General features: G+C 64.1%; 91 protein-coding genes and 3 pseudogenes (2 of these 94 running past the window's edge). 28 read left to right on the top strand and 66 right to left on the bottom strand.

Features of this window, described 5'->3' with window-relative positions; genetic code table 11:
• Together V1280_RS44500 and V1280_RS44495 are read right to left on the bottom strand one after the other, a co-directional pair.
• Positions 1 to 15,779, bottom strand: partial view of a leukotoxin LktA family filamentous adhesin gene (locus V1280_RS44500; RefSeq protein WP_334537433.1) — the 5' portion only. It extends 1,540 nt beyond the left edge of the window; only the first 15,779 of its 17,319 coding nucleotides appear in the window; its start codon is at positions 15,777 to 15,779; its stop codon lies off the left edge, out of view.
• Positions 15,780 to 15,850: 71 nt separating this feature from the next.
• Entirely contained in the window at positions 15,851 to 16,618 is a 768-nt protein-coding gene (locus tag V1280_RS44495) for a hypothetical protein (protein WP_334537431.1), read from the bottom strand.
• A 286-nt stretch (positions 16,619 to 16,904) separates the two neighbouring features.
• Here V1280_RS44495 and V1280_RS44490 point away from each other — a divergent pair, with 286 nt between their 5' ends.
• Together V1280_RS44490 and V1280_RS44485 are read left to right on the top strand one after the other, a co-directional pair.
• On the top strand, positions 16,905 to 17,948 hold the full coding sequence (locus tag V1280_RS44490; RefSeq protein WP_334537429.1) for an ABC transporter substrate-binding protein: 1,044 nt from the start codon (positions 16,905 to 16,907) through the stop codon (positions 17,946 to 17,948).
• On the top strand, positions 17,945 to 20,638 hold the full coding sequence (locus tag V1280_RS44485) for a hybrid sensor histidine kinase/response regulator (RefSeq protein ID WP_334537427.1): 2,694 nt from the start codon (positions 17,945 to 17,947) through the stop codon (positions 20,636 to 20,638). The genes V1280_RS44490 and V1280_RS44485 overlap by 4 nt, the downstream gene beginning before the upstream one ends.
• A gap of 486 nt (positions 20,639 to 21,124) precedes the next feature.
• On the opposite strand, the gene V1280_RS44480 is transcribed toward V1280_RS44485, so the two are convergent.
• Complete coding sequence (locus V1280_RS44480; RefSeq protein WP_334537425.1) at positions 21,125 to 22,057, bottom strand: LysR family transcriptional regulator; 933 nt, start codon at positions 22,055 to 22,057, stop codon at positions 21,125 to 21,127.
• Between the two features lie 129 nt (positions 22,058 to 22,186).
• On the opposite strand from V1280_RS44480, the gene V1280_RS44475 reads away from it, so the two are divergent.
• Entirely contained in the window at positions 22,187 to 23,125 is a 939-nt protein-coding gene (locus V1280_RS44475; protein ID WP_334537423.1) for a ring-cleaving dioxygenase, read from the top strand.
• The gene (locus V1280_RS44470; protein ID WP_334537422.1) at positions 23,122 to 23,742 is read left to right on the top strand and encodes an alpha/beta hydrolase; all 621 of its coding nucleotides are present in this window, start codon (positions 23,122 to 23,124) and stop codon (positions 23,740 to 23,742) included. The genes V1280_RS44475 and V1280_RS44470 overlap by 4 nt, the downstream gene beginning before the upstream one ends.
• Before the next feature lie 375 nt (positions 23,743 to 24,117).
• On the opposite strand, the gene V1280_RS44465 is transcribed toward V1280_RS44470, so the two are convergent.
• The 3 genes and pseudogenes from V1280_RS44465 to V1280_RS44455 all read right to left on the bottom strand — a co-directional run bounded on the left by V1280_RS44465 (position 24,118) and on the right by V1280_RS44455 (position 27,530).
• A complete protein-coding gene (locus V1280_RS44465; protein WP_334537420.1) occupies positions 24,118 to 24,867 on the bottom strand; it encodes a phytanoyl-CoA dioxygenase family protein in 750 nt (249 codons plus the stop codon).
• A gap of 763 nt (positions 24,868 to 25,630) precedes the next feature.
• Positions 25,631 to 26,943, bottom strand: a pseudogene (locus V1280_RS44460) (multicopper oxidase family protein).
• Positions 26,944 to 27,290: 347 nt separating this feature from the next.
• Positions 27,291 to 27,530 carry a hypothetical protein gene (locus V1280_RS44455; protein WP_334537419.1) on the bottom strand — a complete coding sequence of 80 codons (240 nt, stop codon included), beginning with the start codon at positions 27,528 to 27,530 and terminating at the stop codon, positions 27,291 to 27,293.
• Between the two features lie 464 nt (positions 27,531 to 27,994).
• Here V1280_RS44455 and V1280_RS44450 point away from each other — a divergent pair, with 464 nt between their 5' ends.
• On the top strand, positions 27,995 to 29,236 hold the full coding sequence (locus V1280_RS44450; RefSeq protein WP_334537418.1) for a complex I NDUFA9 subunit family protein: 1,242 nt from the start codon (positions 27,995 to 27,997) through the stop codon (positions 29,234 to 29,236).
• A gap of 225 nt (positions 29,237 to 29,461) precedes the next feature.
• Here V1280_RS44450 and V1280_RS44445 read toward each other — a convergent pair whose 3' ends face one another.
• The 37 genes and pseudogenes from V1280_RS44445 to V1280_RS44265 form a co-directional block, all read right to left on the bottom strand.
• Complete coding sequence (locus V1280_RS44445) at positions 29,462 to 29,884, bottom strand: hypothetical protein (RefSeq protein ID WP_334537416.1); 423 nt, start codon at positions 29,882 to 29,884, stop codon at positions 29,462 to 29,464.
• 576 nt (positions 29,885 to 30,460) lie between these two features.
• Complete coding sequence (locus tag V1280_RS44440) at positions 30,461 to 32,119, bottom strand: methyl-accepting chemotaxis protein (protein ID WP_334537414.1); 1,659 nt, start codon at positions 32,117 to 32,119, stop codon at positions 30,461 to 30,463.
• 27 nt (positions 32,120 to 32,146) lie between these two features.
• On the bottom strand, positions 32,147 to 32,467 hold the full coding sequence (locus tag V1280_RS44435) for a cupredoxin domain-containing protein (protein ID WP_334537412.1): 321 nt from the start codon (positions 32,465 to 32,467) through the stop codon (positions 32,147 to 32,149).
• A 17-nt stretch (positions 32,468 to 32,484) separates the two neighbouring features.
• The gene (locus tag V1280_RS44430) at positions 32,485 to 33,570 is read right to left on the bottom strand and encodes a cytochrome-c peroxidase (RefSeq protein ID WP_334537410.1); all 1,086 of its coding nucleotides are present in this window, start codon (positions 33,568 to 33,570) and stop codon (positions 32,485 to 32,487) included.
• A gap of 201 nt (positions 33,571 to 33,771) precedes the next feature.
• On the bottom strand, positions 33,772 to 34,746 hold the full coding sequence (locus V1280_RS44425) for a magnesium transporter CorA family protein (protein ID WP_334537408.1): 975 nt from the start codon (positions 34,744 to 34,746) through the stop codon (positions 33,772 to 33,774).
• Between the two features lie 482 nt (positions 34,747 to 35,228).
• Positions 35,229 to 36,722 carry an ABC transporter substrate-binding protein gene (locus V1280_RS44420; protein ID WP_334537406.1) on the bottom strand — a complete coding sequence of 498 codons (1,494 nt, stop codon included), beginning with the start codon at positions 36,720 to 36,722 and terminating at the stop codon, positions 35,229 to 35,231.
• Between the two features lie 58 nt (positions 36,723 to 36,780).
• Positions 36,781 to 37,785 (bottom strand): ABC transporter ATP-binding protein, encoded by a 1,005-nt coding sequence (locus V1280_RS44415; protein ID WP_334537404.1) that lies wholly within the window; start codon positions 37,783 to 37,785, stop codon positions 36,781 to 36,783.
• Positions 37,782 to 38,795 (bottom strand): ABC transporter ATP-binding protein, encoded by a 1,014-nt coding sequence (locus tag V1280_RS44410; protein WP_334537402.1) that lies wholly within the window; start codon positions 38,793 to 38,795, stop codon positions 37,782 to 37,784. Before V1280_RS44410 ends, V1280_RS44415 begins: the two co-directional genes overlap by 4 nt.
• Positions 38,796 to 38,797: 2 nt before the next feature.
• Positions 38,798 to 39,691 carry an ABC transporter permease gene (locus V1280_RS44405; protein ID WP_334537401.1) on the bottom strand — a complete coding sequence of 298 codons (894 nt, stop codon included), beginning with the start codon at positions 39,689 to 39,691 and terminating at the stop codon, positions 38,798 to 38,800.
• Complete coding sequence (locus V1280_RS44400) at positions 39,688 to 40,638, bottom strand: ABC transporter permease (RefSeq protein ID WP_148774072.1); 951 nt, start codon at positions 40,636 to 40,638, stop codon at positions 39,688 to 39,690. The genes V1280_RS44405 and V1280_RS44400 overlap by 4 nt, the downstream gene beginning before the upstream one ends.
• 85 nt (positions 40,639 to 40,723) lie before the next feature.
• Positions 40,724 to 42,146 (bottom strand): annotated as a pseudogene (locus V1280_RS44395) (amidase).
• Positions 42,147 to 42,259: 113 nt separating this feature from the next.
• The gene (locus tag V1280_RS44390) at positions 42,260 to 43,195 is read right to left on the bottom strand and encodes a carbohydrate kinase family protein (RefSeq protein WP_334537400.1); all 936 of its coding nucleotides are present in this window, start codon (positions 43,193 to 43,195) and stop codon (positions 42,260 to 42,262) included.
• 5 nt (positions 43,196 to 43,200) lie between these two features.
• Entirely contained in the window at positions 43,201 to 44,847 is a 1,647-nt protein-coding gene (locus tag V1280_RS44385; protein WP_334537399.1) for an FGGY-family carbohydrate kinase, read from the bottom strand.
• Between the two features lie 38 nt (positions 44,848 to 44,885).
• A complete protein-coding gene (locus tag V1280_RS44380; protein ID WP_334537398.1) occupies positions 44,886 to 45,659 on the bottom strand; it encodes an SDR family NAD(P)-dependent oxidoreductase in 774 nt (257 codons plus the stop codon).
• A gap of 20 nt (positions 45,660 to 45,679) precedes the next feature.
• Positions 45,680 to 46,687, bottom strand: a complete 1,008-nt coding sequence (locus V1280_RS44375; RefSeq protein WP_148774068.1) for an ABC transporter ATP-binding protein — start codon at positions 46,685 to 46,687, stop codon at positions 45,680 to 45,682.
• A gap of 15 nt (positions 46,688 to 46,702) precedes the next feature.
• On the bottom strand, positions 46,703 to 47,533 hold the full coding sequence (locus V1280_RS44370; RefSeq protein ID WP_334537395.1) for a carbohydrate ABC transporter permease: 831 nt from the start codon (positions 47,531 to 47,533) through the stop codon (positions 46,703 to 46,705).
• Positions 47,534 to 47,537: 4 nt separating this feature from the next.
• Positions 47,538 to 48,410: a carbohydrate ABC transporter permease gene (locus V1280_RS44365; protein ID WP_334537393.1), complete on the bottom strand. Its 873-nt coding sequence runs from the start codon at positions 48,408 to 48,410 to the stop codon at positions 47,538 to 47,540.
• An 88-nt stretch (positions 48,411 to 48,498) separates the two neighbouring features.
• Entirely contained in the window at positions 48,499 to 49,839 is a 1,341-nt protein-coding gene (locus V1280_RS44360) for an ABC transporter substrate-binding protein (protein WP_442895207.1), read from the bottom strand.
• Positions 49,840 to 50,134: 295 nt separating this feature from the next.
• Positions 50,135 to 51,085, bottom strand: coding sequence for a sugar-binding transcriptional regulator (locus tag V1280_RS44355; protein WP_148774064.1), 951 nt, complete (start codon positions 51,083 to 51,085; stop codon positions 50,135 to 50,137).
• 6 nt (positions 51,086 to 51,091) lie between these two features.
• Positions 51,092 to 51,754: an HAD family hydrolase gene (locus V1280_RS44350; RefSeq protein WP_334537389.1), complete on the bottom strand. Its 663-nt coding sequence runs from the start codon at positions 51,752 to 51,754 to the stop codon at positions 51,092 to 51,094.
• Between the two features lie 39 nt (positions 51,755 to 51,793).
• On the bottom strand, positions 51,794 to 53,059 hold the full coding sequence (locus tag V1280_RS44345) for a sensor histidine kinase (protein ID WP_334537387.1): 1,266 nt from the start codon (positions 53,057 to 53,059) through the stop codon (positions 51,794 to 51,796).
• Positions 53,060 to 53,323: 264 nt separating this feature from the next.
• Positions 53,324 to 54,550 carry a multiple monosaccharide ABC transporter permease gene (gene mmsB / locus V1280_RS44340; protein WP_334537385.1) on the bottom strand — a complete coding sequence of 409 codons (1,227 nt, stop codon included), beginning with the start codon at positions 54,548 to 54,550 and terminating at the stop codon, positions 53,324 to 53,326.
• On the bottom strand, positions 54,547 to 56,124 hold the full coding sequence (gene mmsA / locus V1280_RS44335; protein WP_334537383.1) for a multiple monosaccharide ABC transporter ATP-binding protein: 1,578 nt from the start codon (positions 56,122 to 56,124) through the stop codon (positions 54,547 to 54,549). Before mmsA ends, mmsB begins: the two co-directional genes overlap by 4 nt.
• A 64-nt stretch (positions 56,125 to 56,188) precedes the next feature.
• Positions 56,189 to 57,262: a multiple monosaccharide ABC transporter substrate-binding protein gene (gene chvE / locus V1280_RS44330; RefSeq protein ID WP_334537382.1), complete on the bottom strand. Its 1,074-nt coding sequence runs from the start codon at positions 57,260 to 57,262 to the stop codon at positions 56,189 to 56,191.
• A 72-nt stretch (positions 57,263 to 57,334) separates the two neighbouring features.
• A complete protein-coding gene (locus tag V1280_RS44325; RefSeq protein WP_334538592.1) occupies positions 57,335 to 58,213 on the bottom strand; it encodes an SMP-30/gluconolactonase/LRE family protein in 879 nt (292 codons plus the stop codon).
• Positions 58,213 to 59,289 (bottom strand): aldose epimerase family protein, encoded by a 1,077-nt coding sequence (locus tag V1280_RS44320; RefSeq protein ID WP_334537381.1) that lies wholly within the window; start codon positions 59,287 to 59,289, stop codon positions 58,213 to 58,215. Before V1280_RS44320 ends, V1280_RS44325 begins: the two co-directional genes overlap by 1 nt.
• Positions 59,290 to 59,291: 2 nt before the next feature.
• Complete coding sequence (locus V1280_RS44315; protein ID WP_334537379.1) at positions 59,292 to 60,218, bottom strand: Gfo/Idh/MocA family protein; 927 nt, start codon at positions 60,216 to 60,218, stop codon at positions 59,292 to 59,294.
• 2 nt (positions 60,219 to 60,220) lie between these two features.
• Positions 60,221 to 60,991 carry a FadR/GntR family transcriptional regulator gene (locus V1280_RS44310; RefSeq protein ID WP_334537378.1) on the bottom strand — a complete coding sequence of 257 codons (771 nt, stop codon included), beginning with the start codon at positions 60,989 to 60,991 and terminating at the stop codon, positions 60,221 to 60,223.
• Positions 60,988 to 61,968 (bottom strand): galactofuranose ABC transporter, permease protein YjfF, encoded by a 981-nt coding sequence (yjfF, locus tag V1280_RS44305; protein WP_334537376.1) that lies wholly within the window; start codon positions 61,966 to 61,968, stop codon positions 60,988 to 60,990. The genes V1280_RS44310 and yjfF overlap by 4 nt, the downstream gene beginning before the upstream one ends.
• Positions 61,965 to 62,957, bottom strand: coding sequence for an ABC transporter permease (locus tag V1280_RS44300; protein ID WP_334537375.1), 993 nt, complete (start codon positions 62,955 to 62,957; stop codon positions 61,965 to 61,967). The genes yjfF and V1280_RS44300 overlap by 4 nt, the downstream gene beginning before the upstream one ends.
• The gene (locus tag V1280_RS44295) at positions 62,954 to 64,495 is read right to left on the bottom strand and encodes a sugar ABC transporter ATP-binding protein (RefSeq protein ID WP_334537374.1); all 1,542 of its coding nucleotides are present in this window, start codon (positions 64,493 to 64,495) and stop codon (positions 62,954 to 62,956) included. Before V1280_RS44295 ends, V1280_RS44300 begins: the two co-directional genes overlap by 4 nt.
• Before the next feature lie 117 nt (positions 64,496 to 64,612).
• Positions 64,613 to 65,578, bottom strand: coding sequence for a galactofuranose ABC transporter, galactofuranose-binding protein YtfQ (gene ytfQ, locus V1280_RS44290; RefSeq protein ID WP_334537372.1), 966 nt, complete (start codon positions 65,576 to 65,578; stop codon positions 64,613 to 64,615).
• A 330-nt stretch (positions 65,579 to 65,908) separates the two neighbouring features.
• A complete protein-coding gene (locus V1280_RS44285) occupies positions 65,909 to 67,081 on the bottom strand; it encodes a fumarylacetoacetate hydrolase family protein (RefSeq protein WP_334537371.1) in 1,173 nt (390 codons plus the stop codon).
• A 79-nt stretch (positions 67,082 to 67,160) separates the two neighbouring features.
• Positions 67,161 to 68,138, bottom strand: a complete 978-nt coding sequence (locus V1280_RS44280; RefSeq protein ID WP_334537370.1) for a HEAT repeat domain-containing protein — start codon at positions 68,136 to 68,138, stop codon at positions 67,161 to 67,163.
• Positions 68,139 to 68,140: 2 nt separating this feature from the next.
• Positions 68,141 to 68,374 (bottom strand): 4Fe-4S dicluster domain-containing protein, encoded by a 234-nt coding sequence (locus V1280_RS44275; protein WP_008141081.1) that lies wholly within the window; start codon positions 68,372 to 68,374, stop codon positions 68,141 to 68,143.
• A 31-nt stretch (positions 68,375 to 68,405) separates the two neighbouring features.
• Positions 68,406 to 70,148 (bottom strand): fumarate reductase/succinate dehydrogenase flavoprotein subunit, encoded by a 1,743-nt coding sequence (locus tag V1280_RS44270; RefSeq protein WP_334537369.1) that lies wholly within the window; start codon positions 70,146 to 70,148, stop codon positions 68,406 to 68,408.
• A gap of 99 nt (positions 70,149 to 70,247) precedes the next feature.
• The gene (locus V1280_RS44265) at positions 70,248 to 71,021 is read right to left on the bottom strand and encodes a ferredoxin--NADP reductase (protein WP_334537368.1); all 774 of its coding nucleotides are present in this window, start codon (positions 71,019 to 71,021) and stop codon (positions 70,248 to 70,250) included.
• A 165-nt stretch (positions 71,022 to 71,186) separates the two neighbouring features.
• Here V1280_RS44265 and V1280_RS44260 point away from each other — a divergent pair, with 165 nt between their 5' ends.
• The 5 genes from V1280_RS44260 (at position 71,187) to V1280_RS44240 (ending at position 75,806) form a co-directional block, all read left to right on the top strand.
• Positions 71,187 to 71,483 carry a DUF971 domain-containing protein gene (locus V1280_RS44260; protein WP_334538591.1) on the top strand — a complete coding sequence of 99 codons (297 nt, stop codon included), beginning with the start codon at positions 71,187 to 71,189 and terminating at the stop codon, positions 71,481 to 71,483.
• A gap of 185 nt (positions 71,484 to 71,668) precedes the next feature.
• Positions 71,669 to 72,442, top strand: coding sequence for a Crp/Fnr family transcriptional regulator (locus V1280_RS44255; protein WP_334537367.1), 774 nt, complete (start codon positions 71,669 to 71,671; stop codon positions 72,440 to 72,442).
• Positions 72,443 to 72,607: 165 nt separating this feature from the next.
• Entirely contained in the window at positions 72,608 to 74,029 is a 1,422-nt protein-coding gene (locus V1280_RS44250) for an ABC transporter substrate-binding protein (protein WP_334537365.1), read from the top strand.
• On the top strand, positions 74,026 to 74,937 hold the full coding sequence (locus V1280_RS44245) for an ABC transporter permease (RefSeq protein WP_334537363.1): 912 nt from the start codon (positions 74,026 to 74,028) through the stop codon (positions 74,935 to 74,937). Before V1280_RS44250 ends, V1280_RS44245 begins: the two co-directional genes overlap by 4 nt.
• A complete protein-coding gene (locus tag V1280_RS44240) occupies positions 74,934 to 75,806 on the top strand; it encodes an ABC transporter ATP-binding protein (protein WP_334537361.1) in 873 nt (290 codons plus the stop codon). Before V1280_RS44245 ends, V1280_RS44240 begins: the two co-directional genes overlap by 4 nt.
• A gap of 127 nt (positions 75,807 to 75,933) precedes the next feature.
• Here the strand turns inward: V1280_RS44240 and V1280_RS44235 are convergent, their stop codons facing one another.
• Positions 75,934 to 76,992 carry a YeiH family protein gene (locus tag V1280_RS44235; protein ID WP_334537359.1) on the bottom strand — a complete coding sequence of 353 codons (1,059 nt, stop codon included), beginning with the start codon at positions 76,990 to 76,992 and terminating at the stop codon, positions 75,934 to 75,936.
• 111 nt (positions 76,993 to 77,103) lie between these two features.
• Positions 77,104 to 77,322 (bottom strand): hypothetical protein, encoded by a 219-nt coding sequence (locus V1280_RS44230; RefSeq protein WP_148774041.1) that lies wholly within the window; start codon positions 77,320 to 77,322, stop codon positions 77,104 to 77,106.
• A gap of 280 nt (positions 77,323 to 77,602) precedes the next feature.
• Here V1280_RS44230 and V1280_RS44225 point away from each other — a divergent pair, with 280 nt between their 5' ends.
• Positions 77,603 to 79,513 (top strand): flavin-containing monooxygenase, encoded by a 1,911-nt coding sequence (locus tag V1280_RS44225; RefSeq protein ID WP_334537355.1) that lies wholly within the window; start codon positions 77,603 to 77,605, stop codon positions 79,511 to 79,513.
• 11 nt (positions 79,514 to 79,524) lie between these two features.
• Here the strand turns inward: V1280_RS44225 and ald are convergent, their stop codons facing one another.
• A complete protein-coding gene (gene ald / locus V1280_RS44220; RefSeq protein WP_334537353.1) occupies positions 79,525 to 80,640 on the bottom strand; it encodes an alanine dehydrogenase in 1,116 nt (371 codons plus the stop codon).
• A 133-nt stretch (positions 80,641 to 80,773) separates the two neighbouring features.
• Between ald and V1280_RS44215 the strand changes: the two genes are divergently transcribed.
• The 4 genes from V1280_RS44215 (at position 80,774) to V1280_RS44200 (ending at position 85,658) form a co-directional block, all read left to right on the top strand.
• Entirely contained in the window at positions 80,774 to 81,253 is a 480-nt protein-coding gene (locus V1280_RS44215) for an Lrp/AsnC family transcriptional regulator (RefSeq protein WP_187437017.1), read from the top strand.
• A gap of 190 nt (positions 81,254 to 81,443) precedes the next feature.
• Positions 81,444 to 82,631, top strand: a complete 1,188-nt coding sequence (locus V1280_RS44210; protein WP_334537351.1) for a cupin domain-containing protein — start codon at positions 81,444 to 81,446, stop codon at positions 82,629 to 82,631.
• Positions 82,632 to 82,715: 84 nt separating this feature from the next.
• Positions 82,716 to 85,073 carry an Orn/Lys/Arg decarboxylase N-terminal domain-containing protein gene (locus tag V1280_RS44205; RefSeq protein WP_334537349.1) on the top strand — a complete coding sequence of 786 codons (2,358 nt, stop codon included), beginning with the start codon at positions 82,716 to 82,718 and terminating at the stop codon, positions 85,071 to 85,073.
• A 6-nt stretch (positions 85,074 to 85,079) separates the two neighbouring features.
• Positions 85,080 to 85,658, top strand: coding sequence for a GNAT family N-acetyltransferase (locus tag V1280_RS44200; RefSeq protein ID WP_334537347.1), 579 nt, complete (start codon positions 85,080 to 85,082; stop codon positions 85,656 to 85,658).
• A 4-nt stretch (positions 85,659 to 85,662) separates the two neighbouring features.
• Here V1280_RS44200 and V1280_RS44195 read toward each other — a convergent pair whose 3' ends face one another.
• Entirely contained in the window at positions 85,663 to 85,875 is a 213-nt protein-coding gene (locus tag V1280_RS44195; protein ID WP_334537345.1) for a hypothetical protein, read from the bottom strand.
• 103 nt (positions 85,876 to 85,978) lie between these two features.
• Positions 85,979 to 86,377 carry a flagellar basal body rod protein FlgC gene (locus V1280_RS44190; RefSeq protein ID WP_334538590.1) on the bottom strand — a complete coding sequence of 133 codons (399 nt, stop codon included), beginning with the start codon at positions 86,375 to 86,377 and terminating at the stop codon, positions 85,979 to 85,981.
• On the opposite strand from V1280_RS44190, the gene V1280_RS44185 reads away from it, so the two are divergent.
• Positions 86,277 to 86,501 carry a hypothetical protein gene (locus V1280_RS44185; RefSeq protein ID WP_334538673.1) on the top strand — a complete coding sequence of 75 codons (225 nt, stop codon included), beginning with the start codon at positions 86,277 to 86,279 and terminating at the stop codon, positions 86,499 to 86,501. The genes V1280_RS44190 and V1280_RS44185 overlap by 101 nt on opposite strands.
• Positions 86,502 to 86,527: 26 nt before the next feature.
• On the opposite strand, the gene V1280_RS44180 is transcribed toward V1280_RS44185, so the two are convergent.
• Positions 86,528 to 87,577 (bottom strand): hydroxyacid dehydrogenase, encoded by a 1,050-nt coding sequence (locus V1280_RS44180; RefSeq protein WP_334537343.1) that lies wholly within the window; start codon positions 87,575 to 87,577, stop codon positions 86,528 to 86,530.
• Between the two features lie 256 nt (positions 87,578 to 87,833).
• Between V1280_RS44180 and V1280_RS44175 the strand changes: the two genes are divergently transcribed.
• Both V1280_RS44175 and V1280_RS44170 read left to right on the top strand, forming a co-directional pair.
• A complete protein-coding gene (locus V1280_RS44175; protein ID WP_334537341.1) occupies positions 87,834 to 88,400 on the top strand; it encodes a decarboxylase in 567 nt (188 codons plus the stop codon).
• A gap of 8 nt (positions 88,401 to 88,408) precedes the next feature.
• Positions 88,409 to 89,005 (top strand): thiamine pyrophosphate-dependent enzyme, encoded by a 597-nt coding sequence (locus V1280_RS44170; protein ID WP_334537339.1) that lies wholly within the window; start codon positions 88,409 to 88,411, stop codon positions 89,003 to 89,005.
• A gap of 75 nt (positions 89,006 to 89,080) precedes the next feature.
• Here V1280_RS44170 and V1280_RS44165 read toward each other — a convergent pair whose 3' ends face one another.
• The 8 genes from V1280_RS44165 to V1280_RS44130 all read right to left on the bottom strand — a co-directional run bounded on the left by V1280_RS44165 (position 89,081) and on the right by V1280_RS44130 (position 99,215).
• The gene (locus tag V1280_RS44165; RefSeq protein ID WP_334537337.1) at positions 89,081 to 89,464 is read right to left on the bottom strand and encodes a DUF1236 domain-containing protein; all 384 of its coding nucleotides are present in this window, start codon (positions 89,462 to 89,464) and stop codon (positions 89,081 to 89,083) included.
• Positions 89,465 to 89,594: 130 nt separating this feature from the next.
• Entirely contained in the window at positions 89,595 to 90,482 is an 888-nt protein-coding gene (locus V1280_RS44160) for a 2-hydroxy-3-oxopropionate reductase (protein ID WP_334537335.1), read from the bottom strand.
• 12 nt (positions 90,483 to 90,494) lie between these two features.
• On the bottom strand, positions 90,495 to 91,280 hold the full coding sequence (hyi, locus tag V1280_RS44155; RefSeq protein ID WP_334537333.1) for a hydroxypyruvate isomerase: 786 nt from the start codon (positions 91,278 to 91,280) through the stop codon (positions 90,495 to 90,497).
• A gap of 11 nt (positions 91,281 to 91,291) precedes the next feature.
• Entirely contained in the window at positions 91,292 to 93,082 is a 1,791-nt protein-coding gene (gene gcl / locus V1280_RS44150) for a glyoxylate carboligase (RefSeq protein WP_334537332.1), read from the bottom strand.
• Between the two features lie 150 nt (positions 93,083 to 93,232).
• A complete protein-coding gene (locus V1280_RS44145) occupies positions 93,233 to 95,035 on the bottom strand; it encodes an adenine deaminase C-terminal domain-containing protein (RefSeq protein WP_334537331.1) in 1,803 nt (600 codons plus the stop codon).
• An 85-nt stretch (positions 95,036 to 95,120) separates the two neighbouring features.
• Positions 95,121 to 95,921 (bottom strand): NYN domain-containing protein, encoded by an 801-nt coding sequence (locus V1280_RS44140; protein WP_334537329.1) that lies wholly within the window; start codon positions 95,919 to 95,921, stop codon positions 95,121 to 95,123.
• Between the two features lie 109 nt (positions 95,922 to 96,030).
• Positions 96,031 to 96,870 (bottom strand): IclR family transcriptional regulator, encoded by an 840-nt coding sequence (locus V1280_RS44135; RefSeq protein ID WP_334538588.1) that lies wholly within the window; start codon positions 96,868 to 96,870, stop codon positions 96,031 to 96,033.
• A 215-nt stretch (positions 96,871 to 97,085) separates the two neighbouring features.
• Positions 97,086 to 99,215 carry an acetate--CoA ligase family protein gene (locus V1280_RS44130; RefSeq protein ID WP_334537327.1) on the bottom strand — a complete coding sequence of 710 codons (2,130 nt, stop codon included), beginning with the start codon at positions 99,213 to 99,215 and terminating at the stop codon, positions 97,086 to 97,088.
• 348 nt (positions 99,216 to 99,563) lie between these two features.
• Between V1280_RS44130 and V1280_RS44125 the strand changes: the two genes are divergently transcribed.
• The 4 genes from V1280_RS44125 to V1280_RS44110 all read left to right on the top strand — a co-directional run bounded on the left by V1280_RS44125 (position 99,564) and on the right by V1280_RS44110 (position 104,053).
• Complete coding sequence (locus V1280_RS44125; RefSeq protein WP_334538586.1) at positions 99,564 to 100,259, top strand: GntR family transcriptional regulator; 696 nt, start codon at positions 99,564 to 99,566, stop codon at positions 100,257 to 100,259.
• 63 nt (positions 100,260 to 100,322) lie between these two features.
• Positions 100,323 to 102,056, top strand: coding sequence for an oxalyl-CoA decarboxylase (gene oxc, locus V1280_RS44120; RefSeq protein WP_334537324.1), 1,734 nt, complete (start codon positions 100,323 to 100,325; stop codon positions 102,054 to 102,056).
• Between the two features lie 65 nt (positions 102,057 to 102,121).
• The gene (gene frc, locus V1280_RS44115; protein ID WP_334537322.1) at positions 102,122 to 103,399 is read left to right on the top strand and encodes a formyl-CoA transferase; all 1,278 of its coding nucleotides are present in this window, start codon (positions 102,122 to 102,124) and stop codon (positions 103,397 to 103,399) included.
• A gap of 471 nt (positions 103,400 to 103,870) precedes the next feature.
• A complete protein-coding gene (locus V1280_RS44110; protein ID WP_334537320.1) occupies positions 103,871 to 104,053 on the top strand; it encodes a hypothetical protein in 183 nt (60 codons plus the stop codon).
• A 52-nt stretch (positions 104,054 to 104,105) separates the two neighbouring features.
• On the opposite strand, the pseudogene V1280_RS44105 reads toward V1280_RS44110, so the two are convergent.
• A pseudogene (locus tag V1280_RS44105) lies at positions 104,106 to 104,289 on the bottom strand (IS5/IS1182 family transposase); the annotation flags it as partial.
• Between the two features lie 82 nt (positions 104,290 to 104,371).
• Complete coding sequence (locus tag V1280_RS44100) at positions 104,372 to 105,169, bottom strand: helix-turn-helix transcriptional regulator (protein WP_334537319.1); 798 nt, start codon at positions 105,167 to 105,169, stop codon at positions 104,372 to 104,374.
• 160 nt (positions 105,170 to 105,329) lie between these two features.
• Here V1280_RS44100 and V1280_RS44095 point away from each other — a divergent pair, with 160 nt between their 5' ends.
• Complete coding sequence (locus V1280_RS44095) at positions 105,330 to 105,521, top strand: hypothetical protein (protein ID WP_334537318.1); 192 nt, start codon at positions 105,330 to 105,332, stop codon at positions 105,519 to 105,521.
• A gap of 164 nt (positions 105,522 to 105,685) precedes the next feature.
• Positions 105,686 to 105,988, top strand: a complete 303-nt coding sequence (locus tag V1280_RS44090) for a DUF1127 domain-containing protein (protein ID WP_334537316.1) — start codon at positions 105,686 to 105,688, stop codon at positions 105,986 to 105,988.
• A gap of 376 nt (positions 105,989 to 106,364) precedes the next feature.
• On the opposite strand, the gene V1280_RS44085 is transcribed toward V1280_RS44090, so the two are convergent.
• The 3 genes from V1280_RS44085 to V1280_RS44075 all read right to left on the bottom strand — a co-directional run bounded on the left by V1280_RS44085 (position 106,365) and on the right by V1280_RS44075 (position 107,193).
• Positions 106,365 to 106,589 (bottom strand): hypothetical protein, encoded by a 225-nt coding sequence (locus V1280_RS44085; protein WP_148754661.1) that lies wholly within the window; start codon positions 106,587 to 106,589, stop codon positions 106,365 to 106,367.
• Between the two features lie 54 nt (positions 106,590 to 106,643).
• On the bottom strand, positions 106,644 to 106,886 hold the full coding sequence (locus V1280_RS44080) for a transcriptional regulator (protein WP_334537313.1): 243 nt from the start codon (positions 106,884 to 106,886) through the stop codon (positions 106,644 to 106,646).
• A 97-nt stretch (positions 106,887 to 106,983) separates the two neighbouring features.
• Entirely contained in the window at positions 106,984 to 107,193 is a 210-nt protein-coding gene (locus V1280_RS44075; RefSeq protein ID WP_148774017.1) for a cold-shock protein, read from the bottom strand.
• A 463-nt stretch (positions 107,194 to 107,656) separates the two neighbouring features.
• Here V1280_RS44075 and rpsU point away from each other — a divergent pair, with 463 nt between their 5' ends.
• Entirely contained in the window at positions 107,657 to 107,953 is a 297-nt protein-coding gene (gene rpsU / locus V1280_RS44070) for a 30S ribosomal protein S21 (protein ID WP_334537311.1), read from the top strand.
• 44 nt (positions 107,954 to 107,997) lie between these two features.
• Here rpsU and V1280_RS44065 read toward each other — a convergent pair whose 3' ends face one another.
• From V1280_RS44065 to V1280_RS44055, 3 genes are all read right to left on the bottom strand, one after another.
• Positions 107,998 to 109,128, bottom strand: coding sequence for an alpha/beta hydrolase family protein (locus V1280_RS44065; RefSeq protein WP_334537309.1), 1,131 nt, complete (start codon positions 109,126 to 109,128; stop codon positions 107,998 to 108,000).
• A 25-nt stretch (positions 109,129 to 109,153) separates the two neighbouring features.
• Positions 109,154 to 110,128 carry an alpha/beta hydrolase family protein gene (locus V1280_RS44060; RefSeq protein ID WP_334537307.1) on the bottom strand — a complete coding sequence of 325 codons (975 nt, stop codon included), beginning with the start codon at positions 110,126 to 110,128 and terminating at the stop codon, positions 109,154 to 109,156.
• 67 nt (positions 110,129 to 110,195) lie between these two features.
• Positions 110,196 to 111,167: a hypothetical protein gene (locus V1280_RS44055; RefSeq protein WP_334537306.1), complete on the bottom strand. Its 972-nt coding sequence runs from the start codon at positions 111,165 to 111,167 to the stop codon at positions 110,196 to 110,198.
• A gap of 403 nt (positions 111,168 to 111,570) precedes the next feature.
• Here V1280_RS44055 and V1280_RS44050 point away from each other — a divergent pair, with 403 nt between their 5' ends.
• Positions 111,571 to 112,014: an SRPBCC family protein gene (locus V1280_RS44050; RefSeq protein ID WP_334537304.1), complete on the top strand. Its 444-nt coding sequence runs from the start codon at positions 111,571 to 111,573 to the stop codon at positions 112,012 to 112,014.
• 585 nt (positions 112,015 to 112,599) lie between these two features.
• Here the strand turns inward: V1280_RS44050 and V1280_RS44045 are convergent.
• Positions 112,600 to 113,928 (bottom strand): Hsp70 family protein, encoded by a 1,329-nt coding sequence (locus tag V1280_RS44045; RefSeq protein WP_334537302.1) that lies wholly within the window; start codon positions 113,926 to 113,928, stop codon positions 112,600 to 112,602.
• A gap of 297 nt (positions 113,929 to 114,225) precedes the next feature.
• Between V1280_RS44045 and V1280_RS44040 the strand changes: the two genes are divergently transcribed.
• Both V1280_RS44040 and oxlT read left to right on the top strand, forming a co-directional pair.
• Positions 114,226 to 114,363, top strand: a complete 138-nt coding sequence (locus V1280_RS44040) for a hypothetical protein (protein ID WP_334537300.1) — start codon at positions 114,226 to 114,228, stop codon at positions 114,361 to 114,363.
• Between the two features lie 248 nt (positions 114,364 to 114,611).
• A protein-coding gene (gene oxlT / locus V1280_RS44035) for an oxalate/formate MFS antiporter (RefSeq protein ID WP_334537297.1) crosses the window boundary here: on the top strand, positions 114,612 to 115,343 show its 5' portion. The gene runs 558 nt beyond the window's last position; the window shows 732 of its 1,290 coding nt (coding positions 1-732); it begins with the start codon at positions 114,612 to 114,614; its stop codon lies beyond the right edge, outside the window.

Raw genomic sequence — 115,343 nt, 5'->3', positions numbered from 1 at the left:
GAGATCGAGCCAAGCGTCGTAACGCCGCCCGACGTCACCGTCTGCGCCAGAATGAAGCCATTGTCGGCGGTGACGTTGACGTTGCCGACGTCGCCGTTGATGCCCGTCGCCGTCAGCGCGTTGAAGGTCACATTGTCGTGGGCGTGGATGGTCTGCGTGCCGCCGCTCTGCGCGGTCTGCACGGTGATGCTGCCCTGGCTCGCGGTCGCGCCCAGCGTCGTCGCGACGTTGAGGACGTTCCAGTTGATCGGGCCGCCGGCGGTCAGCAGGCCTGAGCCGGTCGTCGCCGCAAGTGTGTTGCCGGTGATGGTCGTGGCGGCCAGCAGCGTTGCCGAGCCGTTGGCGGAGACCGAGCCCAGCGTCGTCACCCCGCCTGACGTCACCGTCTGCGCCAGGATGAAGCCGTTGTCGGCGGTGACGTTGACGTTGCCGACGTCGCCGTTGATGCCCGTCGCCGCCAGCGCGTTGAAGGTCAAATTGTCGTGGGCGTGGATGGTCTGCGTGCCGCCGCTCTGCGCGGTCTGCAAGGTGATGCTGCCCTGACCCGCGGTCGCGCCCAGCGTCGTTGCGACGTTGAGGACGTTCCAGTTGATCGGGCCGCCAGCGGTCAGCAGGGCTGAGCCGGTCGTCGCCGCAAGCGTGTTGCCGGTGATGGTCGTGGCGGCCAACAGCGTTGCCGAGCCGTTGGCGGAGACCGAGCCCAGCGTCGTCACCCCGCCTGACATCACCGTCTGTGCCAGGATGAAGCCGTTGTCGGCGGTGACGTTGACGTTGCCGACGTCGCCGGCATTGCCAGTGGAAGCGAGCGAGTTGAACGTCACGTTCTGGCTGGCGTGGATCGTCTGCAAGCCGCTGCTGCTGGCGGTCCCGATCACGATGCTGCCGTTGGCGGTGACGGCGCTGAAGCTGCCGCTCGCGCCCGTCGCCGTGCCCGCGGCCACCTGGTCGAGCGTGAGGCCGCCGGTGCCGAGGATGTCGACGTTGCCGTTGACCGCCGAGAGCAGGCTCGCCTCGGTGTCAGTGAGCGCCTTCAGGTAAACGTGGCCGGCGCTCGCGCTTGCCGAGAGCCGCGCCGCGCTGAAGAGGAACCGATCCGCCGCGGCGCCGATGCCGTTCGACGCGCTCAACGAAAGCTCGGCGCCCGAGCCGGACGCGACGAACTTGGTCTGGCCGTCGCCATTGTCGAGGATCGCTCCGAGCGAGGCGACGCCACCGGCGGTGACGACGATCGACGGCGCGTTGCCGGCCGCGGCATAGGACTGCGACGAATTCAGCTGGCCGATCGTCGCATCGCCCGTGGTGGTCACCGAAATCGTGCCGGCGGCGTTGATGGCAGAATAGGCGCCCATCGACAGCGTCGCGGCCACCAGCGTCACCCCGTCGGAAGTGCTGGTCGCAACCACCGGCGCCGCGCTGGTGCCGGCGGTGAAGGTGATGCCGCGGTTGGCAAGGAGCTGCATCACGCCGTTGCTGGTGAGGTCGGCGTTGATGGTGAGCGCGCCGCGCGGCACGTTCAAGGTCATCGCGCCGCCCGCCGTCAGCGATCCATAGGCACCGCTGGTGCCGACCGCGAGGTCGCCGGTGACTGCGAGGAGGCTGAAATCGCCGCCCGCCGAGCCGGTGACGGCGCCGGAGATGTTCACCTGCAGCGGCTGGAAGGTCGAGCCGTTGAAGCCGATATTGCCGCCGGCGCGCAGATCGAGGTCGGTGCCCAGAATGTGGATCGCGCTGCGGTCCGAGAAGCCGGCCTCGCCATAGATGCTGCCGGTCGCCGCAAGCTGAATCTCGTTGCCGGCGGAGATGTTGCCGAGGATGAGATCGCCGGTGGTCTGCTTCACATAGATGCCCTGCCCGGACGAGACCTGGTCGAGCTGGTCGTTGGCCGGGCTGGCAAAGGCGATCTGGATCGCATTCGCGTTGCTCGCGGGATTGCTTCCGGCGGCGCCGCGCGCGCCGATATTGCCGTGCTCGGCGATCAGGGTCAGGTTGGCGATATCACCTGAGATCACGGGCACGCCGGTCACGCCGGCGGCAGCGGTGATGCCGGTCACGGCATCGAGCTTGACGTCGCCGCGGCCGGTCACCTGGATGCCGTTGGCCTGCGCCGGCGCGATCGGGCCGTAGCTCGCGGTGATGCCGCCGAGGGTGAGGCTGTTCTTGCTGCCGAGATAGATGTTCGACAGCGCGTTGGCCGAGATCGCGGTCGGGTTGTCGAGCACGACGAGGTTCTGCTGCGACAGGCTGACCGTATAGGTCACGACGTGGGTCGTCGGGTCCGTGGTCGCGCCGACGGTGAGCTGGCCGGGACCGGCCGAGGACAGCAGCGCCCGCTGGTCCGTCGTCAGCGACGAGGAATCGACGCTGGTGAAGGTGAACGTCTGGGGTGCGGCCGAATTGCCGACCGAACCGTGCGGCGCGTAGAGCATGATCTGGCTCGCGCTGACATTGGCCGCGACGTTCGGGTCGATCGGCGGCGGTGCCGCGCCGACGGCCGACGACGAGACCGTGTAGGCAAGCTGGCTCTGCGTCCACTGCGCGCCCGCCGTGATGATGCCGTAGACCGTCTCGGTCGATGCGAGCGTGTAGGTATAGCTCGCATTGTAGGCGTTCAGCGCCGTCTGCAGCGCCGCGTTGCTCGGCAGCCGCTGATTGGCGGTCGCCACGCCGTCGAACAGTTTTGCGAACAGCGTCGTCGACAGCGAGCTGCCGAACACGGTCGCCAGCGGATCGGCGGGTGCGGCGCCGAGCAAGGTCGTCAGCGAGCTCTTGAGCTGGTCGGTGGTGATCTTGCCGAGCAGGAACTGATCCTTCAGGAACCGTGTCGTGGCCTCGACCTTCATGTCCGTCGTCGAGACGTTCGCAGGATCGATACCAAGCTTGGCCGCCACCTGCGCCCGCAGCACCGTCAGACCCACCGAGGTCGGGTTGTAGGCGCTGCCGTTCGCGAAGGCGATGTTCCTGAGCTGGAAGTAGTCGTTATAGGCCGACGTGACCATGGACTGGTAGCTGTTGACGGCAGCGGTGGCGGGATTGCCGTTGAGCAGGTCGAGATTGGCCCAGACGGACTGGAGATGCGCGCTCTCAGCCGCAGTGATGCCGGCGGCCGCCCGGCCGTTCAGGATGCTGGCCGGGTTGCCGTCGGAGCCGGCCGCCTCCAGGAAGACCGGGCCGCCGGTCGACTGGATCGTGCCGAGGCGCAGATCGCCCTTGGACTGGACGATGTAGGCGCCGGTGGCCGAGGAGCTGTCGAGAACGCCGCCATCGACGGTGCCGTTGGACTGAACCGTGCCCGTCGCCTGGATCACCAGCGGATTGATGTTGGTCAGGGTCGACGCGCCATTGACGACGCTGCTGGTCGCGCCGATCGCACCGGCGGCAGAGTCGATCTCGATGTTCTTGCCGATCACGACGGGGTTGGTGATGTCGTACGGAGACGCCGAGTTGATATCGCCGATGGCCGAGAGGAAGACGCTGCCCTGCGGCGCGTTGCCTGTGACGGTCGGGCTCACCTTCACCTGGTTGATCGACAGCGAACCGATCGCCGCGATCGAGATGTCATGGTCGACCGAGTTGGCGGTCAGGCTGCCGCCATAGAGCTGCACCTGGACGGGAACGCCGTTCGTGCCGAGCGTGCCGATACCGCCTGGTGCGGACAGGCTGACACTGGTGCCCGAGATCACCGGGTTGTTGGCGTTCGCCCCGACCGTGATCGACGAATTGGCGCCGGTGGCCGTGAACGAGGTCGTGCCCTGCAGGTTGTTGACCGACCCGTTGAGGACGATACTGGAGTTCGAATTGACCGCAACCGTGCTGGTAGCACCGCCGTTGAACTGGATGTTGATCGGGTTGGACGCCTTGACCGTGTTGGTCAGCGTCAGGGTCAGGTGCGTGTAGATCTCCTGGTACCAGTTGAACTGGCCGTCCGCGCCGCAGCACCCGTTGCTGTCATGGGTGTTCTGCCCGTTGTTGCCCGGCCTGCTGTCGTTCGGAATGTAATAGCTGCCGGTCGCGGTGACGACTTCCTGGTAGTTGGAGGCCTGCACACCGGACACCAGACTGACCGCGCGGGTCCAAGGATGCGCGCCGGTATAAGTCCAGCCGTAGTCGAACTGCGTGCTGGTCGGCGAACGATCCAGCGTCGCCGTGTCGACCCACTGATAAAGCATATCGGCCTGCGGCGCGTATTGGACACCTGCCGTACCGCTAACACCGGTGAGCATCGAGGCGGTGTACTGGTTTGCATTGACGCTGTTGGTCACATACGTCGACACCTGCTGGCCGGCCGCAGCGGTGGGATCGAAGACGTACCACTTGGTCTGCTGCTTGAGCTGATCGACGATCTCGATCACGCTGGGGGTGGTGACACCGGTGTTGATGGTGTTGGTGACGAGCTGCAGGCCGGTGGTGTTGTTGACAGTGACCGTGCCGGCGCCGCCGTTGATCACGAGCTTGCCCTGTAACTGGCCGTCCTGGGTCGAGGTCGAGATGATCTTGCCGTTCAAATAGATGTAGCCGCCCGAACCCTGCACCACGCTGTTCAGGATGATCTGGTCGGTGAGAACATTGTACTTCGCCCCGATCGTGGCATCGCCGGTGCCCGACGTCGTCAGATCGCCAGCCGGGATGTCCCAATAGACGCCGTGCTGCGCATTGGCCTGGGCCTGGGCAAGGCCCGTGCCGCTCTTCAGGATGTTGATGTCCGCCAGGGCGTTGGCGCCGATGTTGACCGAGTAATTGCTGCTCGATCCGCTCTGGAGCGTGCCGTTGATGTTGATCACGGACGCGGAGATGATGATCGCCTTGCCGATGATCTGCGCATCGTTTTGAGGCTGAACCCGCGGCGCAGCCGCGGTGATCGGCGTGATCGCTGCCGGCTGGATGTTGATGACCTGGAAGTAGTCTCCGCATCCCGAGCAATTGAACGGCGAGAAATAGTTGCTCGTGCCGTTGGACGTGTTGCTGAAGACGCCCTGGCCCGTATAGGTGTTTCGCTCCCACGGCGCGTTAGTGATGGTCTGGATCGTCGGCCCCTCGATGACTGCGAGCGTGGCGGGGTATGGCACGCTGCCGGCGTGGGGATTGCCGTCGCCGGGCGCGCCCTGGCCCATCGGCAGGAAGATCGCCGAATAGAGCGAGGTGCCGTCGTAATACAGATCCAGCAGGCGCGCGGTGAAGACCGTGCTGTTGGCGGCCGTTTGCTGAACGCCGGTATTGCCGTCGACGCAGCAGTAGTAGAAATACGGGTGATTGCCGCCCGCGGCGATGTGCGGGCTGGTCGCGTAGTCGCCGTAGGCACCGAGATAGGTCGCCGCCAGCATCACCGCCGTGAGCGTGTCGGTGTCACCCGGCTTGAATTCCGTACTCGCCCATTGATCGGCGACGGTGCCGTTGGTGTCTTTGAAGCTCCCGAGACCGCCGAGGAAGGTGAACGATCCCTTGGGCACCACCATCTGGATGGTCGCGGCGTTCATGGCCTGCGACGCGACGACGCTGCCCGAATTGTTGGTGATCTTGAGCAGGCCGTTGTCGTTGGTGATGGCACCGTCCAGATAAATGTCGGGCGTGCTGGTCAGCGCGTTGCCATTCTGGTCGACGGCCTGGCCAGTGACGGCATCCAGGCGGTTATAGGTGGCCGAGATGTCGATCCTCGGCGACGCGCTGGGTGTGGCGGTGAAGGTCACGTTCGAATGCGAATCCGGGTCGACATGGTCGATCTGGCGATAGGTGATGTTGCCTCCGCTCACATTGGTGATCGTGAGGTTGTTCAGGTCCATGAAGTCGAGACCCTTGTTCTCGACCTTGATCAACGGCGAGCTGCGCGCGATGACCGCCGGCGCCGCAGGATTCGTGCCGCTGTTTCCGGTCAGCTTCTGCGCCAGGATCGAGACGTTGCCGGCGGACACCAGCATGTCGCCGAGCGCGAAGGCATTGCCTGCAGCGTCGGTCGTAAAGGGCGCCTGCTGGATCAACGTGTTGATCTGGCGCTGGATGTCGCCGGTCGGATCGGTCCCGGAGGGCGACATCGTGGCCGGGTTCGCGATCGACGACGTCGCAAGCTGGGAGCGGATTTGCGCGGCGGTCAGGCCGGTCAGCGTCACGAGCTGGTTGACGATCAGCTGGTAGGGATTGAAGCTGGAGACGACGGTGTACTGGACCGTCTGGTGGTTCCAGCTCATCACCGGACTGAAGTGATTGACGTCGGAGACGTATTCGAGAACAGACGCGCCGCCGTTGGTCAGCGACGAGTAAGGACTGGTCGTGCTCAAGGTGGGCGCGGTGGCACCCAGCTCGATCGTGATGGTCACATCGTCGTTGATGCCCGCCACCACCAGGCCATTGAGCGCGACATCGCCGGTGCCGCTGGTGTGGCTGTGGTTGTCGCTGTTCTTGGCGCTGAAGATGTCCAGATACGGATTGTAGTTGCTGCCGTTGCCGGTGGCCGTCACCTGCCCCTGGGTTGCGCCCAGATAGATGTTCTGCACGCCGAGCACGCTCGAGGTGTTGGCGAGCGTCAGGCTCGTGGTGTCGTCGGCATTGGCCGTGCCGCGGTAGAGGGTGGAGATCGGGACAGCGGTGTTGTTGTAGACGACCGTCGTCGCCGTCGCCTGCACGCTGCTGAAGACGCTGCCGTCGCCGGCGAGGCCCGCATACATGGTGATGTCGCCCCAGGCCTCGACCTTCGCGTTGTTGCCGACATTCACGGCCTGGTTGGCGTGGACCCAGCTGTTGGTGCTGGCGCCGACGCCGGCGATCGCGCCGTAGAGACTGGCGTTGGCATTGTTGGCCGCCGCCATCTTCGCGGCCGTGCCGACATAGATCCTGCCGGCGCTGAACAGCTCGCGGGCATTGATGTTGACCGTGAGCGTCGCGTTCGCCGTCATGTCGGATTCGGCGCCGCCGCCGGCGAAGAAGCTCGCTGTGGCCAGGCTCACCGTGTCGTTGGTGTTCAGCGTGTTGTAGGCCTCGATGTTGATCACCGCACTCGTTGTCCGCGGATCGTCGTTGAGGCTCAGGACCGTCCCGGCGTCGATGTTGGTGGTGACGGTCTGCGTGACGGTCGAATTGCTGAGCGCTGCGGCGCCCGAGAACGTGCCGCCCGAGCCCGAACGCGCGCCGCCGCCGGCCTGGTTGACGATGTCATTGGAGATGACATCCATGTCGCCGCCGGCCGAATTGATGATCAGGTGCGTGCCGACCTTGGCGGTCGTGTTCGTGGTGACCGTGTTTTGCGCGCTGCCGCCGGAGACGCCCGCAGTGGAAGCCTGATAGGCGTCGCCGCTGGCGGCATAGTTCGTGGTGTGCTTGGCGCGGATGTTGAGACCGCGTAAGTAAAGCGTGTCGTCGGTCCCGTTACCGTCCATTCGCGCCTGAGTGGTCGCGGTCGAGCTGGTGGTCGCCACCGCCGCGGCGCCGGCATAGGTGCCGCCCGCGCCGACGACCGCATTGGCGACGTTGGCATCGACGCCGGTCGCGGTGATCTGGAGAACACCGATGTTGGTTGCCGACGTGATCGCGCCCGCCCCGAGATAGGCGTAGGTGTGCGCGCTCGACGACGTCTGCGCAACGGTCGCACCCAACGCCAGGAACCCGCTCGAAAGACCGGTCGCCTGCGCGTATTGGGCACTGTCATTTTCGGCCGCAATGGTCACGTTGGCGTTGGGAAGCGTAATTCCGGTCCCGCCATAGGCGTTGACCGTCGCATTCTCCGAAGCCTTGGCGTAGCTGCCCTGGGCACCGATCAGTGATCCGCCACCGCCTGCGAGTGCCCAGGCGTAGGTCGTCGTGCCGCCCGTCGGGACCAGCGCCATGGCGGCCACGGAGATCGCGCCGCCCGAGAAGATGGTGTTGTCGCCGATATCGGCCGTGACCTGGGCCCCGACCGTCGACTGCGCGACGGCGACGCCGACCGCACCACCGCCGACCGAGACGCCGATCGCGCTGCTCGACAGATTGGGCGTGATCGACGCCGACACCAGCGTACCGACGCCGGTCGCGGACGTGGCGATCGTGGCGCCCGCGCCGATATCGGCGGTCACGCTCGAATTCTCGTGGGCCTCGGCGTCCGCACCGACGCCCGCGACGATACCACCGCCGAGCGCCGTTGCCGTCGTGGTCAAGGTGCCCGCGCCTTGCGCACCGACCGCGAGCGTCGAGGTATTGACGTTGGCCCCCTGCAGCACATCTGCCGAGACCGTGCTCGACCGACTCGCCGTCGAGACCGAGGCGCCGACCGCCGCGGCGCCGCCGGTGACACCGCCGGTGAAGACGATCTGGGTCGTCGAATCCTGCGCCATCACGGCGACACCGGCGCCGCCCGTCCCGGTCACGGAGCCGCCGAGCTCTGCCTTCACGCGATTTGAGACGTTGCCGACCGCCACCGCGGCATCCGCGCCGAAGTAAAGTCCGGCTCCGCCCGCGATCGCCTCGGTGTTGATGGTCTGGCCGCCATAGGCCCCGCCGCTGGCATCTTTGACCACCGCCGCCACCATGACGGACGGCGCGGTGACGGCCGCGCTCAGATTGGCGGTCACATTGCTGCTGACACTGGTGTAGCCGATGCCGGCACCGATGCCGACATTCTTGCCGAAGCCGGCGCCGAGCAAATACATCTTGGTCGCGTTCGCGCTGGTGGCGCCGACGTTGACCTGCGTCGTCGACGTAGCGCTGCCGCCCGCGATCTGCGCGGTGACGCCGTCGGAGCCGCCGGCCAGCACGGTGCTGACGTCGTAGGTCGAGGTGACATGCGCATTGTTCGGATTGCCGGCGGTGCCGCTCGCGACGGCATCGCTGCCGTGCGAATTGCTGGTGCTGTTGTTGACGGCCGTGATGGTGCCATTGTTGTGGCCGTTGCTGTCGCGCTGGTCGAGCTGCCCGGTTTCCTGCTGCTGCGTATCGGCATCGGCCGTGTTGGCGCCGATGATGATGACGCCGACCGTCGCGCCGAGGCCGACGCTGCCGCCAACGCCCGCGGTGACCGCGTAAGACAACACTTCCTTGGTGCTGAGCGCGTCGACATTGATCGCGCCGGAGGAGTTCAAGTCGCTGTTGTTAATTTCCGCAGTGGTCTCGCTCTTGAAGACGAGCACGTTGGCAGCCGCGCCGATACCGACGCCGGAGCCGCTGGCGCCGATCGCGATCGCCCCGGCGATCTCCTTGATCTCGACATCCTCGTTCGCGCCGACGGTGACGGCGCCGGCCGCACCACCCGTCGGCGATCGCAGCGTGGTGTCGTAGACACCGGCGATGGTGGTGTTGTTGGCGATCTCGATGTTCGCCATGCCCGCGATCGCGGCCGATCCGGTCGCGAGCGAGCCGCCGACCGAATAGGCCTGGAAGCGATCGACCGTGTTGGCCTCGACATCGAGCGCGCCGCTCAGATTGAGCGCGGTCGTGTGCGTCGTGCTGCCGCCGTGATAGTAGAACTCGTCGCCGACATAGGCCTCGGTCCGGTTCGCCGAGACCTGGACCAGGAAGGCCGCGGCGACCGCGGCCTGGCTGCCATAGGCCGCCGAGCCGCCGGCCGAGTAGATGGCGGTGGTGTCCATGGCGTTCACGGTGAGCGACGACGCCGTCATCGCACCGCCGTCGACATAGGCCTCGGTGGTCGCGGTAAAGACGTTCAGCGCAACCGAGCCCGTGTTGAAGCCGACGCCGATCGAAGACGCGTCCTGCTCGGCATTAGCCTTCACCGTGACCGCGCCGACGGTCGCGGACGGCGTCGACGAAAGACTGCCGACGGTCGAATTGGTGACATAGGCCAGCGTGGTGCGCGACATCGTCGTGCTGATGACGGTCGCGCCGCCGCCGCCGGTGCCGGTCGGGGGCACGATGCCGGCGCCGAATGCGCCGGAATAGGAGAAGCTCGAGGCCGCGACGTCGATCTGCGGCAGTAGCCCCGCGCTGGTCAGGCGCGTGTCGATGCTGGCGCTGTCGATATAGGCGTTGGTCGACCCGCTCAGCACCGAGGTGATCGGGTTGACCATGATCGAGATGCCGGTGCCGGCTGCGATCGTCATGACATTGGTCACGACGGCCTGGTGCGAGCTCGCAACCACGGCGAGGCCCCTCACAATATCCTGGATCTCGCTCAGATCGGGCGTGTGGTCGGTCGGCGCCTGGAAGCCGCTAAGATTGCTGGCGTGCGCCAGCGTGCCGCTGTTGACCAACAGCGTGTCGGTCGAGCTCGTTCCGAGCGCGTCGACCTTGGTGTTCGGTCCGCTGATATAGGCCGAGGTGCTGCCGGTAATCTGGTTCGTCACCATCGAGCCGGCGCCGCCCGCCGGGCCCTTGGAGATCGAGAGCGCGCCGGCGGACACGACAACGTTGTCCGTGTTGCTTGCGATCACCGCGACATTGTTGTTGGCGGTGACGTCGGATCCATTGGTGGTGCCGAGGGCAGCGCTGTCGGTGATGCTGGCGGTGACGTTGGTGCCCATCAGGTTCGTCGCGACCGAGCCTGCGAGGCCGACCTGCGAGGAGATCGCGATACCGACAGCGACCGTCGAGATACGGGCGTTCGAGCTGGCGCCGATGGCAACGCTGCCGCTCGCTGTGATCTTCGCACCGGTCACGCCGGCGCTGACATTGTTGGCGATGTTGCTGTTGACCAGCGACAAGCCCGCGGCGCTGCCGCCACTTGGCGCGATCGCTGCAACTGCAGCGCTGCCCGTGATGCTGGAATTGTCGACCGCGGTCACCGCAACGGTATTGCCGGTAATGGCCGTGCTCGCCGTGGTCGACACATTATTGCCGATCGCGGCCGAGACTGTGTTGGTAATCGAGCTGATCGTCAGGGCGGCTGTACCGGCGAACTGTCCGGTGGCCCCACCGATGCCGAGCGCAACCGACTGGATCTTCGAGGAATCCGTTGCGGTCACATTGACGCGACCGTTGCTGCCGCCGCCGATGAGTACATTGGCGATATACGCCGAATGCGTCGTCGAGATCGTATCGTAGACCAGCGAGGCTCCGATGTCGTTCTTGGCGGCCTCGATCACGCCGGCGACGGAGACGATGCTGGCGCCGGGGCCGTTGCCGGTGCCTCCATTGAGCGCGGCCGCACCGAAATCGACGCAATTTTGTCCGCCAGCGCCGCCAGCTGCCGTGCAGGTGTCCGCGGCGAGAAGGCCGCTGTTTGACTTCTTGACGAGATTTCCGAGCGCTGTATCCAGTCCCGACACCGCGCCGCTGTCGGCAAGCACGGTCACGCCGCCGACGTTGATGTTCACCGTCGCGCCACTGTCGATATAGGCCGTCGTCGTCGGGCTGATCTCGTCGACGACGACGGCGCCCGACAGCGAATTGCCGTTGGTCGCAGCGCCGCCCGAGGCCGCACCGGCCGCGATCACGCTGGCACTGTCGGCCATCACCAGCAGGCTGTCGTAGTTCGAGATCGAGGTCGAGCGAATATGCGCGTCGGTCGCGTTTCCACCCGTGGGGTCGGCGATCGACGCATAGGTCAAGCCGATGCCGACGCCGACCTGACCACCCGACATATAGAGCACACCGCCGCCGATCGCGATGTTCGCGGTCTGGTAAGCGTCGACCTCGAGCGCGCGGTTGACGCCGGTCGCCTGCCCCGTGATCGTCGAGCTCTCGATATAGGCATTGGCGCTGTCGGTGATGATGCCGACCGAGGCCGACAGCGAGGCCGCATTGGACTTCGATCCCGACACGCCGATGGCGACGACGGTCTCCGAGCCACCATTGAGCGCCTGCACCGTCACCGAACTCTGGTCGTGCATGGTGGTGCCGTAGATGTAGGCGAGCGTCGCGTTGTTGGACGTCGCCGCCGCGATGGCGCCACCAATTGCCGCCCCCTGGGCGGATGCCCCGGCCAGATTGAGCGCGGCTGAACCCGAGCCGTTGTCGAGAATGGTGTCGTTCAGCGCCTGAACGATCGTATTGGTCACCACGGTGCCGGTCGTGGTGAACTTGTTGACCGTCGTGTTCTTGATATAGGCGCTGGTGCCGAGCGAGACGTCGCTCACCGACGAGCTTCCGGCGAGATCGACGCTGAAGCCGCTGGTGCTCGATCCCGAGGTCGAGCCGATCTTGCTCGCGGCCGCCGCCACACCCGCAGTTCCTCCGGTCGCGCCGGCGCCGGCGGCGCCCGCCTTGTCGGCGAAGCTGGACGCCTGCGGCTCGGAAATCGATGCTGCGACGGCGGCCGCGGTGATGCGCCCCGAGGTGGTCGCGCTGAGCGTGAGATTGTCGACATTGACCGAGCCGGTGCCGCCGCCATTGCCGGCGAACGGATCATTCGCGCTGAACACGCCGGGCCGGATATCGGAATGGTTGTCGCCGATATAGGCGGAGGTGTCGGCATTCGCGCCCAGATAGGCGACCGCCAATCCGACAGCCGAACCTCCGCTCGTGTTCCGGCTCAGCGCGCCGGACAGCGTCACGACCGACAGGTCCTGCTGCGCCAGGACATTGACGGACGGGGCATAGACACTGGCCTGACTCGAGATCGACGCATGCGTCGTGTTATTCAGGAACCCCAGCGAAGTGATGCCGTTCAGCGCCAGCGCGCCGGCGGCCCTGCCGGAGGTCGGCGCGACCGCGACGAACTGATCGGAGGTGATCGCGTTGACGGCGATATCATCCGCCGCCCGCACTATCGCGCCGTCCGAGACGCCGGCGATGGTGTTGGTGTTGAACTGGACGAGATTGAGCGCGCCGCCGACCGAAGAGCCACCCGAGGTGTTACCCGGCAGGAAGCCGAGCGTGCCGACATTGCCGGCAGCGTCGATCGACGCCGTGGTCGTGGTTGCCGCGATCTGGAGGCTGGCGCTGTAGGTGTGGAGGTCGCCATTGTCCATTCCTGCCGCCCAGCTGCTGGCGCAGGTCACGCTCGTGCAGGGCGGGGTCGTCGTGGTCAGGCTCGCGCCGCCGGCAACCCACGCGGTCGTGTTGTTGTTCACGACGAAATGGTTCAGCGAACCGGCGATGCCGATCGTGTCGCCGGCGTCCGCCGTGGCGTTGGCGTAGCTGGTCAGGATGTTGCCGCCGACGCCGAGATTGCCGTTGAGGTGGCTCAGCACCGCGCCCAGTCCGTCCCACTTCAGCCAGGAGTTGGTGATCGGCAGTTCGGTGGTGGCATCGACTGCAATGTTCGCCGCGTTGATCAGGGTCCCGCCGCCGACATAGGCGTTCGAATTGTGGGTGAAATTGCCCCAGGCGACGGCCGCGCTGATCGCCGTGCCCTCGCCGGATACCGGATCCTTCGTGATCGCACTGGACGTCGCATTGCTTCGAACGCCGCGATCGATGACGTTGCTGGCGATGGCAAGGTTGCCGCTCACATAGAGGCTCGGCGCCCCGCCGCTCGGATTTTGCGCGATCGCGGCGGTCGCGTTCTGGGTGCTGTTGGCCAGAGAGAGCGCTGCTGCGACCTTGAAATCGAAGTTCAGCGGAACCAACGAGGACATGTGGTCCCTGATAATCGAGGTCGGCGAAGAAACCCTGACCAGCCCTCCTTCGATCGCCGCGATCAGCGCCGGCAGCCCGGCGATGGACGAGGCCATCGTGGAATTGCTCGTGGTGTCGGACGTCGCTTCGACCAGGACCGAGCCGTTCATCCGGTTGCTGGCACTGGTTCCGAGCGATGCGCCGAGCATCGCGTTCGCGGACGTCGTGATATCGCTGATCGCGAACGCCCCGCCGACGGCACCGCTCGCACCCGTCCCGCTCGCCGCAACCGACGTTGCGCTGGTCGAGAAGGAGTTGTTGTTGATCGCGCGGACCTTCAGGGTGTTGCCGTTCGCGACCACCGTGCCCGCCGCAATATGCGCGCCGGTCCCGACGTTGGCGGTCGTCGCCACCGATCCGGTGGAATAGGCCACCGTCGGGACGATTTGCGCGCTCGTCGAGGCTGCGACGGCGGAGACGTTCATGGTCGCATCGTTGAGCGCCTTGATTTCGAGATTGCCGCCGGCGTTGATCGTCGCGCCCGAGGCCACGTTGGTCGTGACATTGCCGTCGATCTTGCCGACCACCACACCGGCCGCGACCGGCGTGAGGCTGCCCAGCAATGTGGTGGCGACCGCCGGGTCCGACGCGGTCTCCGAGCCATGCGAGGAAATGGTGACCAGGTTGCTGCCGTTGATGTTGGCGTGGCCGTTGATGTTGACGGTCGCCGTGGCGCTCGCCGCGACATAACCGCCATTGAGGCCGAGCAGCGAGGCGGCAAGCGTCGCGCCGACAAGGGCGAAGTCACCAGCCAGCGAACCATCCAGGAAACTCGATGTGGCCGTCGAGGTCGCGGCGATCGAGATGGTGCCGCCGGTGATCTGGCCGTCGACCGTGATCCCCGTCGCGGCGGTGGCCTGGCCGGCCAGCCTGATGTCGCTCGCGGTTGCCGTCAGCGTCACATTGCCGTCGGCATAGCTGGTTCCGCCGAAATTGACCGACTGGGCCAGGATCTGCGCGCCATTCTTGATCTCGATGTTCGGCGCGTTGATGATGACGTTGTTGGCGTTGCCGGTCGAGTGGCCGGAGCCGTCGAGACGGCGGGCATCGATCACCGCATGGGCGGCCAGCGTGACGGAATGATCGGCCTGGATCAGGTAGTCGGCACCGGCGCTGAGCCCGGCGAGCGCAGCGGCGACCGAACTGTTCGACAGCGTCACGCCGGCGTCGCCCTGCGCGGCATCACCGACGACCACGTCGGTCGGATCGATCAGCAGCGTGCCCGCCTTGCCGTTTTCCGCGCTGAGTTTGACCTTGATGCCCTGGCCGATGTCGATGAGTCCGTACGCGCTCAGCTCGACCAGGCCTGCATTGCCGGTCTTCGAGCTGGCGTTGAACCTGGCCCCGCCCGCGACCGTCAGATTCTGGGCGGCCTTCAGGCGGACGTCGCCGGCATCGCCCGCCTTGCTTGCCGCGCTGAGCCTGGCGTTCTTGCCGACCTCGATGTTGTTGCCGGCCGCGACGGTGATGTTGCTCGGCGTCGTGGTCTTGCTGCGCGCGGTCAGCCGCCCGTTGACCGTGGCGTTGTTGACGGCCCCGATATGGATCGAGCCGTTGCTCACGGTGATGGCGCTGGCGCTGCGCAGGCCCTTGGAATTGACGGAGGCGGCGAACTTCGCGGCGTGATCGAGATTGGCGATGTCGCGTTGGCTTGCGCCGCCGACCAGCACGTTCTGCCCGGTCAGGCGCACGCCGTCGATGGCATTGATCCGGCCGTAGATCCTGACATTGCCGTCCGGCGAAACCGGGAACGAGCCCGCCATCAGATTGCCGACCGCCGTGCCGTTGATGGCCCCGCCCGGGCCGATCAGGCTGTCGGTGAACTCGCGCGTCGGCGTCGAGACGTTGAGGCTGCCGGTGTTCACCGTGCCGCTGCGGCCTACGATGAAGCCCTTGGGATCGGCGAAGTAGACGTTACCGCCGATGGCACCGTTCATGTAGGAATTCAGCGTGCCGTTGACGTAGACGGGCGCGTCGCGAACGATGTTGACGAGGTTTTGCGTGCCGGTCGGCAGCTGCAGATTGACGGTGTTGCCCTGCCCGACGCTGAACTGCGAGAAAGAGTTGAAGGCATTGGCGCCCGCCACCGTCGACGTCGTGACGTTGGTGACGCTGCCGGAGGTATGCAAGGCGGTGCCGGTGCGGCCGTCCGGAACGATGACGTTCGCCGTCTGCGCCTGAAGGCGGACGCTGAACACCGGCATGAAGACCATCTGCATCGCGCAAAGCAGCGACATCGAACGGAAGGGTGCAAGTCCTTGCAGCATCCGTTCGTTGTTGTCTCGCCTCGCAGATGGTCTGCGCATTTCAGATCCTCTTCATCGGCATTGGCGCCGATCCACAACCGGGTGGGAGAATGATGTGAGACGGTCCGTGATCAGAACTGGCCGGGCGGAAGCTTGAAGACGTCGGGGCTCTTGGCGTCGGCGACGTAGAACAGCAGCAGGCTCGTCGGCGTGAGCACGCGCTGGTTGTTCTCCTTGTTCTCGAACGTGCCCTGGAGCAGCAGGATCACCGAATGATCCTTGGCGTCGCTGCCGCGGAACATCACGATGCCGCCGTTGACGGGCATGTTGACTGCGATCGAGTCGGGCTTGAAGCCCTCGCTGAGGAAGTGCGCGCGCAGGATGTTGGCGTTGGAGAACAGCTTCTCCGCCGTCATCGCCGCATCGGTCCCCTTGGACCAGACCGCGCCGATCTGGATCAGCGACTTGGACTTGTAGCCGAACACATAGGAGAGCTCGGCGGTGCCGCCGTTCGGCAGCAGATCCGGAACGGAGAGCAGCACGCTGTGGGTCAGCTCGGACGGATTGTCCTGCGACTTGATCGCGTCGGCCTTCGGGTTGAAGTCCTTGGTGATCGCCGCGCGCACGTCGGCCTCGTTCGCGCCGAACTTGGCGGAGCGGAAGCCGTCGATCGCCTTGATCTTGTCGTCGGCAGGCGCCGTGGCGGTCTCGCCCGAGGCTGCCGGTGTCGCACCGGCAGGAGCTGCAGCAGTGGGCGAGGCGCCTGCCGCGACCGCCTTCGGCGCCGCCGCGGCTTTCTGCTTGGGCGTCGCGCCTTGGGCGCCTTGAGCCGCCAGCGGCCCGGCCGCAACTGTGGTGAGAAGGCCGACAAGGGCCGGAAGGAGGTAGATTTTGCGCATCGTAAACCTTCGAAACAAACCTGAAACAACAGCTCAAAAATCGGCAGTCACGAGATCGGCTTCCCCGAACCGCCGTCCGCAACCGAGACGGAAATGTTGCAATGCCAGAAGGCCTTACAAAGCGTCACGGAGCAAACATCAACCGAAACAGCGAGTCGGGTAGCAATACGGTATTGGGCTGCCCGTGGCTGCGAATGAACATTCACAAGGGCATTTTTTCATCAATTGTCGCCGCCAGGCTTTCGCGTTATGCACATGGTCAGGGACAACTTTTGCGAAACATTTCATGACTGAGCGGCTCGCTCCTGCCCGCGTTGTGCCGGCGGTCGCCCGCCGCGACTTCATTCGCCTTGCGGGCGCAACTGCCGCAGGCTTCTTTGCGCTTGGCGCAACGTCGGATCGCATGCGAATCGTCGCCACGATCACCAGCCTGTCGCTCGACGACGAGCTGACCCGACGAAACATGAGCGAAAGCTCGACCACGCGCCTCGGTGCGCTGTTCGCGGGCCTGAGGCAGCGTGGCTGGGTCGAGGGGGTCAACTACCGTTTCGAGATCCGCTCGAGTTTCGGCGGACCGGACAAGTTGAAGGCCGCGATCGCGGAGCTCATCGAGCTCAGGCCGGATGTCATCATCACCGGCTCGACCGTCGAAACCGCAGCCGTCATGGCGGCCACCAAGACCATCCCGATCGTTTTCGCGACGTCCAACGACCCCATCGGCAATGGCTTCGTTCAAAGCCTCGCTCATCCCGGCGGCAACGTCACGGGCTTCACCAGCAGCACTGCCGAGATGGGCGGCAAATGGCTTCAGCTGATCAGGGAGGCCGTGCCGGATATCCAGCGCGTCGGCGTCCTGTTCAATCCGGCGAGCACGCCTCGCGCCGGGCGCTTCTACCTCGACTCCGTCGAGCAGGAGGCCGCGGCCGCAGGCGTGGCCGTGGTGCTCACGCCGATCAGCGCGGCCGCCGAAATCGACGGCGCGATCGGCCGCTTCGCCGAGCCGCCGAAGGCGGCGATGATCTCGCTCGTCGACAGCTTTCTGGTGGCGAACCGGCAGGCGATCATCGCGACGACCGCGAAATATCGCGTGCCGATGATCTATCCGTTCCACTACTTCATGGATGCCGGCGGGCTGATGAGCTACGGGCCGACGCTGGAGGTGCGCTCGGCCGATTACGTCGATCTCATCCTGCGCGGCACCAAGGCCGGCGATCTCCCGGTGCAATCGCCGCGAAAATACGAGCTCTTGATCAACCGCACCGTTGCCAATGCGCTCGGGCTGACGATCCCGTTCACGCTGCTCGTGCGCGCCGACGAGATTCGCGAGTGAACGAGGCGGTCGACCAGGGACATTTGCGGACGCCTCCCGGCCGGCTGTTTCGCAAATATCTCTACTCGATCGTCACCCTCGCCTTTGCCGCGCTCGCCATCAACACCGGCTTCGACGTCTGGTTCTCCTATCGCGAGCAGAAGCAGCTTCTCGCGGCGACCCAGCGCGAGCAGGCTGCAAGCGCGGCCATTCAGATCGGCCAGTTCATAGGCCAGATCGAAAACCAGATCAGATGGCTCGCCCGCCTGCCCGCAGAACTCTCGACCAATGAAGACGAGCGCCTGAACGCCATCCGCCTGATGCGCCTCTCGCCCGCGATCGCCGAATTGACCGAGCTCGATGCGCAAGGCCGCGAGCAGGTGCGCGTGTCGCGCCGTGTCGCGGACAGGATCGGCAGCAACGCCGACCACTCCTCCTCCGCCGCCTTCCGCGGCGCCAATGAAAGCCTGGCCTATTATGGGCCGGTCTACTTTTTCGGCGACACCGAGCCCTTCATGACCATCGCCACCCGCGGCATCGGCCGCGAGCCCAACGTGGTCATAGCCGAGGTCAATCTGCGCTTCATCTGGGACCTCGTCGCCGGGATCAGGGTGGGCAATACCGGCAAGGCCTATGTGGTCGATCGCCTCGGCTTGCTGATCGCGCATCCCGATTTGTGGCCGGCACTCCGCCGCAGCGATCTGTCCCGGCATACCGATGTGCGCGCTGCGCTCGACGGCGTGGGCCCGCCCGCCGGCGGCCTGGTCAAGGAGGATTTTTCGGGGCAACGCGTGCTGTCGACCTATGCCACGGTCCCCTCGCTCGGCTGGCTGGTGTTCGTCGAGCTGCCGCTCAGCGAAGCCTACGCGCCGATCTACGCCTCGATCGGACGGTCGACGTTCCTGCTGATCGCACTCCTGGCCATCGCCACCCTGGTGTCGCTCTGGCTCAGCCGGCGCATGACCGTGCCGATCCAGATGCTGACGCAGGGCGCGCGCCGGATCGAGAGCGGCGATCTCGGATTGCGGCTCGCGATCAGAACGGGCGACGAGCTCGAGGCGCTCGGCGACCAGTTCAACCGGATGGCCGCGCATTTGCGTGAATCCTATGCGACGCTGGAGCGGAAGGTCGTCGAACGGACCTCCGAGCTCGAGAAGGCGCGCGATCACGCGCTTGCCGAGCACGATGCGGCCGAGCGCGCGCGCAGCGTCGCGGTTGCGGCCAACGAAACCAAATCGCGCTTCCTCGCCGTGGTCAGCCACGAGTTGCGCACGCCGCTCAACGGCGTCATGGGCGTGCTGCAGCTGCTCGACGACGGCCGCCTTGGCGAGGTCCAGCGCCGCCACCTCGCAACCGCCGCGGCCTCGGGCGAGACGCTGATCGCGCTGGTCGACGCCATTCTCGAATATGCCCGCCTCGAGGCCAGCACCGAGACGCTGGAGACGCGCGACTTCCGTCTCGACCAGCTGATCGAGACCGCGGCCGATCTGATGCGGCCGCAGGCCTTCGGCAAGGGATTGAGCTTCGACCTCGCCTGCGATGCGACCGTCTCCACCTCCGTGCACGGCGATCCCGTCAGGCTCAATCGCATCCTGCTCAATCTGATCGGCAACGCCATCAAGTTCACCCCGAGCGGCGGCATCGCGCTGAGCGCGACAGCGGAACGGCACGACGATCATGCGCTGCTCCGCCTCGTCGTTCGCGATACCGGCATCGGCATCGCGCCCGACATGCACGAGCGGATTTTCGAGGATTTTGTGCAGGCCGACGACAGCATCGCGCGGCGGTTCGGCGGCACCGGCCTCGGACTTGCGATCGCGCGCCGCCTCACCCGGCTGATGCGCGGCGAGCTGACGGTGGAGAGTCTGCCTGGCAAAGGCAGCGTGTTCACGCTGCTCGTTCCACTCGGCCACGCCACGAGCGGCATCGCGCAAGGCGCCATTTCGCCGCCATCGCGGCAGCGCCGCGTGCTGCTGGTCGATGACGACCCCGTCAATTGCGAGGTCGGCGAGGCCATCTTGAACCGGCTCGGCCACCGTTCCGCGATCGCAAGGAACGGCGCTGAAGCGGTCGCGCTTGCCGGCAGCCGGCCGTTCGACGTCATCCTGATGGATCTGCACATGCCCGACATGGATGGCGTGGAGGCGGCCACGCGCATTCGACAGCTGCCCCTTCAACCCATGCCGCGGATCATCGTCGTGACCGCGGACGTGTCGCGCACCACCCGCGAGCGGCTCGCAGGCGCCGGGATCACCAGGGTCGTCAGCAAGCCGATCCTGATCAACGCGCTTCGCGAGGCGATCGAGGATGCGCCCGAGCCTGGCGCGACCGACGCACCGCTTGCGCCCAGCGCATTGATCGACCGGCCCTTTCTCGACGACCAGAAGGAGCTGCTCGGCGCCTTGCAGATCACGAAGCTTCATCGTCTGCTGCAGGAGACCAGCGAAAAGCTGATCGCCGAGATCACTGCGGCCGCCGCAGCCGGCGATCACAAGCAGCTTGCGCGATCCGCGCACCAGCTCGGCAGCGCGGCGAGCGCGCTCGGCCTCGTCCGGCTGTTCGAGCGCTGTCGCGAGATCGAGGAGACCGCGCCGTCGATGTCGCCCGACGAATGCCAGGATGCTGCGCGCGAGCTGGCCGAGCTTCAGCACGCCTCAATGCGCGCGCTGGACGATCTGCTCCGGCCAGTGGAAGAGCGGTCGGTTAGCTAGATTTGTTCAGGCTGGCACCCGATCAAGATGGCTGATTTTCTTCATGAAGAGGTCTCATTTGCTCCTCGGCCCAAATGGCGGCAGATGCAAAGATAGTCGTCCTCGGCCAACTTGGATCGCGTTCTGGTTTGCGACTCCAAGTCAGGTGAACCTCCGCAACGCGGCCGTCGGCAAGTTCGAATAAGACATCGTCTTGGTCATAACGCCTGGCGAGCGCAACAACGGATAGTCCCAATAGCGGATGTGACGCGCTCAACTCAGAATGAAGCTCCGTTTGTATTGCTTCCCGTTCTTTTGCCCGCTCGATTGGCGCCCATGGTTCAAGCCACTCTATTTTCATCGACGCCACACCTCAGTCGGAGCCTCTTCAATATCAGACCAAGCCGTTGATGTCGCCTATTGACGCGTCGCGTCAGATCGCTGCGCCGCTGAATTTGGTCCGCTGTCGAGGATAGCGGACGCTAGCGCGCCGTCCGCCGCAAAGCTTTATGGGATTACCGCCTGGTCTCGGCTCGCCGGCGCGCCCTCCTCTTCCTCATGCCCAAACCGCTCAACCAGAAAATCAATAAACAGCCGCACCTTCACCGACAGATGCCGCGTCGGCGGATAGACCGCATAGAGCGCGAGTGGCGGCGCAGAATAGTTGTCCAGCACCGTCCGCAGCTCGCCCTTTCGCAGCGCCTCCGCGGCAATGAACTCGGGCAGCAGCGCGAGCCCCCTGCCCTTGATCGCGACGTCGCGCAGCACCTCGGCATTGTTGACGCAGAGCGACCAGGCCGGCTGGATCCAGTGGTCGCCGTCACGACCTGTGAGCTTCCACTGGTTGCCGGTGAGCAGGAAGCCGTAGGTGAGCGAGGCATGCTCGCGCAGATCCTGCGGATGCTTTGGCGTGCCGTGACGCGCGAGATAGTCCGGCGATGCGCAGATCATGCGCGGCACCGGCACGATTTTTCGCGCGATCAAGCTCGAGGATTCCAGCTCGGCAATCCTCAGAGTCACATCAAAGCCATCCTGGACGGGATCGAGCAGATCGTCGCTGAGCACGATCTGGAGCTGAAGCTCCGGATAATGCGCCATGAAGTCTGCGAGAACAGGACCTAACCGCATCGTGCCGAATGACATCGGCGCGTTGACGCGCAACAGTCCCCGCGGCGCCGACTGGGCCTGCGCCACCGCCTGATCAGCGGCCTCGATCTCCGAGAGGATGACGACGGCACGCTCGAAATAGCGCTGGCCGTTCTCGGTCGGGCTCGCATGGCGGGTGGTCCGGTTCAAGAGCTGAACGCCGAGGCTCTCCTCGAGGTCGGCGATGTATTTGCTGATCGCCGAGCGCGACAGCCGCAACTGCCGGCCGGCCTCGGCAAAGCTGCCGCTTTCGACCACTTTCACGAAGGCCCGGAGGCTGGCGACCTTATCCAAGGCCCAGTCTCCGCGATTGGTTCCAAATCATAGACATAGACGTCATATTTGCATGGATTGTCTCCAATCCAAAGCGGAACGATATTTCGCTCCAGAGCAAGACGGCTCCCAAATTTCTGGAGGACGACAATGTCTGGACTGCACCATGTCACCGCGATTGCCGGCGACCCCATCCGCAATTTCGGCTTCTACACCCGTGATCTCGGCCTGCGCTTCGTCAAGAAGACAGTCAATTTCGACGATCCCGGCACCTATCACTTCTACTATGGCGACGAGACCGGCCGCCCCGGCACCATCCTGACCTTCTTCCCCTGGGCCGGCGTGTCGCCCGGCCGCCGCGGCGTCGGCGAGACCCATCAGACTGCGTTCCGCGTGCCGCAGCGCTCGCTCGGCTACTGGACGCAGCGCTTCATCGAGAAGGGCATCGCTTACGAGGCGCTGGAGAAGCGCTTTGGCGAGTCCGTGCTGCCGTTCACCGATCCTGACGGCATGGCGCTCGCGCTGGTCGGCATTCCCGGCGCCGAGAACCAGCCGGGCTGGAGCAACGGCGACGTGCCGGCGGAGCATGCGATCCGCGGTTTCCACGGCGTGACGCTGCTGCTCGACAGCGCGGCCAAGACGGCGGCCGTCCTCACCGACGTGTTCGGCTTCAAGGAGACCGGGCGCGAAGGCTCGGTGATCCGCTTCAAGGCGCCTGGCGATGTTCAGGGCAGCGTCGTCGACATCTACGAGGCCAAGGGTTTTCTGCGCGGACACCAGGGCGGCGGCTCGGTGCACCACATCGCTTTCCGCGCGGCTGACGATGCCGAGCAGGGCAAGATGGCGCAAAAGCTCGTCAGCGATCACGGCCTGCATCCGACCGAGCAGAGGGACCGCAACTACTTCCGCTCGATCTATTTCCGCGAGCCCGGCGGCGTGCTGTTCGAGATCGCGACCGACATCCCCGGCTTTGCCGTCGACGAACCCGTTGCGACGCTCGGACGCGACCTGAAGCTGCCGAGCTTCCTCGAACAGCATCGCAAGCAGATCGAGGGTGTGCTGCCGAATTTGGAAGAGACCGCGTCATGACCGACTTCATCCATCGCTACGAGCCCGCGCACGACGCGGGCTCTCCACCCCTGCTGTTGCTCCACGGTACCGGCGGCGACGAGAACGATCTGCTCGGGCTAGGCCAAATGATCTCGCCCGGCTCGGCCCTGCTCTCGCCGCGCGGCCGCGTGCTCGAGCACGGCATGCCGCGCTTCTTCCGCCGCCTTGCCGAAGGCGTGTTCGACGAGGAAGACGTGCGTCGTCGTGCGCTCGAACTCGGCGCGTTCGTCGCCGACGCACGGAAGCAATACGGCATCGCCGCGCCAATTGCGGTCGGCTTCTCCAACGGCGCCAACATCGCAGCCGCGCTGTTGCTGCTCAAGCCGGACGTGCTGGCAGGCGGGATCCTGCTGCGCGCCATGGTGCCGCTGTCCGATCCGCCCAAGACCGCGCTTGGCGGCAAGCCGGTGCTGCTGCTATCCGGGCAAGCTGACCCGATCGTGCCGGCGAGTAATTCGGCAAAGCTTGCGGCGCTGTTGTCGGAAGCAGGCGCGCGTGTCGACCACAAGGTCCTGCCATCAGGTCATCAGCTATCGCAGGCCGACGTGACGCTGGCCCGCAACTGGATCGGCAGCGTCGAGGCCGAGGCAGCATGATCTAACTAGGGCGGGATGAGATCAGGCTCGATCGTTGCAACGACGGAGGTGCGCTCCCTCCCCCGCTTGCGGGGGAGGGTTGGGGAGAGGGTATCTCCGCAATCGAGAACCCCCAAGAGGAAAGAGCCCTCACCCGGCGCGTTGCGCCGACCTCTCCCGCAAGCGGGAGAGGTGCACCGAGCCCGCGGCCGCCTGATTCAACCTAAGCCCATTCCGCTTTAGGGCGCATCGTTTTCGAACGGTGCGCCGCTTCGCATCTCCAGAACGGCGCAGCCCGGCCAAACTGTGAAGTTGCCGACGAATTCGGCGTCCACCTTCGTCAAAAACCGATCTGAGGAAGGGCGGGCTAACGACCCGCCCTTTCCCGATAGATAGTTACCGATGGCGGTTAAGAGCCATTCGTGCAGGTTCAAATTCCAGCAGCGGATCCCGTACACAGTCTCGCCATCTCGTCCGATGGCCTTCCGCCTGAAGACGGAAATAGACGACGCGCCGGACCACCGCAGAAGTGTTTCCACCCATATTGTGGCCGAGCAGGTAGTTTCCAAGAAAGAGATCGCCGGCCCGTCCCAGGACCTGTTCCGGCGACTCCATTGGGTAGGTCGGGTGTTCGATATCGAACAACGCGTCGGGCCCGTGCTCGCAGAGATAGGACGCAGCAACGTTGTGCGAGCCGGGCCAGACCCAGAGATTGCCCATATCGGACGCGGTCTGGTCGGTCAGGAATATGCCAGCCAGCAAGGTGAACGTTCCGGGGCGTCCACTTGGCTCAGTGATTTTGAGCCCGTCGATATGCGGCCCACCGGGTCGATGATTCCAGACTGGAATATTTAGCGAAACCTGAAGTTGCTCCAGCTTGGCCAGGGCCAGTGGCGCGATCAGGCTTTGGACGATCTCCCGGGCACTGCTCCCTTGCAGCAGAGCGACCAGCGGGTCGGTGTCGGCCGGATTCTGTTCCCAATAGAAGTGGAACCCGCGACGGTCAGCCGGAGGCGGATTTTGTTCGACCAACCGGTCGATCCGCTGCATCGCCGCTTCGACCAGCGTCGGTGGGACGACGTTAGGAATAACCACAGAGCCGCGTTCTGCGAATCTGCGCAGATGGTCGTCGTTTAAGGGGGACATGACAGAGCTTTCTCTACGTGCCAGCACCTACGGCCCGTCGTGCGGGACTACGAGGCGTGGTCGATTCGATCGCGAAGACGCCGCTCGCAAGCACATGCGCGCGAGGACGATCTCCAATTCCTGCCCGCAAAGGCGCGGACGAGCCGTTAGCGGCTCAACAGGAAGAAAACCGAAGCGATGTTGAGAGTGCTGATCATCATGGTCCGAACATTATCAAAGCGGCGCACCGACGCAAGCTCTCAAAATCTCGATCAAGCCTGCGGCCCGAAGGGCCTCCTCACACTTAAGCCTCATCACAATTGCCAATAGCAGACGACGATATCTCGCGGCTGGAATCGCGACCGCGATCGTTCTCGCATAAGCACCCGTTCGGTGGGACCAAGCGAATGGCCGGGCGCTTTTGGTGTCCTGCCACGGTGCTGTTTCGAGAGCATTTTGATCACAGAATGAATGTTCGCCCCAGTGCGGCCCAAGGCTCGGAATGCCCGCTTGGCGTCACTGGTACACTTCGTGCGCAATAGCGCCAACGTCAGCTCTTGGCCCAGAAGCCGACGTCAGGAAGGGGCATACGGCCGCGCAAATGCGCTGGATCGTCGGCGGCAAGGCGCCCCAGGGCCGTGCGGCTTCGCCAAGCCAGATGGGCCGCTATTCGCACGTCATACGCGCACTGCTTTCCGGCGTTGGCTTGATTGCTCTGCTTGTGGCCGTTGCCCTTAAATGATCGATCACAGCCCGTAGTCGCTGTTTGCGTCGAAGGTGGGTATCAGATGATCGCGGGATAGCGAACTTCGGTCATCATGCCCGTCATCATGTGGTAGAGGTTGTGGCAGTGAAATGCCCAGCGGCCGGGATTGTCGGCATCAAAGGCGACGGTGACGCTGCCCATAGCAGGCACAAGCACAGTGTCGCGTACGGCGCCTGTGAGCGGGGCGCCGTTTATCGCGACCACCTGGAAGCGTGGCCATGAAGGTGCATCGGATGAGGCATGATTGAGCGGTTCACCATCTCGATCGCCACCCGCTGACCCGCGGTAACCACCAGCGGGGTTACCGCGGGCCAATATTCGCCGTTCAATGACCATGCGTACGGGGTCATGGCCCCGTCGAGGATCACGCGGTGCGTCACGTCGGGCGTGCGCGGCGCTATGGGCGTGACCGCTTCGAGGCGATGTTCAAGCGACAGATCGACAGGCGGCGCGTTGTCTGCGGCCTCCGCGGGGAGGCGTGATACCGGTACGCCGGACGTTGCGAGGATAACGCCCGTGCGTGCCCGCTTGCCCTCGACCTGAGCGAAAATTGGAAATGCACCGTTGCGAGGAAGATCAATCAGCACGTCGATCCGCTGCGCCATGGCGAGGGGGAGACGCGTGCCGCGCACCGGTCGGACCGGATGGCCGTCGACGGCAACGACGGTGCCGGTGAGCGCACCGAGATCGATCCAGAACTGCGTCGCCGACGCGCCGTTGATCACCCGCAGTCGGACCCGTCCGTGCGGTTCGGTGAGGATGATTTCCGGATCAGCGAGCGTGCGGTCATTGGCGAGAAATGCGTCATAGTCGATGTCGTTGAGGTCCATCGCTATGCCGGATCCCATGTTCATGGCGCCCATGCTCCCTGAGCCCATGTTCATCGCGTCCATGCTTCCCGAGCCCATGGTCATGTTGCCCATGCCGCTCTTCGGCGTAGCGCTTTGACTGCCGTTGGGTTTGATCAGTTCGGCAAGTAACTCCTCCGGCGTGCGGAAACTGAAATCATGCAGCATCAGCAGCACCTCTTGCCGGTCGGCGCGCGTATCCTCGGCACTGCGTACGATAAGCGGCGCGGTCATTAGATTCTGTTCCTGCAGGCCTTGATGCGAGTGCATCCAGTATGTGCCAGCGATTGGCGCGTAATCGTAGGAGCGGGTGCCTCCCGGCGCAATCGGTGGCGTTTGCGGCCAGGGAAAGCCGTCCTGCGTCCAAGGCGGCAACTGGCCATGCCAGTGGATAATGGTGGATGTTCCGCTCTCATTTACGAGATCGACGCGAAAACGCTCGCCGGGCGTCAGCCTAAGGCCGGGGTTTCCGTTTGGCCCCATAAGGCCGAAGACGCGCGCCGCTTTCCCGTTCACAGCGAGGGTTCGGGTACGGGCCGTCAGGCGAAGCTTGGCGATATTGGTTTCGGGCGCGGTCTCGGCCCGCATGATCGGCAGGAACGGCATCGTGCCGACCATTGCAACGCCGGACGCAAGCATCATCTGCCGGCGGGTCAGCAGCGTGGGCCTCTCTTTCTCTCTCATGGCAACTTGCCCCTCTGATCAGGTGCGCAACGGGCATCCCCATCAATGTGAAACTTGTGAGGGTGTGCACCGCGTGGCACGGCATCAGCCGGCCGCTTGGTCATTATGCTGACGTTTTCAAGAACGGCGGGCAAACGCCCAGTCGGTTAATCATTGACCTTCGGTCCGCCTTGATAGGATCGTCCCGCAGCTTCGATGGCTCGCGGTGTCTCCGCTGAAGCGAAGGCGTTTTCAGGACGCTGGACCGCGACCGCATTCTGGTCCGCCGCGCGGACTTCACTGGGCCAGTACCGCGTATCCGAAATGGTTGTGCCTGCGTAAGCCTGACCTGACATCGTAATAAACGCGATCATTGATGTGGCGAGGACGAGACGTATTGCCGTCATGGCTTTGCTCCTTTGTTGTGTTCTGTCAGCCCGCGACGCCCATCCATGAGCAATGTGGTGCCGTATACCTGCAGGATCGACTAAAAAGGCGTTTAAGCTTCTTACGTCTTCGTTATCGATGTTGATTCTGCTGGGGTCGCGCGCCGTCGCTATCGCCCGGAATGACCGGGGTGCAGCTAGCATCTAAAAGCAGAGATAGTTCCACCTCGAGGTAGTGTCTGTTGCGCCTAGCCGCAGACGTGACCACCATGTCCGCTTTGGGTCAATCGCGTCGGTTCGCCCCTCAGTCGTTGACTTCCGGTCTGTCCCCGGCTCCGGACATGCCGTTGCACTGCGCCAACTGACGCTATGTGCCAGCAGCCTTCGCTGGCGATTTGGTGTAAACGGATACCCAAAGGGCGCAGCTTGTCTGTCCGTTTGGAACGGGTAATTGGCCAGCGGTAGAGCCAACAGCATGGTGGACTATGTTGAAGCACTGGCTCATTGACCTCATTGGTCACGTTTCCGGTCTCAGCGATGCACAGCTTAGGCAAATTGAGAAATCGTTGCCGGCGAGCAAGGCGCTGATCGATCTTCTCAATAGGGCACAGCCGATCATCGAACAGGCGCACAAGCTGTACACAGAAGCTGAGCCGCTGATCGATGAAGCAATGAAAGAGTGGCAGACTGTCGGCCCTGCGGCGCAAATTTTGATCGATGTTATCGGGCATCATGTCAACAAGGGTAGTTCGCCGGCAGAGGCCGCTGAGGCAGTCCGCACTGCGCTTAACGGCTCAATCAAGAGCGTCGCCCCGGATCATTGGATCGATCAGCAAATGAGCTGCGTAACTGTGTTTGGGGGAACTGGCTTTGTTGGCCGTCGCGTCGTGCGCTATTTGTGCGAGTCCGGCGCCACGGTGCGCGTCGCCTCGCGGCATCCTAGGGGGGTTGAGGGCGACGACGTCAAACAGATCGCCGCCGACGCCCACGACGAGCGCTCCGTAGAGGCCGCCGTCGCGGGCGCCGATGGCGTGGTCAACGCCATTAGCCTGTACGTCGAGCACGGAAGCGATACATTCCATTCGGCGCACGTCGAAACGGCCGCTAGGATCGCAAGCGTAGCGCGGCGGGTCGGGGCCAAACGGCTAGTTCACCTATCAGGAATCGGCGCCGACGCGGCCTCGCCTTCGCCCTATATTCGCAGTCGCGGCGAAGGCGAGGCGGCCGTGCAGGCCGCATTCCCTGGCGCGGTTATCATACGCCCAGCGGTGATGTTTGCATCGGACGACGGCTTTCTCACGACAATTCTCAGGCTGCTTCGGGTCCTGCCGGCTTATCCGATATTCGGCGACGGCAGGACGAGGCTTCAACCGGCGTACGCGGATGATGTTGCTGCGGCGATTACACAAGTTCTGCGGCAGAGCAAAAAGCCGTATCCGATCTACGAACTGGCCGGCCCACGCGTCTATTCATACGAAGAGTTGTTGCGGACCATTGCTCGTACCGCAGGTTTGCGGCCGCTGCTCATGCGGATGCCGTTTGCCTTGTGGGATGCACTGGCCGGCGTCGCTGAAATCTTGCCGCACCCGCCTCTCACCCGCAATCAGGTCGAGCTTATGCAGATCGACACCACAGCCTCGGACAACTTGCCGGGGTTCCGTATGCTCGGCATTTCGCCGCGATCGCTCGAAGAAGAACTCGAAGCGATGCTTAAGCAAAGCAAATGAGGAAACTCAGCAAAATTGCGACCGGACAGCGAGGAAGAAATGGTGCCGACCGACATCAGATGCGACGGGGCGATGTCCGAGTTGGATCAAACGCGTCATTTTGACCGTGCGCCGACTACTTCCGGTCTACCCCGATTAACAGAAGTTCGCGGTGCCGGCCGGCATGTCTCAAAGGGGCCATGAGCCGAGATCGCTCCAACCAAGCAGCGATACTTGTCAGGCTCCTTAGCGGCCGTACGGGAAGCAGCGGTGGCGATCGAGTGTGAGACCGAAATGCGCTCCTAGCGCAGCGATGGCCGCATCCTGCTCAGGATAAGGATCGGCATTGGATGCGGCAACGATGATGATCCGGAACCCGCCGCGATCCTTGCCACCTGGTGGCAGCATCGCTGTAGCCAGTGCATTGCCCTCCCTGTCGCGCAACGTGAGGAAAAGCGGCATCTCTCGCTGTACATGGGCTTCAAGTCCGATGTCGCGCTCGATCGCGTTGGGCCGCTCCCGACGCCAGAACTGGACTGCCTTCTCCCGCTCGCGGCAGAAATACTTCTCGACTGTGTGGCTCATCAGGCGCGACTCATGCGCCGCTTCACCTTCCGTCTCGATACGGAACCAGGTCTTACCCTTTGGCGCATCGCAAACATACCGCATTTCGCCCGTCCTGCGATCACCGCAATTCTAGGGCGGCGGGCCTGCAAAGCCAATATGAGATTCGCTCCCGTGTATAACGCTGCACGATCGTATAATCGGAAGTTCGGCTGCAACACCGCGCGACTGTTGCCTGAGAGGCGATGGTAGAGCTCCGATCTGACGAAGCTTCGCAAGGCGGTCCGGTACAGCAGACATCCGAGCTTACATGCCCTGTGTCCGGTGCTACCCGTCGACAAGCTCGCGTAAATCCAGAGCGCCGATAATCCCCGCGGCGACCTGCGGCGCACCGTCTTCGAACGGTCCGCCGCCTGTTCGGTCAAAGCAGCCGCGCACGCTTAGAGCGCGATGGAGTCAGGTTCCATCGGCGTCCGGGATCACCTCTCCCCGACGGGGAGAGGTCGGATTGCGCTCGGCGATGCGAAGCATCGTCCGGTGCAATCCGGGTGAGGGGCCGCGGCACCCAGTGAGACCAGAACCCCTCACCCGGACCGCATCTTCGATGCGATCCGACCTCTCCCTACGGGAGAGGTGATCTGAGCTCTCGGTTCGCATCGATTCAACCAAAATACATTCCGCTTAGGCCGCGACGTTCGACAGGAACCGATCCACCGACGAACGGAGTTGGGTTGCCTGGCCGGACAGATCGTGCGCCGTTGCAAGGACCATATCGGCCGTCTTGTTGGCGGTGTCGGTTGCTTCCGCCGTTCCGGCGATGCTTCGCGCGACCAGGGCCGTGCCGGCGGCCGCCTGTCCGATATTCCTGGATATCTCGCCGGCCGCTGCATTCTGCTGGCTGACCGCAGCTGCGATCCGCCCCGTGAAACCGTCGATGTCGCCGATAATCAGCGCGATGGCGCCGACATTCTCGACCGCCTGCCGGGTTGCCGACTGCACCTCGGTGATCTGGGACGAGATCTCCTCCGTCGCCTCGGCCGTCTGCGTCGCCAGTGCCTTGACTTCCGAGGCGACGACAGCAAAACCTCTGCCCGCTTCTCCGGCGCGTGCGGCTTCGATCGTGGCGTTGAGCGCCAACAGATTGGTCTGGCCGGCGATGGTCCTGATGAAGCCGACCACTTCGTCGATTTGCTGCGCGGCGCTGGCCAGCCTGCCGATCGTCTGGTTGGCGGCTTCCGCCATGCCGGAGGCGCGCTGCACGATCGTGGTGGCATCAGCAAGCTGGGCAGTGATCGCCTGGACGGATTCGCCGAGCTCTGTCGCAGCCGTCGCCACGGTCTGAACGTTTGCCGACGTCTCCTGCGCGGTCGACGCCGCCTCGTTCGATTGCGCGCCGGCGACCCGTGAGGTCGAGGCGAGGCTCTGCGCCGTGTCCGTCAACTCGCCGGTCATGCGCGCGGTGTGACTCAACACGGTGCTGAAGGCGGCACGGAAAGCGTCGATCTCGGCTTCCATGCGTTGCCGGCGACTGGTCTGCTCAGCGCTGCTCTGGTCCTTGGCGGTGATCACGGCAAGATCCTCATCGGCGCGGGTCTTGAGACTTGCCTGCATGACGGCAAGCGACTTGAGAAGACGGCCGAGCTCGTCACTGCGACGGACCATGATCTCGTCCGCGAAGTTTCCGGCCGCCACGCGTTCGGCGACCCGCACAGCGGCGGAAATCGGCCGGCTCATCGAGTACGAGAATGCAAGCGCGATGATCAAACCGATCGCGACGGTGCCGACGGCTATCGACAGCATCGTCGTTCGCGCCGATTCCACGGCTGCCTCGGCCGCCGTGCGATAATCATATCCGTAGGCCGCAACGAGCTCGACGAGATCGTCGATCGACGCCATCAGGCGGTCGCCTTGCTGCGCAAGCACGAAGCTCGTCGGGATCTCCGTCACCCCGCCGGGCGACGGCTTCAGGACCTTGAGCACGGCACCCGACCAGTCCTTGAGCTGGGTCTCGACCTTCTCTCGCGTGGCGGTGACGGTGGCCGAGGCGACACGCTCGCGCACCACGTTCAGGTCTTCGGTGCCGCCGCGCACCAGCGTTTCGAATTGCGCGACCAGTTCGCTCGAGCTGCCGGCGACCAGGCCACGTTGAAGCACGAGACGGGCCTCGTGAAGCCCGGCATGGGCGGAACGCGCGTGGTTGATCCCCATCAGCGGGCCGTCATAGAGACGGACGACCATGTCGCCGGAGCTCCCGATCGCGCGAATGCCATAGAAGGCGATACCGCAGGCGAGCAGGACCACGACGGTGAAGGCACCGAAAATCTTGTAGCGTATCGACATTGTCAATCTCCGGTGCCTCGCAATCACCTAATCCATCACCTTGACCATCATCTTCATGCGCGGGTGGATGGCGCAGATCACCTGCACATCGCCGGCTTCCTTGAAGGTGACATCCGTCGAGATGCCGGGCGCCTGCGATCCCAGATTGAACTCGTTGCCCTTGGTGGCGGACATGATGTTGTGCGGAACGCTGTCGTCGTTCAGGAAGGTGACGGCGTCACCTTTCTTGATCGAGATGCTCTCGGCGGAGAATACCCGCCCCTGCTGGTGGATCACCTCGGTGGCGGCATAGGCGCCCACCGAGAAGCCGGTAACGATCACGCAAGTAAACAAAGCGATTGTGCGCATGAAAATATCCTTCGAGTTCAGCGTGGGAGGACCGGCACGGCCGTGGGTTCGAGATCGCTGGTCAGCGTCTTGAGGAATGCGACGAGGTCGGTCTTCTCCTGCGCCGTCAGCTCGAGCAGGCGCATGAGGTCGGATCGGCTGGGACGATCCACGCCGCCATGGTCATAATGATCGACGACGGCTTCGAGCGTGGCGAGCGAGCCGTCATGCATGAAAGGACTGCGACGGTTGATCTCGCGCAGGCCGGGCGTCTTGAACGCGTGCTGCATCTTGATCACTGCGGGAAGATATTCGCCGCGGCCGATATCGCTGCTCGGCAGGCCGATATCCTGAAAGCCCTCATTGGTGAAGTTCCAACCCTCGTGGCAGGCGGCGCATTGCGCCTTGCCGTTGAACACGGCGAACCCACGCTTGGCCTCTTCGGAGATGGCCTTTTCGTTGCCTTCGATCCAGGCGTCGAACGGCGCACGCTCCGAGACGACGGTGCGCTCATAGGTGGCGATCGCTTGCGCCAGCGTCTTGGCCTTGATGCCCTGCCCGGGAAAGCTCGCCTCGAACATCGGCTTGTATTCGGGAATGCTCGTCAGCCGCGCCATCAGATCGTCGAGCTTCATGTTCATCTCGCCAGGCGACTGGATCGGACCGAGCGCCTGGTCTTCCAATGTCGGAAGCCGTCCGTCCCACATGAAGATCGCGCTCCAGGCGGCGTTGACGATCGTCGGCGAATGGCGGCCAAGCTTGGCCATGCCGTGACCGACACCGACGGCGAGCCCGTCGCCCCAACCGAAACCCGGACTATGGCAGCTGGCGCATGACTGCGCGGAGGTCACCGACAGCCGCGTGTCGAAATAGAGCTTCTTGCCGAGAGCGGCCTTCTCCGGCGTATACGGATTGTCCTTCGGAAACGGGATCGAGGCGGGCCTGCGGTACTGCGCCTTCAGTGCATCGATACCGCTCGGCGCCTTCTGGGTGATCTCGACCTTGCGGCTTTCGCCGACCACGGCGGCGCCATAACCGATCGTGCTGAAGCCGAGCGCGCCGAGCACGGCCGATGCGATCGTTCCGGCAACAATGCACGCGCGAAATGAGCCCGGCGCCGGCATGCAAATTCCCCCCGAAAGGGTGTCATTTGCGACACCGAAAAATCGGTAACGAAACGGGTATGCTCAGAAACGTGATGAACGTATCGGCAAATCATTAAATAAAGATGCCGCGGCACTGTCGGTTTTCGGCAATTCCGCAAGCAAAAAGTGCAGGAAGAATCGGCAACAACCGGGGAGTTGCGCGACCTCCGTCGCGGCGATTCACTCGAACCAGCCGCGCCGCTTGAACCAGATCAACGGCAACACGCCGCTGGCAATGATGGCGAGCAGCGACAACGGATAGCCGAACGTCCAGCTCAGCTCCGGCATGTTCTTGAAGTTCATGCCCCAGATGCCGACCAGGATCGTGGGCGGCACGCCGACCACGGACACGATCGTCAAAATCTTGAACAGCTCGTTCTGCTGGATGTTGATGAAGCCGAGCACCGCATCGAGCAGAAGCTGGATCTTGTCGGACAGTCGCGTCTCGTAATCGCCGAGCGAAGCGACATCCTTCGAGACCGCCTCGAGGCGCTTCTTCGACGCCGCCGTGATCCATTCGCGCCCGACATTGTCGGCATAGGACGCAATACGCCCGACGCCGAGCAGGACATCGCGCGCCTTGGCCAGGCGATCGGCCAGTTCACCGACATTCTCCAGCGCCTCGCGCATCCTGCGGCTAGAGCGAACCGGCCGCCTGGTGCGAATGAGACCGCCCTTGAAGACGCCGCGCGAGAGCTGGTCGACCTTCGCGCCGAGGTGCTCGAGAGCATCGGCGCCGCGGTCAATCATGGCCTCGAGCAGGCTGGTGAACACGCACATGCCGTTCTCGAGACTGTCGTCGGAGCCGACACGCTTGCTGATCTGGTCGAAGATCGGCAACTCTGCAAAGCGCACCGTCACCAGCACATGCGGGCCGATGACGAACCCGACCGGCGTGATCTCGGCCTCGTTGTCCTCGTTGAGCCGGACCGCCGGTGTGCTGAGATAGAGCGTGCCGTGCTCGAGGATCAATCGGCTCGACGCCTCGATCTCGCTGAGCGACTCTTCGGACGGAATTCGTATCCTGAGCATTCGCTCGACGAATTGCTTTTCCTCCGCGGTCGCGTTCAGCAGATCCGCCCAGATGATCTCCGAGGGCATTTCCGCGCCGATGCCTTGCCAGTCGTCGGACGGCCACCTGTGCAGTTTCAGCAATGACCGAACTCCGTTTGCCCTCGCGCCGGATTTCACGGCATGCGGCCATCCTGCGCCGGGCTAACGCATGAGGATTCCAAACGTTCAACGTCGGGGGATCAACAGAGGGATGCCCTCAACTGGAAGCGGGCGCGGCCTTCTTCGATGATGCCATCATGCCAGTGTTTTGCCCGACGGGTCAAATGGCGGTGCGGATTTGCGCATGCCTCGAGCGGGTCGCGCAAGCCATTGAAAGAACTGGCCCCGGCTACTGTGCATGGGGTTGTTTCGCGGGTTTGAGTCCGCTCTTCCTTCTCCCCTTGCGGGAGAAGGTGGCGCGAAGCGCCGGATGAGGGGTTTCTATCCGCGGATGAGGCTGCTCAGAAATTTGAGAGGATCGCACGCGGAAGCATCCCCTCACCCCTGTGAGCCCGTGTCTACGAGCGGAGCTGCCCTCTCCCGCAAGGGGAGAGGGCGCAACAACGGACGCCGCGCTACTGCGTCTATTCCCAGGACCACGCCGAAAAATCATTCTCGAACTGCGGGACTTCCTTCCAGACGCCCTTCAGCTTCTTGTTGATGACCGTGGGCCATTGCGGCTGGAACAAATAGCCGGAGACTGCGTCGGTTGCCAGCATGCGCTGGGCATCGCCGAGCAGCTTTGCGCGGCCGGCCTCGTCAGGCGTCGACACGATCTGCTTGTAGAGCGCGTTGAAGGCGTCGTTGTTGTAACCGAGATAGTAGTCCGGTTCGGTGATCTTGACGAGGTCGAACGGTTCGACATGGCTGACGATGGTGAGATCGAAATTATGCGGGCCGTTGGGCGCGAACACCTGCGACAGCCACTGCGCCCATTCGACGTTCTCGATCTTGGCGTTGATGCCGACCTTGGCGAGCTGGGCTGCGAGGATCTCGCCGCCCTGCCGTGCATAGGGCGGCGGCGGTAGCTTCAACGAAATCTCGAGCGGCGTGGTGACGCCGGCCTCGGCCAGCAGCTTCTTGGCCTTCTCGGGGTCGTAGGGATTGATGCCGGTGGTGTCGACATAGCCGAGCGAACCCGGCGTGTAGAAGCTGCCGATCGGCGTGCCGAAACCTTCGACCGCGCCGTCGATCATCGCCTTGCGGTCGATCGCGGCGAGGATCGCGCGGCGCACCCGGACGTCGTCGAGCGGCTTCTTCTTCTCGTTGATGGCGACGAGGGTCTTGGCCTTGGAGCCGCCGATCAACACGGTGAAGCGCGGATCGCTCTTGAACTGCGCGACGCCGCGGGTGGTGACGCGCGGGAACGCGTCGACGTCACCGGACAGCAAAGCCGCAATCTGCGCGGCGGGTTCGCCGATGAAGCGGATCGTCACCTTGGACAGCTTGATCGCGGAAGCGTTGCGATAGTCGGCCCATTTGTTCAGCGTGAGCGAGGAGCCCTTGACCCAGGCGCCCAGCTGGTACGGGCCGGTGCCGACCGGCTGCGTCACGTTGGTCGCAGCACTCTTCGGCTCGACGATCGAGCCGCTCGCCTGTCCCAGCAGGAACGGCAGGTTCGGCTCCGGATATTTCAGCGTGAGCGTGATCGTGTCGGCGTCGGTCGCGTCGACCTTCTCGAAGGCCTGGAACAGGCTCTTGTCCTTGTTGGTGCTGTTCGCGGCCGCGTTGCGCTCAAACGAGAATTTCACGGCCGCGGAATCGAACGCCTCGCCGTTCTGGAATTTGACGCCCTTGCGCAGCTTGAACGTATAGGTCTTCAGGTCGGGCGATGCGGTCCAGCTCTCGGCGAGCAGCGGGGAGACCGAGCCGTCCTCGTTGATCTTGGTCAGGGTCTCATAGATGTTGTAGAGCGTGACCTCGGCGATCGCCGCCGCGGCTGCGTTGGTGGGATCGAGCCCCGGCGGCTCCAGCGTCATGCCCATGACGACGCTGTCCTTCTTGCTCTGCGCCAGCACCGGCAGCGGCGCCGCGGCCAATGCTGCGGCAAAAGCGACGATCGTTAGCTTCTTCAACATGCCCTGACTCCCCAGCCTTCCTCTGTCGTCTTGAGGCTACGCCAATCCTGTAGCCACATTAGCCTTCCATGGCCGCCTGCGGCAATGCCGTCACGGCCTCCGCCTTGTGGCAGGCGGCGAGATGTCCCTCGCCCACCCTGCGTAGCAAGGGCGGAACCTCGCGGCAATGCTGGTCGGCAAGCGGACAGCGCGCCACATAGGGGCATCCGGCGGCAGTCGCCGATTGCGAGGCGATCGCCTGGGCCCCGCGACGCCTGCGGCCCCCGCCGGCGCGCGCCCGCGGCACCGCGTCCAGCAGCGCCCGCGTGTAGGGATGGGCGCAGCGCTCGAACAGATCCTCCGGCCGCCCCTGCTCGACGACCCGGCCGAGATACATCACCGCGACCTCGTCGCAGAGATAATCGACCACGGCGAGGTCGTGGCTGATCAGGATGTAGCTCAGCCCGAACTGCTCCTGGAGATCCTGCATCAGGTTCAGCACCTGCGCCTGCACGGAGACATCGAGCGCAGAGACGGGCTCGTCCGCGACGATCAGCTTCGGTTGCGTAATCAGCGCGCGCGCGATGGCGATGCGCTGGCGCTGGCCGCCCGAGAACTCGTGCGGGTATTTGTCCATGTCCGCTTCGCGCAAGCCGACCTGCTTCAGCACCGCAGCGACGTGGGCGCGGAACGTGGTGCGATCGGCGTCATCGAGCACGGTGAGCGGCTCGGCGACGATGCGCGCAATGGTCTGGCGCGGGTCGAGCGATCCGTACGGATCCTGGAACACCATCTGGATATCGCGCCGTGCGCGCCGCAATTCATCGGGGGAGATCCGGTTGAGATCGCGTCCGAGCAGCGAGACCTGCCCCGCGGTCGGCCGCTCCAGCGCCATCACGACGCGCGCAAAAGTGGATTTGCCGGAGCCGGACTCGCCGACGATACCGAGGCTCTTGCCGGCAGAGACCTGCACGCTGACGCCGTTGAGTGCGCGCACCTGACCGGGCGGACGGAACAGGCTTTCGCGCGGCAGCGTGTAGCGCTGCTCGAGATCCTTGACGTCGAGAAGCGGTGCTGCGGTCATGCGGACAGCGCCCCGACATTTGTGGCCATCGAGACATCGGTGCGCACACAGCGCACGACATGCGCGGGACCGACCTCGACCATCGGCGGCAGCCCCGCGCGGCATTTGTCCTCGACCAGCGGACAGCGCTGGCCGAAGGCACAGCCCACCGGCAGATCGGCGAGCTCCGGCACCGTGCCCGAGATCGTCGTCAACCGCGCCCCCTTGCGCGCGCCGAGTTTTGGGCGCGCGCGGAACAGGCCCTGCGTATAGGGATGCCCCATGCGGCGGAACACCTCGTCGGTCGGCCCGCTCTCGACGACGGTGCCGCCATACATCACCATCATGCGCTGCACGTTCTCGGCGATGACACCGAGATCGTGCGAGATCAGGATCATCGACATGCCGCGTTCCTCGACGAGGTCGGCGATCAGATCGAGGATCTGGCCCTGGATGGTGACGTCGAGCGCGGTGGTCGGCTCGTCCGCAATCAGGAGATCAGGCTCGCAGGCAAGCGCCATTGCGATCGTGACGCGCTGGCGCTGACCGCCAGAGAACTGATGCGGATAGGCATCGATGCGTTTTGCGGGATCAGGCAACCCGACGCGGTCGAGCAAGGCGATTGCCTCGCGCCGCGCCTGCACGGCGGAATATTTCTTGTGACGGCGCAGCGGCTCCGCGACCTGATGCCCGATCGTGTGCATCGGGTTGAGCGCCGTCATCGGTTCCTGGAAGATCATGCTGATGCGGTTGCCGCGCAAGCCGCAATAATCCGCATCCGGGAGCCGCGCCAGCTCGCGTCCATCCAGCTTGATACTGCCGGTGATGAGCGCGCTGTCCGGCAGCAATCCCATCAGCGACAGCGCCGTGACCGACTTGCCGCAGCCGGATTCGCCGACGAGCCCGAGCGTCTCGCCGCGCTTCAACGCAAAGCTGACGCCACGCACGGCCTGCGCGGGGCCGCGGCTGGTGTTGAGGCGGACGCCGAGATTGTCGACGGCGATCAGCGGCATGGTTGCGGGATCAGCCATCGTCACCGCTCCCGCGCCAGTCTGGGATCGAGCAGATCGCGCAGGCCGTCGCCGAGCAGATTGAGGCCGAGCACGGCGATCGCGATCGCCGCACCCGGATAGACCGCAAGCATCGGCGACTGGAACAGCATGGTCTGCGCATCGTTCAGCATGCGGCCCCAGGACGGCTGCGGCGGCTGCGTGCCGAGGCCGAGATAGGACAGCGCGGCTTCAGCGAGGATCGCGAGCGCGAACTGGATGGTCGCCTGCACGATCAGGATCGACAGGATGTTCGGCAGCACGTGCTCGATGGTGATGCGGAAGGCCCCCTTGCCCGAGGCGCGCGCCGCCAGCACGTATTCGCGCGCCCAGATCGCATTGGCCGAGCCGCGCGTCAGCCGGGTCAAGGTCGGGATCTGGAAGATGCCGATCGCGATGATCGAGGTCAGCATGCCCGGCCCCGCGACCGCGGCGAGCATGATCGCCGACAGCACGGCCGGAAAGGCGAAAGTGAAATCGGAGAAGCGCATGATGATCTCTTCGGTCCAGCCGCGCTTGGCCGACGCGATCAGGCCGAGGCAGACGCCGAAGGTAAGACCGATGCTGACCGCGATGATGCCGACCAGGATCGTGGAGCGGGCTCCGGCAAGCAGCAGCGAGACGATGTCGCGGCCGAAGGAATCGGTGCCGAGCCAATGCGCGGCCGAGGGCGGCCGGAGTTTCGAGGCGATATCGATCTCGTAGGGCGACCACGGCGTCCACACCAGCGAGAGCGCGGCCGAGGCGACCACCAGCAGGCTGAGCACGCCGCCGAGCACGAAGCTGCGATGGCGGAGCGCACGGCCCCAGAACGTCTTGGCCGGCATGGGACGCGGTGCGACCGGCGCGTCAACCGAACTTGTCAGGGGCGCGCTCACAGATCGTGCACCTTGATGCGGGGATCGATGAAGGCATAGAGCACATCGACCACGAAATTGACGATGACGACCATGGCGGCAAGCAGCATCACGCAATTGCGCACCACGATCAGGTCGCGGTTGGCGATCGACTGGAAGATCAGCCGGCCGAGGCCGGGCAGATAGAACACGTTCTCGATGACGATGGTGCCGGCGAGCAGATTGGCGAATTGCAGGCCCATCACCGTCATCACCGGGATCATCGCGTTGCGCAGCACGTGGCTCCACAGCACCTCGCGCTTGCCGAGCCCCTTCGCGCGCGCGGTGCGAACGAAATCTTCGCGCAGCACTTCGAGCACGGCCGAACGTGTGACGCGAGCGAGGATCGCGGCCTGCACCACCGCCAGCGAGATCGACGGCAGCAGCAGCGATTTGACGCCAGGCCAGATGCCATCCTCCCAGCCGGCGAAGCCGCCTGCCGAGAGCCATTGCAGCCGCACGGCGAACAGCAGCACCAGGAGAATGGCGAACCAGAAGTTCGGCAGCGCGATGCCGATCTGGGTCAGCGACATCACGCCGACATCGCCGAGCTTGTTGTGGTTGGCGGCGGTGTAGATGCCGGCCGAGAGCGCCAGCACCACCGTGATCAGCATCGACATGATCGCGAGCGGAATGGTCAGCACCAGCCGCTCCGCGATCAGGCTGCCGACCGGGGTGCCGTAGACATAGGAATTGCCGAGGTCGCCGACGACGAATCCCTTGATCCATTGCAGGTAGCGAACCGCGAGCGGCTGATCGAGCCCGAGCTTGACCGTGAGCGCGCGCACCGCGTCGGCCGAGGCGTCGGCGCCCATCAGCATCTGCGCGGCATTGCCCGGCAGCGCGTCCAGCACCAGGAAAATGATCACGGATGCGCCGACCAGCGTCGCCAGCAAAGTCAGGACACGTCGGAGGACAAATACGCTCATGCGCGATCGGATTCAGGGCTCATCAGCGGCACGATCAACATGTCCGGACGCCGGACGCAAGCCTTTTGCCGCCCATCGTCCCCCCTCAAGCCGGCCGGCGGGACAGGAGGTCGTGCGAGGCCTCGAACAGCGCGCTGACACGCAGCAATTCCGCATCGGCCCGGAAGCGGCCCACAAGCTGGAGCCCGATCGGCAGCCCGTCGCGACCAAAACCGCAGGGCAGACTGATTGCGGGATGGCCGGTCATGTTGAATGGCATGGTCCAGGGGAACCAGTGCGGCCGGACGCTGTCGAAATGCGCCCCGTCGATCTCGATGGTGCCGAACAGATCCTGGTCGATCGGCAGCGCAGTGCGGGTGATGGTCGGCATCGCCAACAGGTGCCCGCGCGCAAGCAGGGATTGCACGCGGCGGAACAACGACGTGCGCGCGAACATCGCCTCTTGATAGTCAACGCCGCTCACATTGGTCGCGAGCGCGATCTGCTTGACGAAGGCTTCGCTGAGGGCATCGCGATGCTCGGCCACCAGCTTCGAGAACCGCGAGCGCCAGACGGTGTGGTTGATGGCGCGCCAGATCGGCTCGACGTCGTAGCCCTCGCCGGAGAACTCTTCGAGGTCGGCACCCAGGCTCGCGAGCCGGTCGAGGCTCGCCTTGAAGGCCATGGCGACGTCAGCGGACACGGGGCGCCCCGGCGGCGAGAGGCAATACAGGATTCTTTGCCCGCGCAGATCGCCGCGCGGGGCAGCCGTGCTGATGAAATCAGGTACGGGAACGCCGATCGACCAGGGGTCGCAAGCATCCTCGCCGGCCATGGCCTGCATCATCAGGGCGGTGTCGGCGACATCGCGCGTCATCGGCCGTGACATAGGTCTGGTTGCCGAACGCATCGAGCGCCTGGCTGTGCGCGATCACGCCGTTGCTCTGCTTCAGGCCCACGACGCCGTTGCAGGCGGCCGGAATCCGCGTCGAGCCGCCGCCATCGGTGGCAATCGCCAGCGGCGCGATGCCGCTCGCCACCGCCACGGCCGCGCCGCCGCTGGAGCCGCCGGACGAACGCTCCGCGCTCCAGGCATTGCGGGTGCGGCCGAACAGCGGTGAATCGGTCAGGCATTTGCTACCGAATTCCGGAGTCGTGGTCTTGCCGATCAGGATCGCACCCTCGCTGCGCAGCTTTGCGACCGCGACGGCATCCTCGGTGGGGACGTTGTCCTTGTAGGGAACGGCACCAAAAGTCGTCTTCACGCCGCGTGTGTTGACGATGTCCTTGACGGTGACGGGAAGCCCATGGAGCAGGCCGAGCGGCTCGCCCGCCATCATTTTGCGCTCGGCCTCGCGTGCCGCGGCCATCGCCTCGTCGCCACAGAGCGTGATGAAACAGTTCAATTCAGGCTGGAGCGCTTCGGCGCGCGCGAGCACGGCGCTTACAACCTCAACTGGCGAGACCTTCTTGCTGTTGATGCGGTCGCGCAGTTCAGTGGCGGAGAGGAAACAGAGATCGTTGCTCATTAGGACAGGCTCGCGTCAGGACGCGCGGACCTTGCCAGCGCGCACTTCACCTGTCCATTTCGGCTGGCGCATGGCCACACTCCGCCGGGACATCGCGGGGTCCCCGATGCGCCCTACCAGCTCCAGCTGATCTCGTGGCTCCAGGGCGGATCGGCACCTGGACGGGTGCAGGTCAGGCCGGCGCAGTTGGCAGCAAAGGAAAGCGCGCGGCGGAGCTCGTCTGCGCCGATGTCCTTCAATTGTTGCCGGGCGAGGCGCCCCTGCTTGTGCAGGGCGAACAGCAACGCGGCCTGAAAGCTATCGCCGGCGCCGATGGTGTCGGCGACCTCGACCTTCGGCGCCTCGACCTCGATCTGCCCTGCCTTCGCATGCCAGGCGATGGCGCCATTGTTGCCGCGGGTGATGACGACGAGACTTGTGCCCTGCCCCAGCAGCGCACTCGCGCGTTCCGGATAAGGCTCCTCACCAAAGAGATAGGCGAAGTCGACGTCCGACATCTTGACGAGATCGGCGCTCGCGGCGAACTCGATCATGCGCGCAAGATAGGCCGGCTTGTCCTTGACCAGATTGGGCCGGCAGTTCGGATCGAAGGATATCGTCGATGAGGCCCGCGCATCCGCGATGAGGGCCTTGGTCTCGGCGGCGCCCTGGTCGATGACCAGGGTGGTCGAGCCGACATGAACGGCTTCGACCGTATTGAAGGGAATGCTCCCGCGCCGAAACATCCAACTCCGCGTCGCGGTCTCGGCGTCGTAGAAAGCGTAATGCGACTCGCCAGCGACGATGCGGACGAAGGCAAGCGTGGTCTGGTGATCGCTGCGGGTGGCGAGACCAAGCTCGACGTTCGACGCCGCGGCGTGATCCGCGATCATGCGTCCGAACAGATCAGTCGAGATGCCGCCGACAAAACCGGTCGGCGCGCCGAGCCGCGCGATGCCGATCGCGACGTTGAGACAGGAGCCGCCGACCGCCGGCATCACCGCTTCGCGGCCGTCGGCGTTTTTGGTCGGCACGAAATCGATCAGCGCATCGCCGCAGGAAATCAGCATCTCTTTCAACCTTTGGCGAGGTCGTGCATTGCGGCCCGGCTGCCGCGATCGACTTCGCGGAGCAGCTTATACACATCCCGCTTACGGGTGTGAAATGCGGCCATGTCGGGCGCGGTCGGCTCGCTCTTGCGTCCGAGCGCCGACATTTTTGCCATGGTCTCGCCGATCGAGGCGTAGGCCCCACCGGCAACCGCACCCAGCATCGCTGCGCCCAACAGCACGGGCTCCTTGGTCTGCGGCAGCGCGACGGTGAGACCGGTGGTATCGGCCATGATCTGCCGCACCAGCGGACTGCGGCTGGCGCCGCCGCCCATGATCATGATGCCAGCATGCACGCCATGCGCAGCAAAGGCCTCGATCACCTCGGCGAGCCCGTAGGCCAGCCCGCACAGGCCGGCGACGAACAGCCGCTCCATCGAGCTGACATCGGTGTCGAGATCGAGGCCTGCGATCACGGCGCGCGTGTCGGGGTCGGCGTAAGGCGAACGGTTGCCGATGAACTCAGGAAGCACATGAACGTCACGAGCGAGCAGCGCGGCGCGGCTGGCATCGCCTGCGCGCGCGATGATGCGGCGCTCGAGGAACTCGATCAGGTCGACGCCCTCGCCGCGCGCTGCCGCGCTCGTCTCGGCGTGTCCCGGATGCGACTTGAGGAGATGGTCGATCGCAGCCCCTGCGGCCGACTGCCCGCCCTCGTTGAGCCAGAAATCCGGCACCATGCCGGAGTAATAGGGACCCCAGACGCCGGGCACGAAGCACGGCTCTTTCGTCGTCGCCATGATGCAGGCGGACGTCCCCATGATGTAGGCCAGGCGATCGCTGACATCGGTCGCGACGCCCGCGCCGTCGCGGCCACCGATTGCGCCGATGCCGCCGGCATGGGCGTCGATCAAGGAGGCGCCGACCGGCGTGCCCGGTGACAACCCGAGATCGGTCGCAGCAGCGCGGGTCAGGCCCGAGCCGAGCCGCGTGCCGGGCGCGACGATCTCGGTGCCGATGCGGGCGTATTTTTCAATAACGAAGTCCGACAAGCCGATGCGCTTGAAGAATTGCGCGCTCCAGCCGCCGCCGTCATGGGCGAGATAGTTCCACTTGCAGGTGACGGTGCAGGTCGAGCGTTGCAACGAGCCGGTCGCGCGCCAGGTCAGATAGTCCGCCAGATCGAAGAAATGCCCGGCGGCGTCAAAACTCGCGCGCATGTGCCGCTTCAGCCACAGCAGCTTGGGCATCTCCATCTCGGGCGAGATCGAGCCGCCGACATAGCGGAGCACCGCGTCTTCGGTCTCGTTGATCAGCCGCGCCTCGGCGATGGCGCGGTGGTCCATCCAGACGATGACGTTGCGTTGCTTGTCGCCGGAAGCGCTGACCGTGACCGGCTCGCCCCGGGGATCGAGCACCACCAGCGAGCAGGTCGCGTCGAAACCGATGCCGCCGACGCTGTCGGGCGCAATGGCAGCCTCCGCCATCGCGGCCCGCACCGATCTGACACAGGCATCCCAGATGTCGGACGACGATTGCTCGACGATGTCGCCGGCCTCGTGCCAGATCCGGATCGGATGCTTGGCGGTCGCCAGCAGCGTGCCCGCCTCGTCAAACACCCCTGCCCGCGTGCTCGTGGTCCCCACGTCGACGCCGATATACGCTCGCGGCATTGTCGCTCCTGGAAGCTCTCGTCAGTTTTGACGCAAGCCTACCAGCAAGTGTAGCCGCCATCCACCAGCACGATGCTGCCGGTCATCAGGCTCGCGGCCTCGGATGCCAGGAACAGGACGACCGAGGCGATCTCCTCGACCTGCCCCATCCGCCCCATCGGGGTTCCCCCGATCCAGGCGTCATACATTCTCGGGGTGCTTTTCACGAAGGCGTTGAGCGGCGTGTCGATATAGGTTGGGGCCACAGCGTTGACGCGGATACCGCGCGCGCCCCATTCGGCGGCCAGCGACTTGGTCAGATGGTGCACGCCGGCCTTGGAGGCGTTGTAGAAGCACTGTTCCTGCGGCTTGTTGACGATGAAGCCGGACATCGAGCCGACATTGACGATGGCGCCGCTCTTGGCCTTGAGCATGTGCTTGCCGAACTCGCGGCAGCACCAGAAGGTGCCGTTGAGATTGACGTCGATGACGTTGAGCCAATGCTCGTCAGTGACTGTCTCGGCCGGCGTTTCGCTGCGGGCAATGCCGGCATTGTTGACGAGGATGTCGACCTTGCCGTGACGGGCAACGAGATCATTGGCGACCTCCGCCACGCGCTTGGTGTCCGTGACGTCCATGATCGCGGTCTCGATGTCAAAACCCTTTGCCTTCAGGCCGGCCTTGGCGTCGCTGGCGACCTTGCTGTCGCGGTCACCGATGATGACCTTGGCGCCGGCCTCGGCCAGCGCCTCCGCGCAGGCAAGCCCGATGCCCTGCCCGCCGCCGGTGATGAACGCGGTCTTGCCGCTCAGCTTGAATTTTTCCAGGTACATGGTCGTCTTTCCGTTTCTTGTTAGTTCCGAAGCGCGTTGCCGCTTGCGTCGAAGCGGTGAATGCGCGCGGGGTCCGGTGCCAGCGACACATGATCGCCGGCATGCAGGCTCAATTCACCGATGTAGCGCGCCGTCAGCATGCCAAGTGGCCCGGCATCGACATAAAGAAAGGTGTCGCTGCCGAGATGTTCGGCGACCGCGATCGTTCCCTGCCAGCCGCCGCCGCCATCGCGCTCGATCTTCAGATGCTCCGGCCGTACGCCGATGGTGGTCGCGCCTTGCTGCTTGGCGGGCTCGCCGGTCACGAGATTCATCTTGGGCGAGCCGATGAAGCCGGCGACGAAGAGATTGGCGGGGCGCTCGTAAAGCTCCAGCGGCGAGCCGTATTGCTCGATCTTGCCGCCGTTGAGCACGACGATCTTGTCGGCCATGGTCATGGCCTCGACCTGGTCGTGGGTGACGTAGACCGCGGTGGTGCCAAGCTGCTTCTGCAGCCGCGTCACCTCGATGCGCATCTGCACGCGCAACGCCGCGTCGAGGTTGGACAGCGGCTCGTCGAACAGGAACGCCTTGGGCTCGCGGACGATGGCACGGCCGATCGCGACGCGCTGACGCTGGCCGCCGGAGAGTTCGCGAGGCTTGCGGTCAAGATAGGGCGTGAGGTTGAGCGTCGCGGCGGCGGCCTCCACCTTGCGGTTGGTTTCGTCTTTGGAGAGGCCCGCCATCTTCAGGCCGAAACCGATATTGCCGCGCACGCTCATATGCGGATAGAGCGCGTAGGACTGGAACACCATCGAGAGCCCACGCTTCGCGGGGGGCGTATCGACGACGTTCTTGCCGTCGATCAAAATCTTGCCGCCGCTGACGTCCTCGAGCCCGGCGATCAGCCGCAGCAGCGTGGTCTTGCCGCAGCCGGACGGTCCCACGAACACCACGAATGAGCCGTCCGCGATCTCGAGATCGGCGCCCTTGATGATGTGCACGGGGCCGAAGGATTTCTGCACGTCCTGAAGCGTAATCTGACCCATGATCCGGCAGCCCCTTTACTTTACCGCGCCGAAGGTGAGCCCGCGCACGAGCTGCTTCTGGCTGAACCAACCGAGGATGATGATGGGCGCGATCGCCAGCGTGGAAGCCGCCGACAGCTTGGCCCAGAACAGTCCTTCCGGACTGGAATAGGACGCGATGAACACCGTGAGCGGCGCGGCATTCGAGGTCGACAGATTGAGCGTCCAGAACGCCTCGTTCCAGGCCAGGATCAGATTGAGCAGCATGGTCGACGCCAACCCCGGGATCGCCATCGGCGTCAGCACATAGACGAGCTCGCGGCCGATCGTGGCGCCGTCCATGCGCGCGGCTTCGAGGATATCGCGCGGGATTTCCTTGAAATAGGTGAACAGCATCCAGATTACGATCGGCAGATTGCCGAGGCAGAGGATGAAGACGAGGCCGATGCGGGAATCGAGCAGGCCGAAGGTCTTGAAGATCAGGTAGATCGGCACCAGCACGCCGACCGGCGGCATCATCTTGGTCGAGAGCATCCAGAGCAGGATGTCCTTGGTGCGCTTGGTCGGCGAGAACGCCATCGACCAGGCCGCGGGAATGGCAATCAAGAGCGCAATCAGCGTCGAGCCGCCGGCGATGATGATCGAGTTCAGCGCATGGTGAAAATAGTCGCTGCGCTCCTGCACCGTCGCATAGTTTTCCGTCGTCCAGTGGAAGAACAGGAAGGACGGCGGAATGGCGAAGGCCTCGAGCTCGGTCTTGAAGCTCGCCAGCACCATCCACAGGATCGGGAAGAAGATCAGGAAGCCGAAGAACCACGCCCCGATCGTCGAGACCACCACCCGCTGCGTCGTTGACTTGCGCGCCATGATTTCAGGCTTCCAGGTTGCGGCCGACGATGCGGACGAGGAAGAAGGCGACGACATTGGCGATGACCACAGCCACGAGGCCGCCCGCCGAAGCGCTGCCGACGTCGAACTGGATCAGCGCCTGCGAATAGATCAGGAAGGCGATGTTGGTGGTTTGCAGGCCCGGCCCGCCGCCGGTGGTGACGAAGATTTCGGCGAACACGGTCAGCAGGAAGATGGTCTCGATCAGGATCACCACCGTGATCGGGCGCGCCAGATGCGGCAGCGTGATGTAGATGAAGGTCGAGACGGCGCTGGCGCCATCCATCTCGGCCGCCTCTTTCTGCTCCTCGTCGAGCGATTGCAGGGCGGTGAGCAGGATCAGCGTCGCGAACGGCAGCCATTGCCAGGCAACGATCAGGATCACGGCGAACAACGGCGCGTCCGTGAACCAGTCGATCGGCGTCAGCCCAACCAGTTTTGCGAGCCACGCGAACAGGCCGGACACCGGGTGCATCAGCAAATTCTTCCAGACCAGCGCGCTGACCGTCGGCATCACGAAGAACGGCGCGATCACCATCAGCCGCACGATATTGCGGCCGATCACCGGCTGGTCCATCAGCAGCGCCAGGGGAATGCCAAGCAGGATCGTCAGCGCCAGCACCGAACCGACCAACACCAGCGTGTTCTGGAGTGAGGCGAGAAAGGCGGGATCGGTGAGGAAGTAGCGGAAATTCTCGAGGCCAACGAACGCTTCCGAACCGGGATCGAGCAGACTGTAATGCAGCGTCGAGAAATAGAGCGTCAGCGCCAGCGGGACGATCATCCAGATGAAGAGCAGCCCGACGGCCGGGGTCAGGAGCGACCGCGCAAGAAGTTGCGTTTGCCGGGTTGCCATCTTTGGCGTCTCCGCTTGGAGGAAGAAGGCGGCCATCCATCCGGGGTTGGAGGATGGCCGCAAGTGTGAGCTCAGGGAGAGCTCGGGTCTACTTGATGTAACCGGCGCGCTTCATTTCGCGCTCGGTCGCCGTTTGCGCGGCGGTGAGCGCCGCATCGACCGTCATCGAGCCCGCAAGCGCGGCTGAGAATTGCTGCCCCACCTGCGTGCCGATGCCCTGGAATTCGGGGATCGCGGCATATTGCACGCCGACATAAGGCACGGGCTTCACGGTCGGCTTGTTCGGATCAGCCGCGTCGATCGAGGCCAGGGTCATCTTCGCGAAGGGCGCGGCCTTCAAATACTCATCGTTCTTGTAGAGCGAGGTGCGCGTGCCGGGCGGCACGTTGGCCCAGCCCTCCCTCGACGCCACGAGCTTGGTGTAATCCTTGCTCGTCGCCCAGGCGATGAACTTCTCGGCCGCTTCCGTCTTCTTCGAGCCGGCGGGGATTGCGAGGTTCCAGGCCCACAGCCAGTTGGCGTTCTTGCCGAGCCCGGTGTTGGGCGCGAGCGCGAAGCCGACCCTGTCGGCAACCGTGGACTGACTCGGGTTGGTGACGAAGGATGCCGCCACCGTCGCATCGATCCACATACCGCACTTGCCGGCGTTGAACAGCGCCAGATTTTCATTGAAGCCGTTCGAGCTCGCGCCGGGAGGGCCGGCGTCCTTCATCAGATTGACGTAGGTCGTGAGCGTCGTCTTCCATTCCGGCGTGTTGAACTGCGGCTCCCACTTCTCATCGAACCAGCGTGCGCCATAGGAATTGGCCATCGCCGAGAGGAACGCCATGTTCTCGCCCCAGCCGGCCTTGCCGCGCAGGCAGATGCCGTAGACGCCGCCGTTCTTGTCGGTCAGCTTCTTGGCAGCATCGATCACGAACTCCCAGGTCGGCTTCTCCGGCATCTTCAGGCCGGCCTTCTCGAACAAATCAGTCCGGTACATGATCATCGAGCTCTCGCCGTAGAACGGCGCGGCATAGAGCTTGCCGTCGACGGAGACCGCGTCCTTGATCTTCGGCAGGAGGTCGGCGACGTCGTAATCGGCGCCGAGATTGGCGAGCGGCACCAGCCAGCCCTTCTTGGCCCAGATCGGCACCTCGTAGGTGCCGATGGTCAGCACGTCGAACTGGCCGCCCTTGGTCGCGATGTCGGTGGTGACGCGCTGGCGCAGCACGTTTTCCTCGAGCGTCACCCATTTCACCGAAATGTCGGGGTTCGCCTTGGTGAATTCGCTGGTCAGGCCCTGCATGCGGATCATGTCGCCATTGTTGACGGTGGCGATCGTCAGGGTCGTTTCGGCCATCGCGGGGACGGCAAGCAGTACGGACGCGCCGCAGACGGCGCCCAGAAATTGTTTCACGGTGACCTCCCTAGCCCGCGCTTTGAGCATATGCCCACGCGTTGAGCGTATGTTCGGACGAGGTGCGGCGCTTGTCAAGCAGGCGCACAGCCGTTCCCGCAACTTATGAGTGCTGCGGTGCGGCAGAGATGGGTGGGAGTCGTTCAGTCCGAGCGTTCGCGGCTTGCTCCACCTCTCCCGCAAGCCTGCGGGAGAGGTCGCGCCGAAGGCGCGGGTGAGGGCTTTCTCCTCTAGGGGATTGTCCCGTTGCGGAGACACCCTCTCCCCAACCCTCTGCCGCAAGCGGGCGAGGGAGCGCAGTCCCGACGCCGCTGTAGCGAACGCCCTACCGCTCCAGGATCGCTCTCGCGGTGGCCTCGTCGGTGATCAGGCCGTTGATCAGACCCCCGTTCAGCGCCGCCGCGATCGCCGGCACCTTGGCCGCACCGACCGCGGCGCCGATGGTCGTGGTCTTGGCCGGGACCTCCGGCGGAATGCTGGTGAGGCGCTTGTTGGTGCCGGCCTTGAGCAGGCGGCCCTTGGAATCATAGGCCCAGCCGGTGATCTCGCCGATCGCGCCCTGCCGCATCATCTCGAACAATTCGTCACGCGTGACGAAGCCATCGACATGGACCTGCGCCTTCTGGTCCATCTGGCCGATGCCAACGAGGCGCAGATCCGCTTTGGCGGCGACCGCCTTGACCTTCGCGATCGGCTCGATGCGGACCATCTTGTTGCGCTCGTCCTCCGACGACATCAGGAACGGCAGCGGCATCGGGTAATGCCGCGCGCCGGTGCGGTCGGCGAGCCGGCCCACGGTGTCGTAGAAGCTCGCCGAACCGTCGGCGGAGATGTTGCCGACCAGCGAGACGATCTGGTGGTTGGGCCGGTCGATCGGCGTGACGCGCTCGACCGCGGCGCGCACCGCCCGCCCCGTCCCGAGCGCCACGATCACAGGCGTCTCCGAACGCAACGTCGCGTCCAGCAGGTTGGCGCAGCGCTCGGCAATGCCGGCGGTGGCCTGCGGCGCCGCAGGGTCGGCCGGCACCACCTCGCAATGGCTGAGGTCAAACCGCTGCTTCAGCTGCGCGGCCAATTCCATGCAGGCGGCGATCGGATGTTCGAGCCGGAACGTGATCAGCCGCTCGGCGAGGCACAGCGACACTAGCCGCTGCGCCGAGGCGCGCGACACCTGGAGCATCTTCGCGATCTCGTCCTGGGTATGGCCGGCAATGAAATAGAGCCAGCCGGCACGCGCGGCATCGTCGAGCCTGGATTTTTCGTTCTCGACGGCCATGTGGCCTCACGCCTCCCAGAATTCGCTCATGCGCGCGAAGACCCGATCGGCCCCGGCGGCGGACAATATAGCGCGGCCGTCGCGGTCGCGATAATGGCCACCGCCGACAAATCCCCAGACCATCATGCCGGCCGCCTTGGCAGCCTGCACGCCGCTGACACTGTCCTCGATCACCAGCGTGCGCGAAGGGCTGGCCTGCATTTTCCCGGCAGCGTGAAGAAAGAGATCCGGCGCCGGCTTGCCGTGCCTGACCATCTGCGCGGTGTAGAGCCGGTCGCCGAAATGCGGCGCGAGACCGGTGACATCGAGCGACAATGAGACGCGGTCGAGGTCGCTCGACGATGCCACACAGCGCGGCGTCTCCGATTCGGACAGCACCGCGCCGACACCGGGGATCGGCTGGAGCGCCCCCGCAAAGGTGTCGAGCACGCGCGCCTTCAGGCGCGGAAAGAAGTCGTCAGGCAGGGTCTGCCCGAGGTCGCGGTAATGCTGCTCGATCGCCTTGGTGCTGCGCCCGAGGAAGAGTTCGAGCGCCTGCTCCACCGTCAGTTGAAGGCCGAACTCCGCCAGAACCTCGGATAGGCAGCGGCAGCTCAACAGTTCGCTGTCGACGAGCACGCCGTCGCAATCGAAGATGACGAGATCGGGTTTTGGCCGGCTCCGGTCCATCCGGCCATTCGATCATATACCCAATTGATGAGCAATAGCTCAGGCCTCGCCGCGTCGATCCGGGGCAACCCTGGGCAGAACAAGCCGAAGGACCGTGCCCGCGCCTGGCTTGCTTTCGAGCTGGAGCTGTCCGCCCAATCGATCCACCACGATGCTGTGAACGATGTGCAGACCGAGACCGCTCGCACCATCGTGCCGGCGCGTCGTAAAGAAAGGATCAAAGGCCCGCCGCTCCACATCCGGCGGCATGCCGCATCCGTCATCGGCAAACGAAAGCGCAACATGCCCGTTGCCGGCGGCGCCGAGCGAGACATTGATTGTCCCACGAATCGTCCCTCGTCCGTCGCCCGGGAACGCGTGTGTCATCGCGTTGACGGCGAGATTGGTCAGGACCTGCCCGAATGGCCCGGGGTAGCTGTCCATCGTAAGACCCGGCTCGCAGCGGAGCCTGAGCGTGATGTCACGCTGGCGCAATTGCCGCTCGAATTGGGACAGAACCTGGCCAGTCAGTTCGCCCGCATCAAAACTTCGCCGATAGGACTCGGTCTGATCGGCCGCCACCTGCTTGAACGATTGAACACGCTCGGCCGCTCGGTCGAGATTCGTGACCAGTTGTGCCGAGGCCTCGCTTACCAGCTTCAGGAACCTGATCAAGGTCGAACGCTTGAGATCGCCCCGCGCGACTTCCGCCGCAAACAACTCGGCCCTCCGCTGAAGTGTCGAGGCAACCGTCAGGCTGCTACCAAGCGGCGTGTTGATCTCATGGGCAACGCCGGCGACCATTCGCCCGAGTGCGGCGAGCTTCTCCGCCTCGATCAGCGAGGCCTGGATATCGCGCAAATGGCGAAGCGCCGTTTCGGCGGCATCCCTGGCGCTGCGGATTTCCCGCTCGGCGCGCTTGCGTTCGGTGATCTCCTCCGCAGCGACATTGACCGCAATGATCTCGCCTCCCTGCGTTCGCAGCGGATGCCAATAGGTGACCCAGGAGCGCTCCTCGACCTGATCCGCGCGCTGTCCCGCGACCTCGATGCCGATGACGGGTTCCCCGGTTTTGACGATCGACCGCACGATCTGTTCAACGGAATCGGCCAGAGCAGGCACACAGTCCCTGACGGAATGTCCAAGGTGGCCTTCAACCGATATGCCGCAGATCTCGGTAAGGCGCTGGTTGATCAGGAGATAGCGGCAGTCGCGCGACAGGCAGGCAAGCCCGATCGGTGCGGTATCGTAGATCAGTTGCAACGCGGGCGTCGTCGAGACCAACATCACCTCCGACGCCGGCAGCGATAGCGGTGTACTCGTCACGCAAGTTCCCCGTGTACGCTACGTCAGACGCATCAAATTAGCACGGACTTGGCTATCGGTTGATCTAAATCAACGATGCACGCGGGCTCGGCCCGGGAGATTCCGAGGACTCAATGAGCCCGTAGGGGGCAAAGCGACTTATCCGCCGTAGCTCGGAGAGCGAAGGCGGAAGCGTGCCGCCAGCTTTTTCAGAGTATGTCGAGCAGGAGATGGTGGGCACGGCGCAAGTGCGCCTTTGCCCACCCTACGAGACCGCTGTTGTGGCTACCGTCGCTGGTTGTACACGTCGATGCATACCGCACCCAGCAGCACCAGGCCCTTGATGACCTGCTGATAGTCGATGCCGATGCCGAGGATGGACATGCCGTTGTTCATCACGCCCATGATCATGGCGCCGACCACGGCGCCGCCGACGCGTCCGACGCCGCCATAGGCCGAGGCGCCGCCGATGAAGCAGGCGGCGATGACATCGAGCTCGAAGCCGAGGCCCGCTTTCGGGGTCGCGGTGTTGAGGCGCGCCGCAAAAACCAGGCCGGCGAGCGCGGCCAGCGCGCCCATGTTGACGAAGGTGAAGAAGGTCAGCCGCTCGGTCTTGATGCCCGACAGGCCTGCCGCCTTGGCATTGCCGCCGACGGCATAGATCTGCCGGCCAATCACGGTGCGGCGGGTGACGAAACCATAGAGCGCGATCAGGACGCTCATGATCAAGAGCACGTTGGGCAGGCCGCGATAGCTCGCGATCAGATAGGTGAAGTACAGCACCGCACAGGCGAGCACGACGCTCTTGCCGAGGAAGAATGCGTAGGGCTCGACCTCGATGCCGTGCGACACTTCGCGGGCGCGACCCTTGGCGCTGGCATAGACCAGCCCCAGCGCCAGCGCCACGCCGATCAGCATCGAGATCGGGTGCAGCGTGCCGGCTTCCGAAACGAAGCCGCATCCTACGGGCCCGGGGATGGAGCAGGAGAACTCCGGTAGAAAGCCCGACGACAGCTTCTGGAAGGTCGACGGGAACGGGCCGAGCGACTGGCCCTGCAAAACGGCAAGCGCGAGGCCCTTGAACACCAGCATGCCTGCCAGGGTCACGATGAAGGACGGGATCTTGAAATAGGCGACCCAATAGCCTTGCGCGGCGCCGATGGCCGCGCCGACCGCGAGGCAGATGATAAAGGCGAGCGTGTAGTCGACCTTGTAGGTCACCATGAGAAGAGCCGCGACCGCACCGACGAAACCCGCGACCGAACCGACCGACAGGTCGATATGGCCGGTGACGATCACCAGCAGCATGCCCAGCGCCATGATGACGATGTAGCTGTTCTGCAGCACCAGATTGGTCAGGTTGAGCGGCTGCAGCAGCGTGCCGCCGGTCATGACCTGGAAGAACAGCATAATCGCGAGCAACGACATCAACATGCCGTAGTTGCGCAGATTGTTCTTGATGAAGCTGCCGTGCCGGCGCTCCTCGGGCAGCGAAACCGTCTTGTCGGTCATGGCTGCGATCCTCCCATCTCCGCGGCCTCGACCGCGCCGTTTCCATTGCTTCGTTCGTTGCGCATGATGGCACGCATGATCTTTTCCTGTGTCGCCTCAGCGCCCGGGAACTCACCCACGAAGGCGCCGTCGTTCATGACGCAGATGCGGTCGCAGATGCCGAGCAGCTCGGGCATCTCCGAGGAGATCACGACCACGCCGCGGCCGGCTTCCGCAAGCTCGTTTATGATACAGTAAATCTCGTATTTGGCACCGACGTCGATGCCCCTTGTCGGCTCGTCGAGGATCAGGACCTTGGGGTCGGTCATCAGCCATTTTGACAGCACGACCTTCTGCTGGTTCCCGCCGGAGAGCTGGCTGGTCTCCTGGTAGACGTCGGAACAGCGGATCCGCATACGGTTACGGTAATCGCTGGCGACCTTCAGCTCGGCGATGTCATCGATCACCCGCCCCGGCGCGACCTGCTTGAGGCTTGCCAGCGTGATGTTCTTGCGGACGTCGTCGGCCAGGATCAGTCCGAGTTGCTTGCGGTCCTCGGTGACATAGGCAAGGCCGGCGTCGATCGCAGCGGCAACGCTCGTCAGTGCGATCTCGTGGCCTTCGAGGGCGATGCGACCGCTGATATTGGTGCCCCAGGAGCGGCCGAACAGGCTCATGGCGAACTCGGTGCGGCCGGCGCCCATCAGCCCGGCGATGCCGACGACCTCGCCGCGCTTGACGCCGAAATTGACGTTCTTGATCACCTGCCGATCGGGGTGGATGGGGTGATAGACCGACCAGTTCGAAACCTCGAGCACGGGCTCGCCGATCTTCGCGCTGCGCTCGGGGAAGCGATGGGCGAGATCGCGGTTGACCATGCTGCGGATGATGCGGTCTTCCTGGATCGGCTCGGCGCGGCAGTCGATGCCGTCCACGGTGCGGCCGTCGCGCAGCACGGTGATGTGGTCGGCGACCTTGGCGACCTCGTTGAGCTTGTGCGAGATCAGGATCGACCCGATGCCCTGCTCACGGAATTTCATCAGGCGTTCCAGCAAGGCGGCGCTGTCGGCCTCGTTCAGGCTCGCGGTGGGCTCGTCCAGGATCAGCAAGCGCACCCGCTTGGACAGCGCTTTGGCGATCTCGACCAGCTGCTGCTTGCCGACACCGAGATCGGTGATCAGCGTATCCGGCGATTCCTTGAGCCCGACTTGCGCCAGCAACTCACGCGTCCGCCGGTACACCTCGTCGCGATCGATCACGCCGAACCTCGACGGCGGATGCGACAGGAAGATGTTTTCCGCGATCGACATCAGCGGGATGAGCGCCAGCTCCTGGTGGATGATGATGATACCGAGCGCCTCGGAATCGTTGATGTCGCGGAAGCGGCGCTCCTCGCCGTCAAAGACGATGGTGCCTTCGTAGCTGCCCGCCGGGTAGACGCCGCTCAGCACCTTCATCAGCGTCGATTTGCCGGCGCCGTTCTCGCCGACCAGGGCGTGGATCTGGCCAGCCTCGACCGAGAAGTTGACGTCGCGCAGCGCCTGCACACCAGAAAAACTCTTGCTGACGTTGCGCATCTCCAGCATGTCGGTCATGATTTTCGTCCCTCGATCGCTGCTAATTCCCTCTCCCCGCAAGCGGGGAGAGGGAATTGGTCTCTTACTGGAACTGCGACTTCTTGTAGTAGCCGCTGTCAACCAGGGTCTTCTCCCAATTGTCCTTGTACACCACGACCGGCTTCAGGAGATAGGACGGGATGGTCTTGACACCGTTCTCATAGGTTTTGGTGTCGTTGACCGTCACCTGCTTGCCGGCCAGCGCGGCGTCGACCATATCGGCGGTCACCTTGGCGAGATCGCGGGTGTCCTTGAAGATGGTCGAGTACTGATCGCCGCGCAGCATGGCCTTGATCGAGGGCACTTCGGCGTCCTGGCCCGAGATGATCGGCATCGGCTGATCGGCGCTGCCGTAGCCCACGCCCTTCAGCGAGGAGATGATGCCGATCGAGAGGCCGTCATAGGGCGACAGCACCGCGTTGACCTTCTTGTTGCCGTAGTAGGCACTGAGCAGATTGTCCATGCGGGCCTGGGCGGTGGCGCCGTCCCAGCGCAAGGTCGCGACCTTGTCCATGCCCATCTGACCGGAGGCGACTACGAGCTTGCCGCTATCGATATAGGGCTTCAGCACGCTCATCGCGCCGTTGTAGAAGAAGTAGGCGTTGTTGTCGTCGGGCGAGCCGCCGAACAGCTCGATGTTGAACGGACCCTTGCCTTCCTTGAGGCCAAGCCCCTTCTCGATCGATTCCGCCTGCAACACGCCGACCTGGAAATTGTCGAATGTCGCATAATAGTCGACATTCGGCGTGCCGCGGATCAGGCGGTCATAGGCGATCACGGTGATGCCTTTTGCTTTCGCCTGCTTGAGCACGTCGGACAGCGTGGTTCCGTCGATCGCGGCGATCACCAGCGCCTTCGCGCCCTTGGTCACCATATTCTCGATCTGCGAGAGCTGGTTCGGAATGTCGTCCTCGGCGTATTGCAGGTCGGTGTTGTAGCCGCGCTCCTTCAGCACCTTGACCATGTTGTTGCCGTCGTCGATCCAGCGCGCCGAGGATTTCGTCGGCATCGCGATGCCCACGGTCGCCTTCTCCTGCGCGGAGGCGGTGACGCCTGCGGCCATCGTAGCGGCGCCGGCCAGCGCCAATGCGAGAAATGTCGTCTTCAATTTCAACATGCTTCACTCCCTTTGGGTGTCAGACTTTCTTAGTGTCGTCGAGAACAGAGGTAAAGGTCGGCTTCGGATCTCCTATGCAAGCTTGACATCGGGCTCCGCGCGACCGCGCGCGGAGGCTTGTAGCAGAAAGGTGCAGCCGGCCTGCGGATCGGCGGCGCGCGCCTCGGCATCCATATCCTGCCAGGCCGAGGTGACAAGCAGGTGAGACAGATCGGCGCCGACGAAAGCGGGACAGCTGGCCTGCCTGGCCGGCACGCGCAGCGAGCGCAAGCGCTCGCCTTGCGGCGAGTAGACATCGACGCGGCCCGCGCCCCAGCAGGCGTTCCAGATTTGCCCGTCGGCGTCGCACACCGAGCCGTCGAGGCCGCCGATCCCGGTGTGGCGCAGCAGCACCTCCGGCTCGCCGCGCGGCAGGCCGGTGGCGGGATTAAGCGGCACCGCATAGAGCACGGCGCGCGCCGTGTCAGTGAAATAACCGATCGCGCCATCCGGCGAGAAGCAGATCGAGTTGGGAATGCTGATGCCGGGAAACAGCGTCGATATCTTGCCGCGGTGGAGCGCGTAGATGGCCCCTAGCCCCCGCTCGGCCTTGTGCCCCATGGTGCCGATCCAGAACGTGCCGGATTGGTGCACGCGGCAATCATTGGAGCGCGTCGCGGGATTGTCCGCCTCGAGCGGGCAGAACAGTGTCATCGCGCCGTCGGCCACGCTGCGGACGTAACAACCATCTTCCGCGACGACCAGCTGGTGTTCGGCATCGATCCGCCCAAGCGCGCTCGCCATCCGGCCAAGCGCATGGATGCGGATCGTGCCGCTGCCAAGATGCGCCTCGAACAGGCGGCCCTCGCGAATATCAAACCACCACGCCGTATCGGTGGCGACATCATAGGTCGGGCCTTCGCCGAGGTGACAGTGTTCGGCGGAGAGAACGGAGGTCGGCACGTCTTCCATCATGGCGTCCTCGCGGCAAAGCGATAGACGGTGTGATGCCGATAGACGCCACCGGGATCGAGGCGCGGGCTCGGGAAATCAGGCCGGTTCGGTGAATTGGGCCACATGTGCGGCTCCAGGCACAACGCGTCCGACTGCCGGATCAGCTTACCGCCCTTGCCTGAGATCGTGCCGTCGAGATAGTTGCCGGAATAGACTTGCAAGCCGGGCTGATCGGTCAACAGCTCCATGATGCGACCCGAGCGCGGCGCCTCCAGTCGGGCCGCGAGCGCGAGCTTACCGTCGCGCGCGAGACAGTAGGTGTGATCGTAGCCTCTGCCGTTGCGCAATTGCTGGTCGCCCTCGCGAATGCGCTCGCCGACGGCGCGGGCCTCACGGAAATCGAACGGCGTGCCGGCCACGGCGCGCGGCGGCTCCGGCAGCGGAATCGCGCTGGGATCGATGGCCAGGAAATGCTCGGCCTTGACCGTCAGCCTGTGGTCCAGGGTCGGCGTGCCCGAGGTCGCGCCTTCCAGATTGAAGAAGCTGTGGTTGGTCAGGTTGACGATGGTCGGACGGTCGGTCCGTGCCTCCATCGTCAGCGATAGCTCGGCCGGCCCGGTAACGCGATAGGTCAGGCGCACGTCGAGTTGGCCTGGATAATTCTCCTCGCCATGCGGGCTGGTGTAGGTCAGCGTGACCGCAGGGCTGGCGCCGTCGTCGAGCTCGGCAATGTCCCAGAGCTTGCGGTCGAAGCCGTCAAGGCCGCCATGCAGCGCATTCGGGCCGTTGTTGATGGGAAGCTGGAAGGTCTCGCCATCGAGCGAGAACTGCCCGTCGGCGATGCGGTTGGCGTAGCGGCCGACGGTCGTCCCAAAAAACTTCCGTTCCGCGAGATAGCCGTCAAAGGCATCATGGCCGAGCACGACGTCGTCGTAACTCCCCTTCGCGTCCGGCGCGATCAGTGCCTGGATCACCGCGCCGTGGGTGATGATGCGGGCCTCGAACCCACCCTCCCCGCGCAGCACGATGCGCTCGACCTTGCGTCCGTCAGGCAGCGTTCCAAAAACGTCTTTTGCTATTTTTGAGCCAGCCATGTCTAGTCCACAAACGGTTCGACGATGTTGCGCTTGCCAAGCAGGAAAGCGTCGGCAACGAGACGAAGCGGCGCCAGATCGACGTCACTCGCGCCGGTCGCGGCGAGCTTGACGAAGTGCCGATAGAGCTCGCGATATTCCTCATCGGGCGCGTCGGCAACAACCTTGCCGTCGACCGCCATGATCCTGCCGCCGCGGGACAAAGTCATCCGGCCCTCGTCGGTTTCGACCACGATATCCCAGCTCTGCGGTCCGGTCTGGCGGAAGTCGAATTCGGCCGTGATCGGCAAGCCGCCGATATCGGTCAGCGTCAGATTGGCGGCAATCGGCGACTGGCAATTGGCCGGAAAGGCGAGCTCGGCCGCGGTGACGAACACGGGCTTCGGCAGGATGCGGGTCAGGATCGACAGCGCGTTGATGCCGGGATCGAACACGCCGAGCCCGCCCGGCTCCCAGATCCAAGCCTGGCCGGGATGCCAGACGCGGACGTCTTCCTTCCAATTGATGTGCACCGATTTAAGTCGGCGCGCAGCCAGCCACTCGCGGGCAGGCTCAACTGAGGGAGCATGGCGCGAATGCCAGGTCGCAAACAGGGTGCGCTTTGCCTCCGTCGCCATCGCGATCAACGGATCGAGCTCGGCAACGCCGATGCCGGGCGGCTTCTCCAGCATGACATGCTTGCCGGCGGCGAGCGCCGTGGCGGCCTGGGCACGACGCACCTGCGGCGGCGTGCAGAGCGACACCGCGTCGATCTGCGGTCCCTTCTCCAGCAGCTCCTCGACGGTCGCGAAATGCGGCACGCCCGGCAGCGACGCGTTGCGGCTGGCAATGGCGGCGAGCATCGCGCCTGGCACTGCGGCGATCGCGCCGACATGCTGGTCGCGCGCAATCTTGCCGAAGCCGACGATGGCGATGCGAAGTTCAGTCACGCTTATTCTCCACTTTGCGCAGACGGCAGCGACCCGGCAGGGGCCGTCTCGATCTCAGTGCCCTCATGGCGGCGCATGCCGTTGTGAATGACATAGACCATCGCCTCCGACGCCGCCACGGCATCGCCGGACGTGATCGCATCGACGATCTTCTGATGCCAGAGCAGCACGGTGTCGCGGTCCTCCGGCTCGACCGGGGCACTGAGCAGGAACGAGGCGCGCAAAGCGGCCTCAATCACATGCCCGATCGAGCGCATGAACAGATTACCCGATGCCCGTGCCACCGCAACGTGCAGAGCGAGATCGGCATCGGCAAAGCCGACGGAATCGGAAGCCTCAAGCCGCATCCGTTCCATGCTGCGGCGAAGCTCAGCGATATCCTCCTCGGACCGCTGCGCCGCCGCCAGGGCCGCGGCCCGCGGCTCGACCGCGAGGCGGATCTCGGCGAGATCGTCGAGAAAACGCTTGTCGATGCCGGCATCGAGATGCCAGGCCAGCACGTCGGCGTCGAACATGTTCCAGGCAGCGCGCTCGCGCACGACGGTGCCGACCCGCGCCTTGGTGGTCAAAAGCCCCTTGGCGACCAGGGTCTTCACACTCTCGCGCAGCACCGGCCGCGACACGCCGAACATCGCGATCAGCTCGGCGTCACCCGGCAACCGCGCCCCTTCGGCATAGCGGCTAGCGATGATGTCGACGCCAATTGAGCGGGCGACCTCCGCGTGGTTGGAGTGGGCCCGCCGTGTCGGGATGACGACGATGCGCGAGGTCATGAGACGGCTCCCGCGCGCTTCGTCACCGGCCGTCGCGCCAGCGCCACCAGTCCCTGCTGCAGGGCGATGAAGGCGAACAGCAGGACGCCGGTCGCGATCTTGGTCCACCAGCTCGACAGCGTCCCGTCGAAATTGATGTAGGTCTGGATCATGCCCTGGATCAGCACGCCGAGGAAGGTGCCGATCACCGAGCCCTGCCCGCCCGTGAGCAGCGTGCCACCGATCACCACGGCCGCGATGCTATCGAGCTCGACGCCGACGGCGGAGAGCGAATAACCGGCGCTGGTGTAGAAGGAGAACACGATGCCGGCGATGCCCGCAAGCAGGCTCGACAGCATGTAGATCTTCACCGTCATCTTGCCGACCGCGACGCCCATCAGGCTCGCGGTGGCCCGGCCCCCGCCAAGTGCATAGACATTGGCACCGAACCGGGTGAGACGCAGCAGCAGTATGCCAACGATCACGATCGCGAGCATGATGATCGCAATTGCGGTCAACCGCCCGCCGCCGGGCATGCGCAGCGCGAAGTCCGACACGGTCGAATAGATCGGCGCGGTGATCGGCACCGATTCCGTCGAGAGCAGGAAGCTCGCGCCGCGCGCCAGGAACATGCCGGCGAGCGTCACGATGAAAGGCGGCAGGTCGAAGACGTGAATGACCGCGCCCATCGCGGCGCCAAAGGCCGCCGAAAGCGCGAGGATGGCGACGAAAGCGACCAGCGGCGGCACGCCCCAGCGCTCGATCGCGAGCGCCACGAACACGGTGGTGAAGCCGATCACCGAGCCGACCGAAAGATCGATGCCGCCGGAGATGATGACGAAGGTCATGCCAGTCGCGACGATGCCGAGGAAGGCATTGTCGGTGAGGAGATTTCCGACCACGCGGGTCGAGGCGATGTTGGGAAACTGCAGCGCGCAGAGGGCGAAGCCTGCGACGAGGACGATGGCCGTGATCAGGACGGGCGGCAGGCCTTTCATGGTTTCGTCCTCCGCAGCCGCGCCATGATCCCGGCAAAGCCCGACAGTTTGGGCGATTGTAGCAGGAGCACCGCGAGCACCACCACGGCCTTGACCAGCAGGTTGAACTCCGGCGGATAGCCCGACAGCAAAATGCCGGTGTTCATGGTCTGGATGATCAGCGCGCCGAGCACCGCCAGGACAAGGCTGAAGCGGCCGCCGAACAGCGAGGTGCCGCCGATCACCACCGCGAGGATGGCGTCGAGCTCGAGCCAAAGGCCGGCATTGTTGGCATCCGCACCCATGATGTCGGCCGCGGCGATCACGCCGGCGAGCGCGGCGCAGACGCCGCACCAGACATAGACCGCCAAAATCATCGCGCGCGTGCCGACGCCGGCGAGCTCGCTCGCCCGCGCATTGCCGCCGGTCGCCTCGATCAGGAGTCCGAGCGCCGAGCCGCGTACCACCGCCCCGGTCAGGATCAACATGCCGAGCGCAATCGCGATCGGCACCGGCACGCCGAGAATGGCGCCGTTGCCGAACCAGACCAGATCCGGCGAGCTGAAGGTCACGATGCGACCTTCGGTGATGAGCTGGGCGATGCCGCGACCGGCAACCATCAGGATCAGCGTCGCCACGATCGGCTGCATGCCAAGCACGGCGACGAGGAAGCCGTTCCACAATCCGCAGACGAGCCCCGCACCGAGCGCCGCCGCCAGCACCACCGGCAGGCTATGACTGTCGGCGAGGCTAGCTGCGATCGCGCCGCAGATCGCCATCACCGCTCCGACGGAGAGATCGATGCCGCGCGTCGCGATCACCAGCACCATGCCGAGCGAGAGCAGCGCCACCGGTGTACCGCGGTTGAGCACGTCGATCAGGCTGCCGAACAGCCGGCCGTCCTGGAGGCGCAGATCGAAGAATTGCGGCGACACCACGCGGTCGACCGCGAGGATAACGATCAAAGCCAAGATCTGGGCAAGGCCGCGGCGCGGCAACAGCGCTGTCATGCCCGGGCCTCTTGCATCGCTGCGCCGTCGGCGGCGATGGCCGCGAGAATGTTGGTGACGTCGATGGCCTCCCCCGAGAGCTCCTCGACATGGGCACGATCGCGCAGCACGACCACACGGTCGGAATAGGTCACGATCTCGTCGAGCTCCGAGGAGATCACGAGCAGCGCCAGGCCGTCGTCGCAGAGCTCGCGGATCAGGCGGATGATCTCGGCATGCGCGCCGACATCGATACCGCGCGTGGGTTCATCCAGCACGAGCAGTCGCGGCGCAGTCGCGAGCCAGCGCGCCAGCAGAACCTTTTGCTGATTGCCGCCGGAGAGCAGGCCGACGGGCCGTTCGGCATCGGGCGGGCGGATGTCGAGCATCTTGACGTAACGGCGCGCGAGCTCGTCCTGCTCGCGACGCGACAGCGGCCGATGCAGCCCACGCTTGGCCTGAAGCGCCAGCACGATGTTCTCGCGCACGGTGAGTTCGGCGACGATGCCGTCGGTCTTGCGCTCCTCCGGGCAATAGCCAAAGCCGTGGCGCACGCCATCGCGCGGCGACTGCAGCCGCACGGACGCGCCCTCCACCTTCGCCTGCCCGCCATCGGCGCGCTCGGCGCCGAACACCAGCCGCGCCGTCTCGGTGCGGCCGGAGCCGAGGAGGCCAGCGAGGCCGACGACCTCGCCATGGCGCAGCTCGAGATTGAACGGAGCGACATAGCCGGCCTTGCCGTAATTCTCGAAACTCGCGCAGATCTCGCGCGGCGGACGGTCGTTCGCCGCCGCGCGCGCGCCGGTGGTCTCGGCCAGCTCGCGGCCGAGCATCATCCGGATCAGTTCGAGCCACGGCAGCGAGGCGGTCTCGCGCTCGCCGACCAGGCGGCCGTTACGCAGCACAGTGATGCGATCGGAGATCTCATAGACCTGGTCGAGAAAGTGGCTGACGAAGACGATGCCGATGCCGCGCCTGGCCAACTGGCGCATGATGCCGAACAGGATCTCGACCTCATGACGGTCGAGGCTCGCGGTCGGCTCGTCCAGGATCAGCACGCGGGCGGAAAGATCGACGGCGCGCGCGATCGCGGTGACGTGTTGTATGGCTATCGAATAATTGCCGAGTGGCGCCGCGACATCGATATCGAGGCCGAACTCAGTGAGCAGCGCTTTGGCGCGGCGGCGCATTTCGCCTTCGCGCACGATGCCGAAGCGCATCGGCTGGCGGTCGAGAAACAGGTTCTGCGCCACCGACAGGTTCGGCAGCAGGTTGACCTCCTGGTAGACGGTGGCAATGCCGGCTTGCAGTGCAGCCTTGGCCGAGCGCGGCGCGACTTCTTCGCCGCCCAGACGGACGACACCGGCATCGCGCGGGAACACGCCGGTGATGACCTTGATCAGCGTGGACTTGCCGGCACCGTTCTCGCCGAGCAGCGCATGGATCTCGCCGGCCCGAAGCGTGAAGTCGACCTCCTGCAACGCGCGCACCGCACCGAAGCTCTTGCTGATCCCGCGCACCTCCAACAGGGAAGGAGCCGGATCAAGGCTATTCTCCATAACGACGTCACTCCCACCGGCGCCCGCTTATGCTGCGGACACCCAGCCTATTCGTTCGTGCGGCGGATGCGAAGGGGGTTGCCGGATCGCAAAGAGCGATCCGGCAAGGCGCCCGCCTCAGTAACCGAGGCCCTTCTTGCTGTCGTATTCCTTCTGCGGATCATCGGCGGCGGTGAGCAGCCTGGATTCGGTCTGGATCCACTTCGGCGGAACGGTGCCCTTCTCCTTGAACGCCGCAACGGCATCGAAGGCCGGGCCCGCCATGTTCGGCGTCAGCTCCACCGTGGCGTTAGCTTCGCTGGCCACCATCGCCTTGAAGATATCGGGGACCGCGTCGATCGAGACGGTGAGGATGTCCTTGCCCGGCTTGAGACCGGCTTCCTTCATCGCCTGGATCGCGCCGACCATCATGTCGTCGTTGTGGGCATAGACCGCGCAGATGTTTTTGCCACCACCTTCGGCCTTGATGAAGCTCTCCATGACTTCCTTGCCCTTGGCGCGGGTGAAGTCGCCGGTCTGGCTGCGCACCACCTTCAAATTGGCGTGCTTGGCGATGGCGGTGTCAAAGCCCTTCTTGCGATTGGCGGCGACGCTGGCGCCGACCGTGCCCTGCAATTCGACGACGTTGCAGGCCTTGTCGCCGACGGTCTTGGCCAGCCATTCGCCGGCGACCGCGCCTTCATGCACGCTGTCGGAGGTGACGGCGGTGAGATAAAGGTCCTTGCCGGACGGATCGATGTCGCGGTCGAGCAGCACGACCGGGATCTTGGCTTCCTTGGCTTCCTTCAGCACCGAATCCCAGCCGGTCGAGACCACGGGCGCGAGGAAGATCGCATCGACATTCTGCGCGATGAAGGAGCGGATCGCCTTGATCTGGTTCTCCTGCTTCTGCTGCGCATCGGCGATCTTGAGATTGACCTTGCGCTTGGTGGCCTCCTGCTTGGAGACCGACGTCTCGGCCGCGCGCCAGCCGGATTCCGATCCGATCTGCGAGAAGCCGACGGTGAGCTCGGCCGCATTGGCCGGCAGCGCGAGCAACAACGCGGCCGTGGCGCTGGCCGCAAAAAGGGCTTTGAAGGTCATCAGGCGTGTCTCCCAAAATGTTGTCCGGGGCGCCGTTCGGTAACATGGCACCCTCAGGCCGGCCTTTGAGGCGGCGGGAGGCACTATTTCACGGAAGTTTACGTCCGTATAGTCATATTATTTTACTATTCGGCTGAATGATGCGGGGATACCGACTGGTCGCGCAGATGGCGCGCCAAGCGCGACTTTGTTCCACGGATGAAACGCAGAGATGAATGGGTCTTGTGGGTGCTGCGGCGTGCAAACTCCTCCCCGTCGTTGCGAGCGCAATGACGACGTGAATAGAGCTCTGCGTATGTCGACCAAATCGACTTGTGGCGAGACGAAGCGCTAGATCAGCTTCCGCTGCGCCAGGTTCTTCATCAGCGCGCCGATGCCGAACGTCCACGGCTCGCACTCGTCGCTGGTGCGCATGCGGTTGACGAGCTTGCCGAGCTGGGGGGCGGCGATCGTGACGATGTCGTCGCGCTTGTGGGTGAAGCCCTGCCCCGGCGCATCGCGATCCTTGACCGGCGCGAACATCGTGCCGAGGAACAGCACGAAGCCATCAGGATATTGATGCACCTTGCCGATGGTCTGCGCGACGAGATCGGTCGGATCGCGGCTGATCATGCTGATCGAGGAATGGCCATCGAGCACGAAACCGTCCGCGCCCTTCACATTCAGGCTGATTTCGAGCTTGCGCGCATCGTCGAGCGTGAAGGTGTCGTCGAGCAGGCGCAGCAGCGGTCCGATCGCGCACGAGGCGTTGTTGTCCTTGGCTTTCGACAAGAGCAGCGCCGAGCGGCCCTCGAAGTCACGCAGATTCACGTCATTGCCGAGCGCGCCGCCAACGATCTTGCCGCGGCTGGAGACGAACAGCACCAGCTCCGGCTCGGGGTTGTTCCAGGTCGACTTCGGATGCAGCCCGGCGTCCATGCCGGTGCCGACCGAGGACAGGGTCGGCGCCTTGGTGAAGACTTCGGCATCGGGACCAATGCCGACTTCGAGATATTGGCTCCAAGCGTTCTGGTCGATCAGCACCTGCTTCAGATGCATCGCCTGGTCCGAGCCCGGCTTCAGCTTTGACAGATCGTCGCCGATCAGCCGCGTCACCTCTTTCCGGATCGCTTCGGCCGAGGCCGGATTGCCTTTGGCCCGTTCCTCGATCACGCGCTCCAGCATCGAGATGGCGAAGGTGACACCGGCCGCCTTCAAGGTTTGGAGATCGACTGGCGCAAGCAGCCAGGGCTTTTTCGGGTCGCGCCCATCCGGCGCGGTGTTGGCGACGATGGCTTCGAGATCGCCGATGCGCTCGCCCTTGGTCGCGGCGAGCGCATCGGCCGGATTGTCTTCCTCGCAGAGCGCGCTGACGGTCGGGAATTTCGCGGTGACGTCGAAGACGCCGTCGGTGCGCACGGCGACCACGGCCGGACCGTTCGCCTGCGGCAGCCAGACACGACCGACCAGCGTCCCCTTCGTTCCATCCGCGGGGAGAAGGTCTTTAACCGTCAAACTCGTCATGGCCGCGTCCTCGCTGTTTCTTGGCGAAGACCAATAAACGTCTGGTGAGGGAAGTCCAGAGCGGCAGGATGCCTCGCTGCTATGCCCCTGCCCGCGCCTTTCGCGCCGCGATCTGCTGGAGCGCCCAGCGCGCGTTCTTGCGGACATCGGGATCGGCATCGTCGGCGATGACAGCAAGGAACGCCTCGCCGTCGGGATGGGCGATCTCGCCGAGCGCGGCGGCCGCTTCCTTGCGCAAATTCGCCTGATCGTGGTTGATGCAATTGCCGATCGGCCGCACCGCGCGCTCGATCTTCATCTTGCCAAGGCTGCGGGTCGCCTTCAGCCGCACCTGCCAGAACTCATCAGTGAGCGCGCCGACGAGCTGGTCGGCGGCGATCGAACCATTGACGTTGAGACCGAGCGTCTCGGCCGCCATCTCGCGGACCATCCAGTCGGTGTCTTTCAGCGCACGCGTGATCGTCTCCGCCGCGGGCTTCAGCTGCGAGAACGCCAGCGCGCTCACGGCGGCGCGGCGCACATGCGGGTCGGGGTCGTTGATCAATGCGGTCAGCGCGGGAATGGATTCTTCCAGCTTGAGGAAGCCGATCACGCCGATCGCCTGCACGCGCACGGCGGCATCCGAATCCTGCAGCGCTTCCAGCGCGGGTTTCAACGTATCCTTGCAGCGCAGCTCCTTCAGCGCACGCAGCGCGCCCATGCGGACGAAGGCGTGGGCGTGCTTGACCAATGGCAGGATGATCTCTGCACAAGCCAGATCCTTGAACTCGGCCATGCTGTCGGCCGCGGCCGATGCCACGATCCGTTCCGGGTCGACCAGCAGCTTCACCAGCGCGCCTGCCGCTTCCGGCCCGTCGAACTCGCCAAGCGCCATCGCGGCCTGCTGGCGCACGCCGGCATCCGGATCGGCCACCATGTTGGCGAGATGGCCGACGGCTGCGGGATCGCCGGAATGGCCGAGCGCGATGATGGCGACGCGGCGTTCGGCGGGATCGGCGGCCTGGAGCCGCTCGTCGGCGTCTTCGAGATCGTCATAGGATTCGAACGGGCTCGACATGCTCACCTCAACAGATAGGGAATGTTGACGGTAACGGCGCCGGTCGGGCAATCGGCCTCGCAGGGCATGCAATACCAGCACTCGTCATAGGCCATGTAGGCCTTGCCCGTCATGTCGCTGATGCGCAGCACGTCGAGCGGGCAGACGTCGACACAGACGGTGCAGCCCTTGTCGGCAATGCATTTGGCGTCGTCGACGACCACCGGAACCGATGTCTGATAGGATGCGAGAGGCATTTGATGTCTCCTGTTGCTATGGTGCGGTGGATCAGGCGGTGGCGCGGATGCGCTGCTTGTCGTAGAGGTCCTTCTCGTCGTCCGCGATCGGCACGACGTAGGGCTCCACTGCGCGCTTCTCGCTGGTCATCTTGCCGTTCTGCTTCGACAGCAGAGTGTGGCAGAACCAGTTCTCGTTGTCCTTCTCCGGGAAATCCGTGCGCCAGTGGTAGAGGCCCCAGCGGCTCTCCTCGCGGTAGAGCGAGGCGTGCACGGCCATGTCGGCGCAGTCCATGATCGACTGCACTTCCAGCGCGCGAAGCAGCTCGTGCGCGTTGCGGGCAATCATGTGCTCCTGCATGTCCTGGCGCGTCTCGGCGAGGCGGCGCATGCCGAGCTCATATTTGCGCGTGACCTTCGGCGGCTGGAGATAATCATTCACCAGGCGACGGGTCTTGTACTCGACCTGGTTGGGCGGAATGCCGTCCTCGCGCCTGGTCGGCGCCAGCACGCGGTCGCGCTCCTTCGCGACATCGGCCGCATCGAATTCGGCGAAGTCATGGCTGTCGGCGAACTCCATCGCGTCAATGCCGGCGACCGAGCCATTGGTGAAAGCGCCGAGCATGTAATTGTGCGGCACGCTCGCCATGTCGCCGGCGGCATAGAGGCCGGGCACGGTGGTGCGCGCATTGTCGTCGACGAACACGCCGGAGGCGCTGTGGCCGGAGCAGAAGCCGATCTCCGAAATGTGCATCTCGATCGAGTCGTTGCGGTAGTCGACCCCGCGCCCCTGCTGGAACAGGCCGCGCGTCGGCCGCTCCACCTTGTGCAGCGTCGATTCGATCTCCTCGATGGTGTTCGGATGAAGATGCTTGAGCTGGAGGAACACCGGGCCTTTGCCGGACAACAGCTCGTTGTAGAATTCCAGCATCATCTGGCCGGACCAGTAGTCGCATTCGATGAAGCGCGATCCCTCGTTGTTGGCGGTGAATGCGCCGAAGGGACCGGCGACATAGGCACAGGCCGGGCCGTTATAGTCCTTGATCAGCGGATTGATCTGGTAGCATTCGAGGTTCGCGAGCGCGGCGCCGGCGTGGTAGGCCATCGCATAGCCGTCGCCGGAATTGGCGGCATTCTCGTAGGTGCCGAACATGTAGCCGGAGGTCGGCAGACCCAGTCGGCCGGCGGCGCCCATGCACAGGATCACGGCCTTGGCCTTGATGACGAGGATCTCGGCAGTGCGGGTATTGACGCTGATCGCGCCGGCGATGCGGCCATCAGACGATTTGAGCAGCCGCGTCGCCATGTAGCGGTTGGAGATCAGGATGCGGGCGCGGCGGAGCTGGCGGTACAGCGCCTTCTTCACGGTCTCGCCATTCGGCATCGGCAGCACGTAAGTGCCGATGTGGTGCACCTTCTTGACGGCGTAATCGCCGTTCTCGTTCTTCAGGAAACGGATGCCGAAGCTGTCCAGCTCTTCGATGATCTTGTAGCAGTTCTGGGCGTATTTATAGACCGCCTTCTGATCGACGATGCCGTCGTTGGCGATGGTGATTTCCTTGGTGTACTGCTCCGGCGTCGCATAGCCGGGGATGACGGCGTTGTTCAGGCCGTCCATGCCCATCGAGATCGCGCCGGAGCGCTTGACATTGGCCTTTTCGAGCAGGACGACATTGGCCTTCGGGTTCTTCAGCTTCGCCTTCAGCGCCGCCATCGGGCCGGCCGTTCCGCCGCCGATCACGAGCACATCGCAGGAAACCTCCGAAAGTCCGTCGACGATCTGATCTAGTGCCATCGCTTGCTCCTGGTTCGCCGATCCGGCGCCTTTGCATCAGATTTGTTCAGGGGGCGTCCCGGCGATAGCAATTAGTTGTCGCGGGGAACCGATTTGCTCTCAGCGCTCGACAAAAGCCTTTTCGATCACGAAATGGCCGGGCTGGCTGTGATTGCCTTCGACAAAGCCGCGCGCGGAGAACATCGCAGGCAGTTCCTCGAGCATCGCCGGGCTGCCGCACAGCATGATGCGGTCGGTCTCGATATCGAGGCCGGACTGGTCAATGTCGTCGAAGAGCTGGTTGGAGGCGATCAGATCGGTGATACGGCCACGATTTTTGAACGGCTCGCGGGTCACGGTCGGGTAGTAGACCAGCTTGTCGCGGATCAGAGGTCCGAAGAACTCGTGGTTGCGCAGACCGTCGACGAGGTGCTCGCCGTAGGCGAGCTCGGAGACCTGGCGACAGCCATGGGCGAGCACGATGGTCTCGTAATTCTCGTAGACGTCGGGATCCTTGATCAGGCTCGCGAACGGCGCGAGGCCCGTGCCGGTCGAGAGCAGCAGCAGGCGCTTGCCCGGAATGAGGTTGCCGGTGATCAGTGTGCCCGTCGCCTTGCGACCGACCAGGATGATGTCGCCTTCCCTGATCTTCTGCAGGCGCGAGGTCAGCGGGCCGTCCTGCACCTTGATCGAGAAGAATTCGAGCGCTTCCTCGTGATTGGCGCTCGCCATGCTGTAGGCCCGCATCAACGGCTTGCCGTTCACCTCAAGGCCGATCATCGCGAACTGGCCATTCTGGAAGCGGAAGCCGGGATCGCGCGTTGCGGTGAAGCTGAACAAGGAGTCGGTCCAGTGCCTGACCGACAAAACCGTTTCCTTCTGAAATGCGCTCATTGCCTCTCCTTGGCCCTCGATGACGCGCAAGGTTTCGGAGAGACGGGACTCCGGCAACGCGGAAGTGAAATTCCCGGTCGATTAGTTTCACATTTCGCCGGCAATTAGTTGCTATCCGTGCGCGCCGGCGCCGACGTAATGAGGAAGTGGAGGTTCGTCATGACCATGACCCTGGTGGCACCGACCGTGGCCGACTACGAAGTAAGCGCCGATCTCGCGACGCTCCTCATCCGCACGACCGAAGGCGACGCCCTCAGCGTTCCCGCCGAAAAACTCCGCCTCTGCTGCAAATGCGCCCACTGCACCCGCGCCCGCTTCGATGACCGCTTTCCTGAGCGCTTTCCGGGCATCGCCATCACCGAGATCGGCGACCTCGGATACGGGCTGAACATCTCGTTCTCGGACGGACACAATCGCGGGATTTACCCGAAGCCGTATTTGCTGAGCCTGGCGGGGCGCTAAAGCTCCCCTTGCTCCGCTGCCATTCCCCGCAAAAGCGGGGAATCCAGTACGCCGCGGCCTCTCCGTATCCCATTGACGTCTCTGGAATACTGGGTCGCCCGGTCGAGCCGGGCGACGACAGTGGAGTAAAGCTGGCACGGACATTGCTCCTCTTTAGAACGATTTGAACGTTCCGGAGGCAGACGATGTTGCAGGCGGCGAATGCGGTTCGCGGGACTGTTCCCCCGGCAGTCCGGCCTGCGGGCAGCTCCTCGCTGCTGCTGACCGAGAACCAGCAATGGATCGGCGGGCCACCGCCGCTGATGGACAAGCTCACCCAGCGCGAACGGGAGCTGGTGCTGAAGCAGGGCCGGCGAAAAGTGCTCAACCGTGGCCAGACCCTGTTCAGCCAGGGCGGCAAGCATGACGGCATCTGGCTGATCGAGAGCGGCCGTATCCGCGTGTTCTACACCTCGCCGCTCGGGCGGGAGATCACGCTCGCCTATTGGCATGTCGGCAACTTCGTCGGCGGGCCCGAAGTGTTCGAAGGCACGGTGCATCAATGGTCCGGCGTCGCATCCAGCAATTGCAGCGTGGTGCACCTGCCCGGAAAGGAGCTGCGGTCACTGGCCGTAGAGATCCCGAACCTCGCGATCGGTCTGATTGAAGGCCTCACGTTCAAGGGCAAATGCTATTCGGCGCTGGCCCAGATGCTGGGAACGCGCTCGATCACGCAGCGCCTTGCGCATCTGTTGCTGCATCTCGTCGAGCTCTACGGCGTCGAGGATGCCGACGGCCGCGTGATCGCGGCTGCCTTCACCCACGCCGACATCGCCCACATGGTCGGCGCCACCCGGCAATGGGTCACGATCAGCCTGAAGCGCATGCAGGAGAAGGGAATCGTCGTCACCAAGCGCTCGCAGATCGTGGTGTGCCGGCCGGACGTGCTGGAAGAGATGCGCGGTCAAGGCGCCGACTAACGCCGATGCACAGGCAAGCGGCTTTATAGTGCAGGACTGCCCAAGGAGTATGCAATCGGCTTTTCCCGGCAACTAATCGACTGCGGCGGTCATTCCGGATTTGCCCTGTCGGTGCCCTCCCCCAATCATGGCAACCACAGCACATCCAACCGAATGAGGATGAGAATGGTCCGCCATCTTCCCACGCTCTCGATCGCGATGTCGGTGACGTCGCTGGCGCTAATCCTCGCGCAGTCAGCTTCGGCGGAAACCGTCACCCTCGGCATCGGAACGCAGGACACCACGACCAACACGGTGACCGCCGGCGTCGTCATCCGCCAGCTTCATCTCCTCGAAAAATACCTGCCCAAGGACGGCAAATATTCCAACATCAAGTTCGAGCTGGAGTGGCAGAACTTTACGTCCGGTCCGCCCGTCACCAACGCAATGATGGCGAACAAGCTGCAGATCGGCATGATGGGCGACTATCCGCTGATCGTGAACGGCTTCACCTTCGACAGCAATCCGGAGAGCAAGAGCCACCTGATCGGCATCGCAGCCTACAGCCTGTCCGGCTCCGGCAACGGCGTCGTCGTCCACAAGGATTCGCCCTACTACGATCTCGCCGATCTCAAGGGCAAGCTCGTCAGCGTGCCCTTCGGCTCCGCCGCGCACGGCATGGTGCTGAAGGCGATGCAGGACCGCGGCTATTCGTCCGATTTCTTCCAGCTCGTCAGCCAGAGCCCGGAGGTCGGTTCGACCAATCTGCAAGAGAAAAAGATCGACGCGCATGCCGACTTCGTTCCGTTCGCCGAACTCCTGCCGTTCCGCGGCTTCGCGCGAAAGATCTTTGACGGCGTCGAAACCAATCTGCCGACCTTCCACGGCATCGTGGTCCGCACCGATTTCGCCGAGAAATACCCCGAGGTCGTCGTCGCCTACTTCAAAGCGCTGATCGCGGCCAACCAGTGGCTGCGCGACGATCCCAAGCTCGCCGCCGAGAAAATTCAGGAATGGACCGGCATCAACAAGGAAGTCGTCTACATCTTCCTCGGTCCCAGCGGCAACATGACCACCGACCCCACGGTCAAGCCGGCGCTGATCGATGCCGCCACCGCCGACGTCAAGGTGCTGCAAAATCTCGGCCGCATGAAGGAGTTCGACCCGAAGAAGTGGGTCGACGACAGCTACATCCGCAAGGCCTATGCCGAGATGAAGCTCGACTATGACGCCCAGCTTGGCAGCACCAAGAATTACGAGATCTCCGGCGAAGACACATTCTGCAAGAAGCCGATCGCCGATCCGCGCAAGGCCGGCGAGGTCTGGGTCGATGATGCCGGCATCCTGCCGTTCTCGTCCGCCGCCTGCACGCTCGGCGCCTATGCCGACTTCAAGGCCAAGGGCAAGAAGATCAACGTCGCCTACGTCTTCGACACCACCCGCGGCATCAAGCTATTCGCCGATCAGGCCTTCTTTGCGGTCGGCAGTGGCGAGGTCGCCCCGTTCCTGCTGAAGAAGGACGCGGAGGCCTATGCCGCCAAGATCAGCGGCAAGGTGCTCGGCTTCGACGACGCGGTGAAGGCGGCGGTCAGCGGAGGCAAAACGTGAGCAGTCCCGCCATCCTCAGACAGTCCGAGGACAGCAGCATGCCAGCAGCCCTTGCCGAGGCGGGCCCAACGCCAGCCGTCACGCCACCCGCAACACCGCCCTCCTTCGGTACACTGGCGCTGCGCCGGTACCGGCTGAACCAGGGCCGGCTGCGCGCGACCGCGATCGGCATCATCTCGCTGCTCGCCTTCCTGCTGGTCTGGCACCTGCTCACGACCTACCGCGTCGTGTTCTTCGTGCGCTTCACCAACGTGCCCTCGCCGCTCGCTGTCTATGCGAGCTTCACCAAGGCGATCCACGATCCCAAGTTCCTGCTGCACATCGTCTTGAGCTGCCGGCGCATCTTCATCGGCTTCTCGCTTGCCGCGATCGTCGGCGTCCCGCTCGGCCTGATCATGGGACGCTTCAAGCTGGTGCATGAGATCATCTTCCCGGTCGCCGAAGTGCTGCGGCCGATCCCGGCGATCGCCTGGGTGCCGATGGCGATCATGCTGTGGCCGACCAACGAGCAGAGCATCGTCTTCATCACCTTCCTCGGCTCGTTCTTCCCCATCCTGGTCAACACGCTGCACGGGATGTCCTTGGTCGATCCCGTGCTGGTGCGCGCCGCGCAATGTCTCGGTGCGGGCGAACGCTCGATCTTCCGCGAGGTGTATTTTCCGGCATCGCTGCCGCACATCTTCACCGGCCTTACCGTCGGCATGGGCGTCGCCTGGGTGTCGTTGATCGCGGCCGAGATGATCTCGGGCCAGTACGGCATCGGCTATTTCACCTGGGAGGCCTATTCGCTGGTCCAGTATCCCGACATCGCACTCGGCATGATCGCGATCGGCGTGCTCGGCCTCGGATCGAGCCTCCTCATCAGGGGCGCGGGACATCTGGTGATGCCGTGGAGGTCGACGAGATGAGTGAGATTCTGACGAGCGAACGGAAAGGCAATATCGAGGTCAGAAATTTCTCTCTCAGCTACGACAGCATCGAGGGACCGGTTCAGGCGGTCACGGACACGCAGATCCATGTGAAGCCGGGCGAGTTTGTCTCCATCGTCGGTCCCTCCGGCTGCGGAAAGTCGACGCTGCTCAATGCGGTCGCGGGCTTTCTCAAGCCGACCACGGGCATCGTCACCGTCGATGGCGAGCGCGTGAACGGCCCCAGTGCCGAGCGCGGCATGGTGTTCCAGCAATATTCGCTCTTCCCTTGGAAGACGGTGCGGGAGAATGTCGAGTTCGGCCTGAAGATGCGCGGCATGCCGCGTTCCCAGCGCGAGCGCGCCGCGCGCACACTGCTCGGACTCGCGGGCCTCGAAGCTTTCGAGAAGCATTATCCGGAAAAGCTCTCCGGCGGCATGAAGCAGCGCGTCGGCATCGTGCGCGCGCTCGCGACGGGACCGAAGGTGCTATTGCTGGACGAGCCGTTCGGCGCGCTCGACGCGCAGACCCGGGTCATCATGCAGCAGATCCTCACCAACATGTGGCAGCGGCTGAAGATCTCGGTGCTGTTCGTCACCCATGACATCGACGAGGCGATCTTCCTGTCCGACCGCGTCTACTGCATGACCGCGCGTCCGGGTTCAATCAAGGCAGAGATCCCGATTCCCCTGGAGCGGCCGCGGCAGCAATCGATGATGATGTCGTCGGAATTCCTGGCGTTGCGCCGCGGGCTGATGTCGCTGATCCGCGAGGAAAGCCTCAAAGCGATGGGCGGCGAGATCAGCGACATGGGCATGCAGGGACTCAACATCGAGCTGCACGGCCATTCGCTGGCGGATGTGATTTAGGCGTCGCCAAGACGCGCGATTTCGTAGGGTGGGCAAAGCGAAGCGTGCCCACCTTTTCTGTCTGTGCGGCGAGATGGTGGGCACGGCCCTTCGCGCCTTTGCCCACCCTACGGCAGTTTCGCCCTAGTCACTTAAACCAATGCACCAGCGCGATGCTGATCCCCAGCAGCAGCATCAACGACAGCGTCACCGCCGCCGTCACTCGTCCCCCGACATTGGCAAGCACCTTCACGTCAACACCGAGGCCAAGAGCGGCCATCGACACGACGGTGAGGAAGCTCGTGATCTTCGTCACCGGACCGACCACGGTGGCCGGAACGATTTCCAGCGAGCGCAAGGTCGCCAGCGCAAGGAAGCCGAGGATGAACCACGGAACCAGGCGGAAGAAGCCGACATTGGTCTTCTTGCCGCCGGTCTGCCAGCGCGAGGCGACCAGCGAGAGGCCGACGACCACGGGGCCGAGCATCAGCACGCGCATCAGCTTCACCAGTGTACCGACCTGCGTGGAGATCAGGCCTGCCGGCACCGTCGCCGCGAGCACCTGCGGTACGGCATAGACGGTCAGGCCGGCGAGGATGCCGTATTGCGTGGCCGTCAACTGCAACAGCGGGATCAGCAGCGGCAGGCCCAGCACCATCATCACGCCGAGGATGGCGGTGAAGGAGATCGAGGATGCGATCTCGTCGCTGTTGGCGCCGATGATGGGCGCCACCGCCGCGATGGCAGAATTGCCGCAGATCGAATTGCCGCAGGCAATCAGGATCGAGAGCCGCGTCGACAGGCCAAGCAAACGGCTAAGACCGAAGGAGACGCAAAGGGTCACCACGACGACGGCGGCGATCGACGCCAAAAGCGCGATGCCCGAGGCCGCGATGGCGGCAAAGCTGATGGAAGCGCCGAGCAGCATGACGGCGACTTCGAGCAGCTGCTTGGCGCTGAAGGCAATGCCGGCCTGCCAGCGCGAGGCCGGCTTCCAGAAGCTGCGCACGGCCATCCCAAGCAGGATCGCCATCACCAGCGCTTCGACATAGGGATGCTCGAAAACGCCCAGTTCGGCCCGTTCGAGCAGGGCCGAGACACCGGCGACGGCGATGCAGAGGAGAATGCCGGGAATCAGCGCGACGATGCGGCTTACGGCGGAGGTCGGCTTGGAATCGGCCGGGCTGGATGCTTGATTCTGCGACACAAATCTCTCCCAGAGGAGAAAGATTTATACGCACGATGGTCGGGTTGGGGAATAAGTTTTCGGCATATCAGGGCCAAGGGAAGTTCTATCCTCAGCCCGGATTAATCCGGCTCAGAACAGCAGATTCTTGGCGAGCGAAGCCACGTGGCTGAAGCTGTCGTAGACGCCGGGCTCGAAGAAAGCCGCGCGCGCCACCACGATGGCGGCGACCAGCGACCAGAACAGGCCCGTGCCGGCCCGCAACACCAGCTTTGCGGCGCGCGACTGCGGCTGGGTGTCCGTTGCGGACACCATCTGCTCGCCGAAGGGCTCAAATCCAGTGCGTTCCATGGCTATGCCGATCCATCAAATTCTGAACAGAATGTCGTCGTTTCGGCCCCAAACGGCAATGGAAGCGATTGGCGTTTTTACCCCCCGGAGGGGAAACTCCTTCCGCGGGACGGTCACAAGACAATAGTTTTCTTCTTCCGCCCTGTTTGGGACGGGAGCGGGCCGGTGCCGCGCCGCGTAGACGCCCCAGCGCTGGTCGACTACCGTGCCCTGCCCGCAGTTCCTTCGTTCGCCCCTCCAGGATCGGACTCATCGGATCGCCGGAGATCAGAAGAAGACGATGAACATCGCATCTCCCCGCCAGCCGCTCGACCTCGCCTCTGCGATTGCCGAAGCGGACATCCGCTGCCTGCTGATGGTGCTGGTGCACATGACCGGCGACGAGCGCTGGCTCGAGCCGCCATATTTGCCCAAGCGCGACATTCGTCTCATTCCCGATCCCGAGGCTGGCGTGCCCCGCCAGATCCAGGACGAAATCCGCGCCGCTGTCGTCAAGCTGTTCTCCGACGGCACCCCGAAGCCCGTCATCACTGATCCCGGCGAAGAGCTTCTCCTGAAGATGATGCGCGCGTGCCTCGGCGAGACCGTCGCGCCGGAATACGCGCCGCTGATGCGCGAGGAGATGGGCTTTGTGTCGCGCGAGGCGCGCTGGACGGCGCGGCCTTCGGACGAGAAGCTCGCCGAACAGCATATGCTGATCGTCGGCGCCGGCGTCTGCGCCATCGCGCTCGGTGTTGCGCTCGGCCATCTGGGCATCCCCTACACCATCGTCGAGAAGAACGCCGAGCTCGGCGGCACCTGGTGGATCAACCGCTATCCCGGCTGCGGCGTCGACACGCCGAACCACTCCTATTCCTACTCGTTCGGCTCGGGCAACGCATGGACGCGCTATTTCTGCCAGCGCGAAGAACTGCTCGGCTATCTCCTGAAGGTCGCCGACGAATACGGCATCCGCAAGCATCTGCGCGTCAACACCGAGCTGACGGCGTCGCGCTGGGACGACTGCAAGCGACGCTGGATCTCCACGCTGAAGACGCCGAGCGGTGAAGAGACTGTCGAATCTACCGCACTTGTCTCAGCCATCGGCCAGCTCAACGATCCCTCGCGCGCGCACTTCAAGGGCGAAGAAAACTTCAAAGGCACGATCCTGCACTCGGCGCTGTGGTCGGACGACATCAAGCTCGACGGCAGGCATGTCGCGGTGATCGGCACCGGCGCGACGTCGATGCAGCTGGTGCCAGCGATCGCCGGCCGCGTCGCCTCGGTCACGGTCTATCAGCGCAGCGCGCAATGGGCGCGGCCGGTGAAGGGCTATGCCGACCCGATCAGCGAGGGCGCGCGCTGGCTGCTCGCACATCTGCCGTTCTATGTGCAGTGGTACCGCTTCAACATGTTCTGGCGCTATGGCGACGGCTTGCTGCCCTTCCTGCGCAAGGACCCGGCCTGGCCGCATCCCGAGCGCGCCGTCAACAAGGGCAACGACCGGCATCGCCGGGAGCTGACCGACTTCATCCTGACCGAACTGAAGGACCGGCCCGACCTGGTCGAAAAATGCGTGCCGACCTATCCGCCCTATGGCAAGCGCATCCTGCTCGACAACAATTGGTTCAAGACCTTGAGGCGCGACAATGTCGAGCTCGTCACCGACGCGATCGACCATTTTGATGAAAGCGGCATCATCACCGCCGACGGGGACCGCCGTCCCGCCGACATCATCGTCATCGCCACCGGCTTCAAGGTCACGGAGATGGCTGCGCGCCTCAACATCAGCGGCCGCGACGGCAAGGCCTTGCGCGAGGCCTGGGCCAACGACAATCCGACCGCGTTCCTCGGCCTCACCGTGCCCGACTTTCCAAATTTCTTCTGCATGCTCGGGCCGAATTCGGGCCCTGCCCATGGCGGCAGCGTCATCTTCCAGTCCGAATGCCAGAGCCGCTACATCTCCGCCTGCCTCGTCGACATGATCGAGCACAACGTCGCCGCCATCGACGTTCGGCCGGACGTGCTCGACGACTATGTCCGCAAGGTCGACGCCGAACACGAGGCGATGATCTGGACTCATCCCGGAATGAGCACCTACTACCGCAACTCGAGCGGCCGCGTGTTTTCGGCGATGCCCTGGCGGTTCGTGGACTATTGGCGCATGACCCACGATCCGGACCTGGGGCAGTACAGGCTGACGAAGGCGTAGGTCTCGCGACCCTACGCCGCCAGCCCGCTCCCCACCGGCGCAAACTCCATCCCGAGGCTCTCCGCCACCGCCTTGTTGGTGATGCGGCCGCGATGAACGTTCAGCCCGTTGCGCAGATGCTGGTTCTCCAGCACCGCGGCAAAACCCTTGTTCGCGAGCATCAGACCAAATGGCAGCGTCGCATTGTTCAGCGCCTGGCTCGACGTCACCGGCACCGCGCCCGGCATGTTGGCCACGCAATAATGCACGACGCCGTCGACCTCGTAGGTCGGCTCCGCATGCGTCGTCGCATGCGAGGTCTCAAAGCAGCCGCCCTGGTCGATCGCGACATCGACCAGCACGGCACCCGGTCGCATCGATTTCAGCATCGCGCGCGTGACGAGTTTTGGCGCGCTGGCGCCGGGCACCAGCACCGCGCCGATCACGACATCGGCGGAAAACACCTCCTCCTCGACCGCCTCGATGGTCGAGAAACGGGTGCGCACCCGCCCGAGAAAGACATCATCCAGCTCGCGAAGACGAGGAATCGATCGATCGATTACCGTGACCTCGGCACCAAGGCCTGCGGCCATCCGCGCGGCCTGCGTGCCCACCACGCCGCCGCCGAGAACAACGACGCGCGCCGGCTGCACGCCGGGGACGCCGCCCAGCAGCAACCCGCGACCACCGGCCGAACGCTTGAGCGCGGCGCCGGCGGCCTCGATGGCGAGGCGGCCGGCGACTTCGCTCATCGGCGCAAGCAGGGGGAGGTGACCAGCCGCGTCGGTGACGGTTTCATAGGCGATCGCAGTGCAACCGGACGCGAGCAGGCCCTTGGCCTGTTCGGGATCCGGCGCGAGATGGAGGTAAGTAAAGAGGATCTGGCTTTCACGAAGCTGGGCCCATTCGCTTTTCTGCGGCTCCTTCACCTTCACGATCATGTCGGACTTGGCGAAGATGTCGCGCGCGCTCGCGGCAATGGAGGCACCTGCCCGCTCGTACACCTCGTCGGACGCGCCGATGCCGCTGCCGGCGCCGGCCTCGACCGTGACCTGATGCCCAGCCGCGACATATTCGCGAACGGCGCCCGGGGTAAGCCCGACGCGATATTCCTGGACCTTGATCTCCTTGGGCACACCGACACGCATCCTAGGCTCCTTTTGATTCACCCTGTGATCGTAGCGACGAGGGCGGTTTGGTTTCGTGCAAATATCCGCTAGCTTCGGCCCTCCCGCGCCGGTTTCGGTCGCGGAAATGTCCTTTGACGCTGGAATCAAAACCTTGGCCCTCGACCGGAAAGATCTCGCCATTCTCGCGGAACTGACGACCAATGCGCGCGCCAGCCACACCGAGCTCGCCAACAAGGTCGGCCTCTCCAGCACCGCGCTGGCGCGGCGGCAGAAGACGCTCGAGGATGACGGCTACATCCAGGCCTACCAGGCCGCGCTCGATCTGGCGCAGTTCGGCCTCACCACCACAGTGCTGGTGCGGATTGCGCTGGAGAGCCAGAGCGACGAGGCGCTGAAGGCGTTCGAGGCGGAGGTGGTGAAGTGCCCCTCCGTCGTGCGCTGCTTCCTGATGTCGGGCACCGACGACTACATCCTGATCGTGCTCGCCCGCGACATCCAGGATTTCGAGCGCATCCATCGCACCGAGCTGTCACGGCTGCCACGCGTGGCGCGGGTGCAATCGAGCTTCGCACTGCGCGAGGTCGTCAACCGCGCGGTGCCGACCGTGGTGTTCGGCGAGACGAAGCGCTGACCAGCGTCGACCGCGCTGTCAAGCGCGCCACCTCACAGCCATTTTCATTTCCTCATCAATGATAATTGAGGCGCCATTTCAGCCGAATGGTTGAGGCGCGACGGGGTGTTCATCAGACCCACATGGAGAGGACGCGACGTAGCCGGCGTCGCGGTTCCATTCATACAACCATCAGATTTCGGGGTCTTCGATGTTTAAATCCAACCGCCGTATCTTCATTCAAACCATTGCATTCGGTGCCGGCGTCCTGGGCGCCGCCAAATCCGCGCTCGCAGCCCCCGACGGGCATGCCGCCGGGTACGACGTCGCTCCGGCGTCGGAATTCCTCAAGACCATTCCGCGGAAATCCGGCGATCCCGTTGTGTTCACGGCGTCGCTGGACAAGGGGCCGATCAAGGCGACATCAGGAGGCTGGGCGCGCGAGGTCACGGCCCGGGGCCTTCCGCTCGCGACCGGCATCGCCGGCGCCCATCTCTACATCAACGCGGGCGGCGCCCGCGAGATGCACTGGCACAATTCGGCCGAGTGGGCCTACGTCGTCGACGGCCACTGCCAGGTGACGGTGGTCGACCCCGACGGCCAGTTCGAGGTCGTCAACCTGGGGCCCGGCGATCTCTGGTATTTTCCGACAGGCCACAGCCACGCCATCCAGACGCTGGGGCCCTCGGCCTGTCACGCCGTCCTCGCCTTCGATGACGGACTTTACTCCGAGCACGGCACGTTCGGGATCAGCGACTGGATGAGCCGATACGACGCCCCGGCCCTATCGCAGGCGCTGGGCGTCTCCGCGGAGATATTCAGCGCCAATCCGAAGGCCGAAACCTACATCATGCAGGGCGAGGTGCTGGCACTTGACGGCCCGCAGGCCAAAATTGCCCGCCCGCTGGATCGCGATCGGACGCACCGTTTCCCGCTGATGTCGCAGAAGCCGAAGGTAAGCACGCCCGGCGGCGCACTCTACGTGGCCTCCGCCAAGGAATTTCCGGTCTCGAGCGGGATGACCGGGCTGGTCCTCAAGCTCAAGCCCGGCGCGATGCACGAACCACACTGGCATACCGATGCCAACGAGTGGCACTACGTGCTGAAGGGACGCACGCGCGTGACACTGTTCGCATTCGACAAGCGTGTCGCCGTCGCCGAGCTTTCGCCCGGGGACTGCGCCTATATCCCGCGCAATTGCGGCCACTCGATCGAGAATATCGGCAAAGAGGACGCCGAGATGGTTGGCGTACTCGACAGCGGCGCATATCGCGAAAGCAGCCTGACCGATTGGCTGGCGAAGGCGCCCCGGCATCTGCTTGCCAATAATTTCGGTGTTCCGGAGACGGCGGTGGCAAATTTCGGGCGAAAGCGCATGATCATCGCCACCGCGAGCTGAGCGCTCCTTCAGACCCGAATGCCGTCATAGAACTGTCATCGAATGTGCAGAGACCTGTCCGTCTCTGCACATTCGGGACATGCCATGGACTATTTCAAGCGCTTCAACTTCCTGTTCGCCGCACCAGTATTCGACGCCGATGACCTCGAGGGCATCCGCTTCAGCCAGATCATCGAGGAGATCCAGCGCTCGGGCTTCGAGGTGGTCCGGGCCCGCAAGCTGGAGGACGCCGAAATCGCGGTGCAGACCGATGCGGCGATCGGTTGCATGGTGGTGGACTGGGGTAAGAAGGGGCTTGAGGGCAAGACCTCCGCACTGATCAATCTGATGCGTCGCCGCGGCCTCGACTTCCCGATCATCCTGCTGATCCGGCGCAAGCGATTCGAGGACCTTCCGGTCGAGGTCCTCGACTTCATCGACGGCTACGTCTTCCTCTCCGAGGAGACGCCGACCTTCATCGCCAAGAATTTGATCAGCCGGCTCAAGCAATATGCCGAGACGCTGAAGACGCCGTTCTTCGGAGCGCTGGTCGATTACGCCGAGGAAGGCAACCAGCTCTGGACCTGCCCGGGCCACAATGGCGGCGTGTTCTACAACCGCAGCCCGATCGGCCGGGTCTTCGTCGAGCATCTCGGCGAGTCCGTGTTCCGCGACGACCTCGACAATTCCGTGCTCGACCTCGGCGACCTCCTCACCCATGAGGGGCCGGCGCTGAAGGCGCAGAAGGAGGCGGCAGCGATCTTCGGCGCGGAAAAGACCTATTTCGTGCTCAACGGCACCTCGACCTCGAACAAGGTCGCGCTCGGCGCGCTCGTCACCGACGGCGACCTCGTGCTGTTCGACCGCAACAACCACAAGGCCGCCCATCACGGCGCGCTGATGATCAATGGCGGCATCCCGGTCTATGTCCCGACGATCCGCAATGCCTGGGGCCTGATCGGCCCGATGCGCTGGGACGTGCTGGACGAGAAGGCCCTGCGCGAGGCGATCCGCAACCATCCCCTGGTCACGGAAAAGGACGCCTGGCGCAAGGAGCGGCCGTTCCGTGTCGCCGTGGTCGAGCAATGCACCTATGACGGCACGATCCACAACGCCGAAATGATCCTGAAGCGCATCGGCCATCTCTGCGAATACATCCTGTTCGACGAGGCCTGGGCCGGCTTCATGAAATTCCACCCGCTCTATGCCGGCCGTTTCGCCATGGGTCTCGCTAACCTTCCCCCGGAAGCGCCGGGCATCATCGCGACGCAGTCGACCCACAAGCAGCTCGCGAGCTTTTCGCAGGCATCCCAAATCCACATTAAGGATCGTCACATCCGCGGCCAGAAGCGGCGCGTCGAGCACCGCCGCTTCAACGAGAGCTTCATGCAGCACGCCTCGACCTCGCCGTTCTATCCGCTGTTTGCTTCGCTCGACGTCGGTGCACAGATGATGAAGGGCCGCTCCGGCGAAGTGCTGTGGGACGACACAATTCGGTTGGGCATCGAGCTGCGCAAAAAGATCCGCGCGATGCGCCGGGAGTTCGAGGAGAAGGAACAGAACACGGACCGACGCTGGTTCTTCGAGCCGTTCGTTCCGGATCGCGTCGCCATCCCCGACGTAAGCCGCCCCGGCACCGCGCATAACGTTGCCTGGGAGACGCTGTCGACCGATGAGCTCGCCACCAATCCCGCGCTCTGGCAGCTCGGCCCCGACAGCAACTGGCACGGCTTCGCCGGCATGGCCGAGGGCTTTGCCATGACCGATCCGAACAAGCTGACGCTGCTCACACCCGGCTTCGACCGCGCCACCGGCGCCTATGCCGAGCACGGGATCCCTGCCCCGGTCGTCGCGCAGTATCTGCGCGAAAACCGTATCGTCCCTGAAAAGAACGACCTCAACTCCCTGCTCTTCCTGCTGACGCCGGGCGTCGAGGCGAGCAAGGCCGGCACGCTGATCTCGGGCCTCGTCGCCTTCAAGCGACTGCACGACGACAATGCGCTGCTCGCCGACGCGATCCCGGAATTCTACCAGCGGCGGCAGGCGCGCTACGCCGGCGTGCGGTTGCGCGATCTCTGCGGCGAGATGCACCGCTTCTTCCGCGCCGCCGATGTCAGCGCGCTTCAGGCGCGGCAGTTCATGCCAGAGCACATGCCTGAGATCGCCATGTCGCCGCGCGATGCCGCGCGCTTCCTGTTCAAGAACGACGTCGACTATCTGCCGATCGAGGCGATCGCCGGCCGTATCGCCACCACACCCTTCGTGGTCTATCCGCCCGGCATCGCCACCATCGTCCCCGGTGAGCGGCTGACGGAGCGGGCCAAGCCCATGGTGGATTATCTCAAGATGTTCGAGACCTGCTTCAATACGTTTCCAGGCTTCGATGTGGAAATCCAGGGCGTCTACAAGGAGGTCGATGCGCGCGGCCGCATCGGGCTCTATACTTACGTGGTTGCCGAGTAGGTGCCGATGAACGAGACGGCGATTGCCCGCACCGATGACGAGCCGGTTCTGATCCGGCCGTCACGCGAGAGCGATATCGAGGCGATGCTGGCGATCTATCGCCACCACGTCCGCAATGGCGTGTCGCGCGATGTCGAGGGAACCGGCGCGCCCGAGCCCGACGATCTACGCGACCGGCGCAAGAATTTGAAGCAGACCCGCCTGCCGCATCTAGTCGCAACCTATCGCGGCGAGGTCGTCGGCTATGCCTATGCGGTGCTGTTTCGCAAGCGCCCGGCCTATCGCTACACGGCCAAGCACTCGATCTATGTCCACCACGAGCATCTCGGCCGCGGCGTCGGACGGCTGCTGCTCCAGGAGCTGATCGACGCGTGCGCGGCGGCCGGCTTCCGCCAGATGATCGGCTATATCGATGCCGACAACGCGCCATCGCTGGCGCTGCACGAGAAGTTTGGATTTTCGCGCGTGGGCCTGCTCTGCGGCGTAGCCTATCGCCACGGCCACTGGTCGGACACCGCAATGGTGCAACGTTCGCTCGGCGCCGGCGTCACCGCGCCGCCATCGCTCACGGCACCGGGACGTTAAAACCTTACGAAGGAATGTCAGCCGGTCTGACCTGAATACGGTCGGCATGCAGCGACCAGTGATGCAACGCCTGGTCCTTGCAAAACCTCGCCTTCGCCCGCTCCCTGGCCTCGTCCTCGTCGGCGGCGTCGATCTCGAGCGCACCCTGACAGACCTCGATCTGCCGCCCGTACTGGCCGAGCACGTCCTTCATGAACCTGACGACATAAGTTGACATGGGACCTCCCTGCTGCCCCGGCCGCAATCTAATCCCATTTACCAGGTTTCGGGAGACAGATTTTGACTGAGATCAAGCCGGCGTTAGTTCGATCCGTCAGCCATCACGCCTTGATGTCGAGCAGCGATTCTGTCGTTTCGGAATAGACCTGAATCACCTTCGCGTTGGCAATGAAGCTGTACTTTGCTGCCGCCAGTTGAACGAACTCGCTGGCGAGATCGACATTCGGCGCGGCGACCAGGCCGTCCTGGTTTGCGAAGGGGGCGCTCGGGTCGGATTGTGCGGTATAGCTCGGCGAAACGGTCGACACCGTCGCGATCGTACCGCCTGGCGTCGAGCCGCTCGACTGGTCGACCTGATCGACTCGCAACGGCACATAAGCCGCGGGATAAGTCGAACTCGTGCTCGAACTGCCTATAACGGCCGATGTGCCCGATCCGCCTGACGCGGGTAGCGGGCCGGTCGTGCTGACATTGGCGATGTTGCTCGCGGCCACGTTCACGCGCAAGCTCGCAGCAGAAAGTCCGGATGTCGCAATCGAAAGTATGCTCATGGAACCTGATTTACAGGACAAGTCATACGCGTTCATTCACGCCATCGATAAGATGCGCGGCTTTGTATTTTGATCGTGGTAACCAATGACTGGCGCGCCCTACCCTGGCGTCACGCCAAAGGCCCGCTTGAAGCGCTCGGCATAGACAGGCCAGACCTCGGGATTGATGATGCGCGGCGGACACTTGCCGTCGAGCGTCCCCAGCACCTGCTCGGCAGCGATGCGGCCCATGTTCTGACGTGCCTCGATCGTGACGCCGGCGGTGTGCGGGCTCGCCAACACATTGTCGAATTGCAGGAGCGGATGCTCCGGCGGCGGTGGCTCCTTGGACCAGACGTCAAGGCCGGCGCCCGCGATGCGCTTGTCGCGCAACGCCTGGAGCAGAGCATCCTCGTCGTGGATGAAGCCGCGCGCCGTGGTGATGAAATAGGCGTGCGGCTGCATCAGGCCGAACTCGCGAACGCTGATCATGTTGCGGCTGCGCTTGTCGAGCGGACAGGAGATCGAGACAAAATCGGCGCGGCGCAGCAGCTCGTCGAGCTCGACCTTCTCGCCGCCCCGCTCGGCCATCACTTCGGCAGACAGATACGGGTCGTAAGCCAGCACCTTCATGCCGAGCAGGCCCTTGCACAGCGCGGCGATTCGGCGACCGACATTGCCAAGCCCAATGATGCCGACGGTTTTGCGCTCGACCTCGTTGCCGACGAGCTCGTTGCGGTTGACATTGGGCTCACGGCGCAAGCGACGGTCGGACTGGATGATCCGCTTGGACAGGGTCAGCATCATCGCCAGCGCGTGCTCGGCCACCGAATGCGCATTGCCGCCGGATTGGTTCACGACCAGCACGCCCGCATCCGTGCAGGCCTCGACGTCGACGGGGTCGAAGCCTGCGCCGTTGCTGGAGACCAGCAGCAGATTCGGCGTTCGCTTCAAGAACGAAGCGTCGACATGGAAATGCGGCGCCAGCTCGTCGCGGGCGGCACCAATCTGGTAGACATGGGCCGCACTCAGGATCGGGGCGTAAAAGTCCTCGGGGCTCTCGTTCTCGATGCGGTCGAGCCGGACGTCAGGCCGCGCCTTCAGGATGTCGATATAGATCGGGTTGGCCAGGTATTTGACGTAGAAGACGCGCTTGCTGTTGACCGACATCAGGACCCTTCCGGCTCTCTCATGGAGACCCGCAACGTCAGCGCAATACGCGCCCCGTTCCTGCGTCCCTCCGTTTTCTCATTATCCCGCTTATGACATGGCGGTGCCGGCCTTGGCAGGCCGTCTGGCGCAGATCACGGTGCCGGCCCGGGCATGTTGACAATCCTGCCCGCTCCGTCAAGTTTCGGCAGACCGCCGCGACGACCAAGACAATGGTCAAAGACCAAGAAACCTGCGCGGCACAAGGGAGAACGCGATGGCGATTGCGGAACAGCAGACCTCGTCCCAGGCGGGGCCGGGGTCCGGCGACGGAAGCTGGCATAGCATCGTCCTGCAAACCCTGAAGCGGAACGAGATCAGCCTCATCCCTTACGTGCCCGACCGGGTGCTGACGCCGCTGATCAAGAATTTGCACGCCGATTCCTTCTTCGCGACCTTTGCCACCGCCCGCGAGGAAGAGGCCGTCGGCATCGTCTCGGGCGCCTGGATGGGGGGGCGGCGCGGCGCGGTGCTGATGCAGACATCGGGCTTTGCAACGCTCGCCAACACGCTCGCCTCGCTCGCGGTCCCCTACCAGATCCCGCTGATCATGTTCGTCTCCGAGCGCGGCACGCTGGGTGAGTTCAATTACGGCCAGTCGCTGGTCTGCCGCACCATGCGCCCGGTGCTGGATTCGCTGGCGCTGGAGCACCACACCATCACCCGGCTCGACGAGCTCGAATTCGTCGCCGACCGCTCGATCAAGCAGGCCGTCACCACGCAGGCGCCGGTGGCGCTGATCCTCAACCCGCTGCTCACCGGCGGCAAGACCTTCGACAAGTGAGCCCCGCCATGGATACGCGCAACACCAAGGTGATGAACCGGTTCGATGTGACGAAGCGCCTGATCGCAAAACTCAAGCGTGAGGAAGCGGTGATCGGCGGCATCGGCAATACCAATTTCGACCTCTGGGCCGCCGGCCACCGCCCGCAGAATTTTTACATGCTCGGCAGCATGGGGCTCGCCTTCCCGATCGCCCTTGGCGTGGCGCTGGCGCAGCCCGACCGTCGCGTCTTTGCGCTGGAAGGCGACGGCTCGCTCTTGATGCAGCTCGGTGCGCTCGCGACCATCGCCGCGCTGAAGCCAAAGAACCTGATCATGATCGTGATGGACAACGGCATCTACCAGATCACCGGCGCGCAACCAACGCCGGCCGCGGGTGTCGCTGACCTCGTCGCCATCGCCCTGGGCTCAGGGCTCACCAACAGCGCCTGGGCTGCGGACGAGGCGGATTTCGAACGGCTGGTTGACGAAGCCATGTCGGCTGACGAGCCCAGCCTGATCGCGCTGCGCATCGACGACAAGCCCGGCGTCGGCACCACCCGCAGGGATCCCGTGCAGATCCGCGAGCGCTTCATGCACGGCCTCGGTGTCCGCGAGCCGCTTTGAGCTTTCCTCACTGACGACAGAGCCCCGCGAAGCGTCACTCCGCGGGGCCCGATATTCCAGTCGCCGATGCGCCGATCAGTCGATGATCTTGACGACTCGGCGCGTGCGCGGCTCGACGATCACGCGGCGATCGTTCACGACCGCATAGCGATACTCGGTGTAGTTCGGCACGGGGCGCAGCACCACGGTCGGAGGCAGCGGCTCGCCGACCACGACGCGCTCCTGAACCACGACGGAATCATCGCGCGGGATGCCGCCGAGGATCGCATTCGGAATTTCGAGGCCAGCGCCGACCGCTGCACCCACGGTGCCGCCGACCATCGCGCCGACCGGACCGCCGACGTCGCCGCCCGCGCGTGCGCCGTTCCTGGCGCCCTGTTCGGTCGTCGACTGGGCAAAGGCTGCACTCGACGCTAGGAGCGACGCGGCAACCAACGAAATCGCAAGACGGGTCTTCATGTCCACACTCTCCAGTGTTTGTTGATCCAGTGTTTGTTGATGCGCCTTCAACCGCGGGGCCGGAGCATTGTTCCGGTTCCCACGTGGCGAAAGACGCACCAAATCCGAAAGAGTGTTACCGCGTAACAGTTCAGGCCGCGGCGATCTCGTGGCCCGCCATCAGTTCCAGCGCCCGCACCATCGCCGAATGATCCCAGCCCTTGCCGCCATGCGCGGTGCAGGACGAGAATAATTGCTGCGCGACCGCCGTGCTCGGCAGCGACAGGCCGAGCGCGCGCGCGCCTTCGAGCGCGAGATTGAGATCCTTCTGGTGCAGCTCGATGCGGAAACCCGGATCGAAATTGCGCTTCACCATGCGCTCGCCATGCACTTCGAGAATCCGCGACGAGGCAAAGCCGCCCATCAGCGCCTTGCGCACCAGCGCGGGATCAGCACCAGCCTTGGACGCGAACAGCAGCGCCTCGCTGACCGCCTCGATCGTCAGCGCGACGATGATCTGGTTGGCGACCTTCGTGGTCTGGCCATCACCATTGGCGCCGACATGGGTGACGTTCTTGCCCATCTTGTCGAAGATCGGCTTCATGGTGCCAAAGGCGCGCTCGGGCCCGCCGACCATGATGGTGAGGCTCGCAGCCTTGGCGCCGACCTCGCCGCCCGACACCGGCGCATCGAGATAATCCGCGCCCAGCGCCTCGATCTTCTTCGCGAACTCCTTGGTCGCCAGCGGCGAGATCGAGCTCATGTCGACCACGATCTTGCCCTTGGATATGCCGCCCGCGACGCCGTCCTTGCCAAACAGCACGGCTTCCACATGCGGTGTATCCGGCACCATGATGATGACGGCATCCGCCTCCTCCGCCACTTCCTTGGCCGATTTGCAGGCGACGCCACCGGCTGCGATCAGCTCCGGCGCGACCGGCGCCACATCATGCAGGAGAACGCGATGGCCCGCGGCCAGAAGATGGCCGGCCATCGGCCGTCCCATGGTGCCAAGTCCGATGAAGCCGATGTCGATCATGTCCAGATATCCTCAAGTCTCGAAAGTCTGCGCGGCGTGCCAGGACAGGCCTTCGAGCGTCGTGGTACGCGGCTTGTATTCGCAGCCGATCCAGCCGCGATAGCCGATCGCGTCGAGATGGCGGAACAGGAAGGGATAGTTGATCTCGCCGGTGCCGGGCTCGTTGCGGCCAGGATTGTCGGCGAGCTGGATGTGCGCGATCTGCGGGAGATATTCTTGCATGGTGCGGGCGAGATCGCCCTCCATGATCTGCATGTGATAGATGTCGTACTGGATGAACAGATTGTTCGACCGTACCTCGGAGATCAGCTGCACCGCCTGCTCGGTGCCGTTGAGGAAGAAGCCGGGAATATCGAGCGTGTTGATCGGCTCGACCAGCAGCTTGATATTCTCGCGCGCCAGCGTTGAGGCCGCAAAGCGGAGGTTTCCGACCAGCGTCTCCTGTAGCTCGCGCGGATCGGCATCCACAGGCGCAATGCCGACGAGGCAATTGAGCTGCTCGCAATCGAGCGCTTTGGCATAGTCGATGGCGCGGAACACGCCGTCGCGGAATTCGACAGCACGATCGGGCATGATCGCGATGCCGCGCTCACCGCCGGCCCAGTTGCCGGCGGGCAGATTGTGCAGAACCTGCGTCAGCCCGTGCGCCTCGAGCTGCTCGCGCAGAAGCGCCTTGTCGAAATCATAGGGGAAGAGATATTCGACCCCGGCAAAGCCAGCCGCCTTCGCCGCGGCGAAGCGGTCGATGAACGGCATCTCGTTGAAGAGCATGGTGAGGTTGGCGGCGAATTTCGGCATGATGCGGTCCCCTATTCTGCCGGTTGCAACACGCCGGAGCGCGTGGAGCCGACCTCGTCGAGCGGCAGGTCCAGCACCTCCTCGAACTCGACGATGTTGTCGATCTCGGTCCCCATCGCGATGTTGGTGACGCGCTCGAGGATGAACTCGACCACTACGGGCACGCGGTGCTTCTTCATCAATTCGCGTGCGGTCACGAACGCCGCCTGCGTGTCCTTGGGATCGGTGACGCGGATCGCCTTGCAGCCGAGGCCTTCGGCGACGGCAACATGGTCGACGCCATAGCCGCCCAGCTCAGGCGCGTTGATGTTCTCGAAGGACAGCTGGACGTGATAGTCCATCTCGAAGCCGCGCTGGGCCTGGCGGATCAGGCCGAGATAGGAATTGTTCACGACGACGTGGATGTAGGGCAGATTGAACTGCGCGCCGACGGCGAGCTCCTCGATCAGGAACTGGAAATCGTAATCGCCGGACAACGCCACGATGTCGCGATCCGGGCATGCCGCGCGCACGCCAAGCGCGGCCGGCAGCGTCCAGCCCAGCGGGCCCGCCTGCCCGGCATTGATCCAGTTGCGCGGCTTGTAGACGCCCAGGAACTGGGCCCCTGCGATCTGCGACAGGCCAATCACGGTGACATAGGTGGTGTCGCGGCCAAAGGCCTTGTTCATCTCCTCATAGACACGCTGCGGCTTGATCGGGACGTTGTCGAAATGGCTCTTGCGCAGCATGGTTTTCTTGCGATCGCGGCAGGCCGCGGGCCACGCCTGGCGCTCGCGCAACCTGCCTGACCGGCGCCACTCCCTGGCGACGGCGACGAAAAGCTCGAGCGCCGACTTCGCGTCCGAGACGATGCCGAGATCGGGATTGAACACGCGCCCGATCTGGGTCGGCTCGATGTCGACATGCACGAAGGTGCGGCCCTTGGTGTAGGTCTCGACCGAGCCGGTGTGACGATTGGCCCAGCGATTGCCGATGCCGAGGACGAAGTCCGACTCCAGCAACGTGGCATTGCCGTAGCGGTGGCTGGTCTGCAGGCCGACCATGCCGGCCATCAGCACGTGATCGTCGGGGATCGCGCCCCACCCCATCAAGGTCGGCACGACCGGCACGTTGGTGATCTCGGCGAACGCCACTAGCAGATCCGAGGCATCGGCGTTGATCACGCCGCCGCCCGCAACAATCAGCGGCCGCTCGGCCGTGTTGAGCATCTCAAGCGCCTTCTCGACCTGTTTTCGCGTCGCCGTCGGCTTGTAGACCGGCAGCGGCTCATAGGTCTCGTCGTCGAACTCGATCTCGGCGAGCTGCACGTCGAGCGGCATGTCGATCAGCACCGGCCCCGGCCGGCCCGAGCGCATCACATGGAACGCCTGGCTGAACACGCGCGGCACCAGCGCCGGCTCGCGCACGGTCACCGCCCATTTGGTCACCGGCTTTGCAATCGACTCGATGTCGACCGCCTGGAAATCCTCCTTGTAGAGCCGCGCGCGCGGCGCCTGCCCGGTGATGCAGAGGATCGGAATGGAATCGGCGATCGCCGAATAGAGCCCGGTGATCATGTCGGTGCCCGCCGGCCCCGAGGTGCCGATGCAAACGCCGATATTGCCGGCCTTCGCTCGCGTATAGCCTTCGGCCATGTGCGAGGCGCCCTCGACATGCCGCGCCAGGATGTGGCGGATCGAGCCACGCTTCTTCAGCGCCGAGTAAAGCGGATTGATCGCAGCCCCGGGAACGCCGAAGGCCGTCGAGATGCCTTCCTTCTCCAGGATACGCACAGCCGCATCGATGGCTCGCATCTTCGCCATATCGGACCTCCCTCTGTTACGTCAGCGAGGGAGATCATCAGGCGCACAGGATACGATCTCAACGAGATCGCTTTTATTTTCCACGATGCGGCAGCCGTGGAAAAATCGCGGCAGTCTCAATCGGTTACATCGAGAAACGGATGAAAGAAATCACTCGAACAGCGGCGCCAGCTTCATCTGCGGCACCAGCACCAAGCCCTTGTCGGTGATGCGAATTTCCGGAATGACCGATAGCGGAATCAAATTGAAGCCCATGTAGGGGATCGTACAGCCGGCCTCCGCCCATTCCTTCTTCAGCACCTTGACCTCTTCGGCCACCTCTGTGACGCGCTTGTCTGAGAGCAAACCTGCGATCGGCAGCGGCACCAGCGCCCTCACCTTGCCGTCGGCGACGACGCAGACCGCGCCCTGCTGCGCCTTGATCGCTGAGATCGCCACCTGCATGTCAGGCTCGTTGGTGCCGGCAACGATGATGTTGTGGCTGTCGTGGCCGACGCTGGAGGCCACCGCGCCGCGCTTCAGGCCGAAATCCTTCAAGAGGCCGTAAGCAACGTTGCCGGCCGACTTGCCGTGACGCTCAACCACAGTGACGAAGCACAGGCCGTAGCGGGCGAACAACGACGGCCAGTCCTTGGCCGGCTCGATCGCGACCTTTTCATGGATCAGCGTGATGCCAGGCAGCGCGGTCTTGATCGCGTTGACGGTGCAGGCTTTCGCCGGCAATTCCGGCGTCAGCTTCAGCCTCTCCGGCAGCTTTACGGTGACATAAGCTGCTTTCGGATATTGATAGCGCTGCGACAGCGCCTGATCGAGCCGCGGCGTGATCTTGCGGTTCTCCACCACCAGCTCGCCGCCATACCAGGTCGATTGCGGCTTGAGATTGTCGTCCATCAGCACGAGATCGGCGCGGCGTCCGCCGCCGAGCCCGCCGATGTCACCCTCCATGCCGAAGCGCGTGGCGCCATGCAGCGAGCCCATCGACCAGGCCTGCTCCGGCGACATCCCCGCCTTGACCGCTTCGCGCACCACCCAGTCGAGACCGAACAGCAGCAAATCATCGGCATCTCGGTCATCTGTGCACACCGCGGTCCGCTTGTGCGACGCGCCGAGCTCGGTGATGGTCCGGATCGCCTGCGGCAGCGAATGCCACGGCGTCGTCGGCGGACCGCCGCGCAGAAAAACCCAGACGCCGGCATCGAGCAGATCGTCGGCGATGTCGCGGTCGATCGCTTCATGGGTGTCGGTCACGCCGCTTGCCGCATAGGCCGCGACGAACTCACGGCCGTAGACATGGCCGGAGACCGGCCGTCCCCGCTTCAGGGCGGCGGCGAGGATCGCATGGCTGCGCTCGTCGCCCATGGTGACCGGCACGAAGTCCATCTTCTCGCCGAGCGCCACCGCTTCGGGCCAGCGGTCGAACAGGCCGGCGATCTTGTCGGGCGTAAGATCGCCGCCGGCAGTCTCCAGCGCAGCCGAGGTGGCCGGCACGGTCGAAGGCACCGTCAAGAAGATCGAGAGCGGCGCTTCGCGCGCGTCCTCCAGCATCGCCTCGACGCCGGCAACATCCATGACATTGCCGATCTCATGGCTGTCGCAGAAGATCGTGGTTGTGCCGTTCAGCAGCGCGGCCTCGGCATAGGCGCACGCCGTCACCATCGAGGATTCGATGTGGATATGCGGATCGACCAGCCCCGGCGCGATGATGCCGCCGGCGGCGTCGTAAACCGGAACGTCGCTCCACGCTTTCTTCGCCGTGCCGGCGGCCTTCACCGCAGCGACGCGGCCGCCGGTGATCCAGACCTCCCGTCCCGGATGGATCCGCTCCGAATAGGTGGAGAGCACCCGTGCTCCAGATATGACGAGGTCGGGCGCGACGCGCGCGGAGGCGACATCGGCGAGACGGCGCGTCATCGCATGCAGCGGCGCGACGGCAAAGCGGGTGAGTTTGGTCATCGGAACCCTCGCATGGCGTTACGGCCGGGCGATGGTTACGCCAAGCGCCAAACCGGGCAAGCTCAAATATAACGGCACGCCCTGCTTACGCCTTAGGCGGCGAACCGCCCGCCGTCCCTGATTTCGCGCGCCTGCGCGGGTTCCGCGTTCTCGGCGATGGCGGCGCAGTCGGCTTGACCCGAATCCGCATCGACCGTCCTTTTGACTCATCGATCTCGAACGAATTTGTCTTCCGCACGAGGTCGCTCAGCTTGCGGAAGCCAAAAGTCCTCGGATCGAAATCGGAAGCCAGATTTGCGAGCTGCCGCCCCACCTCTCCAAGCGTGACCCAGCCATCTTCGCTCTCCATCTGGGTGATGACCTTCTTGATGATGGGCGTCGCGGCATCAAGCGGCTGAAGCGACGTCGATCTCGAGGCTGCGTCCTGGGTGTTCGCCGGTGCGGCAAGCAGGTTCTCCGTGTAGACGAACCTTCGGCAGGCCTGCCGGAAGCTCTCCGGTGTCTTCTGTTCGCCGAACCCAAAGACATCGATGCCCTGCTCCCGGATGCGGGCGGCAAGCCGGGTGAAATCGCTGTCTGAAGAGACCAGGCAAAAGCCATCGAACCGGCCGCTGTGAAGCAGGTCCATTGCGTCGATGACCAGGGTTATGTCGGATGCATTCTTTCCCGTCGTGTAGGCGAACTGCTGCTGCGGGATGATGGCGTGCTTCGCCAGGATGTCGGCCCAGCCCCTGGATCGCGCATTGGAGAAGTCGCCGTAGATGCGGCGAACGCTCGCCTCGCCGATCTTGGCAATCTCCTCGAACAGTCCATCAGCGATCTTTGCAGAGGCGTTGTCGGCGTCAATCAGGACGGCGAGACGGGGCGAACGAAGCTCGGAAGGCATGGCATTCCCCAAAAAGGACACGACAACGGTGGATGGATATACCGATGTCGGGGCCCTTGCCACCAGAGCTGATTTCTTTTCAAGGCGTCGCGGTGGAGCGTAACTCGGCTCAATCCGGTTTAACCGCGGGGGTCACGCCACCGAGCGCAGCCGTCAGTTCCGCGGCGACCTCACGCACCACGCGGCCGATCTCCGGCAGCCGGGCATCGGTGACGCGGCTGGTCAGACCGGACACCGAGATCGCGGCGAGCGGTTCCGCAAGCGCGTTGTAGACCACGGCGGCGACGCAGCGCAGGCCCATCTCGGCTTCTTCGTCGTCCACCGCAAAGCCCTGCTTCCGGATCACATTGAGCTCCCGGAACAAGTCGCTCGGCCGCACGATGGATTTTTCAGTGAGCCGCGGCATGCCGTGATGGCGGATGACGGCGCCAACGTCCTCGTCCGAATAGGTCGCGAGCACGGCTTTGCCGACGCCTGACGTCACCATCGCAACGCGGCCGCCGACCTTGGTCAGCGAGCGCATGATTTCGCGGCTCTCCATGCGGGTCAGCACGATGATGAATTCATCGTCGACGACCGCAAGATTGGCGGTCTCGCGGGTCAGATCGCGCAGCTTGCGCAAATAAGGAATGGCTTGCGCAGTAAAATTGCGCCGGCGCGCGAAGCTCGCCCCCACGGTGAAGCCGCGCACGCCGACATGCCATTTGGATTCGGCGCGATCGAACTGCACGAAGCGGCGGCTTTCGAGCGTCGCCAACAGGCGATGCACGGTCGAGGCCGATAGCCCCGTGCGGACGGCGAGATCGCTGAGGCGATAGCCTTCGTCATCCTCGGCCAGCGTCTCGAGGATCGACAGCGCGCGGTCGACCGACTGCACGCCGCCGTCACGATCGGCCTCCGATGCCGATCGTGTTTCGAGCGATTTGCGCCGGATCACGTTCTTGCCCATCGCGACCTGACCGTTCTCCCTCACCCTATTCTTTTTTCCCTCTCCCCGCTTGCGGGGAGAGGGTTAGGGTGAGGGGGAGTCTCCGCAAGGACGGTGACAGTTCGACTCGTGGAGAGTCCCCCTCACCCGAATTGCTTCGCAATTCGACCTCTCCCCGCAAGCGGGGAGAGGTGAACAACCATCCGCTCCGGATCGTGCCGAAGCGGCATCTCGTCTCAGAGCAGGCCCGCGCCCCGCGCCCACTTGTACTTGGCACCAAGCACCTCGACCGGCAGTTCGGTGGAGTAAGCATAGGCCGGGATACCGTTCTGGTAGAGATATTCGGCGGCTTCCTCGACCTCCACATCGCCGGCGAGGGAGGCAACGATCGGCTTCACAAAACCCTTGGCCTCCATCTCCTTCTTCACCTCGACCATGTTGCGGGCGAACACCATCGGCGGCGTGACGATGGTGTGCCAGTAGCCGAGGATCAGCGAGTGGATGCGCTCGTCCGACAAGCCGAGCTTCACCGTGTTGACGTAGGTGATCGGCGGCTCGCCGCCGGTGATATCCACAGGATTTCCGGCAGCACCGAACGGCGGAATGAACTTGCGGAAGGCCGCGTCGAGATCCGGCGGCATCGACATCAGCGACAGGCCGTTGTCGACGCAGGCGTCCGATAGCAGCACGCCCGAGCCGCCCGCACCGGTGATGATCAGCACGTTCTCGCCCTTCGGTGTCGGCAATACCGGCACCCCGCGGGCGAATTCGAGCAGCTGCCGCAAACTGCGGGCGCGGATCACGCCTGACTGCGCCAGCACGTCCTCATAGATCTTGTCGTTACCGGCGAGCGCGCCGGTGTGCGACGACGCCGCCTTCGCGCCGGCCGAGGTGCGGCCGGCCTTGAGCACGACGACCGGCTTCTTCTTGGAGACGCGCTTGGCGGCTTCCGCGAAGGCGCGGCCGTCCTTGAGGTCTTCGCAGTGCTGGGCAATGATCGAAGTGTTCGGATCCTGCTCGAAGAAGGCGAGCAGATCGTCTTCGTCGATATCGGACTTGTTGCCGAGGCCGACGATCGCCGACACGCCCATTTTCGCCGAGCGCGAGAAGCCGATGATGGCCATGCCGATGCCGCCCGACTGCGACGACAGCGCCGCGTGGCCCTTCACGTCATAGGCCGTGCAGAAGGTCGCGCAGAGGTTCGCCGGCGTATAATAGAAGCCGTAGATGTTCGGCCCCATCAGGCGGATGTCGTATTTCTTGCCGACCTCGACGATCTCGGCCTGCAGCTCCGGCGCACCGGCTTCAGCGAATCCGGACGGGATCAGCACCGCGCCCGGGATCTTCTTCTCACCGCATTCGGTCAGCGCCGCGGCCACGAACTTCGCGGGGATCGCGAACACGGCCGTGTCGATCACACCCGGCACGTCCTTGACGCTCTTATAGGCCTTGTAGCCGAGGATCTCGGAAGCCTTGGGGTGGATCGGGTAGATATCGCCCTTGTAGCCGCCGTTGATGAGGTTCTTCATCACGGAATTGCCGATCTTGCCGTCTTCGGCCGAGGCGCCGACCACGGCGACCGCCCTCGGCTGCATGATGCGGCTCATGGCCGCGACGATCTCTTCGGTCGGGCGCGGCCTCGGCTTGGGCTTGTAGGCGAAGTCGACGACAATGCGGACGTCGGCCGCAATCGCGTCCTTTGCGGTGGCGAACACCGGGTTGAGGTCGAGCTCGACGATTTCAGGAAAATCGGTCACGAGCTGCGAGACCTTGACGATGACGTCGGCGAGCGCCGTGCGGTTGACCGGCTCGCCGCCACGAACGCCCTTCAAAATCTCATGCGCCTGGATGCCGTCGAGCATCGAGAGCGCGTCTTCCTTGGTCGCGGGCGCGAGGCGGAAGGTGATGTCCTTCAGCACCTCGACCAGCACGCCGCCGAGGCCGAAGGCGACCAGCTTGCCGAACGAGCCGTCGGTGATCGAGCCGACGATGACTTCGGTGCCACCGGCCAGCATCTGCTGCACCTGGATGCCCTCGATCTTGGCATCGGCCTTGTACTTCCTGGCGTTCCCGAGAATGGTCTCGTAGGCCTTCTCGGCGTCCTGTGCCGTCTTGACGCCGACGATGACGCCGCCGGCCTCGGTCTTGTGGAGAATATCCGGCGAGACGATCTTCATCACCACCGGGAAGCCCATCGAAGATGCCATCTTGCCGGCCTCGCCGGCCGACTTCGCCACACCCTCCTTCGGCACCGGAATGCCGTAGGCGTCGCAGACCACCTTGCCTTCCGGGGCGGTCAGGCTGGTGCGGTTGTCGGCCTTGACCTGGTCAAGGACCTTGCGGACGACGTCTTTCGAATTGGACATATAGCTTCTCCCTTGACCTTCAGTTCTTTGCTTTGCAAAGCGCGCGTGATGCGGCTGCCCGTGATACTTGCCATCGCCGCGCTCTGTTCCGCGTGGCGGAATGCAGCGGCAGAAATGCCTAGACTACACCGCCGGTTTGGATCAAAAATGGCTAGCTATGGCATTTGGTATGCCAGAAGCCAACTTGTCAAGTCAGAGACCACCTTAGAACGCCGCAAAAAATAGCCAGCTTGACATTCTGGCATTTGGTATGCCAAAAACTTTCCGGTAAATATTCCTGTAAAAGACGACTCCCACTGGAGGAGAATCGTCGTGTCACTGCGGAAACCAACCAAGGCGTTGCCGAACATGGCCGAGGCAAACATCGCAATCGTTCGTATTGCCCCGGAGAGCAGCTTCAAGAACAAGGCGTATGACGCCTTGAAGGAAGCCATCCTCAAGATGGACATCTACTCGACGCCCGAGCCGGTGATGCTCGACGAGCGTGCGCTGTCCGAACGCCTGGGTGTCAGCCGCACGCCGATCCGCGAAGCGATCGCGATGCTCGAGCAGGACGGTTTCGTGAAGACCGTGCCGCGCCGCGGCATCATGGTGGTGCGACGGACCAAGAGCGAGATCGTCGACATGATCCGCGCCTGGGCCGCACTGGAGAGCATGGCGGCGCGCCTCATCACCAACACCGCGCGCAAGAAGGACATCACGGCGCTGCGCGACTATTTCAAGGATTTCGGCAAGGACCGCCTGCCCGAGGATCACGTCGAGGAATATTCGCGCGCCAACATCGCCTTCCACCAGGCGCTGATCTCGCTGTCGGAATCGCCGGTGCTGGTCGATCTCACCAACGATCTTCTGTTGCACGTGCGCGGCTATCGCCAGCTGACGATCGGCCGCAAGGACCGCACCGCGACGTCGCTGCCCGAGCATCTCGGCATGATCGAAGCGCTGGAGGCACGCGACACCGAGCTCGCCGAGAAGCGCGCCCGCGACCACACCCTTGGCCTCGCCGCTTACGTCGAAGCGCACGGCCAGGAACTCTTCACCTAGCAACATTCACCAGAAGGGCGAAAAATTCGCCCCACCTACCTTGAGACCAGGGAGACAAGGCCCATGCTGAACACCGCGACCAAGTCCGAAGCACCGGGCACCGAGCAGGAACTGACGGATGGCTTCCATCTCGTCATCGATGCGCTCAAGCTGAACGGCATCAACACCATCTATAATGTGCCGGGCATCCCGATCACGGATTTGGGCCGCATGGCGCAGGCCGAAGGCATTCGCGTGATCTCCTTCCGCCACGAGCAGAACGCCGGCTACGCCGCCGGCATTGCCGGCTATCTCACCAAGAAGCCCGGCGTCTGCCTGACGGTGTCCGCGCCCGGCTTCCTCAACGGTCTCACCGCGCTCGCGCACGCCACCACCAACTGCTACCCGATGATCCTGGTCTCGGGCTCCTCCGAGCGCGAGATCGTCGACCTCCAGCAGGGCGACTACGAGGAGATGGACCAGCTCGCGATCGCAAAGCCGCTGTGCAAGGCGGCGTATCGCGTGCTGCATGCCCAGGACATCGGCATCGGTTTCGCCCGCGCCATCCGCGCCGCGGTCTCGGGCCGTCCGGGCGGCGTCTATCTCGACCTGCCGGCAAAGCTGTTCGGCCAGGTGATGAACGCCGAGGCCGGCCAGAAATCGCTGGTCAAGGTGATCGACGCGGCGCCCGCGCAGATCCCCTCGCCCGCTTCGATCAAGCGCGCGCTCGATGTGCTGAAGGCTGCAAAGCGTCCGCTCATCGTCCTCGGCAAGGGCGCGGCCTACGCGCAGGCCGATGAGGAAATCAAGACATTCGTCGAGAAGAGCGGCGTGCCGTTCCTGCCGATGAGCATGGCCAAGGGCCTGCTCCCCGACACGCATCCGCAGTGCGCCGGTGCTGCGCGTTCGACGGTGCTGAAGGACTCCGACGTCGTCATGCTGATCGGCGCACGGCTGAACTGGCTGCTGTCGCACGGCAAGGGCAAGAGCTGGGGCGAAACGCCCAAGAAGTTCATCCAGGTCGACATCGAGCCCAGGGAAATGGACTCCAACGTCGAGATCGTCGCGCCTGTCGTCGGCGACATCGGCTCGGTGGTCTCCGCCTTCAACCAGGCGATCGCCACGGGCTGGACCGCACCGCCGGCCGAATGGACCAAGGCCATCGTGTCCAAGCGTGACGAGAACGTCGCCAAGATGGCGCCGAAGCTCATGAACAACAAGTCGCCGATGGATTATCACGGCGCGCTCGGCGTGCTGAAGAACGTCATCAAGGATCATCCCGAGGCGATCCTCGTCAACGAAGGCGCCAACACGCTCGACCTCGCCCGCGGCGTCATCGACATGTACCGCCCACGCAAGCGTCTCGACGTCGGCACCTGGGGCGTGATGGGCATCGGCATGGGCCAGGCCATTGCGGCTGCGCTCGAGACCGGTCACCCCGTGCTGGCGGTGGAAGGCGACTCGGCCTTCGGCTTCTCCGGCATGGAGGTCGAGACCATCTGCCGCTACAATCTGCCGATCTGCGTCGTCATCTTCAACAATGACGGCATCTATCGCGGCACCGACGTCAACAGCGTCAACGCCGATCCGGCGACGACGGTGTTCGTCAAGGGTGCGCGCTACGACAAGATGATGGAAGCCTTCGGCGGCGTCGGCGTGAATGCGACCTCGCCCGACGAGCTCAAGCGCGCCGTCAACGAGGCGATGGCCTCGGGCAAGCCGACCCTGATCAACGCGGTGATCGATCCGGCCGCGGGCTCGGAGAGCGGTCGCATCGGCAACCTCAATCCGCAGAGCGTCTTGCAGAAGAAAAAGTAAGTCCTCCCCTTCAACCCATTACTCCCTGCGGGTGCAGGGGCAGACAGAGTAGACGGAGCAACACGATGACCAAAGCGCTCGAGGGCGTTCGCATTCTCGACTTCACCCACGTCCAGTCCGGACCGACCTGCACGCAGCTGCTGGCATGGTTCGGTGCCGACGTGATCAAGGTGGAACGCCCGGGCGTGGGTGACATCACCCGCGGCCAGCTGCAGGACATCCCGAACGTGGACAGCCTGTATTTCACCATGCTCAACCACAACAAGCGCTCGATCACGCTCGACACCAAGAATCCCAAGGGCAAGGAAGTCCTCACCGAGCTGATCAAGAAGTGTGACGTGCTGGTCGAGAACTTTGGCCCCGGCGTGCTCGACCGCATGGGCTTCCCCTGGGAGAAGATCCAGGCGATCAACCCGAAGATGATCGTCGCCTCGATCAAGGGCTTTGGCCCTGGCCCCTACGAAGACTGCAAGGTCTATGAGAACGTCGCGCAGTGCACCGGCGGCGCCGCCTCCACCACCGGCTTCCGCGACGGCCTGCCGCTCGTCACCGGCGCGCAGATTGGCGACAGCGGCACCGGCCTGCATCTCGCACTCGGCATCGTCACCGCGCTCTATCAGCGCACGCATTCGGGCAAGGGCCAGAAGGTCACCGCCGCGATGCAGGACGGCGTGTTGAACCTGGCCCGCGTCAAACTGCGCGACCAGCAGCGCCTCGAGCGCGGTCCGCTCAGGGAATACAGCCAGTTCGGCGAAGGCATTCCGTTCGGCGATGCCGTGCCGCGCGCCGGCAACGATTCCGGCGGCGGCCAGCCCGGCCGCATCCTGAAGTGCAAAGGCTGGGAGACCGATCCCAACGCCTACATCTACTTCATCACCCAGGCCCCGGTCTGGGAGAAGATCTGCGACGTGATCGGCGAGCCCACCTGGAAGACCGATCCGAACTATTCCAAGCCGGCTGCCCGCCTTCCGCGCCTCAACGAGATTTTTGCTCGCATCGAACAGTGGACGATGACGAAGACAAAATTCGAGGCGATGGAGATCCTCAACAAGGACGACATACCCTGCGGCCCGATCCTGTCGATGAAGGAGATCGCGGAAGACCAGTCGCTGCGCGCGACCGGCACCGTGGTCGAGGTCGATCATCCGACCCGCGGCAAGTACATCTCGGTCGGCAACCCGATCAAGCTGTCGGACTCCCCGAGCGACGTCGAGCGCTCGCCCCTGCTCGGCGAGCACACCGACGAGATCCTGCGCGCTGTGCTCGGCTTCAGCGACCACCAGGTCGCCGAGATCCACAAGTCCGGCGCGCTCGACCCGCCGCAGAAGCAGGCCGCCGAGTAAGCGAGACCACAACACGCGAGATGAAAGGGCCGCCCATCGAGGCGGCCCTTTTTGCATCAGAAAGGCCGTACAGCCACGCGCCCAATCCAAAAACCAGAAGACAACCCCATGCACAGTAGCCAACTCATTGGCCACAAAGGAAACTTCGCATTTTACGAATTTTCTTTGACACGTCGGGCAAAACAGGGGTAGTATGGCATCATTCGAGAAGCGAACGTCGGTCCATCGAAGGGCATCTCGACGCAGAGGCTCGCCACTGCCGCGCGCCGACGACCAGTCGAGCGGCGACCAGTTGGCCTTTTTTGTTGGCGTCGGACAATCTTTCGAGGAACCGACACGCTGGCCGTCAGTTGTTACTCCAGACCCGATTTCTCCACTTCAAGGACAACGCGCTGTTTCACCGGCCCGCGAACGCGGACGGGACATCAGCGCATTCACGGACCGCACACGTTCAAACAAACCGAGATCGACATGTTGAAAGATCAATCCTCCGATCGCGCCAAGCGCGAAGCCAACAAGGCGTTCAAGCCCACCACAACGCAGAAACCGATGAATGACTACGCGAAGGACCAGCACTCCCTGAACGAGAACCGCGAGCGGCTGAAGGCGGAGCGATTGGCCCGCGAGGCCAAGCCGAAAGGCAGCGAAGACTAGGATAGACGCACTCTAGGACGCGGACTCATTAAGGCGCAGCCACGGCCCGATTGACGCGTACCGGCAGACCATTGCTATCGACCACCACGTGGATTTTACTCGTGAAGCCGCGTGACCTGCCCATCGATTGGCGCCGATTCCTAGCGATGCAAGGCTCCATGCTGATGCACGGGGACAATTGAAGTGTCGATCATTTGGACAGCGGCATCGTAGGCAGCAGCAAGTGCGTCTATGATGACGTTCCGGCGGCTGGGTATACAGCGATGGATGCCATCCTAAAACTCAAGGGTGTCATCGCCGGACTGCGGCTTCAGTTCGTTATCGCAGCTTGCCAAGCCAGAGCGCAGAGAGCGACGGGCGGTTGCGCACGCCGAACTTGGCGTAGATCGATTTGACGTGGAAATGCGTGGTGTTCGGACTTTGGTCGAGCTTCTGCGCGATCCGGCTTTCGGTGTCCCCGTCGAGCAGGGCGAGCAACACGCGGCGCTCAGCGGGTGTGAGGGGCGCATTGGCGATGAGCAGCCCGTGGCTGAGCAATTGTTCTCGGTGAAACCATCTCAAGGCGCGCATGACGAAGCCCAGACGCTGGCCGTCCTGCGCCGTAAAGCGGGGCGCCTGCGCATCGCGAAACACGAATAGACGAATCCGCACGTCGTCATTGAGCGCAATGCGCACGGAAATGCTGTCGGCGAAGCCGACATCCAGATAGTGCCGCCGATAGTGCTTGCCCTCGAACCATTCCGGCGGCAGCGCTTCGAACAGCAGGCGGACGCGGAACGGCTCATCGCCCGACATAGAAAGGATCTGAGACAGGTCGACGTCGTCGGACCAGAGCGTGTCGTACTGCTTCTGCACTGACGCCGCCACCGCCGGTATCGGGTCCAGCACCCTGACGAGGCGCGGACGCCAGCCGAGCAAGGGATCCGCCCGCTTCGGCGAAGGCAATCGCACGACCACACCCCATAGCACATTGCGTGCCGACAACATGGTACGCAGTGCGGACAGCAGGTGTATCAGCGCGGCGTCACCGTCGACGACAGAGAACTCGGCCAGCTGATCCCAGAGTGCATAGACTTCTTGATTTTGCGGATCGGTGGGATCCGTCGAGAGATGCATGTCATTCCCAACCTGTGCAGGAAGCCGAGCCGGCGCGGGCATACATAAAGCACAGCGAACCACCTTTCTAGGTAGTTCTCAGAAGCTTCGCGTTGCGCCATATTCAGCACGGGTGCTGGGAAGACAGATCCTCTCCCGTAACGTCATCGGGAGAACAACGATGCGCACAACAACGGGCGCGCGCCGGCTTGAGAAGCCCGGCGGCGACCAGACGGAGAGGCGACGGCGTCCCGTCTCTTTCATCGTCCTAGCATGCACATTTCTGATTGCCTTCGCAGCTTTCGCGCAGCAGCCACCGCCCAAGGTGTCGATCCGCCCGACCGGTCCGATGCCGGGCGTCAGCGCTCCCTGACTGATCCCTTTGCATTCCGGCTTCACAACGGCCATCAACCAAGAGATCGCATTGACCAAACAGGACGATCAAGTTCTCGATTGGGGTGAAGCTGCCCACTACAAGGTCAAGAGGTCATCACGCGATCTCTTTCATCTTTTACCGCTCGATGGAGGAAGTCAGCGATGACGCACGCGGCATTTTCTGAGGCGGCGAATGCGCCCCATGCGAAGTCCCAAATGGGCATCTCCGACACTATTCTCCCCAAAAGGGATTTTCATCTGCGCGGTTTGGCGCCCCTCGCGCTGTTCGTCACCTGGTACCAACGCGCCCGCTTCAGGGCGGAGCTTCTTGCCGACCTCAAGCACAAAGCCGAATACCTCAAAGACATCGGAATTTGCCGGCACGAGGCAACGTCCGAAGCCGCCCGATTCTTCTGGGAGCCGGTCTTGCTCAGGCGCAGCCTTTCGAACCCGCCGCTCCCGTAACCGAACCGGCGAACGCCGCCGCAGTGGCCATGCCAGCAAGCACGGCGTCAAATTTCGATGCAGTTACCTGCGCCATGCCATAGCGCGTTAGATGCCGAACAAACGAAAGAACAAGAACGTGAGACGACTGGGCGAAACACATCAGATGATCCTCATTCGTCTGGGTTTCGGCGTCGTTCACGCCATTGGCGGCGTCCTCATGGCGCGTGCGGCACCGAGCAAGGTGATCCTCCTTGAGGCGCAGGCTGTCACGTTTTCGGATGTCCGCTGTTGGCCCATCGCGAATGCTGCGCTACCGCACAGACCTGGTCGCGATAGGAGCAAGGCGGACGTAGTCACTGATCACATGACGCCGCCTGGTTCATAGGTACACGCCCTAGAGCATCGACAGCACGACCACGCCGTCCTCGAGCTCTCCCGAATCCAGCCGCGTCCGCGCGATGCGCTCGAACTCCGTCCGGTATTTCTGAAGATAGCTGAAGGCCTGCTTCTGCGTCGCAAAGGTGGTCGCCAACCGGCATAGCTGCCGGCCCGCGCCGTGCGCGAGAAAGAAGGTGATGGTGCCACCGCCGTCCGGTTTGATTCTAGGCACGATCCGCACTCCCTGGCATCTGACCGGCCCTGTCTCGTCGTTCGGCAGCGATATCGAGATCGGCTATTGCGGCGCCTTCTTCCTGCGCTTGGTTGGGATCGGCGCCGGTAACGATGCCTGGAGGGTTGCATCGGCCGCTTCCCTGGCTTGGCGCAGCTCGCGAAGCCGCGCCATGTTCTTGCGAACATCGACGGCCTGCTTTTCGGCATCGAGCATCGCCTGCGCGCCTTCCTGAGCAGCCAGGCGCTGACGGTTGGTGCGCGCGACGCTTTCGGGTGACGGTTCGGCCGATTTCCTGGCGCTCATCTTTCACCCTTTCGGCAACAGACAAAACCCGCTCAATCCAGGGATCGAGCGGGTCGCATGGCCGTTTCAGTACATCCGTGAAACGGCACTAAAGGACTTAAGCCAGCGAGAGATTCTCAGCGCTGACCTTGCCCCGCATCTTGTCGGTCTTGGCCTCGAAGTTGACCTTTTGGCCCTCAGCAAGACCCCCAAGACCAGCCCGCTCGACCGCGCTGATGTGAACGAACACATCCTGGCCGCCGTCGTCGGGCTGAATGAATCCAAAACCCTTCTGGCCGTTGAACCACTTCACAGTACCTGTCGTCATTTTTCTTCTCCAAAGAGCACACATGTGCGTTCCGCGTGACGCTCACGCAGAACCGTTTCAATTCGTCGATGTCGATGGAAAAGGAGCCCGCGGGCGCATTCAACAAGGCACAGCGGCTGAACGAACAGCCCTAAGGTATACCTCACCATCGAAATTAGCAAGGCTACAGCTGCATTTAATCGCGCCCGCGACTCTTGCGGAACCTTTGCGGGCTTCAGGACTCAACCTCAAGGTCGTCAAGCGCAAGGCGGACGAGCCTTCACGAGCCTTGTTTGGCGAGCCCTGTTTGACGAGCCCTGTTTGACATCCGCTGTCAAGCCGCGTCACATCGACAAACGCACCCGCGCGACCATGTCGGATCGACGTCATCGCGGAGCTGCCATATCCGATCCAATCATCCCTGCGCACGCGGCTGTCGCGCAGTCCTGGTCGACCAAGGCAGCCTCAACCAAGGGAGCCGCCGGTGCAGGTTTTCGTCCGCGACAACAATATCGATCAGGCCCTCCGCGTATTGAAGAAGAGGATGCAGCGCGAAGGCGTCTTCAGGGAGATGCGACGCGCGCGGTTCTACGAGAAACCGTCGGAGCAGGCGGCGCGACGGAAGTCCGAAGCGGTGCGGCGCTCGAGGAAGCTGGCGCGGAAGCAGGCCATCCGCGACGGATTGATCGTGGTGAAGCCGAAGAAGCGCGTTGCAGACGGCGCGAGGCGCCCCGGACAAGGGGCTGCTGCGACAGCGTCGGCGATCTCCGCAACCAAGTAGCGCTCGGAACTGCAACACAGCGGCGTTGGGTTGCGCGAGGACTCTCAACCCGGCGCCAGCGCCTGCCCGACGGCATAGAGCGAGCATTCCTTCCAGGCGGCCACGCATTGGCGCAGCGCCTCGTTCTTCGCCTCGTCGACTGTTCGCTGCGTGGAGGTCACGGACGAACAATGACCATCGCGATTCCAGGCATAGGCCTTGGCATCGGTCCAGGCCTTCACATAGGCATCGAAATAGGTCGTGCACGCCGCGTTGAGCGGCGTCGGCGGCGGAATGGGTGCAGGCGGAGGCAATTCGACCAGCACTGACGTCGGCAGCAGCAATTGGTTCAAGAAACTCTCGACGGCCGGCCACCAGAAGTCAGCGGGGCCCATCGGCACCACGGCATGTCCGTCGACACCGAAGGGCGGCAAGACCTGCAATTGCGCCGGCGCGCCGGAGGCGACGTAAGTATCGAACATGCGACGGCCCAACGCCGGCGGGGCACTGCGATCGTTCTCCGAATAAACCCAGAGCGCCGGAACTCGCGCCGTGCGGCCAAAGATGCCGGCGTCCGCGACGAGATGATCCGGGCTGCAGGTGCGACCCGGGACAGAACCGTGAGCACCCTCGAAGTTCAGAACACCGACGACGCCGGCAGGGTTGTCCGCCGCGACGGCAGTTACTGCAATGCCGCCGGTGGAATGCCCCATCAGCACGACCTGATCGGGCTCGACCCAGGGCTCGCCGCGGAGCGCGGCAAGCGCGCCGGTCACGTCCTCGGCCGCGATCCGCGCAACGGCGAGATAGTCCCGATCGTCGCAAGTTCCGGACAGCGTCTCGGCGAATGGTCCGTCTGAATGGCCAAAGCCCCGGCGCATGATCGATGCGACGGCATAACCATGCTGTGCAAACGCGACGGCAGGATTGAGGAGATCGGCCGGTGATTGTCGCTCCGCCGCGACCCGAAACGCTTGTCCCGCGGCGGGATTCGTGCCGTGGACCAGAAGAACCAACGGAAAGCGTCCGGGCCGATCCGGCCGCAGGATCATGGTCTCGAGTTTGACCTGACTGCCATCGGCGAGCGTGATCGGCATCATTCGATCCTGCCGAACGAGGCCCGGCAGCGCGGGATCGGCCGCGGCAGGAGATAACAGAAGCACAAGCAAGCCGATCGTGCAGCCAAATCGCTTCATCCTCGCCTCCTCACGAACGCGATGCTCACCGATCTCCGCCAGCGAGCTGCTCGCGAAAGAACTTCACTACGGCCGCGTTGAACTCGCGGTGAAAGCCTGCCCTGTCGAACCCCGCCGGCACGTCGGTGCAGATGCGCGGGATGGCCGCCGCGAACTCGGCCGAGCAAGGCGCGAGGAAAGCGAAATGTCCGGCCAGCACGACATGAATCTCGGGCGTGCCGGGCAGGCCGTTTGCGACGCGCGCCGTGCCTGAACCGTCGCCGACGCCTGGGCCGCCCAACTGCGAGCGCCAAAACTGGAACGGGATTTTGACGACGGCGAGATTCTCGCGTGTCAGAAGCCCCGGCGCCGGATCGACAATCACCGCGGCCCGGATACGCGCATCCTGGATCGGGTCGGGCGGCGTCACGCCATTGTGCAGCTCTGCGCAAGCACCGGTCGTCTCCTTGCAGAGGCCGGCGATCCTCGCGAAATCCGGCTTGGTCCCCATCAGCACAAAGCCGGTAAAGCCTCCGAGCGAGAAGCCGAAGAAGCCGACTTCGGCGGGATCGATCACCGCCCTGTCCTTCCGGTCCTTCAGCATGAAATCGAGCAGGCGCACGATATCCGGCGGGCGCGATCCCAAGACTGACAGCGTGTCGCGCCGCGAGGAGTCGCTATAGGTGTCACCGGGATGATTGATGGCCGCGACGACGAAGCCGGCGTCGGCCAGCGCCTCCGCGGTGTCGTGATGCTGGCCGAAAAATCCGCCGCGGCCGTGCGAGAAGATGATGAGCGGGAGCTTCGCGCCCGTGACGGGACAATCCTTCGCGCCCTTCAGGTCGAACTCGGCACCAACCGATAGACTGCCAAGCGCCACATGCGTTGGCTCCGCCGCGCACGGGTACCAGATCGCGCCCGACAGCGCCGGATCGGATTGGAGAAGCTGAATGCCTGCTGCCCTGGCAAATGTGCCAAGACAGCAGAGTGCGACGGCAAAAGCCCAAACTACCTTACGCAACGGACATCCCCCGATTTCGCGCGGGAGTTGAACGGGGAACGATAGCGGAATTGTGGCTTCGATCCTTCTAGGCCCGCGCGCGTGGCACGATCCGGGCGAGCAGAGGTACGTTGGCGTGCCACAGCATGCAATCGCGCGCCCGCGCGGTCTGGCCAGCCGCAAGTTCGGCAAGCTGCGCGCGTGAGAACACGTGCCGCTCGCAGAAGAACGGGCGAAGCGGTGAGCGCGAGAAGAAATTGTAGAACAGCGCAGAGCGGTCGCGCGCGATCGCCGGGCGGCCGCGATGGTAGCGGCTCGCGACATCCGCAAAGATCACCGTCCCGGCCTTGCCGGTGCAGGTCGTTACATCGCCGCGCTCCAGCGTCCCGCCGAGCCGCCCCTCCAGCATTTCCTGCGTCAGGACCGGAAAATTGGCGCCGTCGAGCTGGTCGCAGCCCGGAAAGGCGCGATGCAGGACTTCGAGCGGGCCGCCCTCCTCATCGACATCGTGCAGATAGACGATCACCTTGACCATCCGCCGATCCTCGACATCACGATGCCATCGGCGCGCCGCGACCTGACGGCCATCGGCCAATGTATAGAAGAAATTCAGCGTGTCGCATGCCGCAGGCAAGCCGAGATAGGTCTCGACGATGTCGAGGATGCGGTCGTTGAGGGGCCAGTGGACGATGTGCGGATGGCGCATCATGTCCTCGGCGCCGACCTGCACCGTATATTGGCCGGCGAACTCACCCGCCTTGGCACGAACGGAATAGGCGTTCGCGATGCCGGTGGCCGACGTCCAGAGTGCGTCCGTGCCAGGCAGATCCAGCGCCGCGAGCGAGGTGATGTAGACGCCGTTTTTCTCCAGCCCGGCAACGATGTCCATGTCGCGCGACGAGAGTCCTGGCAGGCGCGGCCTGTGCGATGCGCGCGCCTTTTCGTAGGCCTTGTTCAATGTCCGACTAATGGCTGGCATTCCGAGCAGCCGCGAAGCGGTCTCGGCCGGCAGGCTGCGGACCCGGCGCAAGGCCCGGTAGCGCAGCGTCGTCTGCTTCATGTCGTAAATTCCCCCAGTGCGATGGATTCGTCGCGCGGTCGCCGTGTCATGCAACGCGGTCCGCGGCGAACTCATCGCTGAGACTAGAGGCTAAAATCCGGCCTGAGTGTTTCGAAGTGTAACTCCGGACTAGATGCTCTCAAATTGTGCGAACATCGCGCGCGGTATGCACGCTGCGTCGTCACGACACGCGTCAGATGCAGTTGCGCCAAGCCATCCGCCGCAAGCAACGCCTTGCGGTCGATTTGACTGTTTCGCGATGCAATCAACAGCGCCCCCGGCAGACCCGGCGAAAAAAATCTGACGCCGTCATGTCGGATCGGCGTCCCCTCGTTCGTCCTCGGGCCATGATTGGGCAATAGACCGCGACGTCGAGCCCAGCAATTCATGAGGGAACACCACCATGCCCAGCACCGTACGCCTGCACCGCGTTCTCACGACCAGCCCGGACAAAGTCTATCGCGCCTTCATGGAAGCGGATGCGCTGGCAAAATGGCTTCCGCCGAACGGCTTTACCTGCACCGTGCATCATCTGGAGCCGAAGGTCGGAGGCACCTTCAGAATGTCGTTCCGGAATTTCACGACCGGCAACGGCCACGCCTTCGGCGGCGAATATCTGGAGCTCGTCCCCGGCGAACGTCTCCGCTACACCGACAAGTTCGAGGACCCGAACCTGCCCGGCGAGATCGAGGTGACGGTGACGCTGAAGAAGGTCCTTGTCGGCACCGAGCTCGAGGTCACGCAGGCCGGCATTCCCGACGCGATCCCGCCGGAGGCCTGCTATCTCGGCTGGCAGGAATCGCTGCGCAATCTGGCGCGGCTCGTCGAGCCGGAGATCAAGCAGTAAGGGGCCGAGCGGAATCGCATCTGATTGAAGCGATGCAGCCGCGGGCTTGCTCCGCCTCTCCCGCTTGCGGGAGAGGCCGACGCGCTCGCAGAGCGCGGCGGGTGAGGGTTCTCGCCGCACAGGGACGCCCTCCGCAATCCTCAACAGTCCCGACGCGGAGATACCCTCTCCCCAACCCTCTCCCGCAAGCGGGAGAGGGAGCACACCGGCGCCAATCAATGCTGCCGCGGGCTTGCTCCGCCTCTCCCGCTTGCGGGAGAGGCGGACGCGCTCGCAGAGCGCGGCGGGTGAGGGTTCTCGCCGCACAGGGACGCCCTCCGTAATCCTCAACAGTCCCGACGCGGAGATACCCTCTCCCCAACCCTCTCCCGCAAGCGGGAGAGGGAGCACACCGGCGCCAATCAATGCTGCCGCGGGCTTGCTCCGCCTCTCCCGCTTGCGGGAGAGGCCGACGCGCTCGCAGAGCGCGGCGGGTGAGGGTTCTCGCCGCACAGGGACGCCCTCCGCAATCCTCAGCAGTCCCGACGCGGAGATACCCTCTCCCCAACCCTCTCCCGCAAGCGGGAGAGGGAGCACACCGGCGCCCTACCCGCCCGCCTTCTTGAGCCCGCCGTCTGCGGTCCAGCGGTCCGGCTCGGGACTGTGCCCGATCAGCGCGAGGCCGTAGGCGATCGACTCGAACTGGTCGCCCGACATCAGCCGCTCGTTGCCGAACCGGTCGGCGAACAATTTTCGCACCGCCGGCACGAACGAGGTGCCGCCGGTCAGGAACACCTTCTCCACCTCGCGCGCGGTGACGCCGGCCTCGCCCAGCACCTTGTCGACCGTGGCGCCGAGACGGGCGATGTCGTCGGCAATCCAGGCGTCGAAGTTTTTCCGTGTGATGGTCGAGCCGATCTCGACGCCGCCGCCCTTGAAGCGGAAGTCGACCTCGTCCCTGGCCGAGAGCGCGACCTTGGCGTCCGACACCGCGCGGTACAGCGAGAAGCCGAGATCGAGATCGACGATGGTGATGAAATCCTCGAGCAGCGCCGGCTTGACCGCGGTGCGCGCAAGCTCCCGCAGCTCGCGGAGATCGCCGTTGCTCTTCATCAGCGCGAGCTGATGCCAGCGCGCGAGATTGGTGTAGTGGCTGTTCGGGACCGGCAGCACCTTGTCGAACGAGCGGAAGCTCGATCCCTTGCCGAGCCGCGGCGAGACGACGTGATCGACGATGCGGTAATCGAACGTGTCGCCGGCAATGCCGATGCCGGCATGGCCAAGCGGCTCGGCGCGCAAGACGCCACCCGCGCGCGCGAAGCGCATCACCGAGAAATCGCTGGTGCCGCCGCCGAAATCCGCAACCAGCACGGTGGCATCACGCTCGAGCCTTCGGGCGAAGGAGAACGCCGCGCCCACGGGCTCATAGACATAGCGCGCATGGCCGGCGCCGACGCGTTCGAACGCGGCGCGATAACGCTGCATGGCCAGATCGTCGTCGGGATTGCCTCCGGCAAAGCGGACGGGCCGGCCGACCGTGATGTTGGCGACCTCGAAGCCGAACTTGTCGCCGCCATGGCGCGCCAGCGTCCGCAGGAACGCCGCCAGAATATCCTCGAACTTGAAGCGCTGCCGGAACACCTGCGTGGTGTTGAAGCTCGAGCTCGCCGCAAAGGTCTTGAACGATTGCAGGAAGCGGTGGACGTGGCGGCCTTCGAGAAACTGCTCGATCGCCCACGGACCGCCTTCGGCCTGGGCGCCAGCGCCCGGCCGGTCCTCCCAGAAGCACAGGGCCGAGACGTAGGTGCTGTGGCGTTGTCCGCCGTGATCGAAGCGGATGGCCTCGACCCGGCGGTCGTCCACCGCAAGGGCTACGACCGTGTTGCTGGTCCCAAAATCGATGCCGATCGAGACGGCGGGCGAGGCGCTCGACATGAACCACTCTGCGGGATGATTGGAAAAGGGGGCGAACCACTAGCCGTTTTGCACTGCAGTGCCAAGAGCCGGGTTGAAGAGCCGATCCGTCGTGGCCCGGAGCCGCTTTTCTCCCCGTTTGAGCCCCAGATCGCACGGTTTGAGCCCAGACGGCCCACTTTAACGAAGCATTATGCTGCAATGCGGCAATTCGCATGCTGCCATGCAATGGCATGCATGGACAGTGGCATCTGGTATACATAGATTGTCTTTCGAAATGAGGCAGTACTACTGACTGTCTTGAGAAAGGAAATTCCGATGTCCAAGACCGCTTCCGTCGCGCTCGCGCCCTCCGCCTCGCTGTTCGCCCGCTTCATGGCCGCCGTCGACCGCTTCCTGATGGCGAGCGCCGAGATCTCCAACCGCAACGGCGATTTGCCCCGCTTCGGCCTGTAAGGGCCACTACAAGCGCCGGCGCGTCGAATTGTCGCGGCGGTTGTAAAACCAGCGAACTCCTACTTTTGAAGAATGGCCCTGCTCTGCGGGGCCATTTCTATTTGGGAATCGGCACATTTGCGCAGCCTCGCAAACGAGGTTGCGTCATAAGCGCACAATGGGCCGCCGCGCGCTTGAAGCTTGGCATAATGAATACAAGAATGCCTCCAACGCTCGCTCAAAAAAACAGAAGCGCTATTGGAGGATTCATGACGGACATGGTGCAGACAACAACGGCTCCTGCTGCCGCACGCGTCAGCGATACTTATCGCTGGGCACAACTGGCGATCGGCGTAGCGGCCATGGTGATGATCGCCAATTACCAATATGGCTGGACGTTCTTCGTCCCCGACATCCAGAAGAAATTTGGTTGGGATCGCGCTTCGATCCAGTGGGCATTTACGCTGTTTGTTTTGTTCGAGACCTGGCTGGTGCCGGTCGAAGGATGGTTTGTCGATAAATATGGTCCGCGCATCGTCGTGCTCGTCGGCGGCATGCTCTGCGCGATCGGCTGGGCGATCAACGCGGAGGCCACCACGCTCAACGGCTACTATCTCGGCATGATCGTCGCGGGCATCGGCGCGGGCGGCGTCTACGGCACCTGCGTTGGCAATGCGCTGAAATGGTTTCCCGACAAGCGCGGTCTCGCCGCGGGCATCACGGCAGCCGGTTTCGGCGCGGGCTCTGCGCTCACCGTCGCGCCGATCCAGGCCATGATCAAGGACAGCGGCTTCCAGACCACCTTCCTCTATTTCGGCCTCGGACAAGGCATCATCATCTGCATTCTCGCCTTCTTCCTGCTGGCGCCGAAGCCGGGCCAGGTGCCGAACGTGGTGGCGAATGCCGCGCTGGTTCAAACGCGGCGCAACTACCAGCCGACCGAAGTTCTGCGTCAGCCGATCTTCTGGTTGATGTACTTCATGTTCGTGATCGTCGGCGCC

The sequence above is a fragment of the Bradyrhizobium sp. AZCC 2230 genome (assembly GCF_036924495.1).
GTDB classification, from domain to species: Bacteria; Pseudomonadota; Alphaproteobacteria; order Rhizobiales; family Xanthobacteraceae; genus Bradyrhizobium; species Bradyrhizobium rifense.
The sequence above is the reverse complement of the archived record's forward strand: the minus strand, read 5'-3'. Positions and strand labels throughout refer to the sequence as shown.

What these genes read in the sequence shown, in the direction of transcription:
- V1280_RS44375 (WP_148774068.1), bottom strand. Translation starts at nt 46,687, where the DNA reads ATGGGTCAGATTACGCTTCAGGACGTGCAGAAATCCTTCGGCCCCGTG.
- V1280_RS44160 (WP_334537335.1), bottom strand. Translation starts at nt 90,482, where the DNA reads ATGATCGACATCGGCTTCATCGGACTTGGCACCATGGGACGGCCGATG.
- V1280_RS44125 (WP_334538586.1), top strand. Translation starts at nt 99,564, where the DNA reads ATGGCCGAGGCAAACATCGCAATCGTTCGTATTGCCCCGGAGAGCAGC.
- V1280_RS44355 (WP_148774064.1), bottom strand. Translation starts at nt 51,085, where the DNA reads ATGGCCGTCGAGAACGAAAAATCCAGGCTCGACGATGCCGCGCGTGCC.
- V1280_RS44255 (WP_334537367.1), top strand. Translation starts at nt 71,669, where the DNA reads ATGTTGCAGGCGGCGAATGCGGTTCGCGGGACTGTTCCCCCGGCAGTC.
- V1280_RS44380 (WP_334537398.1), bottom strand. Translation starts at nt 45,659, where the DNA reads ATGTACCTGGAAAAATTCAAGCTGAGCGGCAAGACCGCGTTCATCACC.
- V1280_RS44170 (WP_334537339.1), top strand. Translation starts at nt 88,409, where the DNA reads ATGGATACGCGCAACACCAAGGTGATGAACCGGTTCGATGTGACGAAG.
- V1280_RS44075 (WP_148774017.1), bottom strand. Translation starts at nt 107,193, where the DNA reads ATGACGACAGGTACTGTGAAGTGGTTCAACGGCCAGAAGGGTTTTGGA.
- V1280_RS44275 (WP_008141081.1), bottom strand. Translation starts at nt 68,374, where the DNA reads ATGCCTCTCGCATCCTATCAGACATCGGTTCCGGTGGTCGTCGACGAC.
- V1280_RS44360 (WP_442895207.1), bottom strand. Translation starts at nt 49,839, where the DNA reads ATGCTCAAAGCGCGGGCTAGGGAGGTCACCGTGAAACAATTTCTGGGC.
- V1280_RS44180 (WP_334537343.1), bottom strand. Translation starts at nt 87,577, where the DNA reads ATGTCGGTCAACAGCAAGCGCGTCTTCTACGTCAAATACCTGGCCAAC.
- V1280_RS44410 (WP_334537402.1), bottom strand. Translation starts at nt 38,795, where the DNA reads ATGGCTGATCCCGCAACCATGCCGCTGATCGCCGTCGACAATCTCGGC.
- V1280_RS44260 (WP_334538591.1), top strand. Translation starts at nt 71,187, where the DNA reads ATGACCCTGGTGGCACCGACCGTGGCCGACTACGAAGTAAGCGCCGAT.
- V1280_RS44470 (WP_334537422.1), top strand. Translation starts at nt 23,122, where the DNA reads ATGACCGACTTCATCCATCGCTACGAGCCCGCGCACGACGCGGGCTCT.
- V1280_RS44400 (WP_148774072.1), bottom strand. Translation starts at nt 40,638, where the DNA reads ATGAGCGTATTTGTCCTCCGACGTGTCCTGACTTTGCTGGCGACGCTG.
- mmsB (WP_334537385.1), bottom strand. Translation starts at nt 54,550, where the DNA reads ATGACCGACAAGACGGTTTCGCTGCCCGAGGAGCGCCGGCACGGCAGC.
- V1280_RS44165 (WP_334537337.1), bottom strand. Translation starts at nt 89,464, where the DNA reads ATGAAGACCCGTCTTGCGATTTCGTTGGTTGCCGCGTCGCTCCTAGCG.
- V1280_RS44300 (WP_334537375.1), bottom strand. Translation starts at nt 62,957, where the DNA reads ATGACAGCGCTGTTGCCGCGCCGCGGCCTTGCCCAGATCTTGGCTTTG.
- V1280_RS44135 (WP_334538588.1), bottom strand. Translation starts at nt 96,870, where the DNA reads ATGGGCAAGAACGTGATCCGGCGCAAATCGCTCGAAACACGATCGGCA.
- V1280_RS44390 (WP_334537400.1), bottom strand. Translation starts at nt 43,195, where the DNA reads ATGCTGATTTCCTGCGGCGATGCGCTGATCGATTTCGTGCCGACCAAA.
- V1280_RS44295 (WP_334537374.1), bottom strand. Translation starts at nt 64,495, where the DNA reads ATGGAGAATAGCCTTGATCCGGCTCCTTCCCTGTTGGAGGTGCGCGGG.
- ald (WP_334537353.1), bottom strand. Translation starts at nt 80,640, where the DNA reads ATGCGTGTCGGTGTGCCCAAGGAGATCAAGGTCCAGGAATATCGCGTC.
- V1280_RS44415 (WP_334537404.1), bottom strand. Translation starts at nt 37,785, where the DNA reads ATGACCGCAGCACCGCTTCTCGACGTCAAGGATCTCGAGCAGCGCTAC.
- V1280_RS44240 (WP_334537361.1), top strand. Translation starts at nt 74,934, where the DNA reads ATGAGTGAGATTCTGACGAGCGAACGGAAAGGCAATATCGAGGTCAGA.
- V1280_RS44450 (WP_334537418.1), top strand. Translation starts at nt 27,995, where the DNA reads ATGTTGAAGCACTGGCTCATTGACCTCATTGGTCACGTTTCCGGTCTC.
- V1280_RS44045 (WP_334537302.1), bottom strand. Translation starts at nt 113,928, where the DNA reads ATGTCGAGCGCCTCGCCCGCCGTCTCGATCGGCATCGATTTTGGGACC.
- V1280_RS44285 (WP_334537371.1), bottom strand. Translation starts at nt 67,081, where the DNA reads ATGACGAGTTTGACGGTTAAAGACCTTCTCCCCGCGGATGGAACGAAG.
- V1280_RS44050 (WP_334537304.1), top strand. Translation starts at nt 111,571, where the DNA reads ATGCCCAGCACCGTACGCCTGCACCGCGTTCTCACGACCAGCCCGGAC.
- V1280_RS44445 (WP_334537416.1), bottom strand. Translation starts at nt 29,884, where the DNA reads ATGCGGTATGTTTGCGATGCGCCAAAGGGTAAGACCTGGTTCCGTATC.
- V1280_RS44065 (WP_334537309.1), bottom strand. Translation starts at nt 109,128, where the DNA reads ATGAAGCGATTTGGCTGCACGATCGGCTTGCTTGTGCTTCTGTTATCT.
- frc (WP_334537322.1), top strand. Translation starts at nt 102,122, where the DNA reads ATGACCAAAGCGCTCGAGGGCGTTCGCATTCTCGACTTCACCCACGTC.
- V1280_RS44475 (WP_334537423.1), top strand. Translation starts at nt 22,187, where the DNA reads ATGTCTGGACTGCACCATGTCACCGCGATTGCCGGCGACCCCATCCGC.
- V1280_RS44495 (WP_334537431.1), bottom strand. Translation starts at nt 16,618, where the DNA reads ATGCGCAAAATCTACCTCCTTCCGGCCCTTGTCGGCCTTCTCACCACA.
- V1280_RS44430 (WP_334537410.1), bottom strand. Translation starts at nt 33,570, where the DNA reads ATGCCGGCGCCGGGCTCATTTCGCGCGTGCATTGTTGCCGGAACGATC.
- oxc (WP_334537324.1), top strand. Translation starts at nt 100,323, where the DNA reads ATGCTGAACACCGCGACCAAGTCCGAAGCACCGGGCACCGAGCAGGAA.
- V1280_RS44310 (WP_334537378.1), bottom strand. Translation starts at nt 60,991, where the DNA reads ATGACCTCGCGCATCGTCGTCATCCCGACACGGCGGGCCCACTCCAAC.
- V1280_RS44110 (WP_334537320.1), top strand. Translation starts at nt 103,871, where the DNA reads ATGTTGAAAGATCAATCCTCCGATCGCGCCAAGCGCGAAGCCAACAAG.
- chvE (WP_334537382.1), bottom strand. Translation starts at nt 57,262, where the DNA reads ATGTTGAAATTGAAGACGACATTTCTCGCATTGGCGCTGGCCGGCGCC.
- V1280_RS44420 (WP_334537406.1), bottom strand. Translation starts at nt 36,722, where the DNA reads ATGTTGAAGAAGCTAACGATCGTCGCTTTTGCCGCAGCATTGGCCGCG.
- V1280_RS44040 (WP_334537300.1), top strand. Translation starts at nt 114,226, where the DNA reads ATGTCCAAGACCGCTTCCGTCGCGCTCGCGCCCTCCGCCTCGCTGTTC.
- V1280_RS44225 (WP_334537355.1), top strand. Translation starts at nt 77,603, where the DNA reads ATGAACATCGCATCTCCCCGCCAGCCGCTCGACCTCGCCTCTGCGATT.
- gcl (WP_334537332.1), bottom strand. Translation starts at nt 93,082, where the DNA reads ATGGCGAAGATGCGAGCCATCGATGCGGCTGTGCGTATCCTGGAGAAG.
- V1280_RS44205 (WP_334537349.1), top strand. Translation starts at nt 82,716, where the DNA reads ATGGACTATTTCAAGCGCTTCAACTTCCTGTTCGCCGCACCAGTATTC.
- V1280_RS44175 (WP_334537341.1), top strand. Translation starts at nt 87,834, where the DNA reads ATGGCGATTGCGGAACAGCAGACCTCGTCCCAGGCGGGGCCGGGGTCC.
- V1280_RS44195 (WP_334537345.1), bottom strand. Translation starts at nt 85,875, where the DNA reads ATGTCAACTTATGTCGTCAGGTTCATGAAGGACGTGCTCGGCCAGTAC.
- V1280_RS44140 (WP_334537329.1), bottom strand. Translation starts at nt 95,921, where the DNA reads ATGCCTTCCGAGCTTCGTTCGCCCCGTCTCGCCGTCCTGATTGACGCC.
- V1280_RS44365 (WP_334537393.1), bottom strand. Translation starts at nt 48,410, where the DNA reads ATGGCAACCCGGCAAACGCAACTTCTTGCGCGGTCGCTCCTGACCCCG.
- V1280_RS44080 (WP_334537313.1), bottom strand. Translation starts at nt 106,886, where the DNA reads ATGAGCGCCAGGAAATCGGCCGAACCGTCACCCGAAAGCGTCGCGCGC.
- V1280_RS44100 (WP_334537319.1), bottom strand. Translation starts at nt 105,169, where the DNA reads ATGCATCTCTCGACGGATCCCACCGATCCGCAAAATCAAGAAGTCTAT.
- V1280_RS44130 (WP_334537327.1), bottom strand. Translation starts at nt 99,215, where the DNA reads ATGTCCAATTCGAAAGACGTCGTCCGCAAGGTCCTTGACCAGGTCAAG.
- V1280_RS44090 (WP_334537316.1), top strand. Translation starts at nt 105,686, where the DNA reads ATGACGCACGCGGCATTTTCTGAGGCGGCGAATGCGCCCCATGCGAAG.
- V1280_RS44455 (WP_334537419.1), bottom strand. Translation starts at nt 27,530, where the DNA reads ATGACGGCAATACGTCTCGTCCTCGCCACATCAATGATCGCGTTTATT.
- V1280_RS44270 (WP_334537369.1), bottom strand. Translation starts at nt 70,148, where the DNA reads ATGGCACTAGATCAGATCGTCGACGGACTTTCGGAGGTTTCCTGCGAT.
- V1280_RS44435 (WP_334537412.1), bottom strand. Translation starts at nt 32,467, where the DNA reads ATGCGCACAATCGCTTTGTTTACTTGCGTGATCGTTACCGGCTTCTCG.
- V1280_RS44095 (WP_334537318.1), top strand. Translation starts at nt 105,330, where the DNA reads ATGCGCACAACAACGGGCGCGCGCCGGCTTGAGAAGCCCGGCGGCGAC.
- V1280_RS44350 (WP_334537389.1), bottom strand. Translation starts at nt 51,754, where the DNA reads ATGGACCGGAGCCGGCCAAAACCCGATCTCGTCATCTTCGATTGCGAC.
- ytfQ (WP_334537372.1), bottom strand. Translation starts at nt 65,578, where the DNA reads ATGACCTTCAAAGCCCTTTTTGCGGCCAGCGCCACGGCCGCGTTGTTG.
- mmsA (WP_334537383.1), bottom strand. Translation starts at nt 56,124, where the DNA reads ATGACCGACATGCTGGAGATGCGCAACGTCAGCAAGAGTTTTTCTGGT.
- V1280_RS44145 (WP_334537331.1), bottom strand. Translation starts at nt 95,035, where the DNA reads ATGACCAAACTCACCCGCTTTGCCGTCGCGCCGCTGCATGCGATGACG.
- V1280_RS44055 (WP_334537306.1), bottom strand. Translation starts at nt 111,167, where the DNA reads ATGAAGCAGACGACGCTGCGCTACCGGGCCTTGCGCCGGGTCCGCAGC.
- V1280_RS44200 (WP_334537347.1), top strand. Translation starts at nt 85,080, where the DNA reads ATGAACGAGACGGCGATTGCCCGCACCGATGACGAGCCGGTTCTGATC.
- yjfF (WP_334537376.1), bottom strand. Translation starts at nt 61,968, where the DNA reads ATGAAAGGCCTGCCGCCCGTCCTGATCACGGCCATCGTCCTCGTCGCA.
- V1280_RS44325 (WP_334538592.1), bottom strand. Translation starts at nt 58,213, where the DNA reads ATGGAAGACGTGCCGACCTCCGTTCTCTCCGCCGAACACTGTCACCTC.
- V1280_RS44250 (WP_334537365.1), top strand. Translation starts at nt 72,608, where the DNA reads ATGGTCCGCCATCTTCCCACGCTCTCGATCGCGATGTCGGTGACGTCG.
- V1280_RS44440 (WP_334537414.1), bottom strand. Translation starts at nt 32,119, where the DNA reads ATGTCGATACGCTACAAGATTTTCGGTGCCTTCACCGTCGTGGTCCTG.
- hyi (WP_334537333.1), bottom strand. Translation starts at nt 91,280, where the DNA reads ATGCCGAAATTCGCCGCCAACCTCACCATGCTCTTCAACGAGATGCCG.
- V1280_RS44230 (WP_148774041.1), bottom strand. Translation starts at nt 77,322, where the DNA reads ATGGAACGCACTGGATTTGAGCCCTTCGGCGAGCAGATGGTGTCCGCA.
- V1280_RS44210 (WP_334537351.1), top strand. Translation starts at nt 81,444, where the DNA reads ATGTTTAAATCCAACCGCCGTATCTTCATTCAAACCATTGCATTCGGT.
- V1280_RS44490 (WP_334537429.1), top strand. Translation starts at nt 16,905, where the DNA reads ATGACTGAGCGGCTCGCTCCTGCCCGCGTTGTGCCGGCGGTCGCCCGC.
- V1280_RS44385 (WP_334537399.1), bottom strand. Translation starts at nt 44,847, where the DNA reads ATGCCGCGAGCGTATATCGGCGTCGACGTGGGGACCACGAGCACGCGG.
- V1280_RS44370 (WP_334537395.1), bottom strand. Translation starts at nt 47,533, where the DNA reads ATGGCGCGCAAGTCAACGACGCAGCGGGTGGTGGTCTCGACGATCGGG.
- V1280_RS44265 (WP_334537368.1), bottom strand. Translation starts at nt 71,021, where the DNA reads ATGAGCGCATTTCAGAAGGAAACGGTTTTGTCGGTCAGGCACTGGACC.
- V1280_RS44280 (WP_334537370.1), bottom strand. Translation starts at nt 68,138, where the DNA reads ATGTCGAGCCCGTTCGAATCCTATGACGATCTCGAAGACGCCGACGAG.
- V1280_RS44465 (WP_334537420.1), bottom strand. Translation starts at nt 24,867, where the DNA reads ATGTCCCCCTTAAACGACGACCATCTGCGCAGATTCGCAGAACGCGGC.
- V1280_RS44320 (WP_334537381.1), bottom strand. Translation starts at nt 59,289, where the DNA reads ATGGCTGGCTCAAAAATAGCAAAAGACGTTTTTGGAACGCTGCCTGAC.